This is a genomic window from Stutzerimonas stutzeri, assembly GCF_024448955.1.
GTDB lineage: Bacteria > Pseudomonadota > Gammaproteobacteria > Pseudomonadales > Pseudomonadaceae > Stutzerimonas > Stutzerimonas stutzeri_AQ.
This window is the reverse complement of sequence record NZ_JAMOIH010000014.1, coordinates 55,572-141,580: the sequence shown is the minus strand read 5'-3', so window position 1 is coordinate 141,580 and position 86,009 is coordinate 55,572. Positions and strand designations below refer to the sequence as shown.

The window sequence follows — 86,009 nt, the reverse complement described above, 5'->3', positions numbered from 1 at the left end:
AACTGGCGCAGGTACTGGTCGAGGAAGGCTTCACTTCGCTCGAAGAGGTTGCCTACGTCCCAATGGAGGAAATGCTCGGCATCGAAGGCTTCGACGAAGAAATCGTCAATGAGCTGCGAACCCGCGCCAAGGATCGTTTGCTGACCAAGGCGATCGCAACGGAAGAAAAACTGGCAGATGCTCAGCCAGCCGAGGATTTGCTCGAGCTGGAAGGCATGAACAAGGAACTGGCGGTCGAGTTGGCAATGCGGGGTGTCATCACCCGCGAAGACCTGGCCGAGCAGTCGATTGACGACCTGCTCGACATAGACGGCATAGATCAAGAACGTGCCGGCAAGCTGATCATGGCCGCCCGAGCCCATTGGTTCGAGTAAGTAATTTAGCGGCCTGAGGAGAGAGATGCATGACGCAAGTCACGGTGAAAGAACTGGCCCAAGTGGTCGACACACCGGTCGAGCGACTGCTGCAGCAGATGCGTGAGGCAGGACTGTCGCACACCAGCGCCGAGCAAGTAGTGACCGATAACGAAAAGCAAGCGCTGTTGGCGCACCTGAAGAGCAGCCACGGCGCCAAGGTGGATGAGCCGCGCAAGATTACGTTGCAGCGCAAGACCACCACCAAACTGAAAGTGGGTGGTAGCAAAACCATCAGCGTTGAAGTTCGCAAGAAGAAAACCTTCGTCAAGCGTAGCGCCGACGAAATCGAGGCCGAGAAACAGCGCGAGCTGGAAGAGCAGCGTGCCGCCGAAGAGGCGGCTCGTCAGAAGGCTGCCGAGGAAGAGCGCCTGCGCGCCGAGGAAGAGGCTCGCCTCCAAGCGGAAGCAGCGGCGCAAGCAGCAGTTTCTGCACCAGTCGAGGCACCGGTTGCGGCGGTTACTCCTGAGCCCGCTCCGGCCGTCCCGGTCGAAGAGCGCAAGAAGGATGAGCCGCGTCGCGCAGAAAAGGCCCGGAGCGACGATGATGAGCGTCGTGATCGTAAACAGGCGCAGCATCGCCCTTCGCTGAAGGCCAAAGCGCCACTGTCGCGTACCGTCCGTAGCGGCGAAGACGATGCGGACGGCTTCCGTCGCGGTGGTCGCGGCAAGTCGAAGCTGAAGAAGCGCAATGCGCATGGTTTCCAGAGCCCGACTGGCCCGATCGTTCGTGAAGTTGCCATTGGCGAGACCATCACTGTCGGTGATCTGGCACAGCAGATGTCGGTCAAGGCGGCTGAAGTCATCAAGTTCATGTTCAAGATGGGCAGCCCGGTAACTATCAACCAGGTGCTGGATCAGGAAACTGCTCAGCTGATCGCCGAGGAGTTGGGCCACAAGGTCAAGCTGGTCAGCGACAACGCCCTGGAAGAGCAATTGGCTGAACTGTTGAAGTTCGAAGGCGAAGCGATCACCCGTGCGCCGGTCGTGACCGTAATGGGCCACGTCGACCATGGTAAAACCTCGTTGCTCGACTATATTCGTCGCGCCAAAGTAGCGGCTGGTGAGGCGGGTGGCATCACTCAGCACATCGGTGCCTATCACGTGGAAACCGAGCGTGGCATGGTCACCTTCCTCGATACGCCCGGTCACGCCGCGTTTACCGCCATGCGTGCACGCGGTGCGCAGGCGACCGACATCGTCATTCTCGTGGTGGCAGCCGATGACGGCGTGATGCCGCAGACGATCGAAGCGATTCAGCATGCCAAGGCCGCGGGTGTTCCGCTGGTCGTGGCTGTGAACAAGATCGACAAGCCGGGTGCCGACCTCGATCGGATCCGTAGTGAGTTGTCCGTTCATGAAGTGACGTCCGAAGAGTGGGGCGGTGATACGCCATTCGTGTCGGTTTCCGCCAAGATGGGTACCGGCGTCGACGAACTGCTCGAGGCCGTTCTGCTACAGGCCGAGATTCTCGAACTGACGGCAACTCCGTCCGCTCCGGGCCGTGGTGTCGTGGTCGAATCGCGTCTGGACAAGGGTCGTGGCCCGGTCGCTACGGTGCTGGTGCAGGACGGTACCCTGCGTCAGGGTGACATGGCGTTGGTCGGCTCGAACTACGGGCGTATCCGCGCGATGCTCGACGAGAACGGCAAGCCGATTAAGGAAGCTGGTCCGTCGATCCCGGTCGAGATTCTCGGCCTCGACGGTACGCCGGACGCAGGTGACGAGCTCAGCGTGCTGGCAGACGAGAAAAAGGCACGTGAAGTGGCCCTGTTCCGTCAGGGCAAGTTCCGCGAAGTGAAACTGGCCCGCGCTCACGCCGGCAAGCTGGAAAACATCTTCGAGAACATGGGACAGGAAGAGAAGAAGACGCTCAACATCGTCCTTAAGTCTGACGTACGTGGCTCACTCGAAGCGCTGCAAGGATCACTCAGCGGTCTGGGCAACGACGAAGTGCAGGTGCGCGTGATCGGTGGCGGTGTCGGTGGTATCACCGAGAGCGACGCCAACCTGGCCCTGGCCTCCAATGCCGTATTGTTCGGTTTCAACGTTCGCGCTGATGCCGGTGCCCGCAAGATCGTCGAGCAGGAAGGTCTGGATCTGCGTTACTACAACGTGATCTACGACATCATCGAAGACGTCAAGAAAGCCCTGACCGGCATGCTTGGCAGCGACGTTCGGGAGAACATCCTCGGCATCGCTGAAGTTCGCGATGTATTCCGTTCGCCCAAGTTCGGTGCCGTCGCGGGTTGCATGGTCACTGAGGGTATGGTCCATCGCAATCGTCCAATCCGCGTGCTGCGCGACGACGTCGTGATCTTCGAAGGCGAGCTGGAATCCCTGCGTCGCTTCAAGGATGACGTCGCCGAAGTGCGCGCCGGTATGGAGTGCGGTATAGGGGTCAAGAGCTACAACGACGTCAAGGCTGGTGACAAGATCGAAGTGTTCGAGAAGGTCGAAGTGGCGCGTTCGCTCTAAGCAAAACGCTAGCTTGAAGCTGGAAGTCAGAAGCCGGAAGCTGCTCGTGCAGCTTCCGGCTTTGGGCTTCCAGCTTTCGGCTTTTAAGAAGGTATGAAAGATGGCAAAAGATTACAGCCGTACCCAGCGTATCGGCGACCAGATGCAGCGCGAGCTGGCACAGCTGATTCAGCGTGAAGTCAAAGATCCGCGTTTGGGCTTGGTAACCATTACCGGGGTCGAGGTCAGTCGTGACCTGTCCCATGCCAAGATATTCATCACCGTCATGGGCAAGGATGACGATGAAGATGCCGTCAAATCCAGCCTTCGGATTCTCAACGAAGCGAGTGGATTCCTACGTATGCAGCTGGGCAAGGCGATGAAGTTGCGCACGGTGCCGCAGTTGCACTTCAACTATGACGCCAGCGTCCGTCGCGGTGTCGAGCTGGCCTCGCTGATCGAGCGTGCTGTCGCGGAAGACCGCAAACACAGCGATGATGTTGGAGAGTAATGCGTGGCACAGGTAAAACGTGTTCGCCGCGCAGTTAGCGGCATCATCCTTCTTGATAAGCCCCGTGGGTTCACGTCCAATGCGGCGTTGCAGAAGGTTCGCTGGTTGCTCAATGCCGAAAAGGCGGGGCATACCGGGAGTCTGGATCCGCTGGCGACCGGCGTGCTGCCGCTGTGTTTTGGCGAAGCCACCAAGTTTTCCCAGTATCTGCTTGATGCCGACAAGGGTTACGAGACCGTTGCTCAGTTTGGCGTGACCACCACCACGGCTGATGCCGAGGGCGAGGTAATCGAGCGCAAGCCTGTCGCCATCAGCGCGGCGCAGATCGAGGCGCTTCTGCCAGAGTTTCGCGGCGACCTGCTGCAGGTGCCGCCGATGTATTCGGCACTCAAGCGTGACGGTCAGCCACTGTACAAACTGGCGCGTGCAGGAGAGGTAGTGGAGCGCGAGCCGCGTTCTGTTACCATTGCCCGCCTGGATTTGCTCTCGCTGGAAGACGATAGGGCGCGTTTGGCCGTCGCCTGTAGCAAGGGTACTTATATCCGCACGCTCGTCGAAGATATCGGGCTGAAGTTAGGCTGTGGTGCACACGTAGCCGAACTGCGGCGGACTCAGGCGGGGCCTTTCGATCTGACCCAGACGGTCAGTCTCGAGGAGCTCGAGCAGGTCCATGCCGAAGGTGGAGCGGAGGCGCTAGATGCCTTTCTCAAGCCGGTCGATAGCGGGCTGGAACACTGGCCGCTGCTGCAGCTTTCAGAGCACAGCGCCTTTTATTGGTTGCACGGTCAGCCGGTACGGGCACCGGAAGCGCCGAAGTTCGGCATGCTGCGAGTGCAGGATCATAACGGTCGCTTTATCGGTATCGGTGAGGTGAGCGAAGACGGGCGTATAGCGCCGCGTCGACTGATTCGGTCGGAATGACCGATACGCAATGCGCCTCGGTGGTGTGTTGCGTCACGAGGATGGCTGTTGGCAGGCACGGTCAGCCCTCTTTTAAAACACGGGATGCGTCCCGGCCTGTTCACTGTAAGGAGCCCATCATGGCACTTAGCGTTGAAGAAAAAGCCCAGATCGTTAACGAGTACAAGCAAGCTGAAGGCGACACCGGTTCCCCGGAAGTGCAGGTTGCACTGCTGACCGCCAACATCAACAAGCTGCAAGGTCACTTCAAGGCCAACGGTAAAGATCACCACTCGCGTCGTGGTCTGATCCGTATGGTTAACCAGCGTCGTAAGCTGCTGGATTACCTGAAGGGCAAGGACACTACTCGTTACAGCACCCTGATCGGTCGTCTGGGTCTGCGTCGTTAAGACGTAGCGAGCTGGAAGCCTGGAGCTGGAAGCTTGAAGTCGTAAGTTGGAGAACCTCCGCTTCTGGCTTCGAGCTTCCAGCTTTTTGGCTTTTGCAGGAGAGATCGGGTCCGACTCCCGCCGCTCCCGCCAATTTCCCCCAAAGGCAACAGAGAGAAGGAAAGCACCGTGAACCCGGTAATCAAGAAATTTCAGTTCGGTCAGTCGACCGTAACCCTCGAGACTGGCCGCATCGCCCGTCAGGCATCCGGCGCCGTGCTGGTCACCGTCGATAACGACGTAACCGTGCTGGTCACGGTCGTTGGCGCCAAGACGGCTGACCCGAGCAAGGGCTTTTTCCCGCTCTCGGTCCATTACCAGGAAAAAACCTACGCAGCCGGCAAGATCCCCGGTGGTTTCTTCAAGCGCGAAGCACGTCCTTCGGAAAAGGAAACCCTGACTTCGCGTCTGATCGATCGCCCGATCCGTCCGCTGTTTCCGGAAGGCTTCCAGAACGAAGTGCAGGTCATCTGCACCGTGGTTTCCACCAGCAAGAAAACCGATCCGGACATCGCTGCGATGATCGGCACCTCGGCTGCTCTGGCAATCTCCGGCATCCCGTTCAATGGCCCGATCGGTGCCGCGCGCGTAGCCTTTCACCCGGAAACCGGTTACCTGCTGAACCCGACGTACGAGCAGCTCAAGGCTTCCAGCCTGGACATGGTCGTAGCCGGTACCAAAGACGCTGTACTGATGGTTGAATCGGAAGCCAAAGAGCTGACCGAAGACCAAATGTTGGGCGCCGTACTCTTTGCGCACGACGAATTCCAGGCCGTGATCCAGGCCGTGACCGAATTGGCTGCCGAAGCTGCCAAGCCGACCTGGGACTGGCAGCCTAAAGCGGAAAACACCGCACTGCTCGATGCCATCCGCAGCGAGTTCGGTGAGGCGATTTCCCAGGCCTACACCATCATCATCAAGCAGGACCGCTATGCGCGCCTGGGCGAACTGAAAGATCAGGTAGTGGCCAAGTTCTCCGGCGAAGAGGGTCAGCCTTCCGCTGGTGAAGTCAAAGAGGCTTTCGGCGAAATCGAATACCGCACCGTGCGCGAGAATATCGTTAACGGCAAACCGCGTATCGATGGCCGCGACACCCGTACCGTGCGTGGCCTGAACATCGAAGTCGGTGTGTTGGATAAGACCCACGGTTCGGCCCTGTTCACCCGTGGCGAAACCCAGGCACTGGTCGTTGCGACCCTCGGCACTGCCCGTGATGCGCAGCTGCTGGATACCCTTGAAGGCGAGAAGAAAGACCCCTTCATGCTGCACTACAACTTCCCGCCGTACTCGGTTGGTGAGTGTGGTCGCATGGGCGCAACAGGTCGTCGCGAAATCGGACATGGCCGTTTGGCTCGTCGCAGTGTCTCGGCCATGCTGCCAAGCGCTGACGAATTCCCATACACCATTCGCGTGGTTTCGGAGATCACCGAGTCCAACGGCTCCAGCTCCATGGCCTCGGTCTGTGGTGCTTCCTTGGCTCTGATGGATGCCGGTGTGCCGATGAAGGCGCCAGTGGCGGGCATCGCCATGGGTCTGGTCAAGGAAGGCGAGAAATTCGCCGTTCTGACCGACATCCTGGGTGACGAAGATCACCTGGGTGACATGGACTTCAAGGTGGCCGGCACTGCCAAGGGCGTCACCGCTTTGCAGATGGACATCAAGATCCAAGGCATCACTGAAGAGATCATGGAAATCGCGCTGGGTCAGGCGCTGGAAGCCCGTCTCAACATCCTTGGTCAGATGAACCAGGTCATCGGCCAGTCGCGTACTGAACTGTCGGCCAACGCTCCTACCATGATTGCGATGAAGATCGATCAAGACAAGATCCGCGACGTCATCGGCAAGGGTGGCGCCACCATCCGCAGCATCTGCGAAGAAACCAAGGCCTCGATCGACATCGAAGACGATGGTTCGATCAAGATCTTTGGTGAAACCAAGGACGCGGCCGAGGCGGCCAAGCAGCGCGTTCTGGGCATCACTGCCGAAGCCGAGATTGGCAAGATCTACGTTGGCAAGGTTGAGCGCATCGTTGACTTCGGTGCCTTCGTCAACATCCTACCGGGCAAGGATGGCCTGGTGCATATCTCGATGCTAAGCGATCAGCGTGTCGAAAAAGTCACCGATATCCTCAAGGAAGGTCAGGAAGTCGAAGTACTGGTGCTGGACGTGGACAACCGCGGTCGCATCAAGCTGTCGATCAAGGACGTAGCGGCGGCGAAAGCTTCGGGCGCCTAACGCAGCGATACTAAAAAGACCCTTAGGGTTCTTTTTGATTGAGACGAACCCCGCCAAACGGCGGGGTTCGTTTTTTTCAGGCAGGGTATCTTTTCTAGCGATCTCTTGAAGCTGATACCTAGCTCCCACCTGAGCTTGCGACGTTAATCCAACCGGCCACGCAACGCACTGCTTTCGTTAGTTGCGCGTCGTCGCGTCAGGTCGTGTTTGAAGCCTATCGAGCAGCGAAAGGATCAACGCCTTGTTGCAAGTTGCACGCTTCGCTGGATTGGAACATGCAGTGTGCTAGTGGCGTTCAGCTACTTGAATTCTCAACTTATTGATTTTATTAGGATTTGAAAAAACAAAAAGATGGCATGGCGCTTGCGATATTACCTGTGAATCTGCGTCGGAGTGATGCCGCAGACATTTGAAGAAAAACAGGAGTGCCATATGAACATTCAGAACTCTCTTACCGCTGTTGCCGTCGCCGCTGCTCTGAGCCTACCGATGGCAGGTGCCGCTTTCGCCGACACCACTCCAGCCCTGGATAAGACCGATACCGTCATGCTGGCAACCAACGACACCATGAAGGAAGCCGGTGATGCCACGTCCGATACCTGGATCACCACCAAGGTGAAATCGTCCCTGCTGGCCGAAGACGCCACACCGGGCATGGATATCGAAGTGGAAACCAAAGACGGCGTTGTATCGCTGTCAGGCACTGTAGCTACCGAAGCTGAGCGTGAGGCAGCGATCAGTAAAGCCAAGTCCATCAAGGGCGTACGTGAAGTCTCGGCTGATGGCCTGAAAGCTGCCGACTGATATTCGCGGCCGTCGCAGCAACAAATGAAGCCCCACTTTACAGTGGGGTTTTTTATTTACGTGTTTAGCGACCGCGCTGGCTTTCGATCCGGCGCAGCCGGTTTCCTTCGAAACGCAAGAAATGGTACATGCCGTTGGTTGGCCCGTAAGTCCATTCCTCAACTGGGACCTCATGGCGAAAGCCATAGTCATCGAGGATTTCCTTGTAGCCAACCAGGGCGGAGCTGGAGGGCTCTCCGCACTTGGTGCTGACCTCGCTGGTGGACGCTTCAAGGCTAACGAGCGCACTGCCGCAGCGATGCGTAGAAGACGCATGGGCGCCGGTGGCGAATACGAGCAGGCTCAGCAGGAGCAGGGGGGAACTGGGAGACATGTTGAGGCCTGTTAACGAGCGCGACGGGATTCGATGCGTACCAGCCGGTTGCCTTCGAACGTAAGGATGCTGAGCATGCCGTTGTCAGGCCCATACAGCCATTCCTCGACTACCATTTCCCGCCGGGCGTGAGGGCCCAGCGCGTAGCCGACCAGATCCCGCCGCACTGGCGCGCCGCACTTGTTCTCAACTTCGAAAGGCCGATCTCCGGTACTGATCAGCGCGCTGCCGCAGCGTAGCGTTTCCGCCTGGGCGAAAGGGGCTGCCAGGATAGTGCTGAGCAGCAGGGTATGGATTATGGCTGGCATCATTCGCTTCCCAGATGCAGGGGCGTTGGGACTTGTCCGTCTTGCTCGGCTTCCGCAATGCCAGTATCTAGCAGGTACACCCGCGAAGCATCGAGGCCAGCCTGATCGACCAGATAATCCTTGATCGAAGCGGCGCGGGCGCGGCTCAAGCGGCGTAGCAGGGCAGCGCTATCGGCTCGGCTGGTCAGTATGGCATCGCGCATCTTCTCGCTGCGCACCTGCTCGCCGAGCTCGCTCCATTGATCGGGTGGTTGCTGGCCGAGACGGCTGCGATAAATGCCTTCGAGCATGGCGGCTTTCTCCTCATCGCCAATTTCCAGTTGCCCAGCATCGGCAGGCACCTTGTCGCCGCGACGCTGCAGCATCTTGTACCAGGTTTCCTGGTATTCGTTCTGCAGCCATTGTTCGGCCAGCAGCGGTCCGTCGGCTTGAGGCGAGCTCTGTCCTTCGACTTCGAGGCGCAACACGGGTCGCTCATTCAGCGCACGGCCCAGGGTGTCCAGGTTGGCGCGCGCCGGCTGATCGAGGTCGCTACTGCCGGGTGCGAAGAGCACTTGGCTGAGATCTTCCTGGTCGCCGCCGACGACACCGGCGAGAAATTTGAACGGTGCCTTGACTGCACGAGTCAGGAGGTTGCGCAGTGTCTGCCAGACGATCGGCATAACATCGAACTGAGGGTTGTTGAGGTCGCCCTGAACCGGCAGCTCCAGCGAAATCGTGCCACGACTGTCTTTCAACAGCGCGACGGCCAGACGTACCGGCAGATCGACCGCTTCGGGACTATCCACTTTCTCGCCAAGCTGCAGCTGTTGCAGCACGACCTTATTCTCGGCGTTCAGCTGGCCCTGCTGAATGCGGTAGTGGAGATCGAGATCCATGCGGCCTTTGCGGATGCGATAACCGGCGAATTTCCCAGAGTAGGGCGAAAGGTTGGTCAGTTCGACCTGCCGGAAGCGCGTGGCGATATCGAGGCTCTGTAGCGGATCGAACGGCGTGAGGTTTCCCTTGATGCTGACCGGCGCATAGCGATCGACCTTGCCGTTCACGTCGACCGTGGCCGGTTGCTGCGCCTGGTTGTCGATCGTACCGATCTCACCGCTGAGCTCCTGCACGGCCGTTATGAAGGGAGGGCGCAGACTGAGGTCGGAAAAATTGGCCGAACCCTCATTGATGGCGATGCCGCCGATACGGATGCCCAGCGGCTCCGCTTGTTCGGTTGCCGCAGCAGCCGCGCTGTCGCTGTCAGCCGCGGTCGTCTTGTCCACCAACAGGTCATTGATATTGGTGGTGAGGTCCGGATTGATGATGAAGCGCGCGTAGGGCTGGGTCAGGTCGATGCGTTCGATTTGCAACTGTTGGGGATGCTGGTAATCCAGCCCGCCGAGTTGCAAGCGCTGCCATTTGATGAAGTCGCGATTGTTGATGGTATCGAGCGTATGCAGCTGGGTAATTTCGGCTGTCCCTCCGAGATTGAACGCCAGTGGCTCGGTGCCAGTCAGCTCAAGTTCCAGCTGACTGGCCAGCATGCCGCTGCGCAATTCGAGATGCACGAAGGGCGTCAGGTAGGCCTGAGCGATGCGCAGGTCGATATCCTGCGTGCTGATGCTAAGTCGTCCAGACGCAGGCTGCAGTTGAAGCTGTCCCGCCGCTTGCAAAGTGCCCTGGTTGCCGACGCCGGTGGTCAGTTCCAGCCCGAAAGGCGAAGTGCCCAGGCTGTCGAAATCGGATACAGCTAAATTAAGCGGACCCAGCTCCAGGACGACTTTTTCCGCCGGCACACGGTCACGCAGATGTACCCGGTAGTCGCGTAGCTGGGCGTCACTCAGCAGCACTTGCCAAGCTGCCGACTGGTCGTCTGCGGTGGCTGTTTGTACGGGTTCGACGGCGCCCGTCTGTTCAGTAGTCTCCGGCTGGGTGTTGGCGGATAATGATGAGGTCAGCAGTTTCTGCCAGTTCAGCTCGCCGTCGGGTTCGCGGATTACCCAGGTTTCCAGGGCATCGCTGCGCAGCTGGCCGATCACCACCTGTTGCTTGGTCAGATCCAGTGATGTCTGGCTGATTTCAAGCTTGTTCAGGCGAACCATTGGCTGCCCGCCGGCGGTGTCGAGTTCGAGCGGCGCCAGTTGGGCGTTCAGGTTGCTCAATTGCAGCTCGGTGCGCTCCGCCAGATCGAGCCGATAATCGCTGGCGAAACTCAGCCGGCCTTGCTGCAGGCGCAGTGGCAAGGCGTCATGGGCGTAGGCCCAGAAGTCCTTCAATGCCAGATTGCTGATTTTCAGCTGGCCGGACGAGCTGATGGCTGGCGCCAGATTGAACTGTCCGTTCCAGTCCACCCGGGCCCCGCTGGGGCCGGTCGCGACCAGCATTGCATCGGCTGCGTCATCCGAGCGGGTGGCGAAGTTCAGCAGCTCGAAATTGAGTGAGTCGAGGAGGAAGTCGATGGGCTCTTCGGGTCGCTGGTCGGCGAAGCGGACCGAGCCCTCTACCAGCTGCAGTCGGTCGATATGCAGGGCGAAGGGTTCTTCCGGCTCTTGCGTCTCTTCATCTTCAGCAGACGGTGGCAGGTCGAACAGTCGTGTCAGGTTGAGCGTACCGTCCTTGTCGAACACCACTTCGGTGTGCAGCTGGGTCAGCTCGATATTTTCTATCTGCAGGGCGCGGTGCCAGAGGCTGCTCCATTGCAGATCGAGATACAGACGTTCGAAGCCGAGCTGCGGCTGATCGGCCTCGCCGAGGCGCAGATTGAACAGCGTCAGCTCGAGACTGAACGGGTTGAATTCGATTCGTTCCAGGCGCGCCGGCACCGTCGCGTAATGGATCAGTTGCTGGTTGACGACACGCTGGGCGACACCAGGCAGTATCAGGAAGCCAAGCAGGCAATAGCAGACCAGTGCGGTCATCAGGCCGATGAGTGCGCGCTTCATTCCGTTGGGCATGCGGACCTACATTCCGAGCGATGGACTGCCTTGGAGTATGGCACGCCATGCGGGTTCCTCTATGCCACCAGTAACCCGTACCGCTTCACAATTGCAGCGTGAGAATCTTCAATGGCGGTCGCCCGTCGGCGGAAGGGAAGTCCAGCGCCGGCGACAATACCTGGCAATCGCGTACCGACCGTCCGGCCTTCGTTGCGCACCGCAGAACCTGCTCGCGCCAGTCGTCGAGGTCGACCTTCGCCAGGTTGTTGCAGCAGACCAGCACGCCATTTTCAGCGGTGGTGAGCAGTGCAGGCTTGAGCAGGCTCTGATAATCGCGCAGCAGGTCGACGGTGCCGAATGCGCTTTTCGACCAGGCTGGCGGATCGAGCAAGACCAGGTCGAACTGTTGCGGTACGAGGTGTGGATAGTCGGGCAGTGCTCGCCCACGGCGCTGTGGGACCGGCAAGCCCGCCAGCTGACGGATCGCCGGAAAATAATCCGACTGGATGAACCGCATCGGCGCCAGTTCGGGATTGAGCGCGCCGTTCTCCCGTCCGACCGCGAGGTTGCTTTCGGCGAAGTCCAGATTGCACACCTCACGCGCACCGCCGGCAGCCGCGCAGAGGCCGACGCCACAGGTGTAAGCGAACAGGTTGAGCACCGACTTGCCGGCGCTGTTGGCCTTGACCCAGCCGCGTGCGTTACGCAGATCGAGAAACAGCAGCGGATCCTGCCCGCTGTGCCGTGCACGGACCCGGTAGTTCAGGCCCCATTCGCGACCGATCTGATCCTCCAGCGCTGCCGGTTCGGCGCGATAGACCGAGTCGCTGCGGTCGATACGTGAGTTCCCCTGGGAGCGGTCGTTGTAGACCAGCGAGAGGTTTTCGCCGAGGCTGGTACAAAGCTGCTCATGCAAGGCCAATAGCTCGTCGCATTCGAGCGGCTGATGGAAACTTTGCACCAGCAGTTGCGGGCCATAACGGTCGATCGTCAGGCCGGGCGCGCCTTCCTGGCTACCGTGGAAGAGTCGGTAACAGTCGGTGGCCTGATCGTGCAGTTGGTCGAGTAGAGCTTCGCGATGGCGGAAGGCGGCGCGCAGCGCCTGTTCGAGAGAAGGCATGCGCGGCGACTCGGGAGAGAGGGACGCGCAGTTTAACGGAAATGTCGGCGCTAGGCCGGCGGTGCTTGGCAGCCCGTTGAGCTATCTGTGTTGGTAACACCGCGTAAAAAACAACCCGGTTTGTGAGCCCGGTCCGCTCCCTCGGCCTTTGGCTCGCTGCGCTCGCCTTTCGACCCGTTGGCCGTTGGCCGTTGCGCCTTGCCTGCCTCGCCTACGCTTTCATTGGCCTGCTAGCGGCTGGACAGTCCTATGCGCCGGTGCGCCCTGTGGGCCGAACCGTTGCGCACGGCCCAGCGCAGCACAGGGGCGGTGCGTCTGACGCCGAACCGTATCAGCTGGCGCTGAGCCGGGCTCTGCTGCAGTTCGAGCATGGCGCTCGCCCAGTCCGGCAGCAGCTCGATTCCCGCCTGCATCATCAGGGCGCCGAATGGCCGGGCCAGCGCGCTGGGTGCCGGTGCGTCGAACAGCACGCGGAGAATCTCCCTCGAGCGCTCGTCGCAATGCAGCTGTGGCCGTACTTCTTGCAGATACTCCGCAACCTGCTTTCTCGAGCGCGGCACCTGGTATGCACCAAGCGCTTCGGCGATCCGTGCGACCTCGGCGTAATAGCGGTCCTGATCCTCGCCAGACAGGGACGGGTTGAGATAGCGCAGGTGCGCCTTGAGAAAACTGCTGACTTCGGCCACGTGCACCCAGGTCAGCAGTTCGGGATCGTAGGCGGCGTAGGGGCGGCCATCGGCTGCATGGCCCGTGACCTGCAGATGGATCGAGCGGACCCGCTCGATCAGCCGCTGTGCATCCGCCTGGCTGCCGAAGGTTGTCGCCGATATGAATTGCCCGGTACGCCGCAAACGGCCTAGCAGGTCCTCACGGAAGTTCGAATGATCCCAGACGCCGGCCAGCGCCAGCGGATGCAAGGCTTGCAGCAGCAACGCGGAAATACCGCCGATCAGCATCGAAGTGAAGTCACCATGGACCCGCCAGCAGACCGAATCCGGGCCGAACAAGCCTGGGTCGCCCGGCGGCTGTTCATAGTCGACGCCGCCAATGGCCAGGCCGGTGAGGCTGAGCACCTGTGATTCGACGCGACGACGAATGAATTCCATGACCGGCGTTTCTGCAACGATTAGAAAGCAGGAATGTTACCCGATGGGTGCCGTTACCGATTGAAGGAGAAAGCGGGATTCAACCGGACAGCGTTTGCCGCCCGGTTGCAACGTAGGCTCAGCCGCGATGGCGACCGCGGAAGAAATCGATCAGGCCCTGGGTCGAGGCGTCTTCGGCTGGCGGTGCGTCGAAGCTGGTCATCTGACCGTACACGGCCTTGCCCAGATCCTTGCCCAGCTCCACGCCCCACTGGTCGAAAGAATTGATCCCCCAAATCACGCCTTGTACGAACACCTTATGCTCGTAGAGCGCAATCAGCGCGCCGAGGCGGCCGGGGCTGATGGTCTCCATCACCACGGTATTGCTCGGGCGATTGCCTGGAATCACTTTGTGCGGCGCCAGACGCTCGATCTCGGCTTCGCCAAGCCCCTTGGCCCGCAGCTCGGCTTCGGCTTCCTCGCGGGTCTTGCCGCGCATCAGCGCCTGGCTCTGCGACAGGCAATTGGCGTAAAGCCATTCATGGTGGTCGGCCACCGGGTTGTGGCTGACCACGGGCACGATGAAGTCGGCCGGAATCAGCGGGGTGCCCTGGTGCAGCAGCTGATGATAGGCGTGCTGGCCGTTAGCGCCGACGCCACCCCAGATCACCGGGCCGGTGCCGCAGGAGACCGGCGTACCGTCCTGGCGCACGCTCTTGCCGTTGGACTCCATGTCCATCTGCTGCAGGTGTTTGACGAAGTTGCGCAGGTAATGGTCGTACGGCAGGAAGGCGTAGCTCTGCGCGCCCCAGAAGTTGTGGTACCAGACGCCGAGCATCGCCAGCAACACCGGCATGTTGCTTTCGAAGGGTTCGCTGAGGAAATGACTATCCATGCTGTAAGCGCCGGACAGCAGATCCTTGAAGTTGGACATGCCGATGGCCAGTGCGATCGGCAGGCCGATGGCTGACCACAGTGAATAGCGACCACCGACCCAGTCCCACATCGGGAAGATGTTCTTTTCGCGGATGCCGAACTCAACGGCGGCCTTTTTGTTGCTGGTCACCGCGATGAAGTGGCGGTAGAGCTTCTCCTCGGTGCCGCCCTTGCCGAGATACCAGGTACGTGCGGCCTGAGCGTTCTTCAGTGTCTCGAGCGTGCCGAAGGTCTTGCTGGAGATGATGAATAGTGTGGTTTCCACGTTCAGCTTGGCGGTCACTTCGCGGAATTCGCTGCCGTCGATGTTCGCCAGGTAATGTGTGCGCACGCCATGCTGAGTGAAGGGCAGCAGTGCCTCGGAGACCAGCTGCGGACCGAGGAACGAGCCACCGATGCCAATGTTCACCACGTCGGTGATGGTCTTGTCGCTAAAGCCGCGCCAGAGATTGTTGTGAATGCGGGTGACGATGTCAGTCATCTGCGCCAGTGCGGCGTGCACATCGCGCATGATGTTCTGCCCGTCGACCATCACCGAATCACCCATCGGGCGGCGCAAGGCGGTGTGCAGGACCGGGCGATTCTCAGAGGCGTTGATCCGCTCACCTTCGAACATGGCGCGAGCGGCCTGCTCGACGCCTGCCTCGCGGGCCAGGTTCACCAGAAGGGTGCGCGTCTCGGGCGTGATCAGGTTCTTCGAGTAGTCGAGAAACAGGCCGCAGCAGGAAACCGACAGGTCATCGAAGCGTGTCGGGTCGGCCTTGAATGCGTCGCGCATGCTGAAGTTCTGCATGGCAAGGCGGTGTTCTTCCAAGGCCTTCCAGGACGACAGGCCGGTGGCATCGAGAGGGTGCTCGTAATAGCTCATGGTAGTGCGGCTTCCTTTGCTTTGGCGGACTGTCTCGATTCTGCTCTACCCCAGGCGTAGCCCTGGAGCTGCGGTCGGACAGTCATTCGATCATGCTGACACGCTGGCACTCATCCTGAATGCATCGGGCGCGTACCGCTCCGGTTCAATGAAGCGAGGGTGGCGCATCCTGCGCTGCCGAGACTGTCTGACTGGGAAAAACGCCCGGCGTTCCGAATGCTCGCCGCGCCTGGTGCCGATACCCGCCATAGCCCCCGACGACCATTACAGATTAGCTCGTCAGGGGAAAGCCTCGGGGCACAAAAAAGCCCGCAGCGCAAATGGCGTGCGGGCTTTCGGGTGGCTCATTCGCAGTCAGGCAACCTGGACCGGAATGGCGTTGCTGGTGTGGCTGAGTTCGCCATCTGCGCCCATGTAAAGGACGTGTGGCTTGAAGCTGGCCAGCTCTGCTTCGCTGTAATGGGCGTAGGCACAAATGATCAGGCGATGACCGACGCCGGCCTTGTGCGCGGCTGCGCCGTTGACGGAGATGATCTTCGAACCTTCTTCGCCACGGATGGCGTAAGTGGTGAAGCGCTCGCCGTTATCGACGTTGTAGATCTGGATCTGCTCGTATTCACGAATGCCGGCCAGGTCCAGCCAGTCGCCGTCGATGGCGCAGGAGCCTTCGTAATCCAGCACCGAGTGGGTCACCTGGGCGCGGTGCAATTTAGCCTTGAGCATGATGGCGTGCATGGCGGGTTCCTCCGGGTGCGCAAGCGGCGCAGAGTGTGCCCGAACCCACAAATGTGATCAAGACCGGGGAACGGGCAGGGCGGTGCCGATGGTCGGCGGTTATACCGGTGCGGATTTGATATCGACCAGCAGGTTGTCGATCAGGCGGGTCTTGCCGAGGAACGCCGCTGCGAGGATGACCAGCTCATGTGTATCGGCTGTCGCTGGCTGCAGATCCGTCGCGTTGCGAATTTCCAGATAATCGGGACGTAAGCCGGCTGCCTGCAGTGCCTGTTGCCCCTCGGCCAGTAGCGTCGGGTAGTCGCGATCCCCGTTGCGAATCGCGTCTGCCAGCTGGATCAGCGTGCGATACAGGGCTGGAGCGATGGCGCGTTCCTCGGTGTTGAGGTAGCCGTTGCGCGAGGACAATGCCAAGCCATCTTCGGCACGCATGGTCGGCTCGCCAATGATCTGCACGGGCATGTTCAGGTCGCGAACCATGGTGCGGATCACCGCCAACTGCTGGAAGTCCTTCTGGCCGAACACGGCAAGATCGGGCAGCACCATGTTGAACAGCTTGCTGACGACGGTCGAGACACCATCGAAATGGCCGGGCCGGCTGCCGCCACAGAGCCCTTCGGATACACCCGGCACACGGACAATGGTTTGCATGGCCTGGCCGTGGGGATACATCTCCTCGACACTGGGCGCGAACAGTAGATGGCAGCCCGCTTCGAAGAGCTTTTCCTGGTCCGCCGCGAGTGTGCGCGGATAACTGGCTAGATCTTCGTTCGGGCCGAACTGCAACGGGTTGACGAAGATGCTGGCCACCACGAAGTCCGCGCGTTGGCCGGCTTTTTTAACCAGCGCGATGTGGCCGGCGTGCAGGTTGCCCATGGTCGGCACGAAGCCAATGCGCTTGCCCTCGCCACGCGCGCGGGTCACCGCGGCGCGCAGGTCGGCGACGGTTCTGACCACGTTCATGCGGAAAATCCATGTTCGGCTGCGGGGAATTCGACGGCCTTCACTGCACGTACATAGGCGCCGATGGCTGCCGGGATATCGCCGTGCTCCTTCATGAAGTTCCTGACGAACTTCGGTGCGCGTCCACTGAGAGACAGCCCGAGCATGTCGTGCAGTACCAGCACCTGGCCGTCGGTGGCGCTGCCGGCACCGATGCCAATCACTGGCACCGTCACCGCTTGGGTGATGCGGGTGGCCAACTCGCTGGGTACGCACTCGAGCAACAGCATCGCCGCGCCCGCCGCTTCGAGCGCCTTGGCGTCAGCGATCATTTGCAGCGCCTGGGCTTCTTGGCGGCCTTGCACCTTATAGCCGCCCAGTACGTTGACTGTCTGCGGCGTGAGGCCCATGTGAGCGCAGACCGGAATGCCGCGCTCGGTCAGCAGGCGAATAGATTCGGCCAGCCATGCCGCGCCCTCGACCTTGATCATGTGCGCGCCGGCCCGCATTAGCGTTGCCGAGTTGTCCAGGGTCTGCTCGATGGTGGCGTTGGCCATGAACGGCAGATCGGCGACGATCATCGCACCGCGGTTGCCACGTTTGACACAGGCGGTGTGGTAGGCCATCTCTTCAACGGACACCGGCAAGGTGCTGTCGTGACCTTGCAGGACCATGCCCAGCGAATCTCCGATCAACAGCATCTCGACACCCGCTTCGCAGGCGGTCTTGGCGAAGGTGGCGTCATAGCAGGTGAGCATGACGATCTTCTCGCCTTTCTGCTTGAGGCCTTGCAGGGTGGTCAGGGTTACGTCTGGCATGAATGCCGTCCTCCTAGAGCCTCTGAGGGATCACGGTAGTCGGAGCGTCACCGATGGGCAGGATTACCAATTCGATGCGTGCCGGCAGAGGGCGCTTATAGTCCTGATGGCGGCGAGCTAAGTCAATCGTGAGTGTTACCCGCACGTTACACCTGTTACCGGTGGGTTACAGCGGTTCGTCGAGACGTTCGAGGCCTTCGAATGGGCAGGCCGCCAGCAGATCGGCCAGGCTGCGTCCATCTGGAAGCTGCAGATGCTGCGGCGCGATTTCGGCGAGCGGATAGAGCACGAAGGCCCTGGCGTGCAGATGATAGTGCGGGACGGTCAGGCGCGGCTCGTCGAGCAGTCGATCGCCGAACAGCAGGATATCGAGGTCCAGCGTTCGCGGTCCCCAGCGTTCGGCCTTGCGCTCGCGGCCGTGGGCCCTTTCGATGGCTTGCAGCGCGTCGAGCAGCTCCAGCGGGGCCTGCGAGGTTTCGAGCGCGGCGACGGCATTGTTGTAGCGCGGCTGATCCGGTGGGCCGAGCGGGTCGCTGGCGTATAGCGAAGACACCGCAACGAGCCGAGAAGAGGGGACGGCCGCCAGTGCCCTGAGCGCACCGCGTAATTGTTCGCGTGGTTCGGCCAGATTGCTGCCCAGACCGATATAAACCCGTTCCATTATTCGTCGGAGGTCGGTGCGCTTTCGTTCGGGCCGCGCTTGCGTCGACTGCCGCTACGGCGGCGTTTGCGCGGCGCTCCGCTGGCGTTGTCCTTGCTGCTGAGGCCGCGAATCATGTTGCGACGTTCGCTGTCGCTGGCCTCCTGGTAGTCGGTCCACCATTCGCCCAAGCCGTCGGTCTGCTCGCCGGCACTCTCGCGCAGCAGGAGGAAATCGTAGCCCGCACGAAAGCGCGGATTGTCCAGCAGCTGATCGGCGCGACGTCCCTGGCGGCGCGGCAGACGCTCCTGCATGTCCCAGATTTCCCGCATCGGCATGGTGAAACGTTTGGGTATAGCGGTGCGCTGGCACTGTTCCCAGATCAGCTCATGCGCGGCATCCTGCATCGCCGGTATGGGCGGCAATCCTCTGGCCTGCGCTTCGGCGACGCGCGCCGGCAGCGCCGGCCAGAGCAGGGCGGCGAACAGGAACGCGGGAGTGACGGGCTTGCCCTGGGCAATGCGCTGATCGGTATTGGCCAGCGCATTGCGGATCAGCGTGTCGGTGTACTCGGGATTGTCTTCCAGCGCCTCGGCGCTGGCCGGGAATAGCGGCGCGAAAAGGTCATGCTCTAGCAGCAAGTCGAAGGTGCGCTCGGCCTTGCCGCTGAGGAACAGCTTGATGATTTCGTCGAACAGGCGGGCTGAGGGCACATCGTTTAGTAGGTCCGCCAGATCGGCAATGGGTTCGGCGCTGTGCTGCTCGATCTCGAAGTCCAGTTTGGCGGCGAAGCGCACCGCTCGCAGCATGCGCACCGGATCTTCCTGATAACGCTGCTCGGGGTCGCCAATCAGGCGGATCAACCGGTTACGGATGTCGCTCACCCCATGGGTGTGGTCGAGGATGCGCTCGGTCGAGGGGTCGTAATACAGCGCGTTGATCGTGAAGTCGCGGCGCTGGGCATCGTCTTCCAGGCTGCCATAGACGTTGTCGCGCAGGATACGGCCGCTTTCGTTACGCGAAGCCAGGTGGCTGGCCTCGTCGTCATCTTCTTCCGGATGATTGGCGCGGAAGGTGGCGACCTCGATGATCTCGCGTCCGAAATGCACATGGACCAGCTTGAAACGTCGACCAATGACCCGAGCGTTGCGAAATTCGGCGCGTACCTGCTCAGGCGTGGCGCTGGTGGCGACGTCGTAATCCTTCGGGTCCAGATCCAGCAGCAGATCGCGGACACAACCGCCCACGACATAAGCCTCGTACCCGGCATGCTGAAGCCGCTCGACGACGCTGACGGCATGTCGGCTCAGATCATTGCGGTGCAGCGAGTGCTGCCGGCTGGACAGTATTTCGGGTGTGCGACGGGGATGCGGCAAACGGCGCAGGGGCAAACGAAAAGACTGGAACAGCTTTTTCAGCATGGGAGGCACTGTGTGGCGAAAGGACTGAGTGGCGAAGCGAATGGCCACGAACGAGCGTGGATTCTAGCACCGGGAGCCGGGATGGTGAACGAAGCGCGGGGAGGTGTCAAAAACGGCCGGGGCCAGAAAGCACTAAGGGGAGCCGAAGCTCCCCTTTTAAATGATGTCGCGTGCTTTGTTGTTATTAGTATTTCGGGCGTGTTGTTTTTGTTTGATCACCCGTTCCTTTCAGCTATCGCTTCCAGGAATCGCTCCTACATTGGGAGCAAAGAGCAAACGGATTGCTTTGGTCGCTGACTTGCCATCGATCATATGATCCAACCAGTTCAGGCTCTGCTTATGCAGTTTTTGTTGTTCTCAGCCTGGTTGTGGGGCAAAACCCCATTTGGCAGTTCCTCTCCAAAAGAATCAGTTAGCTACGCCTCCGCCTTCTTGTATTTATTCTGCTAGAGCCGGTACGTCTTGTTCTTATTGTGGGTCTGCTTGTTATTGTTGTTGTGCCAGATATAAAGCATTTGCTGTGCCAGTTTTCGAAAATCCTTATAAAACAGTTAGTTAGATTTTTTCATCGTCTTTTCGGCCTACAAAAAACCGGGTTCCCGTTACCGATGAACCCGGTTTCTGTTACGTCTCGATGGGGTGGGTAACAACCGCTACCCGGTGGCGCTCGACTTGCGCCGCGGGATTCCCAGACGCTGGCGACGCTCCCACAGGCACTTGCGGCTGATGCCCAGCTTGCGGGCAAGTTCGGTCTCGGTCATGTGATCCTGATGCTCGAGCACGAAATGCTGGAAGTAATCCTCCAGGGAAAGATCCTCGGTCGGCTCGTTGGTCGAGACGGCGCTACCCAACGGGGCACAGGATTCATCGAAATCGTCGTCGAGACTGTCGAATTCGATGTCGATGCCCAGTAGCTCCGCGCTGATTTCTTCGCTCTCGCTGAGGATTGCGGCACGCTCGATGGCGTTCTCCAGTTCACGCACGTTACCCGGCCAGGCGTAGTGCCGCACCGCCTGCTCTGCCTCGCGGGAAAAGTGCATCTCATCGGAACCCATGCGCTCGCTCTGCCGCGCCAGAAACGCCTTGGCGATTTCCAGGACGTCGGCGCCGCGCTCGCGCAGGGGCGGCAATTTCAAAGCGATGACATGCAGTCGGTAATAAAGGTCTTCGCGAAACTGGCCGTTCTTGGCCAGCGTTTTCAGGTCGCGGTGGGTCGCGGCGATCAGGCGCACGTCGACCTTCTGCGACTGGGTAGAGCCGACACGCCGGATTTCGCCTTCCTGTAACACGCGTAACAGTCGCGCTTGTGCTTCCAGCGGCAGCTCGCCGATTTCGTCGAGAAACAACGTGCCGCCATCGGCCGCTTCCACCAGGCCGGCGCGACCGGCACTGGCGCCGGTGAATGCCCCTTTCTCGTGGCCGAAGAGTTCGGATTCGATCAGGGTTTCGGGAATGGCGGCGCAGTTGACCGAGATCATCGGTGCCTTGGCGCGGCGGGAAAGATTGTGCAGCGCGCGCGCAACGAGCTCCTTGCCGGTGCCCGATTCACCTTGGATCAGCACGTTGGAATCGGTTGGCGCGACCTTGCGAATCTTGCTGAACAGATCCTGCATCGGGCCGCAGCGGCCGATGATGCCGATCTCGCCGTTACCGGAGCCGCTATCTGTTACCGGGCCCGCGGCGCTGCGCGAGGCGGCAGCCGGAGCGGTGGCTGCCTGCTGTCGGTCGTGGAGAATGCGAGCCACGGTCTGCAGCATTTCGTCGTGATCGAAAGGCTTGGCGATGTAGTCCACCGCGCCCATCTTCATCGAGTCCACTGCGGAGCGCAGGCTCGCGTAGCTGGTCATGATCAGCACCGGAGTGCCTTCGGCGAGCTTGATCAGCTCGGTGCCGGGCGCGCCGGGCAGGCGCAGATCACTGACGATGAGGTCGAAACCCGGAATGCTGTAGCGCTCCTGCGCTTCCTGCACCGATCCGGCTTCGCTGACTTCGTACTGGTTGCGTTCGAGGAGTCGGCGCAAGGCGGAGCGGATGATGGTTTCGTCTTCGACGATCAGAATATGTGACATCAGTACTCTCTCGACGGTCTGAAAGCGGCTGCAGCTCGGTAGGAAAGGGCGTGTCGCGGAGCCTGTTCCGCAGCCTGTGCAAGCGGTCGCGATGGGGCGGGGCCTGCCGCCGGGCTGGAGGCCACTTTCGCAAGCCTCGACTCGGCCGGTTCCCCGCTGAGTTGTACATGGCAGCTATGCCTGAACAATGCCCATCGCCTCGTCAATCAACGGTATCGTTCGTCCCGACATATCGCGGCAGGGTAATGCGGAAACGAGTTCCGCGTTGGGTTTCAGCATTTGCCGGACTGTCGATGTTGATCTGCCCATAATGCTCTTCCACGATCGAATAGACCAGCGCGAGGCCCAGACCAGTGCCTTCGCCCGGGTCCTTGGTGGTGAAGAACGGTTCGAAAAGACGGTCCAGAATCGATTGCGGAATACCGCTGCCTTCGTCTTCGACGATGAGGTAGACGGTCTGCTCGGACACCTCGCTGCGGACCCGAATTGCGTCGCCGGGCTCCGATGCATCGCGGGCATTGGACAGTAGATTGATCAGTACTTGAGCGAGGCGCTGAGGATCGCCTTCGGCCAGATGCTCCGGGTCGCACAGGTTGAAAAAGCGCACCTCGGTTCCGTGGCGATTGAGCGACAGCAGGGCGATCGCATCCTGCGCCACTTCCGCCAGGCTGACCGGATAAAAATCCTGCTGCCTGCCGCCGGCATGAGCGAAGCTCATCAGCGATTGGACGATGCGCGAGACGCGCTTGGTCTGCTCGACGATCTGGTTACTGATTTCGCTGATCTCATGATCGGCTTCACGCTCCTCACGCAGATTCTGCGCCAGGCAAGCGATGCCGGTGATCGGGTTACCGATTTCATGGGCGACGCCGGCTGCCAGGCGCCCGATGCTGGCCAGCCGTTCGGAGTGCACCAGGCGGTCTTCCAGCTGCTGGGTTTCGGTGAGGTCTTCGATCAGCAGGACCAGGCCGCTGTTGCCAGGTGCCAGTGGCTCGGCGATTGCGGCTTTGTGTAGATTCAGGCAGCGGCTGTGGCCGTCCAGCTGCAGCCGTTGCTTATGCAGGTGCTCGTCGCTCTGTCCGATGAAATCCATCAGCAAACTCTGCCAGGGTTCGGCGATGGTCGACAGGCGCGAGCCGACCACTTGCAGTGCCGGGATATCGGTGAGCTCTTCCAGCGCGCGGTTCCACATCAGGATTTCCTGGTCCTTGGCCAGCGAGCAAACGCCCATGGGCAGTTCTTGCAGGGTCTGGCGGTGATAACGGCGCAGCGCATCGAGCTCCGCGGCGAGACCGGTGAGGCGCGAGTGATAGTCCTCGAGGCGGCTTTCGATGAAGTGAATGTCTTCGGTGACGTAGCCGCTCGAGCCGTTCTTGTAGGAGAGGAAATTCTCGACGATATCCTGGGCAACGCTCGGCCCCATCAGACCGGACAGGTTCGCCTCGATACGATCACGCAGCCGGCGTAAGGCGTAAGGACGGTGTTCATCGAACGGCAGTTGCAGATCTCTCAGCGCCTGCTCCACCTCGCGCTGTGCGGTCTTGGCGCCTAGCGGTTTGGCGAGTTGGGTAGCGAATTCCTGTGGCGAAGCGGCCGCCAGTTCGCGTCGCTGTGGGCGACGAACGTTCTCGACGGCGCAGGCTTCCGCCGCAGCCTGCTCTTCTGCGCTGGTCTCGGTGAAGATCGAGAACAGCGAAAAGGCCAGTACGTTGACCGCCAGCGAGGCTATCGCAGCCAGGTGCCAGCTGGTGTCGTCGAGCACGTAGACGACATTGAATAGCGGGATGTAGATGCCATCCAGATTGCCCACCAGCGGCAGCAGCATGGTCAGTACCCAGACGGCGATGCCGGCCAGCAGCCCGACGATATAGCCGCGGCGATTGGCGGTCGGCCAGTAGAGCACCGAGAGCACGCCCGGCAGGAATTGCAGCGTGGCGACGAAGGCGACGATACCCAGGTTGGACAGGTCCTGCTCGGCGCCCAGTAGGAGATAAAAGCCGTAACCGGCCATGATGATTGCCAGGATCAGGCTGCGTCGGGTCCATTTCAGCCAGCGATAGATGTTGCCTTCGGTAGGCGGCTGGTACAGCGGCAACACCAGATGGTTGAGCGCCATACCCGACAGCGCCAGGGTGCTGACGATGATCAGCCCGCTGGATGCGGAAAGGCCGCCGACGAAGGCCACTAGCGTCAGCATTTCGCTTTGCGCACTGATGCCGAGGCCCAAGGTGAAGTATTCCGGGTTGGTGCTGACGCCGAGTTTGAGGCCAGCCCAGAGAATCAGCGGCACGGCCAGACTCATCAGCAACAGATACAACGGCAGGCCCCAGCTGGCGCTGACCAGCGCGCGCGGGTTGAGGTTCTCTGTGAACGTCATGTGGTACATATGCGGCATGACGATGGCCGAGGCGAAGAACACCAGCAGCAGAGTTCGCCAAGGGCCTTCCTGCAACGGTGTGTGTAGCGCCTGCAATGCAGACTGATTCTGCAGCAGCCAGATATCCAGCTGATGAGGGCCGCCGAACACGACATAAAGGGCATAGACGCCAATGGCGCCGAAGGCCAGCAGCTTGACTACCGACTCAAAGGCAATGGCGAATACCAGCCCCTCGTGCTTCTCCCGCGTCGCGATATGCCGAGCGCCGAAGAGAATGGTGAACAGCATGATCATCACGCAGTAACCCAGCGCCACGCGCTCCTGCAGCGGCTCGAGCGTGAGGATACCGATGGCATCGGCCACCGCCTGAATCTGCAGGGCCAGCAGGGGCAGCATGCCGACCAGCATGACGATAGTGGTCAGCGCGCCGGCCCAGGTGCTGCGAAAGCGGAAGGCGAACAGGTCCGCCAGCGAGGCCAGCTGATAGGTGCGGGTGATGCGCAGGATTGGATAGAGCAGCACCGGCGCCAGCAAGAAGGCGCCGCAGACACCTAGATAGGTGGCGAGAAATCCGTAGCCGTACTGATAGGCCAGGCCGACCGTGCCGTAGAACGCCCAAGCGCTGGCATAGACGCCCAGCGACAACGTATAGGTCAGAGGGTGGCGGATCACCCAGCGTGGAATCAGCCCGCGCTCGCTGACCCAGGCCACCCCGAACAGCACCAGCAGGTAGGCGACGCTGATGAGAATCAGGTGGCTGAGGCTAAAGCTCGTCTGCATCGCGCTGGCTCTGAAGGATGAAGGTCACCACGATGAGGATCAGCCACAACAGATAAGGCCGATACCAGGCGCCGTTGGGGTCGATCCACCAGTCCATGATCGCGGGGGAGAACAGATAGATCCCCACCACCAGGAGCAGCACCAGTCGGTAGATGTACATGCTGGAACTCGTGTCGGAAGTGGGGGGATGGTAAAGGAAGCGACTGGAAGCCTGAAGCTGGAAGCTTGAAGTAAGAGCAAAAAGCTTGCGGGGTTCCGGCTTTAGCCCTCACGTTGGCTTCCAGCTTCCAGCTTCCAGCTTCCAGCTTCCAGCTTCCAGCTTCCAGCTTCCAGCTTTAGACCAATTGCGCCTCGGCCAGCGTCAGCGTGCGCGGGATGAGGTCAGCATCCCAGCGCGGGACCGCCCAGGCGAGGACTTCGCCGGGCAGCGCGTCGTTCAGTTCCTGGGCGGCCGGTTGGCCGAGGGCGCGCAATGCGCGAAGCAGCAGCGGGGTGGCTTGCTCGGGTTGCAGCGGCGATGAGCGGTAGCGTTTGCCCAGTTTGTGCCCGTCCGGCTGGATGATCAGCGGCACATGCAGATAGCGTGGCTGCGGCAGGCCGAGCAGTTCTTGCAGGTAAAGCTGGCGCGGCGTGGAATCGAGCAGGTCGGCCCCGCGTACCACGTCGGTCACGCCTTGCCAGGCGTCATCCAATACCACGGCTAGCTGATAGGCGATCAGGCCGTCGCGGCGGCGGATGACGAAGTCGCCGACCTCGCGGCTCAGATGTTGAATGAATTCGCCCTGGACGCGATCGGTGAAGCGGTATTGCAGACTCGGCACGCGCAGGCGGATCGCAGCGTTTTCCAAAGGCTGGCGTGCGTCGCGGCAGAAGCCGGGATAGGGACCTGGATAGGCCTCGAGCTGCTTGCGCGAACAGAGGCACGGGTAGGCCAGGCCCTCGCGCAGCAGGCGTTCGATCACTTCTTCATACACCGCATGGCGCTCGCTCTGGCGCTGCATGGGGCCATCCCACTCGAAACCGTAGGCTCCCAGCGCCTGCACGATGGCGTCCTGCGCGCCGGGCATTTCCCGAGGCGGATCGAGGTCTTCCATGCGCAGCAGCCAGCGGCCACCCATGGCACGGGCATCGAGGTAGGAAGCGAGTGCGGCGATCAGCGAACCGAAGTGCAGGTAGCCGCTGGGTGTCGGGGCGAAGCGTCCAATGTAGCTGGACGTCGAGGGCGGGGGAGAAGGCATGGGGCCGGCTCGGGTGGTGGATCAGCGAGGCGGGATACTGCAAAGAACCGCGAGGTGGAAATGAAGCGGGGCGCCGTAGCGCCCCGTTTCGGGATCAGGAACCGATCTGCTTTTCCTTGATCTCCGCCAGCGTCTTGCAGTCGATGCACAGCGTGGCAGTAGGACGGGCTTCCAGACGGCGGATGCCGATCTCGACGCCGCAAGAGTCGCACCAGCCGTATTCGTTGTCTTCGATCAGCTGCAGCGTCTCGTCGATCTTCTTGATCAGCTTGCGCTCACGATCGCGGGCGCGCAGTTCGAGGCTGAACTCTTCTTCCTGACTGGCGCGGTCGGCTGGGTCGGGGAAGTTGGCCGCTTCGTCCTGCATGTGGTGCACGGTGCGATCGACTTCCTCCATCAGCTCCTGTTTCCACTTGTTGAGGATGCCGGTGAAGTGAGCGCGCATATCGTCGCTCATGTACTCCTCACCCTTGGATTCCTTGTAGGGCACGAAGGCGCGAATCAATTGGTTGTTGGGTGTTGTTTTGGTAATGGGCATGGATGAACGCCTCTCGCTATGTCCATTGCGCAGGATGATGAAATCCCTCTGCCGGCCCGTGCCGGCCCTGCGGCTGCAAGCGGGCGAACTTACCAGATCGTATCGGGGTGCGCTACTCCCGAGTATCACGGTGGCTGCGGTGTCAGAGGGACCTTCGGTAGAATTCACGTTTTGTACTCTTCAGGACGGTCAGATGACCTCGTCATATAGCGCGCGTAGTCGTGCAATCGAACCCTTTCATGTCATGGCATTGCTGGCGCGAGCCAACGAGTTGCAGGCGCTGGGCCGTGATGTCATCCACCTGGAAATCGGCGAGCCGGACTTCACGACTGCGGCGCCCATCGTCGCGGCCGGGCAGGCTGCCCTGGCGGCCGGACATACGCGTTATACCGCTGCCCGAGGGTTGCCACAGCTGCGCGAGGCGATTGCCGGTTTCTACAAGCAGCGCTATCAACTGTCTATTGACCCCGAACGCGTGCTGATTACTCCCGGCGGATCGGGTGCGCTGTTGCTCGCCAGCAGCCTGCTGGTCGACCCGGGTAAACATTGGCTGCTGGCCGACCCCGGTTACCCCTGCAATCGGCATTTCCTGCGCCTGGTCGAAGGCGCCGCGCAACTGGTTCCGGTGGGTGCCGATGTCCGCTACCAGCTGACGCCTGATCTGGTCGAGCGCCATTGGGACCAGGATAGCGTTGGCGCCCTGGTCGCCTCACCGGCCAATCCCACCGGAACGCTGCTCAACCGGGACGAATTGGCGGGCCTATCTGCGGCGCTGAAGGCGCGGGGCGGGCATCTGGTAGTGGACGAGATCTACCACGGCCTCACCTACGGCACCGACGCCGCCAGCGTGCTGGAGGTGGATGACAGCGCCTTCGTGCTCAACAGCTTTTCCAAGTATTTCGGCATGACCGGCTGGCGCCTGGGTTGGCTGGTGGCGCCGGAGGTGGCCGTGCCGGAGCTGGAAAAGCTGGCGCAGAACCTCTACATCAGCGCGCCGACCATGGCTCAGCATGCGGCGCTGGCCTGCTTCGAGCCGGCCACGCTGGGAATCCTCGAAGCGCGCCGCGCCGAGTTCGCCAGGCGTCGCGATTTCTTGCTTCCAGCCCTGCGTGAGCTGGGTTTCGGCATCGCCGTGGAGCCCGAAGGCGCTTTCTATCTATATGCCGATATCAGCGCTTTTGGCGGCGATGCCTTCGCCTTCTGTCAGCACATGCTGGAAACCGAGTTCGTCGCGATCACGCCGGGTCTCGATTTCGGCCGGCATCAGGCCGGGCATCATGTGCGCTTTGCCTATACCCAGGACCTGCCGCAGCTGGAGGCCGCTGTCGAGCGTATCGCCCGCGGCCTGCAGAGCTGGCAAGGCTGATGCGCTTCGCTACGCCCCTGGAAACGGGCCGGCTGATGCGGCGCTATAAGCGCTTTCTCGCCGATATCGTCACCGATGCTGGCGAGCACCTGTGCATCCACTGCCCTAACACCGGCTCGATGCTCAACTGCATGGGCGAAGGCGCGCGCGTCTGGTTCCAGCGCAACAGCGACCCGAAACGCAAGCTGCCGGGCACTTGGGAGCTAGTGGAAACGCCACAGGGGCGGCTGGCCTGCGTAAATACTGCGCGCGCCAATCGCCTAGTGGAGGAAGCGCTGCTGGCCGGTTGGATCGAGGAGCTGGCGGGCTTCACCGCGTTGAAGCGGGAAGTCGCCTACGGCATTGAAAACAGTCGGGTGGATTTCCGGCTGGATTATCCGACGGGGCCAGCGTTCGTCGAGGTCAAGAGCGTCACCCTCGGCTTTGGTGATTCGGCGGTGGCGGCCTTTCCCGATGCGGTAACCACTCGCGGCGCGCGCCATTTGCGCGAGCTGGCGGCGTTGGCGCGTAACGGCATACGCGCGGTGCAGCTGTATTGCGTGAACCTGTCGGGCATCGAGGCGGTCCGCCCGGCGAAGGAGATCGACCCGCTGTATGCCGTCGCGTTGCGCGATGCGGTGGCAGCGGGCGTCGAGGTGCTGGCCTATGGCGTTGAGCTTTCGCCGGAGGAAATCCGCCTATCGCGCCGGCTGCCGGTGATTCTGTGAACCCTTTCAGTCATCGTTTGGTGTCACGCGCCAGATGATGTCACCGACGTCATCGGCCACCAGCAGCGCGCCAGCCTTATCGACGGCGACACCCACCGGACGGCCCATGGCTTCCTCGTCGGCGCTGAGAAAGCCGGTAAGGATGTCCTCGGCCGCGCCGTCCGGTTTGCCATTGTTGAACGGCACGAACACCACCTTGTAACCACTGCGTGGATTGCGATTCCAGGAGCCGTGCTGGCCGATGAAGGCACCGTGTCGGTAGCGCTCCGGCAACAGGGCGCCTTCGTAGAACGCCAGCCCCATCGAGGAGGTATGGGCACCCAAGGCGTAATCGGGAACGATGGCTTTCGCCACCAGATCCGGCCGCGGTGGCTCGGCGCGCTCGTCGACATGCTGACCGAAGTAGCTGTAGGGCCAGCCATAGAACCCGCCATCCTGCACTGAAGTCATGTAGTCGGGCACCAGATCGCTACCAATCTGGTCACGCTCGTTAACCGTCGTCCAAAGCTCTCCGCTGTCCGGTTGCCAGGCCAGACCATTGGGATTGCGCAGCCCCGAGGCGAACAGGCGCAGGGTCTTTGTCTGCGGATCGACTTCCAGAATGGCAGCACGGTTTTTCTCAGCCTCGATCCCATTTTCCGCGACGTTGCTGTTGGAGCCGCTGGTGACATAGAGGCGCGAACCGTCCCGGCTGGCGATCACGTTCTTGGTCCAGTGATGGTTGATCGGGCCGGCGGGTAGATCGACCACCTTCTCGCCTTCACTGTCGATACGGATGGCGCCCTCTTCATAGGGGAAGCGCACCAGCGCATCGGTATTGGCGACATAGAGTTGATCGCCCACCAGCGCCATGCCGAACGGTGAATTCAATCCTTCGAGGAAAACTCCGCGTTGCTCCAGCGTGCCGTCGCTATCGGAGTCGCGCAGCAGGGTGATGCGGTTGGCGCTCTCACCACCAGAGCCGGCCCGAGCCATGACCTTCTTGGTGATCCAGCCACGCAGGCCTTTGTTGCCTTCTGGTTTTGCCGGCGCGTCGCTTTCGGCCACCAGTACGTCGCCGTTGGGCAAGACATAAAGCCAGCGTGGATGATCGAGATCCCGCGCGAACGCTTCGACCTCTAGGCCGGACGCCGCCTGCGGCTTTGCTTCGTCAGGCCAGCCGGTAGCCTTGGCAATCTTGACGGTGGGTATCAGCGTTTTGTTCGGCTCTGGAAGTACCGGATCTGGGCCGTAACCCGACTCCACCGAAACCGTTGCGGTATCGCCACAGCCGGCGAGGCCGAGCAGCATGGTGACGGCGACAGGGTAGGCATAGCGGCTTGGCATGAAGGCTCCTGCTTGTGTGGCACGATTGTGAGGCTGCGTTGGGATCAAGGGTGCGGTTCGCGGTCGCGGCCTCGTTTTTTATCGTGATCCTCGTCAGCCGCTTTGGTGGCGTGTTGCTCCAGCCGCGGCATGATCAAGAAGATCGCCAGCGCAAAGCATGTCGTCAGCACGGCCGTGGCCTCGTGGCCAAGTCCGGCAGCAACGCCAATGGTGGCGGTCAGCCAGATGCCGGCTGCTGTGGTCAGGCCTTTGACGTCGCGCTGTGAGCTGCCCTTGAGAATGGTGCCGGCGCCTAGAAAGCCGATCCCGGTGATGATGCCCTGCATGACTCGCGACAGATCCTCGAGCGGCATTCCAGCTTCGAGCGGTACCAGCACGAACAGCGCAGCGCCGAGCGCCACCAGCATGTGTGTCCTCAGGCCCGCCGCCTTGCCTTTGTATTCCCGTTCATAGCCAAGAATGCCGCCAAGTGCCGCTGCCAGGAGTAAGCGCATCGACACACGAATCAGGTGCTCCAGATCAGGGATGTCGGAGAATTCCGATGCAACGGTGCGGCTTACTATTTCCCACCATTCCATGCATGCCTCCGCCTGGCTCCACGCTGGTGTCTGTCTGAGTTCGAGTCGTGACAGGCATGGCGGTTCACTGGGTCACTTCGAAGCGCAGCATACCGATCATTTGTCCGGCTTCGGTCAGGACCCGCACGCGCCAGCGGCCCTCCGGCTTACTTGGGAAGTTGCGCTTGTGTGTCCAGGCGCGATAACCCGCCTCGCGTCCTCCGCTTATGTCCAGGGGAATGCGGTCGACGCGCCGGCCGTTGTGCTCCCAGACATGATAGATGCGCTCTTTCAGGCCGCGCGGTGCGTTGATTGCGGTAAAAGCATAAAGACCATTGGCATGAAGCTCTCGGCTGGAAAGCTGGCGCAAGCGGTTGCCAGGCTTGCGCGAGGCGTCGTCGATGCTCATGGTCACGGCAACGTCGGTCAGCCATAGCGTTGCTGGCGGTACCCAAGTGCGGCCCATCCAGCCCGCTAGCCCGACGCTGAGCGCAAGCAACGGGATGGCAATCAGGCTTTTCCAGTTCCATTCGGGGAAGAAGCTGAGAAGGCTGGGCAATGCCAGCAACACGGCAATGGCCAGAGAACACAGATAACTCTGCGGCGTGGACAGGTGAAAAATGATGGGCAGCGCTGTCAGCAGGACCGCGAATAACGTCAGCGCATGGAAGGCCAGGTAGATCCAGCGGCGCGGCGCCAACCATTTGTAGTACAGCGGGTCAATCAGCGAAACCAGCGCGGCGACTCCCAGCATCACCGTGAACACGGACTGGCCGCTGTTCCAGGTCGTGGTGATGAAGAAGAACGGAATGATGAAGAACAGGCTTTCCTGATGCACCATTTGCGTGACGTAACGCAGCAGCGGAGGCGGGACCTTCCAGCCGAACCGGCGCTCCACACCGCGTCGCAGGCTGTTTTCCAGCATCAGCCAGAGCCAGCTGGCCAGCATCACCGCCGCGATCACCTTCGCCAGCCCGGCATGGCGCTCCACTAGAACGAAGCTGGCGACGCCCGAGCAGAATCCGAATAGCGCGACGACGCCTGGATAGCGAAGAATCAGGCGCGAGGCCAGATTGAAAAGGCCGGCAAGGCGGGATTTCAGCAGCATCTGAGTTTCACGCTAAGCGGTGCCTTCTGTGACTGTTGGGGCCGGCTGGAGGCTGGGGAGCCTGTGCAAGCTAGTCGTCTGATTAATCGCAATACGTGCGGATGCGATATCCGTCTGCAGGTTGCGATTATCCGTTACCGAATAGGAATTGGCTCCTTGTCCGTTCAAGCGGTCGGGCCACATGGGTAGCTGACTACTGACGGTCCGCGGTGGCCTGAACGATCGCAGCCCGTACATCCGTATAGGAGCGTGCCGTTTCCGGCGACAGGCGTACCAGCGGCAAACCGACGGTTTGGCTGAGTTCGTCAAGGAAGGCATTGGCTTCGGTTGCCTGCTCCATCTCGATCGCGCAGCGAGGCTCCAGCGTCTCTCGGTCGCACAGTAGAAAGTCGAAGCGCGCCGCCGAAATCCGATTGACTGCCTGATACCAAGGGGCCCGCCGTGGTATTGCCGTCACCTCGATCACGTCGGCGACCCGCACCTTGCTGAGAATCAGGTAGTCGTTTGCCGCTTGCTGTAGTAGCGCCAGCAGTTCAGTTTCGCTTGGTTGAAAGAACGGGTGTTTCAGCTGGTAGGGCATGCGCAGCGCAGGATGCCTGTATTGTCGCTGCTTGATGAAGAAGACCAGGACGAAACAGGCGAACGCCACCAGTACCAGTCCTATGAATCCAGTCATTTCGCCCCCGGCGATTGCGCGCGCGCCTGGGTTGTCGCAATAGGGTGGACAAGCATGCGGATACTCCAGCTCAAGTTGTGAATTCGAACATTGGAGCGAGCGGATGCAGGCGAGTTCGTTCATCGCGACGGTGGTGATCGTGTTTCAGCTGTGCGGGCTTGGGTGGGGTGTGTGGTCGCCTGCTTGAAAGTTAGATAGTTATCCCCGGTTACTGTGGAGAGGCTTGTGGGTAAGTTCCTGCGAACACTATCGAAGCGCTGATATTGCTGGGCTGCAAGACATTGCTCGATTTTCATCCACCGTGGGTCCGAAATAGCGAATGTCGGCAATGGGGGCGGTTAAACGACCGGTTCGCCAGCGCAACTGCCAGCGGCTGCCGAGGCGTAATTGGCAAAAAGCGTCTGAAAGAAGTCGAAGTTGGGCATGGTCGCGGTCCTTGTGAAATTTGAAAGAAGGTTATCGCTCTGAATCGTTGGTCGCTCTTAGTTTCTAGGCATGGCTACGATAGCCTCTCGCGGTGCATACAGTTATCCCCGCCCGCTGTGTAGCGATCTGTGGATAAGCTCTTCGTGCCTTTCTAGGTACCGCGCCGATAGCGGCGTTGCGCTGGCTGGTTACTTTTTATCCAAGTTTGTCTTGGGAACATGTAAGTCTTTGAAAATGCGCCATCAACAGGCCGAGTTGAGGCAAAAACATGACACGGAAATGGAGTTTGCACTTATCCCGAATAGCTGTGGGGCGTTCTGTGGATAAGGTGGGGAGATGAGCCGCCCGAGCCCGTTGCGGCTCGCTTGCAGACGGTCGTACAAAAAATAGCCAGCGTTGCGCTCGATCATTCGAGCCGGGACCGACCTCGCTATCATCCCGCAGCGTTATGCCGGGGCATTCATTCACGGCCGTTTGATTGTGAGCCGTACTCGCCTCGTCGACACTCGCGGCACCTTTGCAACGTCATCCAATAACAATCTGCTGGAGGAATTTCGAATGACTGAAGCCATCCGCTTCGAAGACAAGGTGGTGATCGTGACCGGCGCTGGTGGCGGTCTCGGTCGCGCCCATGCACTGCTGTTCGCTCGTCATGGTGCCAAGGTGGTGGTCAACGATCTCGGTGGCAGCGCTCAGGGCGAAGGCGCAAATAGCTCGGCTGCCGATCGTGTGGTCGAGGAAATCCGTCAGGCTGGCGGTACGGCCGTCGCCAATCACGATTCGGTGACCGACGGCGAGAAGATCGTCCAGCATGCGCTCGATAACTTCGGGCGCATCGATGTGGTGGTGAACAACGCCGGCATCTTGCGCGACAAGACCTTCCACAAGATGGAAGACGCTGACTGGGATCTGGTCTACAAAGTGCACGTCGAGGGCGCCTACAAAGTCACCCGCGCCGCCTGGCCGCACATGCGTGAGCAGGGTTATGGTCGGGTGATCTTTACCGCGTCCACGTCCGGTATCTACGGCAATTTCGGCCAATCCAACTACGGCATGGCCAAGCTCGGTCTCTACGGCCTGACACGCACCCTGGCACTGGAAGGACGCAAGAACAACATTCTGGTCAACGCCATCGCGCCTACCGGCGGCACGCGGATGACCGAGGGCCTGATTCCTCCGCAGGTCTTCGAGCAGCTCAAGCCCGAACTGGTCAGCCCGCTGGTGGTGTATCTGGCCAGCGAGCAATGCCAGGAGACATCTGGTTTGTTCGAAGTGGGCGGTGGCTGGATGGGCAAGGTGCGTTGGGAGCGCAGCCTGGGCGTCGGTTTCGATCCGAAGGCGGGCTTCGATGCCGAAGACGTCGCGGCCAACTGGCAGCAAATCTGCGATTTCGAGAATGCCGCGCACCCGGCTGACAACCTGGCAGCGTTGAAGGAAATGATGGCTAATCTGCAGAAGTATGCCGGCTAAGCTGTCGCGCGGTACCGGGGCTCAGCGCGCAAACGCGCCCTGAGCCTACCGCCGGACTTGAACGGGTCAGCCTGCTTTAGCCGGCAGCAGGCGCAACGCCTTCGCTCGAGCCTGGGCGAGATCACGTACGTAGTACAGATGCCCTTCGAGCCGACGAATGCCGGCGCGACGTAGCTTGAACCTCACCCGGGCATTGCTGCCGCAGAGAATCAGCGCAATGCCCTGCTTGCGATAGTCCAACAACACGTTTTCCAGCGCCGCCAGAGCGGTCATGTCGAGCATCGGCACGCCGCTGATATCCACGATCACGATCTGCACGTCCGGATTGAAACGTCGCAATACGCTCAATGCCTTTTCCGCAGCGCCAAAGAACAGCGGGCCGCAAATCGCATAGGCGGCAACGTGCTCGGGTAGATCCTGGAGCAGCTGGTTCCGGCCGTTGCGCAGGCTGGTGGTATCGGTCAGCTCGCTCATCCTCTTGATGAACAGCCCGGCGGCCAGCAACAAGCCGACGCCCACCGCCAATACCATGTCGAACAGCACCGTCAGGATCAGGCAGGTCAGCAGGACCAGCACGTCGCTGCGCGGCGCGATGCGCAGTGTCCTGACCACATGCGGCGCTTCGCTCATGTTCCACGCCACCATCACCAGCAATGCCGCCAGTGCCGCCATCGGCAGGTAGCTGAACAGCGGCGCCAGCCAGAGGATTGCCACCAGCACCACCCCCGCATGAATGATCGCCGCCAGCGGCGAGAAAGCACCGGCGCGCACGTTGGTGGCGCTGCGGGCAATGGCCGCGGTCGCAGTGATGCCGCCAAACAGGGGCGCGACCAGATTGCCGAGACCCTGGCCCAGTAGCTCGGCGTTCGGGTCGTGGTTGGTGCCGGTCATGCCGTCGGCAACCACGGCGCAGAGCAGCGATTCTATGGCACCCAGCATGGCGATGGCGAAAGCGGGCGCCAGCAATTGATGAAACAGCTCGAAGCTCAGGGTAAGCGGTTGCCCGTCCGGGCCGGGCAGCAGCCAGGGCCAGGCGAAATCCGGAAGCAGCGGTGGTATGCCGGGATGCGCGACGCCATCGACCGTGTAGCTGAAACGCTCACCCAGTGTGGCCACGGCCAAGCCGGACGATTCCAGCGCCATTCCCGTCAGCGCACCGACGACTAGCGCGACCAGATGGCCGGGCACCTTCGGCACCAAGCGCGGCCAGACGATCAATATCGACAGGCACAACGCGGCGACCAATGCATCGCCCGGCTGTGCGCTGGGCAGAGCGCGAGCCAGCATGCCCAGTTGTTCGACGTAGTGGTGGGGTTGTTCGGTAATCGTCAACCCAAGGATGTCTTTGAGTTGCAGGGTCGCGATAACGACACCGATGCCCGCAGTGAAACCCAGAATGACCGGGTAGGGCACGAACGCAATCAACTTGCCTGCGCGTAGCAGCCCGAGGACGATCAGGATGAGCCCGGCAAGCATGGTGCAGAGCAGCAAGCCGCCGAGGCCGAACTGTTGGGTAATCGGCAGCAGAATCACCACGAAAGCAGCGGTCGGCCCGGACACGTTGAAGCGCGAGCCACCTGTCAACGCGATCAGCGGCGCGGCAATCAACACGGTATACAGGCCATGCTGTGGCGCAACGCCCACGGCAATCGCTAGCGCCATGGCCAGAGGGATGGCGATGATCCCAACCGTCAGCCCGGCAATGAGGTCACCGCGTAGCGCGGCGCCACCGTAGCCCGACCGAAGAGCCTGACGCCAGGCAGCGAATAACGGTGGAAAGTTCATGGTCGCCACGTCCTGTGCGCAAAGCGCCAGTATAGGCGCGGGCCCGATCTGCCTGAGGGCGACATCGCCGCCAAATCGAGGATTTTCATGTACGACCTTGGTCGCAAGCATCCCTGGCGCGTTGAGTGCGCTCGCCTCGCGGAGTAAACTGCGGCCCCCGTAAGGCCCGTCGAACCGGAGAACGCATGCGCAAAGAAAAGAAACAGGTGATCGGCGAAGAGATCAGCGACGAAGCGATCAAGTTGTTTCTTGAACCGGAACCGGCTGATGAAACCCCGGCGTCCTTGTACAAACTGATCAAGGCGTACCGTGGATTGCGAGTCGCTGATTTCGAGCGTTTCCTGGGCTTCTTTGTCGAAGCGGGCTTCGATCTGAATGCGAAGGATGCCAAGGGGCAGGACCTCGTTGCTCTGATCGCTGATCAGCGCCAGGCCGAGCCTTATATCGAACTGATCAAGGCCGCCCGCGGCTGATACAGAGGCTTTGAGGGCGCGTCCGTCGAAGCAGGCAACATCCTTGACCCCGGCTGAGCAAGCGGCAGCCAAAAACGTTCTTTTCTCGCTGCATGTATCCCGTAGAGCCCTGGCCCCGGTCGCCTCGCTCCGGGATGCTTCGAAGCGAGGGGGAGAAGGCCAAAAGCCGTTCTCCCGACAGCGGACCGACACCTTTGGGTGCCGGTCTTCGGGCACAAGCCCGAGCAGTGGCATGGAAACCTTCCTCCGTTTCTAGCCGCCTGGCTGGTGGTTCTACACGATGGCGTACTGCGGTCGTGACAGTTTAATGCTGTGATTCTGGAGAACGCGTTAATGACGCAACACGATAGCGAAGCCGTGGACTTGGTGCTGGTGGGAGCCGGCATCATGAGTGCGACTCTGGCAGTACTGCTCAAGGAACTCGATCCCAACATCAGGCTGGAGATCGTCGAACTACAGGAGTCCGGGGCCGTCGAGAGCTCGAATCCCTGGAACAATGCTGGTACCGGCCACGCCGGGTTGTGTGAGCTGAACTACACCCCGGACAGTAAAGACGGCTCGATCGATATCAAGAAGGCCGTCACCATCAATGCCCAGTTTGAGGTCTCCAAGCAGTTCTGGGCTTACCTGACGGGTCGCGAAGGCTTCGGCAGTCCCAGAGACTTCCTCAATGTCGTACCGCATCTGAGCTTCGTTCGCGGCGAAAAGAATATCGACTATCTCAAGCGTCGCTTCGATGCGATGAAGACTCACCACGCTTTCGAGAACATGGTCTACACCGAAGACCGCGCCACGATGGAAGAGTGGATGCCGCTGATGATGCCAGGGCGTCCAAGTGACGAGCCGATCGCCGCCACCCGTGCGCTGAACGGTACCGATGTCAACTTCGGTGAGCTGACCCGGCAAATGCTGGTGTATCTCGAGAGCAAGCCCGGCGTGAAGATGTCCTATTTCCAGAAGGTCACCGGCCTGGAGCGCAACGGCAAGGGCTGGCGCGTGGAGATCAAGAACACCCGCGACGGCAGCAGCCGCGAGATCGATACAGGCTTCGTGTTCCTGGGCGCGGGCGGTGCGGCGCTGCCGCTGTTGCAGTTGTCCGGTATCGAGGAAGGCAAGGGCTACGGCGGCTTTCCTGTCAGCGGCCAGTGGCTGCGCTGTGACAACCCGGAAATCGTCAAGCAGCACCAGGCCAAGGTCTACAGCCTGGCCGCCGTCGGTGCGCCGCCAATGTCCGTTCCGCATCTGGATACCCGCGTCGTGGACGGCAAGAAGTCGCTGCTGTTCGGACCTTACGCCGGCTTCACCACCAAGTTCCTCAAGTATGGATCGCCGCTCGACCTGCCGATGTCGATCCGTCCAGGCAACCTCAAGCCGATGCTGGCCGTCGCGCGCGACAACATGGACCTGACCCGCTATCTGATAAAGGAAGTGCGGCAGTCCATGGAGGATCGTCTGGAAACCCTGCGAGGGTTCTACCCCGAAGCCAAGGCCGGGGACTGGCGCCTGGAAGTGGCCGGCCAGCGCGTGCAAATCATCAAGAAAGACCCGAAAAAGGGCGGCATCCTGCAGTTCGGCACCGAACTGGTATCGGCCAAGGATGGTTCGATCGCCGCGCTGCTGGGCGCATCGCCTGGTGCGTCGGTCACGGTGTCGATCATGCTCGACCTGATCGAGCGCTGTTTCCCGGAGCAGGCGCAGAGTGAAGCCTGGAGCCGCAAGCTCGGCGAAATCTTCCCGGCCCGCGAAAATGTGCTGCAGGCCGACGCAGTGGCGTACCGCGAAGTGACTGCCGTGGTCGACAAACGTCTCGGTCTGGCCGGCTAGGTACAACGTTATTGCTTGACCCGAAGCCGCGCCGCTCTGACGAGCCGCGCGGCTTTTTCATGCACGAGAACCGGTAGGTACGCCGTGTGTGGCACCGCTGGCCAATCCCACTGCGTAGGCGCCTGCTGTCAGGGCGTTGCGGGGCTGGTTATACTGCCTGCCATTCATTCCTCATCTGGAGAAAAACAGCATGCTGAAACGCCTGTTGTTCAGTCTTGCCGCCGCGTCGGCACTGGTGCTGACCGGTTGCGCGCATAGTCCGCAGCAGCTCGATCCAACACCCAAGATCACCGGTACCATCAACCCTGTCGGCCAGGGGCAGCCGGTAACGGTGCGCGTCGTGGATGGCCGGACCTCACCGACACTCGGTACGCGTGGCGGTCTGTATCCGGAAACCAGCGCCGTGATCGTCCCGAAAGAGAAAGTCGTACCCAAGCTTCAGGCTCAGGTCGAAGCGGCGGTACGTCTGCTTGGCTTCACGCCGTCAGCCAATGCCTATAACGCCCCGCAGCTGACCCTGACCTTGGCCGAGCTGAAATACCAGTCGCCGAAAGAAGGGCTCTACGTCACCGAGGCCACCATTGGCGCAACACTTCGTATCGAGGTGCAGAACGGCGGTCGTCGCTATACGGGTCGCTATGGCGCTTCGCTGAACCAGCGCTTCGGCATGGCGCCGAACGAGCAGACCAACACCAAGCTGGTCAGTGAAGTATTGAGTGATGCGCTGAGCCGCGCATTCCGTGACCAGAGCATCGGTCAGGTGCTGGCTCAGTAACCTTGCCAGCGCTCCACCGGCCTGCCTGAGCCGCCAAAGCCCGCATCTCGATGCGGGCTTTTTGTTTCCATCCGAGCATTTGGTGAACTCCGACCCGTCGATCCGAGCGGAACCAGATGCTGCTGATGTCGCATTAGAAGCTGGCTGTGCGTTGTGCTCGTACGGCGGAAACCAAAAGGCCCGGGTCCGGTGCAATACCGAACCCAGGCCTTGAGCCCTTAACCGTAACTATCCGACGCTTCGGGGCAGTTTAGGGTGTTCCTTGGTGGGCCCATCAGCCCACAGCGCTCGGATCAGCGCACACCGGAGTTGCGCAGGGCAGCCGGGGTGTACTGGTTGGAATTGGCCTTGTAATCGTAGGTGTAGGGGTTCTTTTCCTCGTTCTTCATGCCCATCACCAAGTAGCGGCCGGAGACCAAGTCATAGAGGGTTTCCATCGCATACAACGGAACCTGGGCGTTGTAGACGTACTGGGCGTGGGCTTCCGCTACGCGCCAGAGGGTGTCGCGGCCGTCGTAGTGATCGATCACAGCGGCCTGCCAGGTATCCTCGTCGATGAAGAAATGACGCTTGGCGTAGATATGGCGTTCGCCAGTCTTCAGCGTCGCTTCGACTTCCCACACGCGATGCAGCTCGTAGCGGGTCAGGTCCTGGTTGATGTGACCGGCCTTGATGATGTCGTCGTATTTCAGCGTCGGCGAGTCCAGACGATAGGAGTTGTACGGGATGTACATCTCTTTCTTGCCGACCAGCTTCCAGTCGTAGCGGTCCGGCGCGCCGTTGAACATGTCCAGGTTGTCCGAGGTGCGCAGGCCGTCGGCAGCGGTACCCGGACCATCGTAGGCGACCTGTGGCGCACGGCGTACGCGTCGCTGGCCGGCGTTGTAGATCCACGCCATGCGCGGCTCTTTCACCTGATCCAGGGTTTCGTGTACCAGCAGCACGTTGCCGGCCAGCCGCGACGGCTCGGTCACCTGCTGTTTGAAATAGAACAGCACGTTGCCGTGCTTTTCTGGATTGAAGTCGCTCAGGGTGTCGGTATACACCACTTCGTCGACGAACTTGACCAGGCTGTAACTACCGTTGACCTGCGGTGTAGCCTGTGCCACGACCCGACGGGCAGAGCCGCCGCGATATCGCGTGATGTGGTTCCATGCGACTTCAAGGCCATCCTGCGGAATCGGGAAGGCGACCGCTGTATCGAAGTTCGCCAGGCCGTTGCCGCCGCGGACCAGCTCGGTCTGGGTCGCGTTCTTTTTCGCCGCGTCGTAGATCCGCTGCGGTACCGCAGCGCTGCGGCGGGTCTCGAAGACCGGCAGCCGGTAGGTGTCAGGATAACGCTTGAGCATGGCGATCTGGCCGGGGCTCAGGTTGTCCTTGTACTGTTCGTAGTTCTGCGCGGTGATAGTGAATTTGGGCTGATCGTTCGGGAATGGATCGCTGACGAAGCCATCGGCGGTAATCGCTGCGGCATCCTTCGGCAGGCCGCCTGTCCAGGCCGGAATGGTGCCGGCGGCGTTGCCGGCCTTCTCTGCTCCAATCGGGGTCAGGCTATCGCCGAGCTTGGCTGCTTCCGATTCGGATACTGCCGCTATGGCTCCGTTTGCCAGCAGGGCGCTTGCCAGCAAAGAGAGTGTGAGGGCCCCCGTCTTAAACTTGTTCTTATTCACTGTTCGGTCCTGTTGATCTTGATAGCTGGTTCCCTGTGAGCCTACTGCCGTAAGCGCGGCGCTCTCAGGAGGCGACTTCCATGAAGTAGCGGGCCATTGGCCCGGTAAATGACGCCACGATCGTAGCGATTTACAAGTTGCCGTTTGCTCGATCCGTGGCAGTTTCGCCCAGTTGCTCAGGCCAGGCGCACGCTCTATTTCGGTTGCTCGAGACAAGCTGAGGGTGAAGCCGGAAGGGACTATAAGTCAACAATCGAGACGGCGCCTACCTGCATAAATGGCACAAATACCCGGCAAATTGCCAGCTCAGGGCTGCGTTCCGTTTGGTCGGGAAGTGGCTGAAGCCGCGGGCGTGCTTAGGTAGACTCGCTGCCGCGTCACTGGTCGGTTCGAGCCAGTAGCTGTCGCGGTTCGTGGGGGTTGGATTGTTACTGAGTATTGATATTTCGCAGCTGGCCGTTCTGGCTCCTCTGCTCAATTCGATGGCCTTGCTGATTGCGATGTGCGGCGCCTGGTTGCTGCTGGCGACGCGCTGGCGTCAGCGGCTCGCGCTCGATGCGGCGCGGTTGACGGCAATTCAGTCGGCAGGACGGCGGGCTGGAGTGGCGGCGACGCAGCGAATCGACCGGTTCTTCCATGGCTTCGGTCTTGGCAGCCTAGCGCTGGCCTGCTTGCTTTCCTGGTTTTCCCGGCTGGTCTGATCGCCAGCCGGGCGTTTATTGAGCGTCAGAGGCTCAGGCCCGCCTTGAGCCTGTGCTGATTGCGTACCGGAGTGGCGTACTGCTGGATCAGGTAGGGTTGCTGCACGCTCGGGCAGGCAGCCAATCGCTTGCTCCACTCGGCTTCGGCAGCGGCAATTTCCTCGCGGCTGAACAGTTCGGCGATCTCTGGTATCGGCAGCTGCGGATCGCGCCCATCCCATATCCGGTACGCCAGGTAATTCACCGGGAACAATCGGTAATCGCCAAGGATCTGCTGATCGATCGCGATGGCCAGTTGCTTGGGGTCGTCGGGAACATCGGTGATCGGCGTGCCGAAGCTGACGTGTACGCGCCCTTTGTAGCCGGTGATGCCGAGTGCGATGCTGGTGTCATCCTCTCCGGGCGCCTTGGTGTAGGTGCCGGTGGTGGCGCGGATATAGAGTTCGCGGGCCTTGGCCTGATCGCAGGGGTCGTACTCGTAGCTGATCGATACCGGCGTGGGCCGCAGCGCCGCCAGTGCCTCGGCGAAGGGCTCATCCTTGCGGCTCATGTGCAGCATTTTCAGGATCGCCGAGTCGGTGCGGTCGTCACCATCCTTGGCGCGGCCCTCGGCCTGAGCGATCCAGATCGACTCGCCGTCGTTGCGAATCGAGTGGTTGATGTAGGCGGAGAGCATTTGATAGGCCGCGAGCTTCTCGCGCCGGCCGGTAACCGAACGGCGCACGATGAAGCTCTTGTTCAGTCGCATCAGATCGCTGACGAAAGGGCGTTGCAACAGGTTGTCGCCAATGGCGATACGCGGTGTACGCATTTTTGCGTGGAACACCGCGTAGTTGACGAAAGCCGGGTCCATCACGATGTCGCGATGGTTGGCCAGGAACAGATAGGCGCGGTCCGGCTGAAGCTCCTCCAGCCCGGAATAGGTGATGCCGTCCGTTGCGCGTTCGATGGTGCGGTCCAGGTACAGCTCGATCCGCGACTGCAGCGTATCGACCGAATGAATGCCGGCGAACTCGCGCCGCAGGCGGTGCGCTATGAGTGGCTTCAGCATCCAGCCCATCGGACCGGCCAAGCGCGGGAAGCGGAAATGCGCCAGGATGTCGAGGAACTCCCGGTCGGCGAACAATCGCGCCATCACGGCAGGGACTTCAGCGTCGGCGTAGGGTCGGATGGCTTCGAATTCGTCCATCATGCTCTCTGTAAGAAACTGAATAACCCCAGTCGTCTGAGGTCGAAATTAGGTGCTGGTGACACTGGACGGCGATTATAGCGGCAAGTCACGCGGGAGACGCTGATGCTCGAATCACAGGATTATCAATGCCCCTATTGCGGCGAAACGGTGGAGGCGCTGCTTGATCTGAGTGGCGGTGATCAGCGCTATATCGAAGATTGTTCAGTCTGCTGTCGACCGATCGTCTTCGATCTGCGAACCGATGGTGCGGATTGGCAGCTCGATGTACTGCGGGAGGATGAATAGATGCAGCGTATTTACGAGCCCCGCGATCTGCTGGAAGCCGAAATGCTGTGCGGCATGCTGGACGCCGAAGGGATCGAGGTGTTTCTGACAGGACGGCATCTGGTCGGTGCCGTCGGCGAGCTCCCAGCGGCTGGTCTGCTTGGGCTGATGGTGGATGGCGAGCAGGCCGAGCGCGCGCGACAGTTGATCGCTGAGTACAATGGCGCCGAGCCGCTGCCCGGTGACGAGCCGGAAAGCTATCCGGGCGAGCTTATCTGCTGACGTAGGCCGAATGACCGGCCCGCTGTCGTGCCGGTCGTCCGGTACGCTCGACCCCTTTTCGCTACGAGTCTGTTTTCATGTGTGGCCGCTATGCCCTGTTTCGTTGGAGTCCGGCCTTCGCCGCGCTGCCCGGTTTTCCCGCTGATCAGCAGCCGCATTGGAGCCTGGCGCCTGGCGCATCGGTCCTGTTGCTGCGGCAGCTGAACCACGAGCTGCAGCTAGACAGCGTACGCTGGGGGCTGACCCCAGCTTGGCTCACCGATTTCACCCGGACACCGGCCCAGGCGCGGGCGGAAACGCTTGCCGAGCAGCCGATGTTTCGTGACGCCTTTCGCCTTCGTCGCGGCGTGCTGCCGGCCAATGGCTTCTACGAATGGCGCGGCACGGCACGCAAGCGGCCGTTCTGGATGACCGCCGAGGATTCCCTGATGTATTTCGCGGCGATCTGGGAGGCCTATCCGGTGCAGGGTCACACTTATTTGAGCGCTGCGGTGGTGACGCTGCCGGCGGCCAATCAACGGCGGCCGCTGATGCTGGATCAGGCGGGGATGACCGCCTGGCTCGACCCCGAAACCCCGCTGGAGGCGCTTCAGGCGCTACTGGCGACGCCCCAACCGCCACTGCGTGAGCGCCCCTTGGCGACATTTATCAACGACCCCAAGCTGGACGCTCCGGAGTGCCTGACGCCAGTGAATTAGACCTCCATCGCGAGCGGTTGCCCGAGTGGCAGGCTCGCTCTAGCATACGGCGCAGAATCCACTGGAGACACGACATGCTCAAGCCGCATTCATTAATCCTCTTTCTTGCAGCCTCCGCGCTTGCAGGTTGCCAGGCGGTCAATACCACCAGTGGTGGCGCAGTCGGAGTCGATCGCAAGCAATACATGTTCAGCATGTTGTCGACCGATCAGGTCAATCAGATGTATGCCCAGTCCTATCAGCAGACCCTGAGCGAGGCTTCCCAGAAGGGCGTGCTCGAGAAAAACAGCGCGATCAATAAGCGCGTGAATACCATCGCCCAGCGGCTGATCGCCGAGGTGCCGGCGTTCCGCCCGGATGCGGCACAGTGGAACTGGGAGGTCAATGTCATTGACAGTCCGGAGCTGAACGCCAATTGCGGTCCGGGCGGCAAAATCATCTTCTATACCGGGCTGATCGAGAAGCTGAAGCTCACCGATGACGAGATTGCTGCGGTGATGGGGCACGAGATCGCACACGCCCTGCGTGAGCACGGTCGCGAGGCGATGTCCAAGGCTTATGGTGTGCAAATGGCGACGCAGATTGGCTCGGCCTTTGGCGTCGGTGACGGCAGCCTGCAGCTGGCCAACATGGGCGTCGAGTACCTGATGACGCTGCCCAACAGCCGCAACAATGAAAACGAGGCTGACCTGATTGGATTGGAATTGGCGGCGCGCGCCGGTTACAACCCGAACGCGGCGGTCAGCTTGTGGCAGAAGATGGGCGCCGCCGGCGGCTCGGCACCGCCAGAATTCCTCAGCACGCACCCGTCCTCGAGCAGCCGCACGCAGGCGTTGCAGCAAACCATTCCGAAGGTGATGCCGCTGTACGAGCAGAACCGCTGAGTTCGTTGTGCCGCTGACCGATCAGGTCAGCGGCAGCGTAACCGGAATCGGGCTTTCCATGCCCAGCTGTTTACGGGCACTTTCCAGATCGAACAGGGTATTGATTTCTTCGATATCGCCGGCCGGATTGAGCGTCCAGATCGACATGGCGGCGATGGTCAGGATCTTGTTGCTTGGTGCCAGTCCGAACACCGCTTTCTCCAGGGTGCCGAACAGCGTACTGGAAGTAACCACGCGGTTGCCTTCGCTGAGGCATTCATCCACGACGACTTCCAGGTCGGGCATTGCCTGGCGAATTTCGCGCACGATCAAACCGAAGCCGGCGTTGTTGACCGGCTGGGCAATGAACGAACTCTTATAGGTGAAATAACGGCTTTGCAGCTGTTCGGCCAACGCCAGTCGGCCTTTGCTCCAGCTCAGGTCGATGTGCTGCCGAACCCGCCGTTTTCGTTCCTCCGGTGACATGCCGCCTGCTCCCGTCAATGCCGCTAGAACGCGGTGAGGTCGCACTCTAGCAGCACCTGCGCTGTGGCAATTTGCGCTGCGTATCAGACTGGAAGCATGCCGCTCAAGCTCAAGGCCTGGTAGACGGCATACAACGCCAGGGCGGCGAAGCCGATAGCGGCGATGCGGCGGATCAGCGTGAGCGGCATGCGGTCGGCGGCGAAGTTGCCGGCCAGTACCACCGGTACGTTGGCGATCAGCATGCCCAGCGTCGTGCCGATGATCACCAGAATGAAATCGGGATACTGCGCGGCGAGCATGACGGTCGCCACCTGGGTCTTGTCGCCCATCTCCGCCAGGAAGAAGGCGATCAGGGTGGCGACGAAAGGACCGAAGCGGCGTCCGCGCGAGGCTTCGTCTTCTTCGAGTTTGTCCGGTACCAGCGTCCACAGCGCCACGGCGGCAAAGGAGGCGGCGAGAATCCAGCTCAGGATCGAGGGGGAGACCAGCGAGGAAACCCAGTTGCCCACGGCTCCGGCGACGGCATGGTTGGCCAGCGTGGCGACGACGATGCCCCAGATGATCGGCATCGGGCGCCGATAACGAGCGGCCAGCAGTAGGGCGAGCAGCTGAGTCTTATCGCCAATCTCGGCGAGCGCAACGATCAGGGTGGGGATGTAGAACGATTCCAAGCGAACTTCCTTGCAGGGGCGGGTCGACGAAATCACCATGACACGCAACGCCTGCCCGCCCCGGGTCAGGTGTACGTGTCATGGGTCTTGTCAAACCGGGCACGACTGCCGAAGCAGCCCGTGCGGGTCGCATGCGCCATGGTCTGTGGACCAAGTATGTTGACGCATGCCAGGCGAGCAGGGCGCTCGCCGGAGACTACTCCCCCAGGACGGGCCGGAGTTTGCCCAAGCATGCCGCGTTGTGCAAGTCAGAGCGCTGGCCATCAGCCGCGTTTGGCGCGGTAGATGCGAAAGCCGTCCGCGTTGACGAGGGTTTCGCAGGGCCCCAGATGGGCCTCGATCAAGGGTGGATATTTGAGGAAGGCGTTAGCTACCAGGCGTAGCTCACCGCTGGGCCGAAGATGACTGGCGGCGCGCTGCAGCAGGGTTTCGCTGGCCTCATAGTGGGTATGCACACCCTGATGAAACGGCGGATTGCTGATGATGGCGCTGCAGTTATCCGGTGCGGCGTCGATGCCATCGCCGGCAATGACCTCGGCTTTCAAGTCGTTGGCCGCCAACGTCATGCGGCTGCTTTCGACCGCGAATGCATCGACGTCCAGCAGCACGACTTCGCTATCCGGATAGCGCTTTTTCAGCGACGCGCCGATGATGCCGGCGCCACAGCCGAAATCCAGTAGCCGGCCGGTCGGCAAGTCGCAGAGCTGGTCCAGCAGCAATTCGGTGCCGCGATCGAGCCGGCCATGGCTGAATACGCCAGGCAGGCTGACGATCTGCAATGGACCATCCGGCCGCTCCAGCTGGAAGCGTTGTGCCAGGGTCTGCAAGTCGGGCGCCGGCGGGGTGTTCTCCACCCGGACCTGCCAGAGCTGGCAATGGCGGGCGCTGTCGAGCTTGCGCGCCTCGCCGAACGGCGCCAGCTGCCGGGCGGCCCGCTCCACACCGGCGCGCTTTTCGCCGACCAGATACAGCAAGCCGCCCGCCAGTCTGGCTGCTAGTGCGTTCAGCAAGTAATCGGTCAGCTCCCGGGACTTGGGTAGAAACAGTACCGCTGCTTCGAAAGCGGCCGCGGGAGGCTCCACGCCGAAGGTACAACGTTCGGCGAAGCGAGCCTGCAGCCGCTGATGATCTCCGGCGTGCCAGCTCCAGCCAGTGGCCTCGGGCAGTTGGCCGAGCAGGTCATCGGCCGGCAAGCCGGCGAGCAGCAGGTTACCGCTGAACAGGTCGGCCTGGCGCAGCAGTACTTCGCTTCGGGGATCCATGATCGCCTCCGGGCAAAAGCGGGCGAGCTTAGCAGCCTTGTCGCGGGCTGTATAAGCGGTGCATCAGCTGACCTGGCGCTTAGGTGTGCCGGCGAAAAACGCCTCGGCGTTTTCGACCATCTGCCCAACGATGCGCTGCCGTGCCTCGCGGCTGCCCCAGGCGCTGTGCGGCGTCACGATCAAACGAGGCACGTCCGCCGCCAGCAGCGGGTTGTAGTTGCTCGGCGGCTCGCTGGTGAGTACGTCGGTGGCGGCACCGCCCAGATGCCCACTGCGCAGAGTGTCCGCCAGCGCCTGCTCATCGATCAGGCCGCCTCGGGCGGTATTGATGACGAATGCCGATGGCTTCATCAGCTGCAATTCTCGGGCGCCGATCAGGTTGCGGGTCTGTTCGGTGAGTGGGCAATGCAGCGTCAGGGCGTCGACCTGGGGCAGCAGTGCGTCGAGCTCCAGGCGATCCGCACGCGGCGGGCGCCCCGGCAAGTTACCGGTCAACACTTGCATGCCCAACGCTTCGGCCAGTCTGGCCACGGCGCTGCCCAGCTCACCATGACCGAGCACGCCGAGGGTTTTGCCCGCCAGCTCGACGATGGGGAAATCAAGCAGGCAGAATTGCCCGCTCTCCTGCCAGCGTCCACGGGCCACGGCGCCTTGGTAATCTGGCAGTCGCGTGGCCAGCGCGAGTAGCAACATCAGTGTGTGTTGGGCCACGGTGGCGGTGCCATAGCCTTGGCAGTTGCTGACGACGATGCCGCGCTGCCTGGCAGCCGACAGATCGATGTTGTTGACGCCGGTCGCGGCGACCAGAATCAGCTTCAGGTCGGGGCAGGCGGCGAACACCGTGTCGTCCAGCGCGATTTTGTTGACGATGGCGACTTCGGCGCCCTGCAGCCGTTCGATGAGCTGCGTTTCGCTGGTCTGTGCATGGCAGATCAGCTCATCGAAGGCTGACTGCAATGGCGTCAGGTCCAGGTCACCCTGGTCGAGCGGGGAAAAGTCGAGGAATACGGCGCGGCGATTGGTCATGGACTTTACTCGTATGAATCAGCGGGCAGATGCCCGGAAGTAGCGGAGTCGATAGATGTACTGGATGGAATTTCTCACCGTGGCGCTGGTGCACTTGCTCGCTGTGGCCAGTCCCGGACCGGATTTTGCGGTGGTCGTGCGTGAAAGCGTGACCCGCGGTCAGCGGAGCGGCAGTTGGACGGCCATCGGTGTCGGCAGCGGAATTCTGCTGCATGTGGGTTATTCGCTGCTCGGGATTGGCCTGATCGTCTCGCAGTCGATCGTGCTGTTCAACCTGTTCAAGTGGCTGGCGGCCGGTTATTTGTTCTATCTCGGCTTCCAGGCGCTGCGCGCAAAGCCGATGGGTGTCGACGAGCTGGCGCCTTCCAGCACCGGTGGCGTGCATTCGAGCCGACGCGCTTTCATGGTGGGATTCGTCACCAACGGCCTGAATCCCAAGGCAACGCTATTCTTCCTGTCGCTATTCACGGTGGTTATCGACCCTCATACCCCGCTCGCCGTTCAGGCTGGCTATGGGGTATATCTGGCGTTCGCGACCGGCCTGTGGTTCTGCCTGGTGGCCTGGCTGTTCAGCCGTGAGCGCGTCCGCGCCGGTTTTTCCCGTATGGGGCACTGGTTCGACCGGGTAACCGGCGTCGTGCTGATCGGCCTCGGCGTGCGTCTGGCGGCAAGCGAGATCGCTTGATCGGCACCTGTGCAATCTGCTGTTGCACAGTGACGGCTCGGTGAGTGAACGGTTGCGACGACGATGGTCGGAGTGAAATGGCGATGCAGTCGGCGGCAGGCGCCGGCCGAATCGAACAGCCGACTTCAGAGTCGCTGGTGTGCCTCACATAACATCAATAAAAAGGAAGCCCTATGTTGCAGACCCGAGTGATCAAGCCCGCCGCCAACGCCCACCAATATCCGTTGTTGATCAAGAGCCTGCTGCTATCGGGGCAGCGGTACGAGCGCACCCGCGAAATCGTCTATCGCGACCAACTGCGGTTCGACTATCGCACCCTCAATCAGCGCATCGCCCGGCTCGCCAACGTGCTGACCGCCGCCGGGGTCAAGGCGGGTGACACCGTGGCGGTCATGGACTGGGACAGCCACCGCTACCTCGAGTGCATGTTCGCGATCCCGATGATTGGCGCGGTGGTTCACACCATCAATGTGCGCCTGTCTCCCGAGCAGATCCTCTACACCATGAATCACGCCGAGGATCGTTTCGTCCTCGTCAACAGCGAGTTCGCGCCGCTGTATCAGGCCATCACCGGGCAACTGACCACCGTAGACAAGACGCTGCTGATTACCGATGCCGAGGACAAGGGCTGCGACCTGCCCAACTGCATCGGTGAATACGAAAGTCTGCTGGCGGAGGCGCAGCCGCATTACGACTTCCCGGACTTCGATGAAGATTCGGTGGCGACCACCTTCTACACCACCGGTACGACCGGCGATCCCAAGGGCGTCTATTTCACCCATCGCCAGCTGGTGCTGCACACCCTCGCCGGGGCGGTGACGGTCGGTTGTCGTGATAACCCGCAGTTGATGGCGGCGGGCGACGTTTACATGCCGATCACGCCGATGTTCCACGTCCATGCCTGGGGGCTGCCGTACATCGCGACGATGCTGGGGCTCAAACAGGTCTATCCAGGGCGTTACGATCCGGAGTTGCTGATCGAGCTGTGGCGTCGGGAAAAAGTGACCTTCTCCCATTGCGTGCCGACCATCGTGCAGATGTTGCTCAATGCCAAGGCGGCTCAGGGCGTGGATTTCAATGGGTGGAAAATTATCATCGGTGGTAGCGCATTGACTCGCGGTCTCTACGAATCGGCGCGCGCCTGCGGCATGCACCTACAGGCTGCCTATGGCATGTCAGAGACCTGCCCGTTGATTTCGGGCGCGCATATCAACGATGAGCTGCGTCATGTCAGCGAAGACGAGCAAATCAGCTATCGACTCAAGGCCGGGATTCCGGTGGTTCTGGTCGACGCAGCGATTCAGGCTCCCGATGGCAGCTTTCTGCCGGCCGATGGCGCGTCCCAGGGCGAGCTGGTGCTGCGTGCGCCATGGCTGACCCAGGGGTATGCCGGAAATCCAGAGAAGAGCGAAGAACTGTGGGCGGGCGGATGGCTGCATACCGGCGACGTTGCGACCATCGACGAAATGGGCAACATCGATATCCGCGATCGCATCAAAGATGTCATCAAGACCGGTGGCGAGTGGCTTTCGTCACTGGCGTTGGAAGGCTTGATCAGCCGCCACGATGCCGTGCGCGACGTGGCGGTGGTAGGCGTGCCGGATGAGCGCTGGGGCGAGCGGCCTTTCGCCCTGCTGGTGCTGGGTGAGGGCAAGCAGCTCGATGCGCGGACGCTGCAGAGCTTTCTGGAGCCTGCGGTGGAACAGGGGCATATCAACAAGTGGGCGATCCCGCAGCAGATCGCGGTCGTCAACGAAATTCCCAAGACCAGCGTCGGCAAGCTGGACAAGAAGCGTATACGGGTAGACATCGCGCGCTGGCTGGAAGAGGGCAGCAGCGCGATCTCGTCGGTGTAACCCGTTTCGCGGCTCGCCGCGAAACGGGAGCAAACCCTAGCTCTCGTCCCGTTTCTGGCCAGGTTCGAGCATGCTGCGAACCTTTTCTTCGAGGTCGGTGATTGTGAAGGGTTTGGTCAGGACTTCGTAATCCGACATGGTGTTGCTACGGTCCAGCACCGAGCTCTCGGCGTATCCGGTGATGAACAGCACGCGCAAGGACGGCCGCTTTTCCCTTGCCGCATCGGCGAGCTGGCGTCCGTTCATTCCGCCGGGAAGGCCGATATCGGAAATCAGCAGGTCCAGGTGTGCATCGCTGTCGAGGATACGCAAGCCGCTTGGTCCTTCGGCAGCCTCCAGGGTGTTCAGCCCCATTTCCTGCAAGACCTCCGTTACCAGAGTGCGAACGTTGGGCTCGTCATCCACCACCAGAACGGTTCGGCCCTCGACCGAGGTGGAAGCCGGCTCAGGCGTCGCCGGCGCATGCAGGCTGGCCGACTGGCCGTGATAGCGGGGCAGGTAAATCCAGACGCTGGTTCCTTCGCCCACCGTGCTTTCGATACGCACGGCACCGCCCGATTGCTTGGCGAAGCCGTAGACCATCGACAAGCCAAGCCCGGTGCCTTCACCCAGCGGTTTGGTGGTGTAGAACGGATCGAAGACATAGCTGAGCCGCTCCGGAGGAATGCCGACACCGGTGTCGCGTACCCCGAGCGCGACATATTCGCCTGGCGGCAGAGTGAGCTCTTCGGCGAGCGGCTCGCCCAGCACTAGGTTTTCGCTGGTCAATGTCAGCTGACCGCCATCAGGCATGGCGTCGCGGGCGTTGATGGTCAGGTTCAGCAGCGCGTTTTCCAGCTGATTGGTGTCGCAGAGCGTCAGCCAAAGATCATCGGACAGCTGCGTCGAATAACTTACCAACGGGCCTATGGTGCGCTGCAGCAGCTCCATCATCCCTTCTATCAGGGCGTTCAGATCGGTAGGGCTGGGGTCGAGCGTCTGTCGACGGGAGAAAGCCAGCAGACGATGGGTCAGAGCCGTCGCTCGATTGGCGGAGGTCAGCGCACTGTGAATGTAGCGCTCCAGGTCCCCCGTGCGGCCTTGCTGCAAGCGCACGGACAGTAGCTCCAACGAGCCAATCACGCCCGCAAGAAGGTTGTTGAAATCGTGGGCGAGGCCGCCGGTCAGTTGGCCTACCGCTTCCATTTTCTGCGACTGGCGCAGCGCCGCCTCGGTTTTCGCCCGCGCGGCTACCTCGGCGTTGACCCGTTGTTCGAGGGTTTCGTTGAGGCGCTGCAGCGCCCGCTCGGTGCGTTTGTGCTGGGTGATGTCGAGACAGGCACCAACCATATATGTGGGTCTGTCGTTGCTATCGGTGAACGTTTGCCCCTTATCGAATATCCAGCGCTCGGTGCCCTCCGGCAGGAGGACCCTGAATTGCATTTCCAGATCGTCACCGTAGCGCGCGCAGCGTTCGCACTGCTGGGCAATGGCAGCCCGATCATCTGGATGAATCCTGTCGAGAAGATCGTCGAGCCAACCCGAAGTCAGCCCCTCCAGGCCGAATAGCCGCTGCATGGGCAGGTCCATGTCCAGGCGGTTATTGCGCAAGTCCCAATAGAAGGTGCCGGTGCCGGACGCCAACAATGCCGCATTCAGACGCTCGTCGCTCTCTCGCAGACGCAGCGCCGCCGATTCCTGCTCGAGCAGACTTTCGGTGACATCCTCGACTTGATGAATGATGTAGCTGACCTGCCCCTGCTCATCGAGCACTGGAACGTTGACGACGTCCCAGTAGCGATCTTCATAACGCTCGTCTTTCTCATTCGGCAGACGCAACGGATAGCCGACTGTTTTCAGCTTCTGCGGTTGCCCGGTGCGTACCACTTCGGCCAGTGATGCGCGCAATAGGTTTACCCCCGGCGCTTCTGCGCCGTTGTAGACCTCGAAGAGCGGGCGGCCAATGACCTCGTCACGACGCGTCATGGTCGCCCGCAAGCGATCCTCGCTGGCTGCGACCATCGTGTAGTCGGCGTCATTGGCGACCACGAGAAAGATTCCAGGCAAGGCATCGAAGATGCGCTGCAAATCCGCAATGTCGATGGTTCGGCTCTCCGGCTGAGCGGCACGCCGTACGTGCCGCACAAAACAACTATTGGCTGTTATGAAAAAATTCTGTTTCTGAGACTGTCAGAACTGCAATGCCGCGTGTTGGTTCGCCCGACGGGCCTTGCAGCTCTGGATTCATGGCTAGTCGGCCATGAAGCGTTGCGGCATTTGCACTGTCTACGCCGGGCTTTGATTACGCAAGACGAAGCCTTTGATCGCGGATGTCCAGTTTCACCGAGTTGGCCGCGCGATCTGCGGGGCGGCGATTATGCCACCATCGAGGGATGGAACAGTTAGATGGCTATAGCGTCTCGACGAATGCAATTGACGCCGCCGCCTACGATGTTAAGGACGATGCGCAAAAAACTTTTTGTCAGGCATTGATCCGGTGCGGGTTCGTCGGTCCGTTCCGGTTCTGCGCTCAGTCGGGTGTTAACCTAGCGCCGCATTTTCAGCCTGTGACGGATTCATTGCCGGCAGGCTGACGTCCCGGAGATGAAGGAAGTAATCATGAAAAAGCTCAGCAACCTGACCGTAGCCGCCGCCACTATCGCCCTGCTGGCGGGCTGTACCACTAATCCCTATACCGGCGAGCGCGAGGCCGGCAAAGCAGGTATCTATGGCGGTATCGGCGCGGTCAGCGGCGCGGTAATCGGTGCCGCCACGTCCAGCAAGAAGGACCGTGCTAAGGGCGCTCTGATCGGCGCGACGGTCGGCGGTGCTGCTGGCGGTGGCTATGGTTATTACGTCGATACCCAGGAAGCCAAGTTGCGTCAGACGCTGCAAGGCACTGGCGTTCAGGTTCAGCGCGAAGGCGATAACCTGACGTTGATCATGCCAGGCAACATCACCTTCCCCAGCAGCTCGGCGGATATCTCCAGTAGCTTCTATCCAACCCTGAATTCCCTCGTCCAGGTGTTCAAGGAGTTCAACAAGAACGGCATCGATATCGTCGGACACACCGACAGCACCGGTTCGCAACAGCTCAATCAGGACCTGTCCAACCGCCGTGCCCGTAGCGTGGCCGCCTACCTCGAAGGCAACGGTGTCGCTGCGTCACGTATTTCCTCTTATGGTGCGGGTCCGAGCCAGCCGATCGCCAGTAACGATACGGCTTCCGGCCGCGCCCAGAATCGTCGTGTAGAGATCAATCTGCGGCCGCTGTAAGCCGCGTCGAACAGGCGGGACTGCAACGGTCTCGCCTGTGGCATTAAAGTGACGCCAGTTTTATATCTTTTCTCTGTCCGCCATTGAACCTCTGGACGATACGCGACTCTGAAGCTCGTGACAGCGAGCCATGTAGTGGCACTGAGGAGGTCGAATGGATGATCGTTCCGCTCTCCATTCCCGTAAGCCTTGGCTGCCATTGGTAGTAACGCTGGTTCTGATGGCGGGGCTCGGGGGATGGGTCGGCTGGCAATGGCATGTTCAGGAAGCGCGTATCCACGCAGAGCAAGCGCAGCGATTCAATCTGGTGGTCAACGACCTCGAGACTAGTCTGCGTGAGCGCATGCGTGCCTACGAGATGGTCATGCGCGGTCTGGCCGGCTTGTTCGTTGGGAGCGATACCGTCAGTCTGGAAGACTGGACTCGCGCTTCCGATCAGCTTCAGCTACAGGACTTCTATCCCGGCATCCAGGCGATCGCTTTGTCGCGTCATGCGCGTGCGGATAACCTGGCTTCGGTGCTGGAAAAAATGCGCGATGGTGGCCGAAATGTCCGCATGTATCCGGCCGGTGAGCGCGCCGAATATCTGATCACAGACTACATACACCCCCTCGACTGGCGTAATCGCCGGGTGCTGGGCTTCGACCTGATGAGCGAGGGAACCCGCAGGGAAGCCATCGTTGCCGCGCGTAACATTGGCACGCCAATGCTGACGGGGCCTTTGCGTCTCAAGCAGGAGACCGGGCAGAACGTTCAGGTGGGTATTCTGCTGTTTCTTCCCCTGTACCGGGTCGGTGAGCCCATCACCACCCTGGAAGAGCGCCAGAACGCCTTCGCCGGCACGCTACACGGCGCCTTTCGGCTGACCGATCTGTTGGAAGGCGTGCTGGGCTCGCGGAGCAAACTGTTCCAGATACAGCTGTTCGACGCTGGGGCCCCGGATGAACCGCTGCTGATGGGCCGTGCACCGGTCAGCGCCGATGCGAGTTTCCGTCGCACCCGAAATATCTATATGTACGGCCGTAGCTGGCAACTGGATGTGGCCAGTACGCCGGAGTACGAAGCCATCCTGACCCGAGCCAGCGGAGCCTTCAACCTGGCGGCTGGACTGTCCGCGGCGGTGCTGTTTGCGCTGTTGATAGGCGGCTACCTTTACCTGCGTGAACGGGCGCTACGCAACAGCCAGGCGCTCGGTGCGCAACTTCAGGAGCGTGAGGCACGCTTCCGTCAGCTGATCGAGCAACTGCCCGTGGCGACCCTGATGTGCGACGGTCAAGGGCGAATCGAACTGGCCAACCAGAGCGCCGCTGCGCTGCTCGGAAGCAGTGCTGGACTGCTCGCTGGCGAACGTCTTGGCCGTTATGTACCCGGCATGCTAAGCGAGGCCGCAGGTGGGCAACGGTTGGAAACCAGCAATCAGGAAAGCCACGCGTTACGGGAGGACGGCACGCCGATACCGGTTTCATTGAGCCTGACGAGCTTCAATCGCGATGACGGCATCCACCACCTGCTCAATCTGGTCGATCTGCAACAGCGCAAACGGGACGAAGAGCGCTTCCGCCACGTCGTCGAAGCCTCGCCGAATGCCTTCATTCTGTTCGACCAGGAAGGGCGAATCGTCATGGTCAATCGACAGACCGAGCTTCTGTTCGGCTATAGCCGGCAAGAGTTGGTGGGCGAGCCGGTCGAGCTGCTGATCCCCGAGTCGATGCGCAAGATATATCTCGAGATACGCCATCGTTTCGCCCAGGAACCCGAGTCGCGCCGCCTGGGTGAAAATCGCGAGCTGTTCGGTCGCCACAGTGATGGCCGCCTGTTGCCCGTCGAGGTCGGTCTGTCGCCGCTGCGCAGCGGTGAGGAGCAGCTGGTGCAGGCCGTGGTGATCGATATCGGTCACCGCAAGGCGGCGGAGCGGCGTCTGCGCGATCAGGCCAACGAGCTGGTCGTCGCCAATCGCTACAAGTCCGAGTTCCTTGCAAACATGTCCCACGAGCTGCGTACGCCGCTCAACAGCATTCTGATCCTCAGCGATCAGCTGAGGCAGAATGCGGCGGCCAATCTGACCGAGAAACAGGTTCGGCACGCCGATATCATTCATCGGGCCGGGCATGACCTGCTGCAGCTGATCAATGATGTGCTCGACCTGGCCAAGATCGAAGCGGGCCATATGCAGATCAAGCCGGAACCGCTCAATCTGGCTGAGCTACTGGCAGAATTGACCAATGGGCTCCAGGCGATGGCCGAGCAGAACGGGCTGGCGCTCGGTACCCGAATCGCGCCGGATGTTCCGGTGACGATCGTTACTGACCGTGCACGCCTGCAGCAGATTCTGCGCAATATCGTCACCAACGCATTGAAGTTCACCGAGCAAGGCTTCGTGGATATCCATGTCACTTGCAAGCCGACCGAGCAGCCCGCCGGCGAAGACATGTTGCAGATCTGTGTGACCGATACCGGTATCGGCATTGCTGAAGACCAGCACGAACGGATCTTCCAGGCCTTCCAGCAAATCGACGGCTCGATCAGCCGGCAATACGGCGGCGCCGGGCTGGGATTGGCCATCGCACGGCAACTGGCCGAAGTGCTGGGCGGCGGTATTCATCTGCGAAGCGCGCCGGGTCAGGGTTCGAGTTTCACTATCGAGTTGCCGCTGAGGCTGGCTGCAGCCACGGAGATCCGGACGCTACGGCCGTTTCAGCTCCGAGGCCAGGGCGGCGGCGTATTGATCGTCGAGGATGATGCCGATTTCGCCTCGGTAGTGGCTGAGGTCGGGCAATCTCATGGTTTTCCCAGCACCGTCTGCGGCACCGGACAAGAAGGTTTGGAGGCGTTGGAGCGCGACCGTTTCGCGGCCGTTATCCTCGATATCCTGTTGCCCGATATCAGTGGCTGGCAGGTCCATCGGGTCCTGCGAGAGGATGCCCGGCACCAAGGCACGCCGGTGTACATCATTTCGTGCGTGCCGCAGCCGCATGGCTGGTCCGATGACAATTCGCGCTATTTACTCAAACCTGTGACGCACTCGGAGCTCGAACGCCTGTTCGTCGACCTGGCTCGGCAGGAAGCCAGTCCAACGCGATTGCTGCTCGTGGAAACCGAACCGGAGCGGCGACGTCAATTGCATGAGCATTTCGAGCGTCTTGGATACCGTGTCACCGACTGCCAGAGCAGCGAAGATGCGCGGCTGGCCTATGCGGAGCATGCCTTCACGGTACTGGTCATCGATTTCGATCTGCCTAACGAAGACGGCCTGGAGCTGCTCGAGGCGCTCGACCGCCTACGTTCGCTCAAAGATGCACGAGTCATATTGAACAGCCGGGCACCGCTTTCAGAAAAGAATCTGGAGCGGCTACGGCGTTACTCATCGGTTGCGTTGTCAAAAACAGAGGGACTGGAGCATATGGAAGATGCATTGAAGCCCGCTGCGGCTGAGGCTGAAGCTGTGGCGCTGAATATGGACGAGGTGGAGCATCCCTTGCTGGGACGACGGGTGCTGTTGGTGGATTCCGACGTGCGGTCGATATACGCCATCAGCGCCCTGCTCGACGAGCAGGGGCTGCAAGTGGTGCCGGCTACGACAAGCACCGAAGCGCTTGAACGGTTCGACGAGGATGCCTTCGATCTGGCATTTGTGGACATGGCACTGCCGAATAATGACGGCCCTGCACTGATACGCCAGCTCAGAAACGACTATGGTTGTCAGGTGCCGATCGTGGCACTGGCGGCCGGAGCCGATCCGGCCGTTCGGGAACAAAGCATTACTGCAGGTGCCGACGATTTTCTGTTCAAACCGGTCGAAAGCACCAAGCTGGTCGAGTTGCTGCGACGTTGCCTGGAGCGCGTTGATGGCCCTCACGAGAGTCCATGAGGAGAAGTACGTGACGCATCGTTCGTCCAGAGTCGGCATTCGTGTCGAAACCGTCCGAAGTAAAAGCAGCTGCGCGCCGGGTAGGAGAGTCGGGTAATGTCGCGGGCACAAGCCAAATCACAACCTCGTACCCGCACACTGCTGGTGGTGGATGATCGCGAAGCGAATCTGGTAGCTATGGAGGCCCTGCTCGGTGATGGCGACTGGCAGGTGCATACGGTCAATTCCGGCGAGGCTGCGTTGCAGGCGCTGCTCGATCTGGACGTGGAACTGGTCTTGCTGGACGTGCAAATGCCAGGCATGGATGGCTTCGAAGTGGCGCGCCTGATGCGCGGCAGCCCTCATACACGTTACACACCGATCATCTTCGTCTCGGCCATCGCCCATACCCGGGAGTCGGTGTTGCGCGGTTACGCTACGGGTGCGGTTGATTTCATCCTCAAGCCTTTCGATCCGCAGGTGCTCAAACACAAGATCAACACCCTGCTGAGCCACGAGCACAACCGACGCGATTTGCAGCTGCTGACCCAGCAGCTCGACAGCGCGCGCGCCTTCAATGCCTCGGTGCTGAACAACGCCGCCGAAGGCATCCTGGTGGTGGGTGAGGATGGCTACATCAGTTTCGCCAATCCGGCGATCGCGCAGATGCTGCACACCAGTGTCGATGATCTGCAGGGCACTGCGCTGGTCGATCATTTGGCTTCCCCGCAAATGCCTGAAGTCTGGCGCGATACCGACTTCTACAAACAGTGGCGTAGCGGCAATACCTACCGCCTGCACGAGGCGCAGCTCTACACCGCCAACGGCGGCACCTTGCCGGTTGCCTTGTCCTCCTCGCCACTGCCTCGCCAACAGCGCTCCATGGTGGTGATCGCGCTGGACATGTCGGTGGTGCGTAACCTCCACGTCCAGCTGGAAACCCAGGCGGTAACCGATTCGCTGACCGGGCTGCTGAATCGGCGTGGGTTTCATCAGGCGCTGGAGTCGGCCTTGGCGCGGATCGATCGGAACGGCAAGCGCATGGCCATCCTTTATATCGACCTCGACGGCTTCAAGCGCATCAACGACTCGCTAGGCCACGATGCCGGCGACGAGATTCTTTGCCGCGTCGCGCGGGTGCTGGAAGCCTGCATGCGTCCCTACGACATCATCGCGCGGATGGGCGGGGACGAATTCACCGCCTTGCTGGATTCCCTCGATCATCCCGAAGACGCGGCGAAAGTCGCGGAGAAGCTTATCGAACTGATTTCGGTCCGGCACACCATCAGCGGCACCGATGTGACCTTGGGCGCCAGTATCGGCATCGCCCATTTTCCCGATTGCGGGCAGAGCGTCGAAGAACTGCTTCGCTCGGCGGACATGGCCATGTATGAAGCCAAGCGCGCCGGGCGTCAGCAATACCGCTTCTTCTCCAGCGAAATGAATGGCCGCGCCCATGCGCGTCTGATGATGGAGGAAAACCTGCGCAGCACCATCGAGCGCAATGGTTTCGCGCTGGCCTATCAGCCGCAGATAGAACTCGAGACCGGCGAGCTGCGCGGATTCGAGGCCTTGCTGCGCTGGGATTTCGCCGGCCGCGGCGAAGTTGAACCCAACGTCTTCATTCCCTTGCTGGAGGAGACTCGACTGATCGATCGGGTTGGCGAATGGGCGCTGCGTGAAGGGCTGGCTCAATGTCGAGATTGGCGCGGGCGATTCGGCGACAAGCTGATACTGAGTTTCAACGTCAGCCCGGTGCAGTTTGCCCGGGCTGGACTGATCGACGAATTGCGCCGCTTGCTCGATGAATACCAACTGGATCCTCGCCAGTTGGAGCTGGAGGTCACCGAAGGCGCGCTGATGCAGGATCTGGAGCAGAGCTGCGACAAGCTTCGGCAATTGCGGGAGCTTGGCGTCAAGGTCGCGGTTGACGACTTTGGCACCGGCTATTCGTCACTGGCCTATCTGCGCCATTTCGATCTGGATACCCTGAAGATCGACCGGTTGTTCATTGCCAACATGCTCGACTCGCCCCGTGATGCAGCGGTGGTCAGCACCATCATCGACCTGGGACGGAACCTGGAACTGGAAGTGATTGCCGAGGGGGTTGAGACCCTGGCCCAGCGTGATTGGCTGATTGCCCATGGCTGCCAGGTCATGCAGGGCTTTCTGGTGGCGCCGGGCTTGGTCGTCGAGGACGCCCTGGTCTTTCCTCGGCGCGTAGATTGGCAGCAGCTCGACCGGTAACGTCGGCCGCTGCCAGGCTCAACGGAGCGGCTGCCTCGGCGGATACTGTCGATGCAGCTCTTCGAGCCTAGCGTCCTTTTCGCTCCATAGCTCGTTGACCCACTCCTGGAAGCTGAGTCGATAACGCTCATCCTGATCGTAGCTGCGATGCAGGAACTCGGCCGGGATGGGTTGCGAGTCGATGCGCATCACCACCTGGCTGATCCGGCCACAGAGCAGATCCCAGAAGCTCGGATTGCCATTCGGGTAGTGGATGGTGACGTTGATCAGCGAAGTCAGTTGCTCGCCCATCGCATCGATCACGAACGCAATGCCGCCGGCTCTGGGTTTGAGCAGATAGCGATAGGGCGAAGCCTGCTCGGTGTGCTTGTCCTCGGTGAAACGCGTGCCTTCGAGAAAGTTGAACACCGACACCGGGTTGGTCCGGTAGCGCTCGCAGGCCTTGCGGGTCGTGGCCAGGTCCTGGCCGCGCTTTTCCGGGTACTTGGTCAGGTACTCCTTCGTGAAGCGTTTCATGAAGGGAAACTCCAGCGCCCACCAGCACAGGCCAATGACCGGTACCCAAATCAGCTCCTGTTTGAGGAAAAACTTCAGGATCGGCATTTGCCGGTTCAGTTGGTACTGCAGCATCAAGATATCGGCCCAGCTCTGGTGGTTGCTGGTGACCAGATATGAATGTTGCATGTCGACCTTTTCCAGCCCCTGCACATCCCATTCGGTGCGCCGCACCAGGTCCATCCAGAAGCCATTGACCGCCATCCATGACTCAGCAATCCAGTGCATGCCGAAGCGCAGCGCACGCTGAACGCGGGGAATCGGCAGTGCCAGCTTGAGCAGCGAAAGGAAGAACAGCGGCCAGCACCAGAACAGCGTGTTCAGCGCCAGGGTCAGGCCGGCAAGGATGCCCCGCAGGGGTGCGGGAAGGAAGCTCAGCATGGGTCGTCTCGTCGATAAGGCTGATTCGAGGCGCCAAGGGTAGCGATTGCGCGCCGAACTGCAACTGTTGCGAGTGCCGGCCTAGCGACGTTTTGTATCAGCAGATGGGAGCCGATGGCGGAGGAATTTAGGGTGGGCCGTGCGGCGTTCCGCTTCAGCCCACCGGCTGGGGCAGGGCTTGGTGGGCTGAAGCCCACCCTACGGGACGCTGCACGGCCCGCCCTAATACGGGTCCCAGCATCGCTGGTACGCCCGCCAAGCTTTTGTTTCAAGCTTCAGGCTTGTCGCCGTTGCTATCGGCCTGTAGCGCGGTGAGTGCGATGGTGAAGACGATGTCATCCACCAGTGCGCCGCGAGACAGGTCGTTCACCGGTTTGCGCAGGCCTTGCAGCATTGGGCCAACGCTGATCACGTTGGCGCTACGCTGAACCGCTTTATAAGTGGTGTTGCCGGTGTTCAGGTCGGGGAAGATGAACACGGTCGCCTGACCGGCAACCAGGCTGTTCGGCGCCTTCTGCTTGCCGACGCTGGCGACCGACGCGGCGTCATACTGCAACGGGCCGTCGATTGGCAGGTTGGGTGCGCGCTCCTGGGCAATGCGTGTGGCTTCGGCGACTTTCTCTACCTCGGCGCCGCTGCCGGACGTTCCGGTGGAGTAGCTGATCATGGCCACTCGCGGATTCACCCCAAGGGCGACGGCCGACTCGGCACTCTGCAGAGCAATTTCCGCGAGCTCCGTGGCGCTCGGATTGGGGTTGACCGCGCAGTCGCCATAAACCAGCACCTGATCCGGCAGCAGCATGAAGAACACCGAGGACACCAGGCTGTAGCCAGGCGCGGTCTTGATCAGCTGAAGCGCCGGGCGAATGGTATTGGCGGTGGTATGCACGGCACCGGAAACCAGGCCATCCACTTCGTCCAGCGCCAGCATCATGGTGCCTAGCACCACGGTGTCCTTGAGTTGCTCGCGGGCATCGCTCGGGGTGAGCCCTTTCGACTTGCGCATTTCGCACATGGGCTCGACGTACTGATCGATGATCAGCTCCGGATCGAGAATTTCCAGGCTGGCCGGCAGGTTGATGCCCTGTTCGCGTGCGACCGCCTGCACTTCATCCGGCTTGGCCAGCAGGACGCAGCGGGCAATGCCTCGCTCCTGGCAGATGGCCGCGGCGCGAATGGTGCGCGGCTCGTTGCCTTCCGGCAGGACGATGCGCTTGTTCGCCTGCTGGGCGCGCTTGACCAGTTGATAGCGGAACGCCGGCGGCGACAGGCGCAACTCGCTGCGCGGCACGCTGAGCCGCGTGTGCAGCAGGTCGGGCTGCAAGTGCGTGGCGATGAAATCGGTTACCTGACTGGCGCGCTCGATATCGTCGGAAGGGGTTTCCTTGTTCAGGCCGAACAGGTTGGTGGCGGTGTCATAGGAGCCGGTTTGCACCGTCATCACCGGCAGGCCGCGGTCCAGGGCCGCCTTGCACAATTCGAGAATACGCGGGTCGGGGGCGAAGTCGCTGCACAGCAGAAGGCCTGCGAGGTCGACACCGTTGAGCGAGGCCAGGCTGGCGGCCAGGATGATGTCGTCGCGGTCCCCCGGAGTGACCACCAGCACGCCGGGCTGCAGCAGCTGCACCGTGTTGGGCACGGCCCGTGCGCACAGAACGATCTTGCTCACGCGGCGATGCTCGGCTTCACCAGCGTGAAGCACCTTGGCATCCAGCAGCTGAGCGATGTCGCGGGTGCGCAGGGCGTTCAACTCCTCAGCGAAGGGAATCGCGCCGAGCAGCTGGAAATCCTGGGTGCCGAGCAGCGGCAGCTGTTCCTTCATGCGTTCGACGAAGCTCGCCACGCCGTCGTCGCTCTTGACCTTGTTCAGGATCAGACCGAGCACCTTCGGATCCTTGGCGCCACCGAACAGCTGCGCCTGAATCTCGATGCGCTCGGCCAGACGCTTGAGTGTGTCGCTACCTTGTGCGGCGATCAGAATGACTTCCGCGTCGAGGCTTTTGGCCAGGTGCGTATTGATGCGCGAGGTGTGGTTGAACTCCCGCGTCGGCACCATGCCTTCGACAATCACCACATCCTTGCCAGTGGCGACTTCCTGATAACGGCTGACCACATCTTCGAGCAGCAGGTCGAGTTCGCCATCGGCCAGTTGACGCTCCACCTGTTCCAGCGGGAGCGGTTCTGGCGAAGCGATATTCAGTGTGTTTTCCACCAGCACGCAGGAGCGCTCGCGGCCCTGGTCGAGCGGAAAGGGCTGGGCGATGGGCTTGAAGAAACCAACTTTCAGTCCGGCACGTTCCAATGCACGGATCAGGCCGAGGCTGATGGAGTTGAGGCCGCCACCGAAACCGCAGGGGGCGAGGAAGAGCGTATGCATGGTGATCTCCTGTCGAACAAAGGGCGAAGGCGATGCTGATTGGACGAAACCCGACGCCTTTCTCGGTCGTCGGGTTTTGCAGAGGCGCGTTCGTGTCGGCGGGTTGTCAGGCGTCGAGCAATGCCAGCGTGTCCAGCGCGATCTGGCGTTCTTCGTTTGTGGGAACGACCAGGACGCGTGGGCTGCCTGCGGCCTGTATTTCTCCACCGACGCCGCGTGTGCAGCGTGCGTTGGCTTCTTCGTCGAGTTTGAAATTGAACAGCTTGAGGTGTTCCAGGGTGCGGCTGCGCACCGCTACGGAGTTCTCTCCGATGCCGCCGGTGAAAATCAGGCCGTCGAGCTTCGGCAGGGCGCAGGCCATGCTCGCCAGGGATTTGGCCAGGCGATAGCAGAACACCTCCAGCGCTAGGTTCGCGCCTGCGTGGCCAGCGACGCGGGCTTCATGAAGTGTGCGCAGGTCGTTAGACAGGCCAGACAGGCCTTTCAGACCGCTGTCGTGGTTAAGCATGCGGTCGATCTGCTCGAGGCTCCAGCCCAGCGTGCGGTTCAGGTAGCTGTGTAGGTTGGGATCGACGTCGCCGCTGCGCGTGCCCATCACCAGACCTTCCAGTGGCGTCAGGCCCATGCTGGTGTCGCGGCTTTCGCCGTTGACGATGGCGCAGGTCGAGCAACCATTGCCCAGGTGCGCGGTCAGCCAGCAGCTGTCGTCCGCTGCCAGCCCGGTCATTTCAGCGGCACGCTTGCTGACATAGTTGTGGCTGGTGCCGTGGAAACCATAGCGGCGGACGTTGTGCTCCTTGTAAAGGAACTCGGGCACGGCGTAACGGAAGGCGTGTTCGGGCATGGTCTGGTGAAACGCCGTATCGAATACGCTGACTTGCGGCAGGGTAGGGAACAGTGTGATGGCGGCTTCGATGCCAACCAGGTTGGCGGGATTATGCAGCGGAGCCAGCTGAGCGCTGTCACGAATCGCTTTGAGCACGTGCTCGTCGATCAGGCTGGAACCGGTGAAATGCTCACCGCCATGCACGACTCGGTGGCCAATGCCGTCGAGCCTGCCGCCGGCCGCTTCCTGGGCGAGCGGTAACAACTGCTCCAGCGCGGCGCGATGGTCGGCGCCGGGGATTTCCAATGTCTGCTTGTCGTCTCCCCGCTGCCAGTGGAGCACCGCCTCAGGGCTGCCTATGCGTTCTGCCAGGCCGTGCAGGGGGAAGGTCGCTTGCGTTTCGTTGACCAGTGCGAATTTGATCGACGAACTGCCGCAGTTGATCACCAGGATGTTTCGAGCCGACATCAGTGCTCCTTGGAACGCGCATTAATTATTGGAGTTTCGCTTAGCTTGCGTGATCGGATACTGACATAGCTCATGACTGACCGATGCTCTCCAAAGGTTGTATGCGACACCTCGTAGCGCAGGGGGTCTTCAAGCCAATGCTGGCCCTTTTATCCGGGCTTGGTTCGCAATCGCCGCAGCTCGCGGTTAAACTTTGACCCCACATTCCCCAGCAAAGGTTTTGCCTCATGCAGATTGCCGCGAACAAGGCTGTGTCAATCGACTACACGCTCACCAACGATGCCGGTGAGGTAATCGACAGCTCGGCCGGCGGCGCGCCGCTGGTCTACCTGCATGGCGCAGGCAATATCATTTCCGGCCTGGAAAAGGCCCTGGAAGGCAAGCAGGGCGGTGATCACGTGACGGTCGCCATCGAGCCGCAGGATGCCTACGGCGAGTACAGCCCTGAACTGGTCGCGACGCTCAATCGCGCTATGTTCGAAGGCGTCGACGAGCTGGAAGTCGGCATGCAATTCCACGCTTCGGGTCCGGACGGCGGTATGCAGATCGTTACCATCCGTGATGTCGAAGGCGACGACGTGATCGTTGACGGCAACCATCCGCTGGCTGGTCAGCGTCTGAACTTCGATGTCAAGATCGTCGATGTGCGTGATGCCAGCGAAGAAGAAGTCGCCCATGGTCACGTTCATGGCGAAGGTGGCCATCACCACTGATCCCCTCGCAGCGAGCGGGTGGCGACAGGCTCGACCGAGAAGGTCGGGCGACGAAGCGCTTCGGTAAAGCCGGAGCGCTTTTTTACCCTCTGGAGAAGAGAGAATGAGCGCGTTCCACGATTTGGTCCTACCCGGCCTCGCTGGCCAGGAGCTGCCCCTCGGGCCGCTTAAAAATCAGCTGACGCTGGTGGTCAATGTGGCTTCCGAGTGCGGCCTGACTCCTCAATACGCGGGACTGCAGGCGTTGCATCAGCGTTATCAGGATCGTGGTTTCGGTGTGCTCGGCATTCCCTGCAACCAGTTCGCGGCGCAGGAGCCGGGCAGCGACGCGGAGATCCTGCAGTTCTGCAACGAGAACTACGGCATCAGTTTTCCGTTGAGTAGCAAGCTCGAGGTCAACGGCCCGCAACGTCATCCGCTCTACCGTCTGCTGGCGGGCGAGGGTGCGGATTTCCCCGGTGACATCAGCTGGAATTTCGAGAAGTTTCTCGTCGACAAGGACGGTCGTGTGCTGGCGCGATTCTCGCCCCGTACCGCCCCGGACGATCCGGCGCTGATCCAGGCGATCGAAAACGCGCTCGCCTGACCCTTCGCTCATCGGGCGCAGCGGTATTTGCCGCTGCGCTTTCCATCTTCGCTAAAAAGCCCCCGCCATCGTCGCGATCGTATCGGCGCAATAAGCCTCATGGATGATGCTGTTCGCACGAGACGACCGGTCATATGCTCGGTTTCATGAACAGCCGAGCTCGAATCGATAAGCGTGAACTGATCCTGGCCAAAGGCGCGCAGGTGATGACCCGTCGTGGCTATCACGGCACTGGCGTGCTGGAAATCGTCCAGGCTGCCGGTATTCCCAAGGGTTCGTTCTATCACTACTTCGCCAGCAAGGAAGATTTCGCCCTGCAGGCGCTCGACCATCTCTATACGCCACGTTTGGCGCGTTACCAAGCTGCGTTGAGCAACCCTGTGTTGAATCCGCGCGCCCGTATTCTTGGCCATTACGCCGAGCTCGTCGCGCATTTCGCGCGACAGGAGTGCCCTGAATACCATTGCTTCATTGGCAGCCTGAGCTTTGAGATGGCTGAGTTGTCGCAGCCAATCGGGTGTCAGGTGGAAGCCATTCTGCTGCGCTCCGTCGAGGTATTGGCGGCCTGTCTCGAACAGGCCCGTGATGCGGGTGAAATCGATCAGAGCATCGATTGTCAGGCGCTCGCCGAATTCATTGGCAACGCCTGGGAAGGCGCGCTGCTGCGCATGAAGGTGGGCCGAAGCGTCGCGCCGCTGAACAGTTTTCTAACCCAACTGGAGCGTCTGCTGACACTTCGCTAATTTTTTTGTGGCGAGTGGTGAGACGACCGGTCGCTTTTGTAACCCGGATCAACAAGGAGATAACGATGACCGCAGCCGTAAACGCCCTGTTTCAGCCATTCCAGCTCGGCAGCCTGCAACTGCCGACCCGCGTGGTCATGGCGCCGATGACCCGATCCTTCTCGCCCAACGGCGTGCCGACCGCTGACGTCGTCGCGTACTATCGCCGCCGTGCCGCTTCGGGCGTTGGGCTGATCATCACCGAGGGCACCACGGTCGGCCACCAGGCTTCCAATGGTTACCCGCAGGTGCCGCGCTTCTATGGCGAGGATGCCCTGGCCGGCTGGAAAACCGTGGTCGATGCGGTGCATGCGGCGGGTGGCAAGATCGTTCCGCAGCTCTGGCACGTCGGTAATGTGCGCCGCAAGGGCACCGAGCCGGAGCCGGAGGTGCTGGGGTATGGGCCGATGGAGAAGCGCAAGGATGATCAGGTCGTCGTCCACGGCATGACCAAACAGGATATCCAGGACGTGATCGCGGCCTTCGCCCAGGCGGCCGCGGATGCCAAGGCCATCGGCATGGATGGCGTCGAAATCCACGGTGCACATGGCTACCTGATCGACCAGTTCTTCTGGGAAGGCAGCAACCAGCGCACCGATGAGTACGGCGGCAGCCTGGCCAACCGCTCGCGTTTCGCCATCGAGCTGATCAGCGCGGTACGGGCTGCGGTGGGCGCGGATTTTCCGATCATTTTCCGTTTCTCCCAGTGGAAGCAGCAGGACTACACCGCGCGCCTGGTCACCACTCCAGAGGCGCTGGGCGAATTCCTCGCACCGCTGTCGGCGGCGGGCGTGGACATTTTCCATTGCTCGACGCGCCGTTTTTGGGAGCCGGAGTTCGAAGGCTCGGATCTCAATCTGGCCGGCTGGACCCGCCAGCTCACCGGCAAACCGACAATCACCGTGGGTAGCGTGGGGCTGGACGGCGAGTTCCTGCAGTTCATGGTCAAGACCGACAAGGTGGCGCAGCCGGCCAATATCGAAGGCCTGCTCGAGCGTCTGAGCAAGGAAGAGTTCGATCTGGTTGCGGTGGGACGTGCGCTGATCTGCGATCCCGATTGGGCGCTGAAGGTTCGCGAAGGGCGTATGCAGGACATCCTGCCGTTCAGCCGTGAGGCGCTGAAGACGCTGGCTTGAGCCGGCCAATTGCCTGAGCGCGTCGTCGCATCGTCGCGTGCCTAACCAATCAGATTGAAGGGTTTCGTCTACGCGGCCCTCGTCCCCTCCTTACAAAAGAGGATGGGTCGGGTCGCGTAGGTGCAACTCAGCTATCTCGACGCCGAGCGTCCCGATCTCGGCGCTGATCTACCTGCTACTCCGAGGCTCCCGGATAACCAGACTGTTTGAGCAGTTTCGCCAAGTGCACCGCGTTGCGAGCCAGCATCGCATTGGTATTGGCGGTTTTCTCGCGGGGGCCTGCATCCTTGTAGTCCGTCGACCCCATCGCTTCTCCGACCCAGTAGGTGCAGCCGTTGGCGGGGATGCTGAAACCTACATCGTTCAGCCCTTGGTACAGCTCGGCCACCACATGGTGCGCACCGTCTTCGTTGCCGACCACGGCGACACAGGCGACCCGACCATAGGAGACCATCCGTTGCTGATCGTCGGTTTCGCTGAGAAACGCATCGAGACGCTCGAGTACCCGTTGGCAGATGCTGGACGGGTGCCCCAGCCAGATCGGCGTGCCCAGCAAAAGGATGTCTGCGGCGAGTATCTTCTCGCGGATCATCGGCCAGTCATCGCCCGGGCCTTCGTCAGAGGTCACACCCGGTTTGATGTTGAAATCCACCGCGCGTAGCTGCTCGCACGTCACGCCGAGCTTTTCCAGTTCCCGCTCGGCCTGGCTCAGCAGCAAGCTGCAGGACGACGTGTTGGGAGAGGCCTTGAGTGTGCAGTTGATCGACAGTGCGGAAAGCGCCATTGGGAAGGGCTCCTGAATTCGATGTGTTCGAATCTAGACATCAACCCCTCCCGCAGTTCACTGGGTGGCGACAGGCACCGGGTGTTTCCGGCCGCCTTCACGGACCCAGAACAGGGTCGCGCCCGCCACCGCTGCCGGCATGATCAGCAGGTTCAACACCGGCACCAGCAGCGCGGCATAGGTCACCGCACCGAAACTCAGGCTTTTCCAGCGCCGCTGGCGTAGCCAGACCATCATTTCCGCCCAGCTCAGCTTGTTGTTGTCCGCCGGGTAATCGATGTACTGCACAGCCATCATCCAGATGCCGAACAGCAGCCACAGCGGAGCGGCGAACAGGTTGACCACCGGGATGAAGGAAAGAATCAGCAATGCCAGCGCACGAGGTGCGAAATAGGCCAGCTTGCGTGCTTCGCGGCCAATGGTGCGCGGCAGTATGGCCAGCAGCTCGGTCCAACTGAACGGTGGCGAACTGTCCTCGCCACGCGCGACCGTCTCGACTTTTTCGGCGAGAAAACCGTTGAACGGGGCCGCGACGATGTTAGCGAGCATGGTGAAGGTAAAAAACACGATCAACACGACCAGAACCACGAACAGCGGCCAGAGGATGTATTCCAGAAACATCAGCCACTCGGGCAGGCTCGGCATGAAGGCATCGACCCAGCCGCCGAACTGGCGAAGGGCAAGGTAGATGAGCCCGCTGAACAGCAGCAGATTGACCGTCAGCGGCAGGATGACGAACAGCCGTAGCCCTGGGCTCAGGATCAGCTTCAGGCCTTCACGCAGGTACTGCGGGCCGGAAAGGGCAGCGATGGGCATGTGAAGTACTCCGATAAGACCGGTTCGGACCTTACCGGCTTTGGTTGGGCGGGAAAAGCGCTGATAGCGGACTATACGGAAGCGTCAGAAGCGCTGGTCGGCTGGCTCTTCGATAAGCGGTCCTGCATCTCACGAGCTGCTGACTTGCACTGTACCGGTTCTGTTTTTTGCAGCGTCGGTCCAATAGCGCCTGCCTATTCTGGCAATCGGGATAACGCAATGGCCGGCGGTGCGTCGCGACGTCAGACTTGCCCGGCCTCTTTGGTTTTCAGGGCCGTCCGCTAAAGCCTTCCCCAAGTGCCTGGCCGGCCCTTTTTTATTTTGCGAATCTGAAGCTGTCCCGTTTCAGGCTTGATCCGTAAGCGAAATTATTTTTTGGACCAATCGAGTCCGTAGGGCCGAATTCATTCGGCCGCAGATCTGTGAACGCCGAACAAGTTCGGCCCTACAGAGGCGCCGACCGATTACAGCGTCACTCGTCAGTGCTTGAACGAACTCTTGATCAGGACAACCGTGTCAGCGGCTGCTGATCGAAGCGCACGCCCGGCAAGCCGGTTTCCATCAATGCGCGGATGTTGCGGTGGTCGGTTCCGCTGGGGTTGGCAAGCACCGATTGATAATGCTCGCCAAACGCCAACAGGGCCTCTTCGGTGGTGAATCCTTCCAGTATTGCCAGCCCAAGGGCCTTGCACGAGCCTTCGTTTTCTCCGGCGGCGTTTTCCACGCTGCCGTTGATGAAGCGGCTTGGCTGGTAATCATAGGCGCTGTCGATGTAGGCCAGCGTCTCGCTGAAAGGGTGCTTGCGATTGCGCAGGCTGGCGCGGAAGTCCGCAAGGCTGATCATGAATTTTGCCCCTTGTCGAAGGCGGCCTGCTGCTCGGGTGTGGCTTCCTTTTGATAGCGCTTCTTCCATTCGGCGTAGGGCATTCCATAAACCTCTTCGCGCGCTTCGTCGAGGCTGACTTCGATATCCAGATCGTCGCCAGCGGCCTTGTACCACTTCGACAGACAGTTGCGGCAGAAGCCAGCCAGGTTCATAAGGTCGATGTTCTGCGCATCGGGACGGCTGCGCAGATGCTGGACCAGGCGGCGGAAGGCGGCGGCTTCGAGTTCGGTGCGTTGTTGATCATTCATGTCATGGGGCCTCGGCGTTGCAGACGTGGGCGGATCATAACCTCGGTGGTTGCCATGGGCCAGACAGCGACGCCGATCCGCCTTGCCTGGGCAGAATGCTCAGTCGCGATGCGCGGCCAGCGTGATCGAAACCGATTCGGCGAAGCGCAGCGCGTGGGGTTTGTCCACCTCGACCTCGGCGTAGCGCACCTGCGGATGCTCCATGACCAGGTCGAGAATTTCCTGGGTGAGCCGCTCGAGAAGGGCGAAGCGATTGTTTTCGACGTGCTGGATGATCGCCTTGGTGATGGTGCGGTAATTCAATGCGTATTCGATGTCATTGTCGCGCACGGCGTCGGCCGCGGGATAAAGCATCGTCAAATTGATCAGCACGTCCTGCTGGTTGAGGATTTCCTCTTCCTTGATACCGATGAAGGTGCGTAGTCGCAGATCTTTGACGCGGATGCGCGCCATGGCGGGTTCCAGTCTAGGCATGGGGTTCCTTCGCAATCAGATCAAATGACGGCCGCCATTGACGGTCAGTGTGGTGCCGGTGACGTAGGGATTATCGAGCAGATAACGCAGGCTCTGGTAGATCACCTCGGCGCCGGGCTCGATACCCAGCGCGGATTTTGCCAGCGCCTTGCGCCGATACTCCTCGTCATCGCCCGAGTTGAACTGTATCAGGGCCGGGGCGATGCCATTGACCTTGATGGTCGGGGCCAGGCTGGCGGCAAACGAAAGGGTGAGGTTGTCCAGTCCGGCTTTGCTGGCGGCGTAGGCGATGTGCTTCTTGCTGCCGATACGTGTCACATCGTCGCCGATGTGGATGATATCGGCTGGGCCTCCGTACCGTAGCAGTTCCGCGCAGTTGAGGTTGATCAGGTAGGGCGCGAGCATATGCACCTCGAACATGCGCTGGAACACCTCGGCTTCCGCGCCCTGCGTCTCGGGAAGCCAGTCCGATGCGTTGTGGACGATCGCACGCAGGCTGCGGGTCTGCTGTTTGAGAGCCGCGATAAAAGCATTAATGCCGTCCGCTCCGGAAAAATCGGCCTGCAAGGTCACGACGCCGCGTTCACGTAGCCGCTCGAGACTCGGTCGATCTGTTCGATACGTGACAATCACCGGCTGCCCGTCATCGAGCAAGCGTTCAGCGCAATGCAGGCCGATGCGTTGGCCGGCACCGGTAATCAGGATTGGGGCCGTTGGCTGGGTCATGTTTTTCCGGGGGCGGCTGACGATGGGAAACGATCGCGCACGGCTGCGATGCTGGCGCTACGAGGTCCGTCAGCTTACACGAGGGTGCTTTATGGCAGTACCGCAAAACCCTACGGATGGGCGGGTGCGTCGACGAGCATGTCGACCGGAAGTTCCGGCTGCAGCTCTGGATGCAGGCGCTGATGTTGTTCGTAAAGATACGAACGAATCCGTTCGGCGTCCTTGTCCCGAGAGTGTTCGACTTCGTATGCCGCCATCCCGTCTTCGGCAACGCGTACGCGGCGTGCATCGATCATGAAGGGCGCCTCGCCAGGCAGCGCCAGACGCATATGCAGATGCTTGGGCGCTTTTTGGGGGCCGGCATCCACCAGCAGCCCGTTGGGTGACAATTCATGGACGCTCAGCGCGGTCTCGTCACCCTGATCGGAAAGCAGCGGAAGGGGTTCATCCAGGTGCAGGCGCCAGGCGCGAAGAACCGGCCCGCGCTCGTATATGGTGGGTGGTGCGAGCTGCAGCCGGACTGTCTGGAGCTCGTCGCGCGCCAGCTGCAGCGGGAACGACAGGTAGTAGTCATCGAACTCCGCGTCGAGCGTCAGGTTGGCTTTCGCTGCAAGCTGCAGAAGCAGGCTGTTGGCGCGCTCACCGCCGTCAAGCTGAAAGCCGGCTCGCGCTTCGCCCGACTCGGTTTGCGGGCCGCTTGTGAGCTGATTGATATACGCCAGCTCGGCGCTGGTGAGTACGGTCTTTTCTGGCATCAGATTTCCCTCTCAATGGCAGCAGGCCTGCCCATGCCTTCGTCGCGCTGGCACGCATCTGTGGCTGCGTCCGCAAATCCTCTGTCAGGACCGAGGTGCGACAACGTCCTTAGCGATTAATTCACTTCCTTCATCGGGTTTACGCCCGACGCTATCAGCGTAGCGCTACGCAGGCGGGGCATAGCAGCCAAATACGGCATAATGCTCGGCTTCAATTCGCAACGGAGCCCATCATGAAAGTCGCCATCCTTTCCGGTACGGTCTACGGCACAGCCGAAGACGTCGCCCGCCATGCCGCCGCGATGCTGAAAGCGGTGGGCTTCGACGCCTGGCATGATCCGCGCGCGCAGCTTTCGCAGATTCTCGACTTCGGCCCGCAGGCGCTGCTGGTCGTAACCGCCACGACAGGCATGGGTGAGCTGCCCGATAACTTCATTCCGCTGTATTCGGCTATCCGCGATCAGGTTCCGGCCTGGCAGGGCATGCCGGGTGGCGTCATCGCGCTGGGCGACGCCAGTTATGGCGATACCTTCTGCGGCGGCGGCGAGCTGATTCGTGAACTCTATGCCGAACTGGGCATGCGCGAGGTGCAGGAGATGTTGCGCCTCGATGCCAGTGAGACGGTCACGCCCGAAAGCGACGCCGAGCCTTGGCTGGAACGCTTCGCTGCAGCCCTGCGGGGCTGAATGCTGTCCTCTGCGGCCATCAGGCTGGCTGCAAAGGCGACTCCCGACTGGGCAGGAGCTGGCTAGACTTCAGGGCACCGTAAAACAACAAGAAGAGGTGCCTGTGACCGCTCTGCATTCGCTCCAATCGCTGAAAAATCAGGTCAGTGCCGCCGAATGGCGGGCCCGTGTCGATTTGGCCGCCTGCTATCGGCTCGTTGCCCTGCATGGTTGGGACGATCTGATCTTCACCCACATCTCGGCGAAGATCCCCGACACCGATGAGTTCCTGATCAATCCCTACGGGCTGATGTTTCACGAGATCACGGCGTCCAGCCTGGTGAAGATCGATCAGGCCGGCAACAAGCTGATGGATTCGCCCTACGACATCAATCCAGCGGGCTACACCATCCATAGCGCCGTGCATGAGGTGCGCCACGACGTAGCCTGCGTGATGCACACCCATACCGCCGCTGGCGTGGCGGTGTCGGCACAGAAGCAGGGGCTTTTACCGATCAGCCAGCAAGCGCTGTTCGTACTCGCCAGCCTGTCCACCCATGGCTATGAAGGCGTGGCCCTCAACCATGAGGAAAAGGCCCGTTTGCAGGCCGATCTCGGCGAAACCGGCTTCATGCTCCTGCACAATCATGGCCTGATGACCTGCGGCGGGAGCATTGCCGATACCTTCCTGATGATGTTCATTTTCCAGCGTGCCTGCGAAATACAGGTGATGGCCCAGACCGGTGGCGCCGAGCTGATCCCGATCCCTGAGCAGATTCTCGCCGGAGCCAAAGCCATGGCCGCTGGAGTCACGCGCAGCAAGGTGGGCATGGGCGGCGCGCTGGCGTGGCCGGCGCTGTTGCGCAAGCTCGATCAGCAGTGCCCTGGTTACGACAGCTGACGATTACGTCGTGTTGGTGTCGCTGAGCCGAACGAATGCCTGCAGCTGCGGGTAGAAGTCGCGGAAATCTTGCTGGAGCGGTTCATAGAGCCGTTCCAGCTCCGCGAACCCGCCCGCGAGACCTTGCGGGCGTGACAGCCGGCTACTCATACCGGCCACTACCTGTTCCATCACGGCGAAATCCCGGTAGCTGCCGAGCCAGTCCTGAGCGGTCATGCGTGGCACTATCAGCGCCAGCTTGCCGGGCAGTTCGGCTTCCTCTCGTAGAATCCGATAGACACGAGCGGTGAAGTCCCGCAATGGCTCATCGGCGTAGTCGTGCCAATGCGCGGCCAGGCAGTGGTCGAAGAACAGATCGATCAAGATGCCGGCATAGCGTCGCCGTTCGCTGGGAAAGCGTTGCTTGGCCTGTAGTACGAGTGGATGGCTGTCGGTGAACGCATCAATCTGCCGATGCAGGCGAATGCCGGCTTCGATATCGGCGGGCCAGCGACCCTGCAAGGAACCCTTGACGAAATCGCCATACAGGCTGCCAAGCAGTTCGCCCGGCTGCGGGCCGCCGAGGTGAAGGTGTGCGAGATAATTCATGCGGCGAGTTTAGCAGCGCGTTCAGCGCTCAGCTTGCCTTCGGATGTCGTCGCGGCCCGGCTCGACTTCGGCACTTTACAGTTGTGCGTCGATCTCTTCGTTCATACCCGGTAGCGCAGGGATTGGCCCTGCGCAGCGCAAGTGGCCCATGCCGGCGCGTTGCCCGCAAGCTTATGCCTGCCTTCTGGATGCGCCTTGATGGGCTTTGCAGTGGCGATGCATTCGCAACGTGCGATTGTTATGGTTGGCGTCCCGTTAATCGGTGACAAACGGCTCTGCTTGGAAAGAGGCGGGTTACCGCTGTTACGGATCGGTGATGGTTGAACGATGGCATTGCCATTGCCGTACCCATTGGCTAATCCGCAGGAGATCGCCCCATGCCCTGGCACGAGCTGCTTGGCCCGCTGCATCGTCTGTCTGAACCCGCTGCACCGGATGACTGGTTTGCTGAACTGCAGTCGCGCTGCTCGCACGGTTCCTTCGAGCTGGCGGTACTGGGCGGGCGTCTGGCGGTAACGCCTGGGTATGCGTTTCTGGCGGGCTACCAGGCCGCGCTACGCCGGCTCTGGCCCGCCGCGCCCGACGGCATCGGCGCACTCTGTGCCACCGAAAACCGCAAACTGCTTCCGGCCGACATGCAGACCCGCGTGGACGAGCTGACAATCAACGGCAGCAAGGACTTCGTCATCGCTGGCTCGGCAGCGGCCTGGTTATTGGTGCCGGCACGGGACGAGACGCCGGGTGACCGCCCCAGGCTGAGCCTTTGCGTGGTTGGCTGCGGCGGACGCGGTGTTTTCATTGAGGACCGGCCGCCGTTGCCTTTGGTACCAGACATCGCACACGGCCGCCTGCGTCTGGATCAGGCGCCCTGTCGGCGCCTGGCCGGCGACGGCTGGGACGACTACGTCAAACCCTTTCGCACCCTGGAAGATTTGTACGTATTGGCGGCGCTCGCCAGTTGGCTATTCGGGGTAGGCCTGGAGTGTGGCTGGCCGCAGCGATTGCAACTTCTTCTGCTTGGCGTACTGGGAGGGGCGGCGGAGGTCGCACGATTGCCCCCGGCCGAAGCCGCCACGCACCTGCTGCTGGCTTCGCTCAATCTGCAATTCGAGGCATTGGCACACGAGCTCGACGCGGCGCTGGCCAGCGGACCCGAACCGTGGATGCGCTTGTGGCAGCGAGACCGTGGTGTGTTGCAACTGGCGCACGGCGCTCGATCCACGCGCCAGGCCCGGGCTGCGGCTGTCTTTGGTCTGACGGCAGACGAAGGGTCGCCGGCTGCCTGAGTGCAACGCAAGGCGCCGCCGCGGAACTCTGCGCCGCCGTACGAACCTATAACAGGCGTGCCGCAACGGTATCGGCAGTTGCTCCGCATCAGGCGCTGTTTGTACAAAAAGCGCGTCACCGAGTATCCATCAGGACAAGGAATTCAATGCCTACCCGCTGTATCGAAACCCGCCTTCGGAGCGCGACCTTGTTCGCAGGGATGCGCCGCGCATGATGCTCGCCGGGGAGATCTTCCCCTGGCGAGACGGCAATCGCTTTCGCCTGCTGATCGACGGCCCGGCATTCTTTCCGCGAATGTTGCAGTGCATCGAGGCGGCAGAGCGACGGATCGACGTCGAGCTTTATCTGGTAGAAGACGGCCAGTGCGCCGATCTGCTGATCGATGCATTGGCGGCTGCGGCCACGCGTGGTGTGAGGGTGCGCTGCCTGTTCGATGGCTTCGGCTGTTTGAAGCTGGGGCAGACGGCGCGGCAGCGGCTATGCGATGCGGGCGTCGAGCTGCGTCAGTACAACCCGCTGAAACTGCGGCTGCGATTCCGCAACCTGCACCGCGACCATCGCAAGTTGATCATCATCGATGACAGCTGCTGCTTCGTCGGCGGTACCGGAGCGACCGACGAATTCTGGAACCCATCCAAGCCGGACGAACACTGGCACGAGGCGATGGTGGAAATCGCAGGACCCTTGATTGAGGACTGGCGGCGGCTGTTCGACGCGCAATGGACGCTGTGCCTGAAACGCCGCATCTGGCAGTTGCCACTGCCGCAACGGCTTCCGAAAATTCCGGCCAATCCACGTGGCGGAGAGGGAATGGGACGGGTTGCCTACGCGGCGGCGCGGCAGCACAGCGACATCCTTCATAGCCTGCTGCGAAACCTGCAGCGCGCCGAACGGCGCATTTGGCTGGCGACACCTTACTTCCTGCCCACGGGCAGAGTTCGCCGCGAGCTGATGCGAGCGGCGAGGCGCGGCGTCGAAGTGCGGCTGCTTCTGACCAGTCGCAACACCGATCACCCGTCGGTGCGCTACGCCGGCCAGCGCTACTACCCGCGACTGCTGCGGGCCGGCGTGCGTATTCATGAATATCAGCCACACTTTCTGCACTTGAAAGTGGTATTGGTCGACGACTGGGTCAGCATCGGGTCGTGCAACTTCGATCACTGGAATCTGCGCTGGAATCTGGAAGCCAACCTCGAGGCGCTTGATAAATCGCTCAGCACTGCGGTGGCGGAGAGCTTCGAGCGAGACTTTTCACACAGCTTGGAGATCGACCTGCAACGTTGGCATGCCCGCCCGCTGCGCCTGCGCCTTTATCAAAGAATGTGGGGGTTACTCGATCGACTGGTGATCAACATATTCAACCGAAGCGGCTGACCGGCGTTGGCCGTTAACCATCACTGACTGGGAGTGTGTTTCGATGGCTGCGAAGAAGATTCTGATGCTGGTTGGCGATTACGTCGAAGATTACGAAACCATGGTGCCGTTCCAGGCGCTGCAGATGGTCGGGCACAGCGTGCATGCCGTCTGCCCGGATAAAAAGGCGGGCGACACGGTGCGCACCGCGATTCACGACTTCGAAGGCGATCAGACCTATAGCGAGAAACCCGGCCACAATTTTGCGCTGAACTTCGATTTCGCTTCGGTGCGTGCCGAAGAGTACGACGCGCTGGTGATACCTGGCGGTCGCGCCCCCGAATACCTGCGGCTGAACGAGCAGGTATGCAATCTGGTTCGGGCGTTCGACGACGCGAAAAAGCCGATCGCTGCGGTTTGCCATGGCGCTCAGTTGCTCGCCGCCGCGGGCGTGCTGAAGGGGCGCGCCTGCAGCGCCTATCCGGCTTGTGCGCCGGAGGTGAAGCTGGCCGGCGGTGAGTTCGTGGATATCCCGGTCGATCAGGCGCATACCGAAGGCAACCTGGTCACGGCACCGGCTTGGCCAGCGCATCCGGCCTGGCTGGCGGCATTTCTGGAACTGCTCGGTACGCGTATCAGCCTGTAAGATACGGCCCGCTTACGAGGGGCCGCTCCGGCGGTAATGCTGTTCGCTTTAAGAGCACCACGGTGATAGCCCTGCCTGTAGGAGCGAGCTCGCTCGCGAATCGGCCACGCAAAAGTTTGCGAGCAAAGACTCAGCGTCCCCCTCGCTCCCACAGGGCCGCGGGGTTCGCTTAGGCCAGAAAAACGCTGCAATCCTGCACAAGGAGCAAAGCGTTTCCTAAGTGAATAGCAGTGCCGCGCTGGCGAGCCTTTTCGTTTCAATCCACAGCTTTCTGCTCGACACCGAGACCCTGATGACTCAACCGAAAGATCCGCTGCACGGCATGACGCTGGAATCCATATTGGTCGCGCTGCATGCGCACTATGGTTGGGAGGGCTTGGCGGAGCGGGTCGATATCCGCTGCTTCAGAAGCGACCCCAGCATCAAGTCGAGCCTGACCTTCCTGCGTAAGACGCCGTGGGCGCGCGCGAAAGTCGAGGCGCTGTTCATCCAGCTGCGGCGAGCCTCGCAATGACGTCGTGTTGCTGCGAGTGATTTTCTCGGCAAACGAAATCGAACTCTGAAAAGCAAACGCTTCGCCCTGAGGGCGGCCTCCTACAGCAGCTCCCGAGACATGCGCCAAACCGGTGGGAGGCGCGACCCGCGGCGAAGCTCATCCATGGGGCCCGTCGGTGCTCATGGATCTTGCAAGGTAGGTCATTCAAAAAACGGTATGCCTGAAAAACGAAACCCCGCTAAATAGCGGGGTTCGTCATCACTCTGAGCCGGCAATAGCGGCACCTAGTTGAAGCTATTGCACTTCAACCGCCAGGTTTTCGGCAATCTTGCTCTGCCAGATTGCAGGCCCGGTGATGTGTACCGACTCGCCGTTGGTGTCGACGGCGACGGTCACCGGCATATCCTTCACTTCGAACTCGTATATCGCCTCCATGCCCAGCTCGGCGAAGGCCAGCACCTTTGACTTCTTGATCGCCTGGGCGACCAGATAAGCCGCACCGCCGACCGCCATCAGGTACACGGCCTTGTTGTCCTTGATCGCATCGATGGCGATGGGACCGCGCTCGGATTTACCGATCATGCCCAGGAGGCCGGTGCTTTCCAGAATCTGGCGGGTGAATTTGTCCATGCGTGTGGCGGTAGTCGGGCCGGCCGGGCCAACCACTTCGTCGCCAACCGGATCGACCGGGCCGACGTAATAGATGAAGCGGCCTTTGAGGTCCACCGGCAGCGCTTCGCCCTTGTTCAGCATGTCGACCATGCGCTTATGCGCAGCGTCGCGGCCGGTGAGCATCTTGCCGTTGAGCAGCACGGTTTCGCCCGGCTTCCAGCTCTGTACTTCTTCCGGGGTGATGGTGTCGAGATTGACGCGACGCGCGCTCGGACCGGCTTCCCAGACGATTTCCGGATAGGCATCCAGATCCGGTGCTTCCAGCACAGCGGGGCCGGAGCCGTCGAGCACGAAATGGGCGTGACGGGTCGCGGCGCAGTTGGGGATCATGCACACCGGCAGGGAAGCGGCGTGGGTTGGGTAGTCCATGATCTTCACGTCGAGCACTGTGGTCAGGCCGCCCAGGCCCTGCGCGCCGATACCCAACTGGTTGACCTTCTCGAACAGCTCCAGGCGCAGCTCTTCGATGCGGTTTTGCGGACCACGGGCTTTCAGCTCATGGATGTCGATGGACTCCATCAACACTTCTTTGGCCATCACCGCAGCTTTCTCGGCAGTGCCGCCGATGCCGATGCCGAGCATGCCGGGCGGGCACCAGCCGGCGCCCATGGTCGGCACGGTCTTCAATACCCAGTCGACGATGGAGTCGGACGGGTTGAGCATGGCCATCTTCGACTTGTTTTCCGAGCCGCCACCCTTGGCTGCTACATCCACTTCCACCTTGTCGCCCGGGACGATGGAGTAGTGAATGACGGCTGGGGTGTTGTCTTTCGTATTCTTCCGGGAACCCGCCGGGTCGGCGAGGATCGAAGCACGCAGGACGTTTTCCGGCAGGTTGTAAGCGCGGCGAACGCCTTCGTTGATCATGTCATCCAAGCTCATGGTGGCGCCGTCCCAGCGCACATCCATTCCCACGCGCACGAATACGGTGACGATGCCGGTGTCCTGGCAGATCGGCCGATGTCCGGTAGCGCACATGCGTGAGTTGATCAGGATCTGCGCCATGGAGTCACGCGCGGCTGGCGATTCTTCGCGCAGATAGGCTTCGTGCATCGCCTGGATGAAATCGACGGGGTGGTAATAGGAAATGAACTGCAAAGCGTCTGCAACGCTTTGAATCAGGTCGTCTTGCTTGATCACGGTCATGCAGCGCGTCCTCTTGGCGGGGCGGAGACGGGCGTGTCGAAAAGAGACCGACACGCGCGGGTAAAAAAAGGCGCAGCAGTATAACCCGCCGACCGGGCGGGTACACAGACGGACCAAAGGTGAAGGGATGCACAGAGGAACCGGGGCGGCGCGGCCGTCAATCGATCAACAAACGAGAGAACGAGCCGCAGGCTTCATACAGGCGCAAGGCATATGAAGGTTCGTTGGCAGGCGACCGAATGGTCGCAATCGAGTCGATCGATATCTCGCCGCCGCATCGAAACGGCTGCTTATGGGCTTTTTCGCTCGGCCAGCGTAAAGTGCGTCGAATTGCCACTATGGGATGGATTCCATGCGCACGCTTCGTGATGAAGGCGATCAGCAGGCGCTTCAGCAACTAGTGACCAAACGTTTCGGCATGGCGGCCGGAACCTATGGGCTTGCTTTGCTTTTGACCTGGATCACCGTTGCCGGTGGGTTCTACCAGGCGCCGCTGGACACGGCGATAGTCGGTTCGGTGATGATTCTGGCCAGCCAGCTGGTGTTCTTCGGGATCTTCTACCGAGGCCACAATCTGCGCTTTCGCGACCCCAGCCTGACCGAACCGCAGGTGCTGGTTGCGCTGGTCTGGCTGACCTTCTTTCTGTTCAATCTCGGCGACAACCGCGGCTCGTTGCTGGTGCTTTATGTGCTTGTGCTGATGTTTGCGGTATTCCTCCATCCAAAGGTCTTCACCCGCTACGCCGTGCTGGCGTTGCTCAGTTTCGTCGGCATGTCGTTGTATGACGCTCAGCTGGGGCAACTGCGCGACCCAGAGGTGGCGTTGCTGCAGACCGGTGTGTTGTTGGTCACTTTGATCTGGATGTGCCTGTTCGTCGGGTACGTCTACAAGCTGCGTCAGCGCATGCGCCAGCGTCGTTTCGCTCTCCAGGCGCATCAGGAGACGCTGCGTGGCATGATGCGGCAGCTGGAGGATCTGGCGTCCACGGACGAGCTGACTGGGCTGTACAACCGCCGGCATTTTCTCCGGCGAGCCGAGGATGAGCTGAACCGATTGCGTGCCGGGCACAGGTCTGGTCTCGCCCTGATCGATCTTGATCATTTCAAACGGATCAATGACCTGCACGGACACGCCACAGGTGATCGTGTGCTGCAGACCTTCGCCTCGGTGGCACGCTCTTGTCTACGCGACGGCGACATACTCGCTCGTTACGGCGGCGAGGAGTTCGTGTTGCTACTGCCGCACACCGACGCCGAGCAGTTCAGTGCCTGTTGTGAGCGCCTGCGCGAGGCGTTCGCCAATGCCCAGCCTTTGGATGTGAATATACAGGCGGGACATCTCAGCTTGTCGGTGGGGCTTACCTTGCTTAACGCAGGCGATGATCTGGGCGATGCTCTGCAGCGGGCGGACGAGGCGCTGTACCGCGCCAAGGAAAGTGGACGCAACCGCTGTGAGGCAAGCTGGGCGGCTGTCAGTGCCTGATATCCGCTGCGGGGCGCGGTCCTGGAGCGTGAGCGAGGGCAGCAACCTGCTCGATGCACTTAACGGCGCGGGTTTGAACGTGCCTTACAGCTGCCGGGCGGGGAATTGCCACGCTTGCCTGGTACGTTGCCTGACGGGTGAACCGCAGGATGCTCGTCCGGATGCGCTCGATAGCGGTAAGCGTCTGCAGGGTTGGCGGCTCGCCTGCCAATGCACCGTGACCGACAACCTCGAAGTGGCCCCGTTCGATCCCCAGCGAGAAGGGATTGCGACGCGCGTGGAGGCGCTCGACTGGTGTGCTGAAAACATCCTTCGGCTGCGGCTGATGCCCGAACGCCCCGTGCGCTACCGCGCTGGTCAGCATGCGCTGCTGTGGACTGACAATGGCATCGCGAGGCCCTATTCGCTGGCCAGCCTTCCGGGTGAAGAACCCTGGCTCGAGTTTCACCTGGATTGCGCCAGACCCGGAGCCTTCAGCGAGGCGGCGCGCAGCCTGATCCTCGGCGATAGCCTGCGTCTCGGCCAGCTGCACCAAGGCGCGCTGCATTACGACGTCGGCTGGCAGACCCAGCCCTTACTGTTACTGGCTGCCGGCACTGGGCTTGCGCCGCTCTGGTCCATCTTGCGCGAAGCGCTGCGGCAGGGGCATACCGGGCCTGTCCGGCTGCTGCATTTCTATCGGGGTGAATCCTATCTGCGAGCGGAACTGGAGTGCCTCGCTGGGCAGCACGAAAATCTGATCGTGGAATATTTCGAGCGGAGGCAGGTGCAGGACGTGCTGCAAGCGCTGCGCGTAGCGTCGCGGCAGGCGCGGGTTTTGATCTGTGGCGGCGCCGCTTTCGTCGAGGAAAGCGCCAAGCACATGTTTCTGGCGGGGATAGCCCGAGGTCAAATTCTGAGCGATGCGTTCCTGGTCCGTCAGGCCTGAGCGAGGACGGCCGCGATTGGTTGAAAATGAAGCGTGCCGAAAGGCATGGCACACGCGCCATGCCTTCGGCGTGGTTGTCAGCTCAGCGGATCGCCGACGCGCAGGATCTTCATGGTGTTGGTGCCGCCGGTGGAGTCGTGATAGCTGTCGCCCTTGGTCAGGATGACCCAATCACCCGGCTGCACGATGTTGCGCTTGACCAGTTCGTCTACCGCCGCCTGGCTGACTTTGTCGGCCGGCAGTGCGGCAGGGTCGAACGGAACGGTCTGCACGCCGCGGAACAGCGCCACGCGGGCCTGGGCATCGCGATGCGGGGTGAAGGCGAAGATCGGCACCGAGGAGCGGATGCGCGACATGATCAGCGTGGTATACCCGCTTTCGGTCAGGCTGATGATCGCTTTGACGCCCGGGAAATGGTTGGCGGTGTACATCGCCGCCAACGCGGTGCTTTCATCGCTGCGCTCGAAGCGCTGGCCGAGACGGTGGCCGGACTTGATGCTAGTCGGATGTTTCTCGGCGCCGACGCAGACGCGCGCCATCGCCTTGATCGCCTCGATCGGGTATTCGCCGGCGGCGCTTTCAGCCGAGAGCATGACCGCATCGGTGTAGTCGAGCACGGCGTTGGCTACATCGGAAACCTCAGCACGGGTCGGCATCGGGCTCTGGATCATCGACTCCATCATCTGGGTCGCGGTGATCACCACCTTGTTGTTGCGACGTGCGTGGAGAATGATCTTCTTCTGGATGCCCACCAGCTCGGCATCGCCGATTTCCACGCCCAGGTCGCCGCGAGCGACCATCACGCCATCGCTGGCACGGATCAGTCCGTCGAGGGCCTCGTCGTCGGCGACCGCCTCGGCGCGCTCGATCTTGGCGATCAGCCAGGCGCTGGAGCCGGCCTCGTCGCGCAGGCGGCGGGCCAGTTCCATGTCTGCGGCGTCGCGCGGGAATGAGACAGCCAGGTAGTCCAGCTGAAGATCTGCGGCCAGCTTGATGTCGGCCTTGTCCTTGGCGGTCAACGCGGGTGCGGTCAGGCCGCCGCCGCGACGGTTGATGCCTTTGTTGTCCGACAGCGGACCGCCGATCAGCACGGTGCAGTGCAATTCATCGGCGGTCGTCGCGTCGACGCGCATGACCACACGGCCATCGTCGAGCAGCAGCTCGTCGCCGACGCTGCAATCCTTGACCAGATCCGGATAGTCGATGCCGACCACTTCCTGGTTGCCCGCGTCGCGCGGGTGGGTGACGGAGAAGCGAAAGCTGTCGCCTTCGGCCAGCTCGATGCGCTTGTTGGTGAACTTGGCGATGCGAATCTTCGGTCCCTGCAGGTCGCCCAGCAGCGCGACGAAGCGGCCATGACGTGCGGCGATATCCCGTACCAGTTGCGCCCGGGCGCGATGCTCATCCGGCGCACCATGAGAGAAGTTCAGGCGCGCGACATCGAGTCCGGCCAGGATCATTTTTTCCAGTACTTCCGGCGAGCTGCTGGCCGGGCCTAGCGTGGCGACGATTTTGGTACGGCGCGAAGTCATTCATTGCTCCTTTTTCTGAATGGGCCGGAGGCTACTATGGCGTGCGGCTGTAGTCATCGTTGGCTTTCACTACTCTTTAAGGGGCGGGACGGCACATCGTTCGGCGCCGAGCGGGCTGCAGTTTTTCTCGTCATGGTCGATAAGCCGGCATCGGAGGATTAACCCATGCGAACCCTTGCCATTCTTTTTCTGGCCACTCTCAGCGTAGGCTGTAGCAGCAGAAGTGCACTCGACCGCCATCTGGATGCCGCCTATACCCATTACCGCAACGGCGATTGCGACAAGGTGATGCTCGAACTCTCCCAAGCCGAGCGTCGCAGTCGTCCGCGTGACAACCTTCAGCCGGAAATTTCGCTGTTGCGTGGCCAATGCCTGGAGCGCCAAGGCTTGTTCGTCGATGCGGTGGAAACCTACCGATTTATCCAGGCCCGTTATCCAGGGAGCGAATATGCCTTCCGTGGCCGCGCCAGACTGGAGACGTTGCGTCAGTTGGGGCACTATCAACCCGAGGAGCGGGTAGTGACCCATCCCGTCAAACCGTGAGCCGAGCTGGTCATCGTGACCGGGCGGGAAGGAACCCATGCGTATCGCACCCATACTGTTCGCAGCCCTGCTGGCCGCGCCGTGTGCAACGGCTGGTATTTACCGCTGGGTAGACTCCCAGGGAAATGTACATTTCGGCTCGCAGCCGCGCGCCGGTGCTGAGCAGGTCGAGGTGCGACCGCAGGTCATCGAGCGTGACGATGCGACCCGCGAGCGGGAAGCGCGTACCGAACGATTCCACGAGGCCCGTCGGCAAGAGCAGCAGGTGGCCGATGAGGCCGCCAGTGCACGCCGCGCCGAGCGCGAGCAGACGTGCCGTCAGTTGCGTCAGGAATTGTCAAGTCTGTCCCGAGGTGGCCGCTACTTTCGTGCCGATGCAAACGGAGGACGGGTCTACTACAGTGATGAGGAGATAGGGGCGGCGCGGCGGCAGTTGGCCAGTCGTATCAGTCAGAGCTGCAGCTGAGCGGCTGGCGATGGTCACGGCGATCAAACGTGCGGCAGGCAGGGAACGATGAACATGACCAATCAGCGCAGTATCCAGCGGCACCAGTTGCCGTATTACCTCAACGTTTTCAATCGTTTCACCGACAAGCCACTGGGTTTCATCGGCAACCTTTCAGAGACCGGGCTGATGCTCATCAGTCCCTATCCGATGATGGTCGATGCGCGCTTCGAGATGCGCCTGAAGATTCCCGGTCAGCATGGCCAGCTGCGTTGCGTCGACTTCAGCGCAACCTGCCGCTGGTCTCGTGAGGACGTCACGCCGGGCAGCTTCGATTCCGGCTTCGAACTGATCTCCGCGCCCAGCGAAATACGTCACA

Annotated in this window: 79 protein-coding genes and 1 riboswitch (1 of these 80 only partly in view); of the genes, 38 read left to right on the top strand and 41 right to left on the bottom strand. The window is 61.2% G+C overall.

What is annotated here, in order from left to right:
• From NA645_RS15720 to NA645_RS15690, 7 genes are all read left to right on the top strand, one after another.
• A partial coding sequence (locus tag NA645_RS15720; protein ID WP_256049695.1) for a helix-hairpin-helix domain-containing protein occupies positions 1-374 on the top strand: 374 nt, incomplete at its 5' end.
• Positions 375-403: 29 nt separating this feature from the next.
• Entirely contained in the window at positions 404-2,890 is a 2,487-nt protein-coding gene (gene infB, locus NA645_RS15715; RefSeq protein WP_256049694.1) for a translation initiation factor IF-2, read from the top strand.
• A 100-nt stretch (positions 2,891-2,990) separates the two neighbouring features.
• A complete protein-coding gene (gene rbfA, locus NA645_RS15710; RefSeq protein WP_131650780.1) occupies positions 2,991-3,380 on the top strand; it encodes a 30S ribosome-binding factor RbfA in 390 nt (129 codons plus the stop codon).
• 3 nt (positions 3,381-3,383) lie between these two features.
• Positions 3,384-4,301, top strand: coding sequence for a tRNA pseudouridine(55) synthase TruB (gene truB / locus NA645_RS15705; RefSeq protein WP_256049693.1), 918 nt, complete (start codon positions 3,384-3,386; stop codon positions 4,299-4,301).
• Between the two features lie 119 nt (positions 4,302-4,420).
• Positions 4,421-4,690, top strand: a complete 270-nt coding sequence (gene rpsO, locus NA645_RS15700) for a 30S ribosomal protein S15 (RefSeq protein ID WP_003280896.1) — start codon at positions 4,421-4,423, stop codon at positions 4,688-4,690.
• A gap of 168 nt (positions 4,691-4,858) precedes the next feature.
• A complete protein-coding gene (gene pnp / locus NA645_RS15695; protein ID WP_256049692.1) occupies positions 4,859-6,964 on the top strand; it encodes a polyribonucleotide nucleotidyltransferase in 2,106 nt (701 codons plus the stop codon).
• Positions 6,965-7,396: 432 nt separating this feature from the next.
• Positions 7,397-7,768 carry a BON domain-containing protein gene (locus tag NA645_RS15690; RefSeq protein WP_256049691.1) on the top strand — a complete coding sequence of 124 codons (372 nt, stop codon included), beginning with the start codon at positions 7,397-7,399 and terminating at the stop codon, positions 7,766-7,768.
• A gap of 64 nt (positions 7,769-7,832) precedes the next feature.
• On the opposite strand, the gene NA645_RS15685 is transcribed toward NA645_RS15690, so the two are convergent.
• The 16 genes from NA645_RS15685 to dksA form a co-directional block, all read right to left on the bottom strand.
• Positions 7,833-8,141: a DUF2845 domain-containing protein gene (locus tag NA645_RS15685; RefSeq protein WP_256049690.1), complete on the bottom strand. Its 309-nt coding sequence runs from the start codon at positions 8,139-8,141 to the stop codon at positions 7,833-7,835.
• Between the two features lie 11 nt (positions 8,142-8,152).
• Positions 8,153-8,449 carry a DUF2845 domain-containing protein gene (locus tag NA645_RS15680; RefSeq protein ID WP_374105183.1) on the bottom strand — a complete coding sequence of 99 codons (297 nt, stop codon included), beginning with the start codon at positions 8,447-8,449 and terminating at the stop codon, positions 8,153-8,155.
• Positions 8,449-11,385: a DUF748 domain-containing protein gene (locus NA645_RS15675; protein WP_256049689.1), complete on the bottom strand. Its 2,937-nt coding sequence runs from the start codon at positions 11,383-11,385 to the stop codon at positions 8,449-8,451. Before NA645_RS15675 ends, NA645_RS15680 begins: the two co-directional genes overlap by 1 nt.
• Before the next feature lie 85 nt (positions 11,386-11,470).
• Complete coding sequence (locus NA645_RS15670) at positions 11,471-12,487, bottom strand: class I SAM-dependent rRNA methyltransferase (RefSeq protein WP_256049688.1); 1,017 nt, start codon at positions 12,485-12,487, stop codon at positions 11,471-11,473.
• A gap of 230 nt (positions 12,488-12,717) precedes the next feature.
• Complete coding sequence (locus NA645_RS15665) at positions 12,718-13,593, bottom strand: oxygenase MpaB family protein (RefSeq protein ID WP_256049687.1); 876 nt, start codon at positions 13,591-13,593, stop codon at positions 12,718-12,720.
• A gap of 118 nt (positions 13,594-13,711) precedes the next feature.
• The gene (gene pgi, locus NA645_RS15660; RefSeq protein ID WP_181100316.1) at positions 13,712-15,376 is read right to left on the bottom strand and encodes a glucose-6-phosphate isomerase; all 1,665 of its coding nucleotides are present in this window, start codon (positions 15,374-15,376) and stop codon (positions 13,712-13,714) included.
• 354 nt (positions 15,377-15,730) lie between these two features.
• The gene (panD, locus tag NA645_RS15655; protein WP_003298244.1) at positions 15,731-16,111 is read right to left on the bottom strand and encodes an aspartate 1-decarboxylase; all 381 of its coding nucleotides are present in this window, start codon (positions 16,109-16,111) and stop codon (positions 15,731-15,733) included.
• Positions 16,112-16,210: 99 nt separating this feature from the next.
• Positions 16,211-17,074: a pantoate--beta-alanine ligase gene (gene panC / locus NA645_RS15650; RefSeq protein WP_256049686.1), complete on the bottom strand. Its 864-nt coding sequence runs from the start codon at positions 17,072-17,074 to the stop codon at positions 16,211-16,213.
• Positions 17,071-17,871 carry a 3-methyl-2-oxobutanoate hydroxymethyltransferase gene (gene panB, locus NA645_RS15645; RefSeq protein ID WP_256049685.1) on the bottom strand — a complete coding sequence of 267 codons (801 nt, stop codon included), beginning with the start codon at positions 17,869-17,871 and terminating at the stop codon, positions 17,071-17,073. Before panB ends, panC begins: the two co-directional genes overlap by 4 nt.
• Before the next feature lie 166 nt (positions 17,872-18,037).
• Entirely contained in the window at positions 18,038-18,532 is a 495-nt protein-coding gene (gene folK / locus NA645_RS15640) for a 2-amino-4-hydroxy-6-hydroxymethyldihydropteridine diphosphokinase (RefSeq protein WP_256049684.1), read from the bottom strand.
• Positions 18,532-19,932, bottom strand: a complete 1,401-nt coding sequence (locus NA645_RS15635; RefSeq protein WP_256049683.1) for a polynucleotide adenylyltransferase PcnB — start codon at positions 19,930-19,932, stop codon at positions 18,532-18,534. Before NA645_RS15635 ends, folK begins: the two co-directional genes overlap by 1 nt.
• Positions 19,933-20,585: 653 nt before the next feature.
• On the bottom strand, positions 20,586-22,001 hold the full coding sequence (locus NA645_RS15630; RefSeq protein ID WP_256049682.1) for a sigma-54-dependent transcriptional regulator: 1,416 nt from the start codon (positions 21,999-22,001) through the stop codon (positions 20,586-20,588).
• 202 nt (positions 22,002-22,203) lie between these two features.
• On the bottom strand, positions 22,204-25,158 hold the full coding sequence (locus NA645_RS15625; RefSeq protein WP_256049681.1) for a sensor histidine kinase: 2,955 nt from the start codon (positions 25,156-25,158) through the stop codon (positions 22,204-22,206).
• A complete protein-coding gene (locus tag NA645_RS15620; protein ID WP_003095129.1) occupies positions 25,142-25,318 on the bottom strand; it encodes a hypothetical protein in 177 nt (58 codons plus the stop codon). Before NA645_RS15620 ends, NA645_RS15625 begins: the two co-directional genes overlap by 17 nt.
• Before the next feature lie 175 nt (positions 25,319-25,493).
• Complete coding sequence (gluQRS, locus tag NA645_RS15615) at positions 25,494-26,396, bottom strand: tRNA glutamyl-Q(34) synthetase GluQRS (RefSeq protein WP_256049680.1); 903 nt, start codon at positions 26,394-26,396, stop codon at positions 25,494-25,496.
• A 94-nt stretch (positions 26,397-26,490) separates the two neighbouring features.
• Entirely contained in the window at positions 26,491-26,934 is a 444-nt protein-coding gene (dksA, locus tag NA645_RS15610) for an RNA polymerase-binding protein DksA (protein ID WP_131650762.1), read from the bottom strand.
• Positions 26,935-27,127: 193 nt separating this feature from the next.
• Between dksA and NA645_RS15605 the strand changes: the two genes are divergently transcribed.
• Positions 27,128-28,300, top strand: coding sequence for a pyridoxal phosphate-dependent aminotransferase (locus NA645_RS15605; RefSeq protein WP_256049679.1), 1,173 nt, complete (start codon positions 27,128-27,130; stop codon positions 28,298-28,300).
• A complete protein-coding gene (gene sfsA / locus NA645_RS15600) occupies positions 28,300-29,007 on the top strand; it encodes a DNA/RNA nuclease SfsA (protein WP_256049678.1) in 708 nt (235 codons plus the stop codon). Before NA645_RS15605 ends, sfsA begins: the two co-directional genes overlap by 1 nt.
• Positions 29,008-29,013: 6 nt before the next feature.
• On the opposite strand, the gene NA645_RS15595 is transcribed toward sfsA, so the two are convergent.
• The 4 genes from NA645_RS15595 to NA645_RS15580 all read right to left on the bottom strand — a co-directional run bounded on the left by NA645_RS15595 (position 29,014) and on the right by NA645_RS15580 (position 32,674).
• The gene (locus tag NA645_RS15595) at positions 29,014-30,333 is read right to left on the bottom strand and encodes a PQQ-dependent sugar dehydrogenase (protein ID WP_256049677.1); all 1,320 of its coding nucleotides are present in this window, start codon (positions 30,331-30,333) and stop codon (positions 29,014-29,016) included.
• 44 nt (positions 30,334-30,377) lie between these two features.
• Positions 30,378-30,911, bottom strand: coding sequence for an MgtC/SapB family protein (locus tag NA645_RS15590; RefSeq protein ID WP_256049676.1), 534 nt, complete (start codon positions 30,909-30,911; stop codon positions 30,378-30,380).
• Positions 30,912-30,975: 64 nt separating this feature from the next.
• On the bottom strand, positions 30,976-31,998 hold the full coding sequence (locus tag NA645_RS15585; protein WP_256049675.1) for a DUF5924 family protein: 1,023 nt from the start codon (positions 31,996-31,998) through the stop codon (positions 30,976-30,978).
• A gap of 193 nt (positions 31,999-32,191) precedes the next feature.
• Complete coding sequence (locus NA645_RS15580; protein ID WP_256049674.1) at positions 32,192-32,674, bottom strand: DUF2726 domain-containing protein; 483 nt, start codon at positions 32,672-32,674, stop codon at positions 32,192-32,194.
• A gap of 984 nt (positions 32,675-33,658) precedes the next feature.
• Here NA645_RS15580 and NA645_RS15575 point away from each other — a divergent pair.
• Complete coding sequence (locus NA645_RS15575; protein ID WP_256049673.1) at positions 33,659-34,570, top strand: SDR family oxidoreductase; 912 nt, start codon at positions 33,659-33,661, stop codon at positions 34,568-34,570.
• A gap of 66 nt (positions 34,571-34,636) precedes the next feature.
• Here the strand turns inward: NA645_RS15575 and dauA are convergent, their stop codons facing one another.
• Positions 34,637-36,355: a C4-dicarboxylic acid transporter DauA gene (gene dauA, locus NA645_RS15570; RefSeq protein WP_256049671.1), complete on the bottom strand. Its 1,719-nt coding sequence runs from the start codon at positions 36,353-36,355 to the stop codon at positions 34,637-34,639.
• Between the two features lie 185 nt (positions 36,356-36,540).
• Between dauA and NA645_RS15565 the strand changes: the two genes are divergently transcribed.
• From NA645_RS15565 to NA645_RS15555, 3 genes are all read left to right on the top strand, one after another.
• Positions 36,541-36,828, top strand: a complete 288-nt coding sequence (locus NA645_RS15565; protein WP_256049670.1) for a PA4642 family protein — start codon at positions 36,541-36,543, stop codon at positions 36,826-36,828.
• A 312-nt stretch (positions 36,829-37,140) separates the two neighbouring features.
• Complete coding sequence (gene mqo, locus NA645_RS15560) at positions 37,141-38,652, top strand: malate dehydrogenase (quinone) (RefSeq protein WP_336605269.1); 1,512 nt, start codon at positions 37,141-37,143, stop codon at positions 38,650-38,652.
• Positions 38,653-38,842: 190 nt separating this feature from the next.
• Positions 38,843-39,427, top strand: coding sequence for a YajG family lipoprotein (locus tag NA645_RS15555; protein ID WP_256049669.1), 585 nt, complete (start codon positions 38,843-38,845; stop codon positions 39,425-39,427).
• A gap of 293 nt (positions 39,428-39,720) precedes the next feature.
• Here NA645_RS15555 and NA645_RS15550 read toward each other — a convergent pair whose 3' ends face one another.
• The gene (locus tag NA645_RS15550) at positions 39,721-41,097 is read right to left on the bottom strand and encodes a DUF1329 domain-containing protein (RefSeq protein WP_256049668.1); all 1,377 of its coding nucleotides are present in this window, start codon (positions 41,095-41,097) and stop codon (positions 39,721-39,723) included.
• 482 nt (positions 41,098-41,579) lie between these two features.
• Between NA645_RS15550 and NA645_RS15545 the strand changes: the two genes are divergently transcribed.
• A complete protein-coding gene (locus tag NA645_RS15545; RefSeq protein ID WP_256049667.1) occupies positions 41,580-41,798 on the top strand; it encodes a hypothetical protein in 219 nt (72 codons plus the stop codon).
• 25 nt (positions 41,799-41,823) lie between these two features.
• Here the strand turns inward: NA645_RS15545 and NA645_RS15540 are convergent, their stop codons facing one another.
• Positions 41,824-42,987 (bottom strand): 1-acyl-sn-glycerol-3-phosphate acyltransferase, encoded by a 1,164-nt coding sequence (locus tag NA645_RS15540; RefSeq protein WP_256049666.1) that lies wholly within the window; start codon positions 42,985-42,987, stop codon positions 41,824-41,826.
• Positions 42,988-43,092: 105 nt separating this feature from the next.
• Between NA645_RS15540 and NA645_RS15535 the strand changes: the two genes are divergently transcribed.
• The 4 genes from NA645_RS15535 to NA645_RS15520 all read left to right on the top strand — a co-directional run bounded on the left by NA645_RS15535 (position 43,093) and on the right by NA645_RS15520 (position 45,118).
• Positions 43,093-43,275 carry a CPXCG motif-containing cysteine-rich protein gene (locus NA645_RS15535; protein ID WP_131650747.1) on the top strand — a complete coding sequence of 61 codons (183 nt, stop codon included), beginning with the start codon at positions 43,093-43,095 and terminating at the stop codon, positions 43,273-43,275.
• Positions 43,276-43,536 carry a DUF2007 domain-containing protein gene (locus tag NA645_RS15530; RefSeq protein WP_256049665.1) on the top strand — a complete coding sequence of 87 codons (261 nt, stop codon included), beginning with the start codon at positions 43,276-43,278 and terminating at the stop codon, positions 43,534-43,536.
• A 77-nt stretch (positions 43,537-43,613) separates the two neighbouring features.
• Positions 43,614-44,234, top strand: coding sequence for an SOS response-associated peptidase (locus NA645_RS15525; protein WP_256049664.1), 621 nt, complete (start codon positions 43,614-43,616; stop codon positions 44,232-44,234).
• 74 nt (positions 44,235-44,308) lie between these two features.
• Positions 44,309-45,118 (top strand): M48 family metallopeptidase, encoded by an 810-nt coding sequence (locus NA645_RS15520; RefSeq protein WP_256049663.1) that lies wholly within the window; start codon positions 44,309-44,311, stop codon positions 45,116-45,118.
• 21 nt (positions 45,119-45,139) lie between these two features.
• Here NA645_RS15520 and NA645_RS15515 read toward each other — a convergent pair whose 3' ends face one another.
• The 4 genes from NA645_RS15515 to NA645_RS15500 all read right to left on the bottom strand — a co-directional run bounded on the left by NA645_RS15515 (position 45,140) and on the right by NA645_RS15500 (position 48,542).
• Positions 45,140-45,583 carry an ester cyclase gene (locus NA645_RS15515; protein ID WP_256049662.1) on the bottom strand — a complete coding sequence of 148 codons (444 nt, stop codon included), beginning with the start codon at positions 45,581-45,583 and terminating at the stop codon, positions 45,140-45,142.
• A gap of 83 nt (positions 45,584-45,666) precedes the next feature.
• Positions 45,667-46,254: a TMEM165/GDT1 family protein gene (locus NA645_RS15510; RefSeq protein ID WP_131650742.1), complete on the bottom strand. Its 588-nt coding sequence runs from the start codon at positions 46,252-46,254 to the stop codon at positions 45,667-45,669.
• Between the two features lie 110 nt (positions 46,255-46,364).
• Positions 46,365-46,472, bottom strand: a riboswitch (yybP-ykoY riboswitch).
• A gap of 45 nt (positions 46,473-46,517) precedes the next feature.
• Complete coding sequence (locus NA645_RS15505) at positions 46,518-47,516, bottom strand: class I SAM-dependent methyltransferase (RefSeq protein ID WP_256049661.1); 999 nt, start codon at positions 47,514-47,516, stop codon at positions 46,518-46,520.
• 63 nt (positions 47,517-47,579) lie between these two features.
• Positions 47,580-48,542: a 2-hydroxyacid dehydrogenase gene (locus NA645_RS15500; protein ID WP_256049660.1), complete on the bottom strand. Its 963-nt coding sequence runs from the start codon at positions 48,540-48,542 to the stop codon at positions 47,580-47,582.
• Between the two features lie 55 nt (positions 48,543-48,597).
• On the opposite strand from NA645_RS15500, the gene NA645_RS15495 reads away from it, so the two are divergent.
• Both NA645_RS15495 and NA645_RS15490 read left to right on the top strand, forming a co-directional pair.
• Entirely contained in the window at positions 48,598-49,227 is a 630-nt protein-coding gene (locus NA645_RS15495; protein WP_256049659.1) for a LysE family translocator, read from the top strand.
• 173 nt (positions 49,228-49,400) lie between these two features.
• Entirely contained in the window at positions 49,401-51,083 is a 1,683-nt protein-coding gene (locus NA645_RS15490) for a fatty acid--CoA ligase (RefSeq protein WP_256049658.1), read from the top strand.
• A gap of 36 nt (positions 51,084-51,119) precedes the next feature.
• Here the strand turns inward: NA645_RS15490 and NA645_RS15485 are convergent, their stop codons facing one another.
• On the bottom strand, positions 51,120-53,207 hold the full coding sequence (locus NA645_RS15485) for an ATP-binding protein (RefSeq protein WP_256049657.1): 2,088 nt from the start codon (positions 53,205-53,207) through the stop codon (positions 51,120-51,122).
• Between the two features lie 474 nt (positions 53,208-53,681).
• Here NA645_RS15485 and NA645_RS15480 point away from each other — a divergent pair, with 474 nt between their 5' ends.
• The 3 genes from NA645_RS15480 to NA645_RS15470 all read left to right on the top strand — a co-directional run bounded on the left by NA645_RS15480 (position 53,682) and on the right by NA645_RS15470 (position 60,432).
• Positions 53,682-54,338, top strand: a complete 657-nt coding sequence (locus NA645_RS15480; RefSeq protein WP_131650737.1) for an OmpA family protein — start codon at positions 53,682-53,684, stop codon at positions 54,336-54,338.
• A 154-nt stretch (positions 54,339-54,492) separates the two neighbouring features.
• Positions 54,493-58,206, top strand: coding sequence for a response regulator (locus NA645_RS15475; protein ID WP_256049656.1), 3,714 nt, complete (start codon positions 54,493-54,495; stop codon positions 58,204-58,206).
• A 96-nt stretch (positions 58,207-58,302) separates the two neighbouring features.
• Positions 58,303-60,432 carry a putative bifunctional diguanylate cyclase/phosphodiesterase gene (locus tag NA645_RS15470; protein ID WP_256049655.1) on the top strand — a complete coding sequence of 710 codons (2,130 nt, stop codon included), beginning with the start codon at positions 58,303-58,305 and terminating at the stop codon, positions 60,430-60,432.
• A gap of 18 nt (positions 60,433-60,450) precedes the next feature.
• Here NA645_RS15470 and NA645_RS15465 read toward each other — a convergent pair whose 3' ends face one another.
• The 3 genes from NA645_RS15465 to NA645_RS15455 form a co-directional block, all read right to left on the bottom strand.
• Positions 60,451-61,368, bottom strand: a complete 918-nt coding sequence (locus NA645_RS15465; protein ID WP_256049654.1) for an acyltransferase — start codon at positions 61,366-61,368, stop codon at positions 60,451-60,453.
• A gap of 268 nt (positions 61,369-61,636) precedes the next feature.
• Positions 61,637-63,745, bottom strand: coding sequence for a phosphate acetyltransferase (gene pta, locus NA645_RS15460; protein WP_256049653.1), 2,109 nt, complete (start codon positions 63,743-63,745; stop codon positions 61,637-61,639).
• 106 nt (positions 63,746-63,851) lie between these two features.
• Positions 63,852-65,039, bottom strand: a complete 1,188-nt coding sequence (locus tag NA645_RS15455; protein ID WP_256049652.1) for an acetate kinase — start codon at positions 65,037-65,039, stop codon at positions 63,852-63,854.
• A gap of 227 nt (positions 65,040-65,266) precedes the next feature.
• On the opposite strand from NA645_RS15455, the gene NA645_RS15450 reads away from it, so the two are divergent.
• The 4 genes from NA645_RS15450 to NA645_RS15435 all read left to right on the top strand — a co-directional run bounded on the left by NA645_RS15450 (position 65,267) and on the right by NA645_RS15435 (position 68,256).
• Positions 65,267-65,752 carry an FKBP-type peptidyl-prolyl cis-trans isomerase gene (locus NA645_RS15450; RefSeq protein ID WP_256049651.1) on the top strand — a complete coding sequence of 162 codons (486 nt, stop codon included), beginning with the start codon at positions 65,267-65,269 and terminating at the stop codon, positions 65,750-65,752.
• 103 nt (positions 65,753-65,855) lie between these two features.
• A complete protein-coding gene (locus NA645_RS15445) occupies positions 65,856-66,338 on the top strand; it encodes a glutathione peroxidase (RefSeq protein WP_256049650.1) in 483 nt (160 codons plus the stop codon).
• A 146-nt stretch (positions 66,339-66,484) separates the two neighbouring features.
• Complete coding sequence (locus NA645_RS15440; protein WP_256049700.1) at positions 66,485-67,081, top strand: TetR/AcrR family transcriptional regulator; 597 nt, start codon at positions 66,485-66,487, stop codon at positions 67,079-67,081.
• Between the two features lie 65 nt (positions 67,082-67,146).
• Positions 67,147-68,256, top strand: coding sequence for an NADH:flavin oxidoreductase (locus NA645_RS15435; protein WP_256049649.1), 1,110 nt, complete (start codon positions 67,147-67,149; stop codon positions 68,254-68,256).
• Between the two features lie 175 nt (positions 68,257-68,431).
• On the opposite strand, the gene NA645_RS15430 is transcribed toward NA645_RS15435, so the two are convergent.
• From NA645_RS15430 to NA645_RS15400, 7 genes are all read right to left on the bottom strand, one after another.
• Positions 68,432-69,040 (bottom strand): flavodoxin family protein, encoded by a 609-nt coding sequence (locus NA645_RS15430; RefSeq protein ID WP_256049648.1) that lies wholly within the window; start codon positions 69,038-69,040, stop codon positions 68,432-68,434.
• A 57-nt stretch (positions 69,041-69,097) separates the two neighbouring features.
• A complete protein-coding gene (gene cysZ / locus NA645_RS15425) occupies positions 69,098-69,856 on the bottom strand; it encodes a sulfate transporter CysZ (protein ID WP_256049647.1) in 759 nt (252 codons plus the stop codon).
• A gap of 502 nt (positions 69,857-70,358) precedes the next feature.
• A complete protein-coding gene (locus tag NA645_RS15420) occupies positions 70,359-70,700 on the bottom strand; it encodes a HopJ type III effector protein (RefSeq protein ID WP_256049646.1) in 342 nt (113 codons plus the stop codon).
• Positions 70,697-70,990: a DUF1244 domain-containing protein gene (locus NA645_RS15415; protein ID WP_131650724.1), complete on the bottom strand. Its 294-nt coding sequence runs from the start codon at positions 70,988-70,990 to the stop codon at positions 70,697-70,699. Before NA645_RS15415 ends, NA645_RS15420 begins: the two co-directional genes overlap by 4 nt.
• Positions 70,991-71,089: 99 nt before the next feature.
• Positions 71,090-71,464 (bottom strand): dihydroneopterin triphosphate 2'-epimerase, encoded by a 375-nt coding sequence (folX, locus tag NA645_RS15410; protein WP_256049645.1) that lies wholly within the window; start codon positions 71,462-71,464, stop codon positions 71,090-71,092.
• 15 nt (positions 71,465-71,479) lie between these two features.
• On the bottom strand, positions 71,480-72,190 hold the full coding sequence (gene folM, locus NA645_RS15405; RefSeq protein WP_256049644.1) for a dihydromonapterin reductase: 711 nt from the start codon (positions 72,188-72,190) through the stop codon (positions 71,480-71,482).
• Positions 72,191-72,300: 110 nt separating this feature from the next.
• Positions 72,301-72,945 (bottom strand): PilZ domain-containing protein, encoded by a 645-nt coding sequence (locus NA645_RS15400; RefSeq protein WP_256049643.1) that lies wholly within the window; start codon positions 72,943-72,945, stop codon positions 72,301-72,303.
• Positions 72,946-73,178: 233 nt separating this feature from the next.
• On the opposite strand from NA645_RS15400, the gene NA645_RS15395 reads away from it, so the two are divergent.
• Both NA645_RS15395 and NA645_RS15390 read left to right on the top strand, forming a co-directional pair.
• Positions 73,179-73,631 (top strand): flavodoxin, encoded by a 453-nt coding sequence (locus tag NA645_RS15395; RefSeq protein ID WP_256049642.1) that lies wholly within the window; start codon positions 73,179-73,181, stop codon positions 73,629-73,631.
• A gap of 103 nt (positions 73,632-73,734) precedes the next feature.
• Positions 73,735-74,511: a class II aldolase/adducin family protein gene (locus tag NA645_RS15390; protein WP_256049640.1), complete on the top strand. Its 777-nt coding sequence runs from the start codon at positions 73,735-73,737 to the stop codon at positions 74,509-74,511.
• Positions 74,512-74,514: 3 nt separating this feature from the next.
• On the opposite strand, the gene NA645_RS15385 is transcribed toward NA645_RS15390, so the two are convergent.
• On the bottom strand, positions 74,515-75,099 hold the full coding sequence (locus NA645_RS15385) for an ACP phosphodiesterase (protein WP_256049639.1): 585 nt from the start codon (positions 75,097-75,099) through the stop codon (positions 74,515-74,517).
• Positions 75,100-75,476: 377 nt separating this feature from the next.
• On the opposite strand from NA645_RS15385, the gene NA645_RS15380 reads away from it, so the two are divergent.
• From NA645_RS15380 to NA645_RS15365, 4 genes are all read left to right on the top strand, one after another.
• Entirely contained in the window at positions 75,477-76,385 is a 909-nt protein-coding gene (locus NA645_RS15380; RefSeq protein WP_256049638.1) for an acyl-CoA dehydrogenase family protein, read from the top strand.
• A gap of 214 nt (positions 76,386-76,599) precedes the next feature.
• Positions 76,600-77,760 (top strand): phospholipase D-like domain-containing protein, encoded by a 1,161-nt coding sequence (locus NA645_RS15375; RefSeq protein ID WP_256049699.1) that lies wholly within the window; start codon positions 76,600-76,602, stop codon positions 77,758-77,760.
• A 43-nt stretch (positions 77,761-77,803) separates the two neighbouring features.
• On the top strand, positions 77,804-78,385 hold the full coding sequence (locus NA645_RS15370; RefSeq protein ID WP_256049637.1) for a DJ-1/PfpI family protein: 582 nt from the start codon (positions 77,804-77,806) through the stop codon (positions 78,383-78,385).
• 292 nt (positions 78,386-78,677) lie between these two features.
• Positions 78,678-78,899, top strand: coding sequence for a VF530 family DNA-binding protein (locus NA645_RS15365; RefSeq protein ID WP_256049698.1), 222 nt, complete (start codon positions 78,678-78,680; stop codon positions 78,897-78,899).
• Positions 78,900-79,175: 276 nt separating this feature from the next.
• Here NA645_RS15365 and NA645_RS15360 read toward each other — a convergent pair whose 3' ends face one another.
• Positions 79,176-80,699 carry a fumarate hydratase gene (locus NA645_RS15360; protein WP_256049636.1) on the bottom strand — a complete coding sequence of 508 codons (1,524 nt, stop codon included), beginning with the start codon at positions 80,697-80,699 and terminating at the stop codon, positions 79,176-79,178.
• A gap of 352 nt (positions 80,700-81,051) precedes the next feature.
• Here NA645_RS15360 and NA645_RS15355 point away from each other — a divergent pair, with 352 nt between their 5' ends.
• Both NA645_RS15355 and NA645_RS15350 read left to right on the top strand, forming a co-directional pair.
• Positions 81,052-82,182 (top strand): GGDEF domain-containing protein, encoded by a 1,131-nt coding sequence (locus tag NA645_RS15355; RefSeq protein WP_256049635.1) that lies wholly within the window; start codon positions 81,052-81,054, stop codon positions 82,180-82,182.
• Positions 82,175-83,110 carry an iron-sulfur-binding ferredoxin reductase gene (locus NA645_RS15350; protein WP_256049634.1) on the top strand — a complete coding sequence of 312 codons (936 nt, stop codon included), beginning with the start codon at positions 82,175-82,177 and terminating at the stop codon, positions 83,108-83,110. Before NA645_RS15355 ends, NA645_RS15350 begins: the two co-directional genes overlap by 8 nt.
• A gap of 77 nt (positions 83,111-83,187) precedes the next feature.
• On the opposite strand, the gene pyk is transcribed toward NA645_RS15350, so the two are convergent.
• On the bottom strand, positions 83,188-84,642 hold the full coding sequence (gene pyk / locus NA645_RS15345) for a pyruvate kinase (RefSeq protein ID WP_131650712.1): 1,455 nt from the start codon (positions 84,640-84,642) through the stop codon (positions 83,188-83,190).
• Positions 84,643-84,807: 165 nt separating this feature from the next.
• On the opposite strand from pyk, the gene NA645_RS15340 reads away from it, so the two are divergent.
• The 3 genes in view from NA645_RS15340 to NA645_RS15330 are tightly spaced (at most 48 nt apart) and all read left to right on the top strand, a layout consistent with a single transcriptional unit that may run on beyond the window.
• Positions 84,808-85,185 (top strand): tetratricopeptide repeat protein, encoded by a 378-nt coding sequence (locus NA645_RS15340; protein ID WP_256049633.1) that lies wholly within the window; start codon positions 84,808-84,810, stop codon positions 85,183-85,185.
• Positions 85,186-85,222: 37 nt separating this feature from the next.
• Positions 85,223-85,651 (top strand): DUF4124 domain-containing protein, encoded by a 429-nt coding sequence (locus NA645_RS15335; RefSeq protein ID WP_256049632.1) that lies wholly within the window; start codon positions 85,223-85,225, stop codon positions 85,649-85,651.
• 48 nt (positions 85,652-85,699) lie between these two features.
• A protein-coding gene (locus NA645_RS15330; protein ID WP_256049631.1) for a PilZ domain-containing protein crosses the window boundary here: on the top strand, positions 85,700-86,009 show its 5' portion. 125 nt of this gene lie beyond the right edge of the window; 310 of the gene's 435 nt are visible here — the first part of the coding sequence; the start codon lies at positions 85,700-85,702; its stop codon lies off the right edge, out of view.

Coding starts and splice junctions, on each gene's coding strand:
- NA645_RS15535 (WP_131650747.1), top strand. CDS start 43,093: ATGCTCGAATCACAGGATTATCAATGCCCCTATTGCGGCGAAACGGTG.
- NA645_RS15680 (WP_374105183.1), bottom strand. CDS start 8,449: ATGCCAGCCATAATCCATACCCTGCTGCTCAGCACTATCCTGGCAGCC.
- pyk (WP_131650712.1), bottom strand. CDS start 84,642: ATGACTTCGCGCCGTACCAAAATCGTCGCCACGCTAGGCCCGGCCAGC.
- NA645_RS15455 (WP_256049652.1), bottom strand. CDS start 65,039: ATGTCGGCTCGAAACATCCTGGTGATCAACTGCGGCAGTTCGTCGATC.
- NA645_RS15360 (WP_256049636.1), bottom strand. CDS start 80,699: ATGACCGTGATCAAGCAAGACGACCTGATTCAAAGCGTTGCAGACGCT.
- rpsO (WP_003280896.1), top strand. CDS start 4,421: ATGGCACTTAGCGTTGAAGAAAAAGCCCAGATCGTTAACGAGTACAAG.
- NA645_RS15545 (WP_256049667.1), top strand. CDS start 41,580: ATGGCCTTGCTGATTGCGATGTGCGGCGCCTGGTTGCTGCTGGCGACG.
- NA645_RS15465 (WP_256049654.1), bottom strand. CDS start 61,368: ATGCTGAGCTTCCTTCCCGCACCCCTGCGGGGCATCCTTGCCGGCCTG.
- NA645_RS15375 (WP_256049699.1), top strand. CDS start 76,600: ATGCTCGCCGGGGAGATCTTCCCCTGGCGAGACGGCAATCGCTTTCGC.
- NA645_RS15620 (WP_003095129.1), bottom strand. CDS start 25,318: ATGTACATCTACCGACTGGTGCTGCTCCTGGTGGTGGGGATCTATCTG.
- NA645_RS15625 (WP_256049681.1), bottom strand. CDS start 25,158: ATGCAGACGAGCTTTAGCCTCAGCCACCTGATTCTCATCAGCGTCGCC.
- NA645_RS15355 (WP_256049635.1), top strand. CDS start 81,052: ATGCGCACGCTTCGTGATGAAGGCGATCAGCAGGCGCTTCAGCAACTA.
- NA645_RS15335 (WP_256049632.1), top strand. CDS start 85,223: ATGCGTATCGCACCCATACTGTTCGCAGCCCTGCTGGCCGCGCCGTGT.
- NA645_RS15475 (WP_256049656.1), top strand. CDS start 54,493: ATGGATGATCGTTCCGCTCTCCATTCCCGTAAGCCTTGGCTGCCATTG.
- NA645_RS15690 (WP_256049691.1), top strand. CDS start 7,397: ATGAACATTCAGAACTCTCTTACCGCTGTTGCCGTCGCCGCTGCTCTG.
- infB (WP_256049694.1), top strand. CDS start 404: ATGACGCAAGTCACGGTGAAAGAACTGGCCCAAGTGGTCGACACACCG.
- NA645_RS15505 (WP_256049661.1), bottom strand. CDS start 47,516: ATGGATCCCCGAAGCGAAGTACTGCTGCGCCAGGCCGACCTGTTCAGC.
- NA645_RS15445 (WP_256049650.1), top strand. CDS start 65,856: ATGAGCGCGTTCCACGATTTGGTCCTACCCGGCCTCGCTGGCCAGGAG.
- NA645_RS15685 (WP_256049690.1), bottom strand. CDS start 8,141: ATGTCTCCCAGTTCCCCCCTGCTCCTGCTGAGCCTGCTCGTATTCGCC.
- NA645_RS15500 (WP_256049660.1), bottom strand. CDS start 48,542: ATGACCAATCGCCGCGCCGTATTCCTCGACTTTTCCCCGCTCGACCAG.
- pta (WP_256049653.1), bottom strand. CDS start 63,745: ATGCATACGCTCTTCCTCGCCCCCTGCGGTTTCGGTGGCGGCCTCAAC.
- NA645_RS15515 (WP_256049662.1), bottom strand. CDS start 45,583: ATGTCACCGGAGGAACGAAAACGGCGGGTTCGGCAGCACATCGACCTG.
- NA645_RS15370 (WP_256049637.1), top strand. CDS start 77,804: ATGGCTGCGAAGAAGATTCTGATGCTGGTTGGCGATTACGTCGAAGAT.
- NA645_RS15540 (WP_256049666.1), bottom strand. CDS start 42,987: ATGGACGAATTCGAAGCCATCCGACCCTACGCCGACGCTGAAGTCCCT.
- NA645_RS15595 (WP_256049677.1), bottom strand. CDS start 30,333: ATGCCAAGCCGCTATGCCTACCCTGTCGCCGTCACCATGCTGCTCGGC.
- NA645_RS15420 (WP_256049646.1), bottom strand. CDS start 70,700: ATGATCAGCCTTGCGGACTTCCGCGCCAGCCTGCGCAATCGCAAGCAC.
- sfsA (WP_256049678.1), top strand. CDS start 28,300: ATGCGCTTCGCTACGCCCCTGGAAACGGGCCGGCTGATGCGGCGCTAT.
- NA645_RS15520 (WP_256049663.1), top strand. CDS start 44,309: ATGCTCAAGCCGCATTCATTAATCCTCTTTCTTGCAGCCTCCGCGCTT.
- NA645_RS15575 (WP_256049673.1), top strand. CDS start 33,659: ATGACTGAAGCCATCCGCTTCGAAGACAAGGTGGTGATCGTGACCGGC.
- NA645_RS15580 (WP_256049674.1), bottom strand. CDS start 32,674: ATGACTGGATTCATAGGACTGGTACTGGTGGCGTTCGCCTGTTTCGTC.
- NA645_RS15400 (WP_256049643.1), bottom strand. CDS start 72,945: ATGCCAGAAAAGACCGTACTCACCAGCGCCGAGCTGGCGTATATCAAT.
- dksA (WP_131650762.1), bottom strand. CDS start 26,934: ATGCCCATTACCAAAACAACACCCAACAACCAATTGATTCGCGCCTTC.
- rbfA (WP_131650780.1), top strand. CDS start 2,991: ATGGCAAAAGATTACAGCCGTACCCAGCGTATCGGCGACCAGATGCAG.
- NA645_RS15605 (WP_256049679.1), top strand. CDS start 27,128: ATGACCTCGTCATATAGCGCGCGTAGTCGTGCAATCGAACCCTTTCAT.
- NA645_RS15590 (WP_256049676.1), bottom strand. CDS start 30,911: ATGGAATGGTGGGAAATAGTAAGCCGCACCGTTGCATCGGAATTCTCC.
- NA645_RS15670 (WP_256049688.1), bottom strand. CDS start 12,487: ATGCCTTCTCTCGAACAGGCGCTGCGCGCCGCCTTCCGCCATCGCGAA.
- NA645_RS15450 (WP_256049651.1), top strand. CDS start 65,267: ATGCAGATTGCCGCGAACAAGGCTGTGTCAATCGACTACACGCTCACC.
- NA645_RS15480 (WP_131650737.1), top strand. CDS start 53,682: ATGAAAAAGCTCAGCAACCTGACCGTAGCCGCCGCCACTATCGCCCTG.
- NA645_RS15430 (WP_256049648.1), bottom strand. CDS start 69,040: ATGGCGCTTTCCGCACTGTCGATCAACTGCACACTCAAGGCCTCTCCC.
- cysZ (WP_256049647.1), bottom strand. CDS start 69,856: ATGCCCATCGCTGCCCTTTCCGGCCCGCAGTACCTGCGTGAAGGCCTG.
- NA645_RS15635 (WP_256049683.1), bottom strand. CDS start 19,932: ATGCTGAAAAAGCTGTTCCAGTCTTTTCGTTTGCCCCTGCGCCGTTTG.
- NA645_RS15440 (WP_256049700.1), top strand. CDS start 66,485: ATGAACAGCCGAGCTCGAATCGATAAGCGTGAACTGATCCTGGCCAAA.
- NA645_RS15495 (WP_256049659.1), top strand. CDS start 48,598: ATGTACTGGATGGAATTTCTCACCGTGGCGCTGGTGCACTTGCTCGCT.
- NA645_RS15415 (WP_131650724.1), bottom strand. CDS start 70,990: ATGAATGATCAACAACGCACCGAACTCGAAGCCGCCGCCTTCCGCCGC.
- NA645_RS15490 (WP_256049658.1), top strand. CDS start 49,401: ATGTTGCAGACCCGAGTGATCAAGCCCGCCGCCAACGCCCACCAATAT.
- NA645_RS15385 (WP_256049639.1), bottom strand. CDS start 75,099: ATGAATTATCTCGCACACCTTCACCTCGGCGGCCCGCAGCCGGGCGAA.
- NA645_RS15365 (WP_256049698.1), top strand. CDS start 78,678: ATGACTCAACCGAAAGATCCGCTGCACGGCATGACGCTGGAATCCATA.
- NA645_RS15340 (WP_256049633.1), top strand. CDS start 84,808: ATGCGAACCCTTGCCATTCTTTTTCTGGCCACTCTCAGCGTAGGCTGT.
- NA645_RS15565 (WP_256049670.1), top strand. CDS start 36,541: ATGCGCAAAGAAAAGAAACAGGTGATCGGCGAAGAGATCAGCGACGAA.
- NA645_RS15435 (WP_256049649.1), top strand. CDS start 67,147: ATGACCGCAGCCGTAAACGCCCTGTTTCAGCCATTCCAGCTCGGCAGC.
- folM (WP_256049644.1), bottom strand. CDS start 72,190: ATGACCCAGCCAACGGCCCCAATCCTGATTACCGGTGCCGGCCAACGC.
- NA645_RS15555 (WP_256049669.1), top strand. CDS start 38,843: ATGCTGAAACGCCTGTTGTTCAGTCTTGCCGCCGCGTCGGCACTGGTG.
- NA645_RS15630 (WP_256049682.1), bottom strand. CDS start 22,001: ATGTCACATATTCTGATCGTCGAAGACGAAACCATCATCCGCTCCGCC.
- NA645_RS15525 (WP_256049664.1), top strand. CDS start 43,614: ATGTGTGGCCGCTATGCCCTGTTTCGTTGGAGTCCGGCCTTCGCCGCG.
- folK (WP_256049684.1), bottom strand. CDS start 18,532: ATGGAACGGGTTTATATCGGTCTGGGCAGCAATCTGGCCGAACCACGC.
- NA645_RS15395 (WP_256049642.1), top strand. CDS start 73,179: ATGAAAGTCGCCATCCTTTCCGGTACGGTCTACGGCACAGCCGAAGAC.
- panB (WP_256049685.1), bottom strand. CDS start 17,871: ATGCCAGACGTAACCCTGACCACCCTGCAAGGCCTCAAGCAGAAAGGC.
- NA645_RS15675 (WP_256049689.1), bottom strand. CDS start 11,385: ATGCCCAACGGAATGAAGCGCGCACTCATCGGCCTGATGACCGCACTG.
- dauA (WP_256049671.1), bottom strand. CDS start 36,355: ATGAACTTTCCACCGTTATTCGCTGCCTGGCGTCAGGCTCTTCGGTCG.
- pgi (WP_181100316.1), bottom strand. CDS start 15,376: ATGAGCTATTACGAGCACCCTCTCGATGCCACCGGCCTGTCGTCCTGG.
- NA645_RS15585 (WP_256049675.1), bottom strand. CDS start 31,998: ATGCTGCTGAAATCCCGCCTTGCCGGCCTTTTCAATCTGGCCTCGCGC.
- NA645_RS15530 (WP_256049665.1), top strand. CDS start 43,276: ATGCAGCGTATTTACGAGCCCCGCGATCTGCTGGAAGCCGAAATGCTG.
- folX (WP_256049645.1), bottom strand. CDS start 71,464: ATGCCTAGACTGGAACCCGCCATGGCGCGCATCCGCGTCAAAGATCTG.
- NA645_RS15665 (WP_256049687.1), bottom strand. CDS start 13,593: ATGGAATTCATTCGTCGTCGCGTCGAATCACAGGTGCTCAGCCTCACC.
- panC (WP_256049686.1), bottom strand. CDS start 17,074: ATGAACGTGGTCAGAACCGTCGCCGACCTGCGCGCCGCGGTGACCCGC.
- panD (WP_003298244.1), bottom strand. CDS start 16,111: ATGCACGCCATCATGCTCAAGGCTAAATTGCACCGCGCCCAGGTGACC.
- NA645_RS15470 (WP_256049655.1), top strand. CDS start 58,303: ATGTCGCGGGCACAAGCCAAATCACAACCTCGTACCCGCACACTGCTG.
- gluQRS (WP_256049680.1), bottom strand. CDS start 26,396: ATGCCTTCTCCCCCGCCCTCGACGTCCAGCTACATTGGACGCTTCGCC.
- NA645_RS15380 (WP_256049638.1), top strand. CDS start 75,477: ATGCCCTGGCACGAGCTGCTTGGCCCGCTGCATCGTCTGTCTGAACCC.